94 protein-coding genes and 1 tRNA gene (1 of these 95 running past the window's edge) are annotated in these 113621 nt (G+C 68.3%); 54 read left to right on the top strand and 41 right to left on the bottom strand.

What is annotated here, in order from left to right:
- The 16 genes from AC5P5V_RS09795 to AC5P5V_RS09720 all read left to right on the top strand — a co-directional run.
- On the top strand, positions 1–286 hold the final stretch of the coding sequence (locus AC5P5V_RS09795; RefSeq protein WP_231352396.1) for an ApeI family dehydratase. The gene continues 1400 nt to the left of window position 1, outside the view; only the last 286 of its 1686 coding nucleotides appear in the window; its start codon lies beyond the left edge, outside the window; the stop codon is at positions 284–286.
- Positions 276–1046, top strand: a complete 771-nt coding sequence (locus tag AC5P5V_RS09790; RefSeq protein WP_061480638.1) for a glycosyltransferase family 2 protein — start codon at positions 276–278, stop codon at positions 1044–1046. Before AC5P5V_RS09795 ends, AC5P5V_RS09790 begins: the two co-directional genes overlap by 11 nt.
- Before the next feature lies 1 nt (position 1047).
- Positions 1048–1989: a lysophospholipid acyltransferase family protein gene (locus AC5P5V_RS09785; RefSeq protein ID WP_061480637.1), complete on the top strand. Its 942-nt coding sequence runs from the start codon at positions 1048–1050 to the stop codon at positions 1987–1989.
- Positions 1979–3529: an HAL/PAL/TAL family ammonia-lyase gene (locus AC5P5V_RS09780; RefSeq protein WP_134968936.1), complete on the top strand. Its 1551-nt coding sequence runs from the start codon at positions 1979–1981 to the stop codon at positions 3527–3529. Before AC5P5V_RS09785 ends, AC5P5V_RS09780 begins: the two co-directional genes overlap by 11 nt.
- Positions 3516–3947: an acyl-CoA thioesterase gene (locus tag AC5P5V_RS09775; protein ID WP_134968937.1), complete on the top strand. Its 432-nt coding sequence runs from the start codon at positions 3516–3518 to the stop codon at positions 3945–3947. The genes AC5P5V_RS09780 and AC5P5V_RS09775 overlap by 14 nt, the downstream gene beginning before the upstream one ends.
- Entirely contained in the window at positions 3944–4573 is a 630-nt protein-coding gene (locus tag AC5P5V_RS09770) for a LolA family protein (RefSeq protein ID WP_061480635.1), read from the top strand. The genes AC5P5V_RS09775 and AC5P5V_RS09770 overlap by 4 nt, the downstream gene beginning before the upstream one ends.
- On the top strand, positions 4566–6920 hold the full coding sequence (locus AC5P5V_RS09765; protein WP_231352395.1) for an MMPL family transporter: 2355 nt from the start codon (positions 4566–4568) through the stop codon (positions 6918–6920). Before AC5P5V_RS09770 ends, AC5P5V_RS09765 begins: the two co-directional genes overlap by 8 nt.
- 53 nt (positions 6921–6973) lie before the next feature.
- Positions 6974–8224 carry an NAD(P)/FAD-dependent oxidoreductase gene (locus tag AC5P5V_RS09760; RefSeq protein ID WP_134968938.1) on the top strand — a complete coding sequence of 417 codons (1251 nt, stop codon included), beginning with the start codon at positions 6974–6976 and terminating at the stop codon, positions 8222–8224.
- Positions 8212–8769: a DUF3261 domain-containing protein gene (locus AC5P5V_RS09755; protein ID WP_134968939.1), complete on the top strand. Its 558-nt coding sequence runs from the start codon at positions 8212–8214 to the stop codon at positions 8767–8769. Before AC5P5V_RS09760 ends, AC5P5V_RS09755 begins: the two co-directional genes overlap by 13 nt.
- Positions 8766–9950 carry a beta-ketoacyl-ACP synthase gene (locus AC5P5V_RS09750; protein WP_061480631.1) on the top strand — a complete coding sequence of 395 codons (1185 nt, stop codon included), beginning with the start codon at positions 8766–8768 and terminating at the stop codon, positions 9948–9950. Before AC5P5V_RS09755 ends, AC5P5V_RS09750 begins: the two co-directional genes overlap by 4 nt.
- A complete protein-coding gene (locus AC5P5V_RS09745; protein ID WP_005420287.1) occupies positions 9947–10402 on the top strand; it encodes a hotdog family protein in 456 nt (151 codons plus the stop codon). Before AC5P5V_RS09750 ends, AC5P5V_RS09745 begins: the two co-directional genes overlap by 4 nt.
- Positions 10399–11130 carry a 3-ketoacyl-ACP reductase FabG2 gene (locus AC5P5V_RS09740; RefSeq protein ID WP_134968940.1) on the top strand — a complete coding sequence of 244 codons (732 nt, stop codon included), beginning with the start codon at positions 10399–10401 and terminating at the stop codon, positions 11128–11130. The genes AC5P5V_RS09745 and AC5P5V_RS09740 overlap by 4 nt, the downstream gene beginning before the upstream one ends.
- The gene (locus AC5P5V_RS09735; protein WP_134968941.1) at positions 11130–12368 is read left to right on the top strand and encodes a beta-ketoacyl-ACP synthase; all 1239 of its coding nucleotides are present in this window, start codon (positions 11130–11132) and stop codon (positions 12366–12368) included. The genes AC5P5V_RS09740 and AC5P5V_RS09735 overlap by 1 nt, the downstream gene beginning before the upstream one ends.
- Before the next feature lie 59 nt (positions 12369–12427).
- Positions 12428–12868, top strand: a complete 441-nt coding sequence (locus AC5P5V_RS09730) for a hypothetical protein (RefSeq protein ID WP_005420284.1) — start codon at positions 12428–12430, stop codon at positions 12866–12868.
- 160 nt (positions 12869–13028) lie between these two features.
- Positions 13029–13289: a YcgL domain-containing protein gene (locus AC5P5V_RS09725; protein ID WP_014648833.1), complete on the top strand. Its 261-nt coding sequence runs from the start codon at positions 13029–13031 to the stop codon at positions 13287–13289.
- Complete coding sequence (locus AC5P5V_RS09720; RefSeq protein ID WP_061478971.1) at positions 13282–16620, top strand: ankyrin repeat domain-containing protein; 3339 nt, start codon at positions 13282–13284, stop codon at positions 16618–16620. The genes AC5P5V_RS09725 and AC5P5V_RS09720 overlap by 8 nt, the downstream gene beginning before the upstream one ends.
- A gap of 76 nt (positions 16621–16696) precedes the next feature.
- On the opposite strand, the gene AC5P5V_RS09715 is transcribed toward AC5P5V_RS09720, so the two are convergent.
- Positions 16697–18475 (bottom strand): monovalent cation:proton antiporter-2 (CPA2) family protein, encoded by a 1779-nt coding sequence (locus tag AC5P5V_RS09715; protein ID WP_231352393.1) that lies wholly within the window; start codon positions 18473–18475, stop codon positions 16697–16699.
- 340 nt (positions 18476–18815) lie between these two features.
- Between AC5P5V_RS09715 and mgtE the strand changes: the two genes are divergently transcribed.
- Both mgtE and AC5P5V_RS09705 read left to right on the top strand, forming a co-directional pair.
- On the top strand, positions 18816–20186 hold the full coding sequence (gene mgtE, locus AC5P5V_RS09710) for a magnesium transporter (RefSeq protein WP_134969059.1): 1371 nt from the start codon (positions 18816–18818) through the stop codon (positions 20184–20186).
- A 134-nt stretch (positions 20187–20320) separates the two neighbouring features.
- On the top strand, positions 20321–23047 hold the full coding sequence (locus AC5P5V_RS09705) for a bifunctional acetate--CoA ligase family protein/GNAT family N-acetyltransferase (protein ID WP_134969058.1): 2727 nt from the start codon (positions 20321–20323) through the stop codon (positions 23045–23047).
- 55 nt (positions 23048–23102) lie between these two features.
- Here the strand turns inward: AC5P5V_RS09705 and AC5P5V_RS09700 are convergent, their stop codons facing one another.
- Positions 23103–23483, bottom strand: a complete 381-nt coding sequence (locus tag AC5P5V_RS09700; RefSeq protein WP_065185897.1) for a YbjQ family protein — start codon at positions 23481–23483, stop codon at positions 23103–23105.
- Between the two features lie 98 nt (positions 23484–23581).
- Here AC5P5V_RS09700 and AC5P5V_RS09695 point away from each other — a divergent pair, with 98 nt between their 5' ends.
- Positions 23582–24283, top strand: a complete 702-nt coding sequence (locus tag AC5P5V_RS09695) for an alpha/beta fold hydrolase (RefSeq protein WP_134969057.1) — start codon at positions 23582–23584, stop codon at positions 24281–24283.
- Positions 24284–24356: 73 nt separating this feature from the next.
- Here the strand turns inward: AC5P5V_RS09695 and dkgB are convergent, their stop codons facing one another.
- Both dkgB and AC5P5V_RS09685 read right to left on the bottom strand, forming a co-directional pair.
- Positions 24357–25166: a 2,5-didehydrogluconate reductase DkgB gene (gene dkgB / locus AC5P5V_RS09690; protein WP_134969056.1), complete on the bottom strand. Its 810-nt coding sequence runs from the start codon at positions 25164–25166 to the stop codon at positions 24357–24359.
- Between the two features lie 246 nt (positions 25167–25412).
- Entirely contained in the window at positions 25413–27533 is a 2121-nt protein-coding gene (locus tag AC5P5V_RS09685) for a methyl-accepting chemotaxis protein (protein ID WP_231352392.1), read from the bottom strand.
- Positions 27534–27716: 183 nt separating this feature from the next.
- Here AC5P5V_RS09685 and AC5P5V_RS09680 point away from each other — a divergent pair, with 183 nt between their 5' ends.
- Positions 27717–28172 carry an Rrf2 family transcriptional regulator gene (locus AC5P5V_RS09680; RefSeq protein ID WP_134969097.1) on the top strand — a complete coding sequence of 152 codons (456 nt, stop codon included), beginning with the start codon at positions 27717–27719 and terminating at the stop codon, positions 28170–28172.
- Positions 28162–29067 carry an NAD(P)/FAD-dependent oxidoreductase gene (locus tag AC5P5V_RS09675; RefSeq protein ID WP_134969096.1) on the top strand — a complete coding sequence of 302 codons (906 nt, stop codon included), beginning with the start codon at positions 28162–28164 and terminating at the stop codon, positions 29065–29067. The genes AC5P5V_RS09680 and AC5P5V_RS09675 overlap by 11 nt, the downstream gene beginning before the upstream one ends.
- Positions 29068–29176: 109 nt before the next feature.
- Here the strand turns inward: AC5P5V_RS09675 and AC5P5V_RS09670 are convergent, their stop codons facing one another.
- The 4 genes from AC5P5V_RS09670 to AC5P5V_RS09655 form a co-directional block, all read right to left on the bottom strand.
- Positions 29177–30397: an RtcB family protein gene (locus AC5P5V_RS09670; protein ID WP_134969095.1), complete on the bottom strand. Its 1221-nt coding sequence runs from the start codon at positions 30395–30397 to the stop codon at positions 29177–29179.
- A 56-nt stretch (positions 30398–30453) separates the two neighbouring features.
- Entirely contained in the window at positions 30454–31578 is a 1125-nt protein-coding gene (locus AC5P5V_RS09665) for a slipin family protein (protein ID WP_134969094.1), read from the bottom strand.
- 356 nt (positions 31579–31934) lie between these two features.
- Positions 31935–32005, bottom strand: a tRNA-Gln gene (locus AC5P5V_RS09660).
- Positions 32006–32654: 649 nt separating this feature from the next.
- A complete protein-coding gene (locus AC5P5V_RS09655) occupies positions 32655–33611 on the bottom strand; it encodes an aldo/keto reductase (RefSeq protein ID WP_061478982.1) in 957 nt (318 codons plus the stop codon).
- Positions 33612–33780: 169 nt separating this feature from the next.
- Here AC5P5V_RS09655 and AC5P5V_RS09650 point away from each other — a divergent pair, with 169 nt between their 5' ends.
- Together AC5P5V_RS09650 and AC5P5V_RS09645 are read left to right on the top strand one after the other, a co-directional pair.
- The gene (locus tag AC5P5V_RS09650; protein WP_061478983.1) at positions 33781–34638 is read left to right on the top strand and encodes a class I SAM-dependent methyltransferase; all 858 of its coding nucleotides are present in this window, start codon (positions 33781–33783) and stop codon (positions 34636–34638) included.
- Positions 34639–34880: 242 nt separating this feature from the next.
- A complete protein-coding gene (locus AC5P5V_RS09645) occupies positions 34881–35420 on the top strand; it encodes a pseudouridine synthase (RefSeq protein WP_061478984.1) in 540 nt (179 codons plus the stop codon).
- 94 nt (positions 35421–35514) lie between these two features.
- Here AC5P5V_RS09645 and AC5P5V_RS09640 read toward each other — a convergent pair whose 3' ends face one another.
- Both AC5P5V_RS09640 and hrpB read right to left on the bottom strand, forming a co-directional pair.
- Positions 35515–35889 (bottom strand): hypothetical protein, encoded by a 375-nt coding sequence (locus AC5P5V_RS09640; RefSeq protein ID WP_061478985.1) that lies wholly within the window; start codon positions 35887–35889, stop codon positions 35515–35517.
- Between the two features lie 198 nt (positions 35890–36087).
- On the bottom strand, positions 36088–38592 hold the full coding sequence (hrpB, locus tag AC5P5V_RS09635; RefSeq protein ID WP_231352391.1) for an ATP-dependent helicase HrpB: 2505 nt from the start codon (positions 38590–38592) through the stop codon (positions 36088–36090).
- A gap of 67 nt (positions 38593–38659) precedes the next feature.
- Between hrpB and AC5P5V_RS09630 the strand changes: the two genes are divergently transcribed.
- A complete protein-coding gene (locus tag AC5P5V_RS09630) occupies positions 38660–39457 on the top strand; it encodes a TatD family hydrolase (protein ID WP_099485779.1) in 798 nt (265 codons plus the stop codon).
- A gap of 78 nt (positions 39458–39535) precedes the next feature.
- Here AC5P5V_RS09630 and AC5P5V_RS09625 read toward each other — a convergent pair whose 3' ends face one another.
- From AC5P5V_RS09625 to AC5P5V_RS09610, 4 genes are all read right to left on the bottom strand, one after another.
- Positions 39536–40462: an NAD-dependent epimerase/dehydratase family protein gene (locus tag AC5P5V_RS09625; protein ID WP_134968862.1), complete on the bottom strand. Its 927-nt coding sequence runs from the start codon at positions 40460–40462 to the stop codon at positions 39536–39538.
- Entirely contained in the window at positions 40459–41397 is a 939-nt protein-coding gene (gene panE / locus AC5P5V_RS09620) for a 2-dehydropantoate 2-reductase (RefSeq protein ID WP_061478988.1), read from the bottom strand. The genes AC5P5V_RS09625 and panE overlap by 4 nt, the downstream gene beginning before the upstream one ends.
- A 159-nt stretch (positions 41398–41556) precedes the next feature.
- The gene (locus AC5P5V_RS09615) at positions 41557–42348 is read right to left on the bottom strand and encodes an ABC transporter permease (RefSeq protein ID WP_061478989.1); all 792 of its coding nucleotides are present in this window, start codon (positions 42346–42348) and stop codon (positions 41557–41559) included.
- The gene (locus tag AC5P5V_RS09610) at positions 42345–43313 is read right to left on the bottom strand and encodes an ABC transporter ATP-binding protein (RefSeq protein ID WP_061478990.1); all 969 of its coding nucleotides are present in this window, start codon (positions 43311–43313) and stop codon (positions 42345–42347) included. The genes AC5P5V_RS09615 and AC5P5V_RS09610 overlap by 4 nt, the downstream gene beginning before the upstream one ends.
- An 84-nt stretch (positions 43314–43397) precedes the next feature.
- Here AC5P5V_RS09610 and AC5P5V_RS09605 point away from each other — a divergent pair, with 84 nt between their 5' ends.
- On the top strand, positions 43398–44147 hold the full coding sequence (locus AC5P5V_RS09605; RefSeq protein ID WP_072168039.1) for a ferredoxin--NADP reductase: 750 nt from the start codon (positions 43398–43400) through the stop codon (positions 44145–44147).
- 75 nt (positions 44148–44222) lie between these two features.
- On the opposite strand, the gene AC5P5V_RS09600 is transcribed toward AC5P5V_RS09605, so the two are convergent.
- The 3 genes from AC5P5V_RS09600 to AC5P5V_RS09590 form a co-directional block, all read right to left on the bottom strand.
- Positions 44223–45392, bottom strand: a complete 1170-nt coding sequence (locus AC5P5V_RS09600; RefSeq protein ID WP_134968860.1) for a lytic polysaccharide monooxygenase — start codon at positions 45390–45392, stop codon at positions 44223–44225.
- Between the two features lie 181 nt (positions 45393–45573).
- On the bottom strand, positions 45574–46743 hold the full coding sequence (locus AC5P5V_RS09595) for a lytic polysaccharide monooxygenase (protein WP_134968859.1): 1170 nt from the start codon (positions 46741–46743) through the stop codon (positions 45574–45576).
- 233 nt (positions 46744–46976) lie between these two features.
- On the bottom strand, positions 46977–47462 hold the full coding sequence (locus AC5P5V_RS09590) for a DUF1203 domain-containing protein (protein WP_061478993.1): 486 nt from the start codon (positions 47460–47462) through the stop codon (positions 46977–46979).
- 270 nt (positions 47463–47732) lie between these two features.
- On the opposite strand from AC5P5V_RS09590, the gene AC5P5V_RS09585 reads away from it, so the two are divergent.
- Genes AC5P5V_RS09585 through AC5P5V_RS09575 form a run of 3 tightly spaced genes read left to right on the top strand, consistent with a single transcriptional unit; the run spans position 47733 to position 51183 of the window.
- Positions 47733–49259, top strand: a complete 1527-nt coding sequence (locus AC5P5V_RS09585) for an alpha/beta hydrolase (protein ID WP_134968858.1) — start codon at positions 47733–47735, stop codon at positions 49257–49259.
- Positions 49256–50002 carry an ABC transporter ATP-binding protein gene (locus AC5P5V_RS09580; RefSeq protein ID WP_134968857.1) on the top strand — a complete coding sequence of 249 codons (747 nt, stop codon included), beginning with the start codon at positions 49256–49258 and terminating at the stop codon, positions 50000–50002. The genes AC5P5V_RS09585 and AC5P5V_RS09580 overlap by 4 nt, the downstream gene beginning before the upstream one ends.
- A complete protein-coding gene (locus AC5P5V_RS09575; protein ID WP_053496786.1) occupies positions 49999–51183 on the top strand; it encodes an ABC transporter permease in 1185 nt (394 codons plus the stop codon). The genes AC5P5V_RS09580 and AC5P5V_RS09575 overlap by 4 nt, the downstream gene beginning before the upstream one ends.
- A gap of 72 nt (positions 51184–51255) precedes the next feature.
- Here the strand turns inward: AC5P5V_RS09575 and AC5P5V_RS09570 are convergent, their stop codons facing one another.
- Positions 51256–51681 (bottom strand): DUF7832 domain-containing protein, encoded by a 426-nt coding sequence (locus AC5P5V_RS09570; protein ID WP_134968856.1) that lies wholly within the window; start codon positions 51679–51681, stop codon positions 51256–51258.
- 67 nt (positions 51682–51748) lie between these two features.
- Positions 51749–52534: an AraC family transcriptional regulator gene (locus AC5P5V_RS09565; RefSeq protein ID WP_061478997.1), complete on the bottom strand. Its 786-nt coding sequence runs from the start codon at positions 52532–52534 to the stop codon at positions 51749–51751.
- A gap of 78 nt (positions 52535–52612) precedes the next feature.
- Here AC5P5V_RS09565 and AC5P5V_RS09560 point away from each other — a divergent pair, with 78 nt between their 5' ends.
- Complete coding sequence (locus tag AC5P5V_RS09560) at positions 52613–52867, top strand: hypothetical protein (protein ID WP_099485746.1); 255 nt, start codon at positions 52613–52615, stop codon at positions 52865–52867.
- Positions 52868–52949: 82 nt separating this feature from the next.
- Here the strand turns inward: AC5P5V_RS09560 and AC5P5V_RS09555 are convergent, their stop codons facing one another.
- The gene (locus AC5P5V_RS09555) at positions 52950–53963 is read right to left on the bottom strand and encodes an energy transducer TonB (protein ID WP_231352390.1); all 1014 of its coding nucleotides are present in this window, start codon (positions 53961–53963) and stop codon (positions 52950–52952) included.
- 200 nt (positions 53964–54163) lie between these two features.
- Positions 54164–54784, bottom strand: coding sequence for a TIGR00645 family protein (locus AC5P5V_RS09550; protein WP_495215869.1), 621 nt, complete (start codon positions 54782–54784; stop codon positions 54164–54166).
- 112 nt (positions 54785–54896) lie between these two features.
- On the opposite strand from AC5P5V_RS09550, the gene AC5P5V_RS09545 reads away from it, so the two are divergent.
- The 4 genes from AC5P5V_RS09545 (at position 54897) to AC5P5V_RS09530 (ending at position 60383) form a co-directional block, all read left to right on the top strand.
- A complete protein-coding gene (locus AC5P5V_RS09545) occupies positions 54897–55586 on the top strand; it encodes a glutathione binding-like protein (RefSeq protein ID WP_061479000.1) in 690 nt (229 codons plus the stop codon).
- A 160-nt stretch (positions 55587–55746) separates the two neighbouring features.
- Positions 55747–57972, top strand: a complete 2226-nt coding sequence (locus tag AC5P5V_RS09540) for a S9 family peptidase (protein WP_134969090.1) — start codon at positions 55747–55749, stop codon at positions 57970–57972.
- Between the two features lie 25 nt (positions 57973–57997).
- Positions 57998–58513: a cytochrome c oxidase assembly factor Coa1 family protein gene (locus tag AC5P5V_RS09535; protein WP_134969089.1), complete on the top strand. Its 516-nt coding sequence runs from the start codon at positions 57998–58000 to the stop codon at positions 58511–58513.
- Positions 58514–58580: 67 nt separating this feature from the next.
- The gene (locus AC5P5V_RS09530; RefSeq protein WP_061479003.1) at positions 58581–60383 is read left to right on the top strand and encodes a DUF885 domain-containing protein; all 1803 of its coding nucleotides are present in this window, start codon (positions 58581–58583) and stop codon (positions 60381–60383) included.
- Positions 60384–60467: 84 nt separating this feature from the next.
- Here the strand turns inward: AC5P5V_RS09530 and AC5P5V_RS09525 are convergent, their stop codons facing one another.
- Positions 60468–60926: a hypothetical protein gene (locus AC5P5V_RS09525; RefSeq protein WP_005420187.1), complete on the bottom strand. Its 459-nt coding sequence runs from the start codon at positions 60924–60926 to the stop codon at positions 60468–60470.
- 187 nt (positions 60927–61113) lie between these two features.
- On the opposite strand from AC5P5V_RS09525, the gene AC5P5V_RS09520 reads away from it, so the two are divergent.
- The 4 genes from AC5P5V_RS09520 to AC5P5V_RS09505 all read left to right on the top strand — a co-directional run bounded on the left by AC5P5V_RS09520 (position 61114) and on the right by AC5P5V_RS09505 (position 63714).
- Positions 61114–61362 (top strand): hypothetical protein, encoded by a 249-nt coding sequence (locus tag AC5P5V_RS09520; RefSeq protein ID WP_005420185.1) that lies wholly within the window; start codon positions 61114–61116, stop codon positions 61360–61362.
- A gap of 123 nt (positions 61363–61485) precedes the next feature.
- Positions 61486–62403 carry a bestrophin family protein gene (locus AC5P5V_RS09515; protein WP_061479004.1) on the top strand — a complete coding sequence of 306 codons (918 nt, stop codon included), beginning with the start codon at positions 61486–61488 and terminating at the stop codon, positions 62401–62403.
- Between the two features lie 19 nt (positions 62404–62422).
- Complete coding sequence (gene hemB / locus AC5P5V_RS09510) at positions 62423–63412, top strand: porphobilinogen synthase (RefSeq protein ID WP_006400669.1); 990 nt, start codon at positions 62423–62425, stop codon at positions 63410–63412.
- A 32-nt stretch (positions 63413–63444) separates the two neighbouring features.
- The gene (locus AC5P5V_RS09505) at positions 63445–63714 is read left to right on the top strand and encodes a hypothetical protein (protein WP_061479005.1); all 270 of its coding nucleotides are present in this window, start codon (positions 63445–63447) and stop codon (positions 63712–63714) included.
- Between the two features lie 82 nt (positions 63715–63796).
- Here the strand turns inward: AC5P5V_RS09505 and AC5P5V_RS09500 are convergent, their stop codons facing one another.
- A complete protein-coding gene (locus tag AC5P5V_RS09500) occupies positions 63797–64660 on the bottom strand; it encodes a hypothetical protein (RefSeq protein WP_231352389.1) in 864 nt (287 codons plus the stop codon).
- A gap of 48 nt (positions 64661–64708) precedes the next feature.
- Here AC5P5V_RS09500 and aroE point away from each other — a divergent pair, with 48 nt between their 5' ends.
- The 3 genes from aroE (at position 64709) to dinG (ending at position 68169) form a co-directional block, all read left to right on the top strand.
- Positions 64709–65554, top strand: a complete 846-nt coding sequence (aroE, locus tag AC5P5V_RS09495; protein WP_049414396.1) for a shikimate dehydrogenase — start codon at positions 64709–64711, stop codon at positions 65552–65554.
- A 3-nt stretch (positions 65555–65557) separates the two neighbouring features.
- The gene (locus tag AC5P5V_RS09490; RefSeq protein WP_134969140.1) at positions 65558–65911 is read left to right on the top strand and encodes a hypothetical protein; all 354 of its coding nucleotides are present in this window, start codon (positions 65558–65560) and stop codon (positions 65909–65911) included.
- 155 nt (positions 65912–66066) lie between these two features.
- The gene (gene dinG, locus AC5P5V_RS09485) at positions 66067–68169 is read left to right on the top strand and encodes an ATP-dependent DNA helicase DinG (RefSeq protein ID WP_134969139.1); all 2103 of its coding nucleotides are present in this window, start codon (positions 66067–66069) and stop codon (positions 68167–68169) included.
- 107 nt (positions 68170–68276) lie between these two features.
- On the opposite strand, the gene ilvD is transcribed toward dinG, so the two are convergent.
- A complete protein-coding gene (gene ilvD, locus AC5P5V_RS09480) occupies positions 68277–70115 on the bottom strand; it encodes a dihydroxy-acid dehydratase (protein ID WP_061479009.1) in 1839 nt (612 codons plus the stop codon).
- A 367-nt stretch (positions 70116–70482) separates the two neighbouring features.
- Between ilvD and AC5P5V_RS09475 the strand changes: the two genes are divergently transcribed.
- Genes AC5P5V_RS09475 through AC5P5V_RS09465 form a run of 3 tightly spaced genes read left to right on the top strand, consistent with a single transcriptional unit; the run spans position 70483 to position 72888 of the window.
- On the top strand, positions 70483–71055 hold the full coding sequence (locus tag AC5P5V_RS09475; protein WP_005420172.1) for a DUF1190 domain-containing protein: 573 nt from the start codon (positions 70483–70485) through the stop codon (positions 71053–71055).
- A gap of 7 nt (positions 71056–71062) precedes the next feature.
- Entirely contained in the window at positions 71063–72241 is a 1179-nt protein-coding gene (locus tag AC5P5V_RS09470) for a glutathionylspermidine synthase family protein (RefSeq protein ID WP_061479010.1), read from the top strand.
- On the top strand, positions 72241–72888 hold the full coding sequence (locus tag AC5P5V_RS09465) for a hypothetical protein (RefSeq protein ID WP_134969137.1): 648 nt from the start codon (positions 72241–72243) through the stop codon (positions 72886–72888). Before AC5P5V_RS09470 ends, AC5P5V_RS09465 begins: the two co-directional genes overlap by 1 nt.
- 85 nt (positions 72889–72973) lie before the next feature.
- Here the strand turns inward: AC5P5V_RS09465 and AC5P5V_RS09460 are convergent, their stop codons facing one another.
- From AC5P5V_RS09460 to baeS, 10 genes are all read right to left on the bottom strand, one after another.
- Positions 72974–74287, bottom strand: coding sequence for a DUF58 domain-containing protein (locus tag AC5P5V_RS09460; protein ID WP_231352388.1), 1314 nt, complete (start codon positions 74285–74287; stop codon positions 72974–72976).
- Positions 74284–75270 (bottom strand): AAA family ATPase, encoded by a 987-nt coding sequence (locus AC5P5V_RS09455; protein ID WP_061479013.1) that lies wholly within the window; start codon positions 75268–75270, stop codon positions 74284–74286. Before AC5P5V_RS09455 ends, AC5P5V_RS09460 begins: the two co-directional genes overlap by 4 nt.
- Positions 75267–76451 carry a DUF4350 domain-containing protein gene (locus AC5P5V_RS09450; RefSeq protein WP_231352386.1) on the bottom strand — a complete coding sequence of 395 codons (1185 nt, stop codon included), beginning with the start codon at positions 76449–76451 and terminating at the stop codon, positions 75267–75269. The genes AC5P5V_RS09455 and AC5P5V_RS09450 overlap by 4 nt, the downstream gene beginning before the upstream one ends.
- Positions 76448–78064, bottom strand: coding sequence for a DUF4129 domain-containing protein (locus AC5P5V_RS09445; protein ID WP_231352384.1), 1617 nt, complete (start codon positions 78062–78064; stop codon positions 76448–76450). The genes AC5P5V_RS09450 and AC5P5V_RS09445 overlap by 4 nt, the downstream gene beginning before the upstream one ends.
- Complete coding sequence (locus AC5P5V_RS09440) at positions 78054–79046, bottom strand: stage II sporulation protein M (RefSeq protein WP_065177881.1); 993 nt, start codon at positions 79044–79046, stop codon at positions 78054–78056. Before AC5P5V_RS09440 ends, AC5P5V_RS09445 begins: the two co-directional genes overlap by 11 nt.
- Positions 79043–79732 carry an RDD family protein gene (locus AC5P5V_RS09435; RefSeq protein WP_061479017.1) on the bottom strand — a complete coding sequence of 230 codons (690 nt, stop codon included), beginning with the start codon at positions 79730–79732 and terminating at the stop codon, positions 79043–79045. Before AC5P5V_RS09435 ends, AC5P5V_RS09440 begins: the two co-directional genes overlap by 4 nt.
- 123 nt (positions 79733–79855) lie before the next feature.
- Positions 79856–80386: a gamma carbonic anhydrase family protein gene (locus tag AC5P5V_RS09430; protein ID WP_134969184.1), complete on the bottom strand. Its 531-nt coding sequence runs from the start codon at positions 80384–80386 to the stop codon at positions 79856–79858.
- A 142-nt stretch (positions 80387–80528) separates the two neighbouring features.
- Positions 80529–81350 (bottom strand): nucleotidyltransferase domain-containing protein, encoded by an 822-nt coding sequence (locus tag AC5P5V_RS09425; protein WP_061479019.1) that lies wholly within the window; start codon positions 81348–81350, stop codon positions 80529–80531.
- A 147-nt stretch (positions 81351–81497) separates the two neighbouring features.
- On the bottom strand, positions 81498–82187 hold the full coding sequence (locus AC5P5V_RS09420) for a response regulator (RefSeq protein WP_134969183.1): 690 nt from the start codon (positions 82185–82187) through the stop codon (positions 81498–81500).
- Positions 82184–83575, bottom strand: coding sequence for a sensor histidine kinase efflux regulator BaeS (gene baeS / locus AC5P5V_RS09415; RefSeq protein WP_134969182.1), 1392 nt, complete (start codon positions 83573–83575; stop codon positions 82184–82186). Before baeS ends, AC5P5V_RS09420 begins: the two co-directional genes overlap by 4 nt.
- A 129-nt stretch (positions 83576–83704) precedes the next feature.
- Between baeS and smeA the strand changes: the two genes are divergently transcribed.
- From smeA to smeC, 3 genes are read left to right on the top strand one after another with little or no spacing between them, the layout of a single operon-like run.
- Complete coding sequence (gene smeA, locus AC5P5V_RS09410; protein ID WP_231352382.1) at positions 83705–84901, top strand: multidrug efflux RND transporter periplasmic adaptor subunit SmeA; 1197 nt, start codon at positions 83705–83707, stop codon at positions 84899–84901.
- Between the two features lie 12 nt (positions 84902–84913).
- Complete coding sequence (smeB, locus tag AC5P5V_RS09405) at positions 84914–88063, top strand: multidrug efflux RND transporter permease subunit SmeB (protein WP_231352381.1); 3150 nt, start codon at positions 84914–84916, stop codon at positions 88061–88063.
- On the top strand, positions 88060–89475 hold the full coding sequence (gene smeC, locus AC5P5V_RS09400; protein WP_231352380.1) for a multidrug efflux transporter outer membrane subunit SmeC: 1416 nt from the start codon (positions 88060–88062) through the stop codon (positions 89473–89475). Before smeB ends, smeC begins: the two co-directional genes overlap by 4 nt.
- Before the next feature lie 133 nt (positions 89476–89608).
- Here smeC and mnmG read toward each other — a convergent pair whose 3' ends face one another.
- Complete coding sequence (gene mnmG / locus AC5P5V_RS09395) at positions 89609–91498, bottom strand: tRNA uridine-5-carboxymethylaminomethyl(34) synthesis enzyme MnmG (protein ID WP_231352379.1); 1890 nt, start codon at positions 91496–91498, stop codon at positions 89609–89611.
- A gap of 587 nt (positions 91499–92085) precedes the next feature.
- Positions 92086–92577, bottom strand: a complete 492-nt coding sequence (locus AC5P5V_RS09390; RefSeq protein WP_049415731.1) for a hypothetical protein — start codon at positions 92575–92577, stop codon at positions 92086–92088.
- A gap of 160 nt (positions 92578–92737) precedes the next feature.
- Here AC5P5V_RS09390 and AC5P5V_RS09385 point away from each other — a divergent pair, with 160 nt between their 5' ends.
- Together AC5P5V_RS09385 and AC5P5V_RS09380 are read left to right on the top strand one after the other, a co-directional pair.
- Complete coding sequence (locus tag AC5P5V_RS09385) at positions 92738–93700, top strand: pyridoxal-phosphate dependent enzyme (RefSeq protein WP_069138789.1); 963 nt, start codon at positions 92738–92740, stop codon at positions 93698–93700.
- A complete protein-coding gene (locus AC5P5V_RS09380; RefSeq protein ID WP_194442065.1) occupies positions 93685–94329 on the top strand; it encodes a YdcF family protein in 645 nt (214 codons plus the stop codon). The genes AC5P5V_RS09385 and AC5P5V_RS09380 overlap by 16 nt, the downstream gene beginning before the upstream one ends.
- A 113-nt stretch (positions 94330–94442) precedes the next feature.
- On the opposite strand, the gene bioC is transcribed toward AC5P5V_RS09380, so the two are convergent.
- The 5 genes from bioC to bioB all read right to left on the bottom strand — a co-directional run bounded on the left by bioC (position 94443) and on the right by bioB (position 99281).
- A complete protein-coding gene (bioC, locus tag AC5P5V_RS09375; RefSeq protein WP_134969520.1) occupies positions 94443–95327 on the bottom strand; it encodes a malonyl-ACP O-methyltransferase BioC in 885 nt (294 codons plus the stop codon).
- Between the two features lie 12 nt (positions 95328–95339).
- Positions 95340–96119: an SDR family oxidoreductase gene (locus AC5P5V_RS09370; protein WP_231352378.1), complete on the bottom strand. Its 780-nt coding sequence runs from the start codon at positions 96117–96119 to the stop codon at positions 95340–95342.
- Between the two features lie 29 nt (positions 96120–96148).
- Entirely contained in the window at positions 96149–96928 is a 780-nt protein-coding gene (gene bioH, locus AC5P5V_RS09365) for a pimeloyl-ACP methyl ester esterase BioH (protein WP_061479028.1), read from the bottom strand.
- An 18-nt stretch (positions 96929–96946) separates the two neighbouring features.
- On the bottom strand, positions 96947–98170 hold the full coding sequence (gene bioF, locus AC5P5V_RS09360; protein ID WP_134968767.1) for an 8-amino-7-oxononanoate synthase: 1224 nt from the start codon (positions 98168–98170) through the stop codon (positions 96947–96949).
- A 67-nt stretch (positions 98171–98237) separates the two neighbouring features.
- Positions 98238–99281: a biotin synthase BioB gene (bioB, locus tag AC5P5V_RS09355; protein ID WP_061479030.1), complete on the bottom strand. Its 1044-nt coding sequence runs from the start codon at positions 99279–99281 to the stop codon at positions 98238–98240.
- Between the two features lie 202 nt (positions 99282–99483).
- Here bioB and AC5P5V_RS09350 point away from each other — a divergent pair, with 202 nt between their 5' ends.
- The 6 genes from AC5P5V_RS09350 to AC5P5V_RS09325 all read left to right on the top strand — a co-directional run.
- A complete protein-coding gene (locus AC5P5V_RS09350; protein ID WP_134968766.1) occupies positions 99484–100854 on the top strand; it encodes a chloride channel protein in 1371 nt (456 codons plus the stop codon).
- Positions 100855–100922: 68 nt separating this feature from the next.
- Positions 100923–101378: a hypothetical protein gene (locus AC5P5V_RS09345; RefSeq protein WP_181357891.1), complete on the top strand. Its 456-nt coding sequence runs from the start codon at positions 100923–100925 to the stop codon at positions 101376–101378.
- 194 nt (positions 101379–101572) lie between these two features.
- A complete protein-coding gene (locus AC5P5V_RS09340) occupies positions 101573–102742 on the top strand; it encodes an L-dopachrome tautomerase-related protein (protein ID WP_134968765.1) in 1170 nt (389 codons plus the stop codon).
- Positions 102743–102830: 88 nt separating this feature from the next.
- Complete coding sequence (locus AC5P5V_RS09335) at positions 102831–103520, top strand: ComF family protein (protein ID WP_134968764.1); 690 nt, start codon at positions 102831–102833, stop codon at positions 103518–103520.
- Positions 103521–103776: 256 nt separating this feature from the next.
- A complete protein-coding gene (locus AC5P5V_RS09330) occupies positions 103777–105459 on the top strand; it encodes a ShlB/FhaC/HecB family hemolysin secretion/activation protein (protein ID WP_231352377.1) in 1683 nt (560 codons plus the stop codon).
- A gap of 86 nt (positions 105460–105545) precedes the next feature.
- Positions 105546–113621: two-partner secretion domain-containing protein (locus tag AC5P5V_RS09325; protein WP_308141037.1), on the top strand; the 8076-nt coding region annotated here is incomplete at its 3' end.

Below are 113621 nucleotides of genomic sequence, written 5' to 3'. Positions count from 1 at the left end.
CCTCGACCCGGCGCTGCGACCGTTCCAGGGCCACTTCCCGCAGGCGGCGATCCTGCCCGGTGTGGCGCAGTTGGACTGGGCGATGCGTTTCGGTCGCCAGGCATTTGCGATGCCGCGCGTGTTCCTGCGCATGGACGCGGTGAAGTTCCAGCACGTGGCCCGCCCCGGCGATGAGTTGACCCTGCAGCTGGACTGGGATGCCGCACGCAACGTGCTCGCCTTCCGCTATACCTCCAGCCACGGTGTGCATGCCAGCGGCAAGGTGGTTTTCGCCGATGCGGACTGACCCGGCCGTTGCCGGTGCCGCGTTTGCGCCACTGGTGGTGATTCCCGTCTACGACCACGAGCACGCCATCGTGGCGGTGGTCGACGGTGTGCAGGCCGCTGGCCTGCCTTGCCTGCTGGTCGACGATGGTTCGCATGAGGCGTGCGCGGCGGTGCTGCGCACGCTGGCACAGCGCCAGGGCGTCGACCTGCTGCGCCTGGACGCCAACCAGGGCAAGGGTGGGGCGATGCTGGCCGGTTTTGTTGAAGCCGGCGCGCGTGGCTACAGCCACGTGCTGCAGATCGACGCAGACGGCCAGCACGATACCGCTGACCTGCCACGCTTCATCGAGGCCGCGCGTGTGCATCCCGACGCGGTGATCTGCGGCATTCCGGCCTACGACGCCAGTGTTCCCAAGGCACGCCTGTATGGCCGCTACGCCACCCACGTCTGGGTCTGGATCAACACGCTGTCGCTGCACCTGCGCGACACCATGTGCGGCTTCCGGGTGTATCCCCTGCCACCGGTGCTGCGCCTGATCGGTGAAGAGACCATCGGCCGGCGCATGGATTTCGATACTGAAGTGATGGTGCGCCTGTACTGGCGCCAGCTGCCGGTCGAGCACCTGGCCACGCGCGTGACCTATCCCGCCGATGGCGTGTCGCACTTCGATGTGTGGCGCGACAACGTGCGCATCAGCCGCATGCACACCCGCCTGTTCTTCGGCATGCTCTGGCGCGCACCGCGGCTGCTGTGGCGCCGCCTGCAGGGGCAGCGCTGAAATGGCGACCGCGCAGGACGCCCCGCACTGGGCCGACATCGGCGAATCGACGTCGGTGGCCGGCGTGCTGTTCCTGTGCTGGGTGCACCGCTGGTTCGGGCGCTGGCCATTCCGCCTGTGCGCGTGGCCGGTGGTGGCCTGCCATTGGCTGGGTAACCGTGTGGGGCGACAGGCCTCGATGCAGTACCTGCAGCGGCTGCAGGCATACAGCGGCGTGCTCGGCCGCGCGCCAACCCGGCGCGACAGCCTGCGCCACTTCTTCGCCTTCGCCGACACGATGCTGGACAAGATCCTCGGCCTGGGCGGGCGCTACCCGGCCAACCGTATCCACCTGCACCGCGACCTGGTGCTGCAGAAGATCGCGCGCCGCGAAGGCGGTCTGATCCTCACCGCGCACATCGGCTGCCTGGAACTGTGCCAGGTGCTGGCCGAACAGGTGCCGGGGTTCCGCATCACCGTGCTGGTGCACACCGCGCATGCGCAGCGCTTCAACCGCCTGCTGCAGCGGCTGGACCCGCTGGCGGCGGTGGAGCTGGTGCAGGTGACCGGAATGGGGCCGGCCACAGCGGTGATGCTGGCCGAGCGCGTGGCGGCGGGGGGCTTCGTCGCCATCGTCGGCGACCGCACGCCGGTGCAGGGCGGTCGCAGCGTCACCGCCGATTTCCTCGGCCACCGCGCACCGTTCCCTATCGGCGCTTACGTGCTGGCTGCGGCGCTGGGCTGCCCGGTCTACACCATGGCCTGCCTGCACCAGGGCGAGGGCTATCGCGTGGCTTTTGAACAGTTCGCCGAACGCATCGTGCTGCCGCGTGGCTCGCGCGACGCGGCACTTGCCGAACAGGCACAGCGCTTCGCGCGCTGGCTGGAACTCCAGGTCATCCAGTCCCCGTTGGACTGGTTCAATTTCTTCCCCTTCTGGGATCAGGCTCCGCATGACGACTGACGCCGTACCCGTGTGCCGCTTTGGCGATGCACCGTTGACCATCGAAGACGTGGTTGCCCTGGCCCAGCGCCAGTGCCAGGCCGCACTGAGCGACGCGCCGGCGTTCCGCGCACACATCCAGCGCGGTGCCGACTTCCTTGACCGCCTGCTGCGCGAGGATGGCGTGATCTACGGTGTGACCACCGGCTATGGCGATTCGTGCACGGTGAACATCCCGCCGGCGCTGGTGGCTGAACTGCCGCACCACCTGTACACCTACCATGGCTGCGGCCTGGGCCGCTACCTGGACCCGGTCGAGACCCGTGCGGTGCTGGCCGCGCGCCTGGCATCGCTGGTGCGCGGCATGTCCGGTGTCAGCGTGCCGCTGCTGGAAGGCCTGGCCACGCTGCTGCAGCACGATGTGCTGCCGATGATTCCGGCCGAAGGCTCGGTCGGTGCTAGCGGCGACCTGACCCCGCTGTCCTACGTGGCGGCGGTGCTGTGTGGCGAGCGCGAGGTGCTGCACGATGGCCGCGTGCAGCCGGCGGCCGAGGTGCTGGCGAAGATCGGCATGACCCCGCTGAAGCTGCGGCCGAAGGAAGGCCTGGCGATCATGAACGGCACCGCCGTGATGACCGGCCTGGCCTGCCTGGCCTGGCAGCGCGCCGACTACCTGGCGCGCATGGCCACGCGCCTGACCGCGTTCAACGTGCTGGCCAGCGACGGCAACGCGCACCACTTCGACGAAACCCTGTTCGCGGCCAAGCCGCACCCGGGCCAGGGCCGCATCGCCGCGCGCCTGCGCAGCGACCTGCACAGCGAGCGTCCGCCACGCAATGAACAGCGCCTGCAGGACCGCTATTCGCTGCGCTGCGCGCCACACGTGATCGGCGTGCTGGAGGACAGCCTGCCGTTCCTGCGCCAGCTGATCGAAACCGAACTGAACAGCGCCAACGACAATCCGCTGATCGATGCCGACGGCGAGCGCATCCTGCATGGCGGCCACTTCTACGGCGGCCACATCGCGCTGGCGATGGACACCCTGAAGAACACCGTGGCCAACGTGGCCGACCTGCTCGACCGGCAGCTGGCGCTGGTGGTCGATGCCCGCTACAACCATGGCCTGCCGGCCAACCTGTCGGCGGCCACCGGCCCGCGCGCGGCCATCAACCACGGCCTGAAGGCGCTGCAGATCAGCGTGTCGGCCTGGACGGCCGAAGCGCTGAAGCAGACACTGCCGGCCAGCGTGTTTTCGCGCTCCACCGAGTGCCACAACCAGGACAAGGTCAGCATGGGCACCATCGCCGCGCGCGACTGCCTGCGCGTGATCGAGCTGACTGAACAGGTGGTGGCCGCGATGCTGATCGCCGCCCGCCAGGGCCTGGCGCTGCGCGAACGGGTTGGCCTGAACGCGCAGCTGCATGGCAGTCTGGCCGGCATGTACGCCGACCTGGGGCAGCGCATCGCCCTGGTTGAAGAAGACCGCGCGCTGGATCGCGAACTGCGGGAACTGCTGGTGGAGATCCGCGCGCAACGTTGGGAGCTGTATGCCGGTGAATGAGGCTATTGAACGGGTTGGCGAAATTGCGTTGACCCCCGCCTTCCATGACTGCGATCCGATGAACGTGGTCTGGCATGGCAACTACTTCAAGTACTTCGAGATCGCGCGCTGCGCGCTGCTTGGGCGCTACGACTACGACTACCCGCAGATGCTCGAATCGGGCTACCTGTGGCCGGTGGTCGATGCGCGGGTGAAGTACGTGCGCCCGCTGCTGTTCAACCAGGCGCTGCGCGTGATTGCGCGCATCGTGGAATGGGAGAACCGGCTGAAGATCGAGTACGAGATCCTTGATGTGGAAAGCGGCCAGGTGCTGACCCGTGCGATGACCATCCAGGTCGCGGTGGACGCGACCAGCAGGGAAATGCTGTACCAGTGCCCGCCGGTACTGTGGGAACGCCTGGGAGTGCCTGCACCGTGAACACCCTTGTCCGCCTTTCGAGCGTGCTTCTGTGCGCGCTGATGTTCATTGCCGCGCCGCAGGTGCAGGCGGCCGACGCCGCCATTGATGTGATCACCCAGGCGGTGGCGCGGCCGGACGTGCTGCGTGGCCAGTTCAGCCAGGAAAAGCAGGTCAGCGGCTTCAAGAACCCGCTGCGCTCGCAGGGCCAGTTCGTGGTCGCGCGCCAGCATGGCGTGATCTGGACCACGCTCAAGCCGTTCCCCTCCGAAGTGGTGGTCACCGCCGACCGCATCCTCAGCCGCCAGCGCGATGGCAGCACCCGTGTCGAGCTCGATGCGCGGCAGCAGCCGGCGATGCGTTCGGTGAACGCGATCATGTTCGCGCTGATGAGTGGCGACGTGCAGGCGCTGTCCGGCCAGTTCAACGTGGCGGCCAGCCGTGAAGGGCAGGGCTGGCGGCTGCGGCTGACGCCGAAGTCGGCGATGCTGGCCAAGGCGTTCCAGTCGCTGACCCTGCAAGGTGACCGCTACGTGCGCCAGGTCGAGATCGTCGAGGCCAACAAGGACCGCACGCAGATCCAGTTCAGTGCACTGAGCGAAGCGCCGGCCACGCTCACCGCCGACGAGGCGCGCCGCTTTGAGTGAGGGGGCAGCATCGAACGGGCCGGACCGGTTGCGGCGCTGGTGGCACTGGCTGGGCATCGCCTGGCTGGTGCTCCTGCTGGTGTTGGGGGCGCAGCAATGGCGCCTGTGGAGCCAGCAGTCGCGGATCGACACCGACATCCTCGCCCTGCTGCCGCAGGACGCGCATGACCGCCTGTTGAGTGACGTCACCCGGCGCATCGCCGACGGCAGCTCGCGCCAGGTGGTGGTGCTGCTGGGCAGCAAGGATGGCGCCGCCGCCAAGCGCGCACAGGCGGCGTTCGCTGCGGCGATGGCGGCGGATGCCGACAGCGCGTTGCTGGTGCCCAGCGGTTCGATCGAAGGCTGGTTCGACGAGGCGCGCGCGTTCTACGCACCGTACCGCGACCGCCTGCTGACCCCGGCCCAGCGCGAGCAGCTGCAGGGCAGCGAACCGGGCGCGTTGGCCGAGCAGGCGTTGGCTGCGCTGTACGGCCCGATGGGCGCCCCGCGCCTGACCGACTGGCGGCAAGACCCGCTGTCGCTGTGGCCGCAATGGTGGCAGCAGCAGGCGCAGGGGTCGGGGTTGCGGCTGGGCGATGACGGCCTGCTCGAAGCCGAGGGCAGGCATTGGGCCGTACTGCAGTTCGATACGCCGGGGTCGGCGTTCCAGCTTGACGGCGAGCGCCATCTCGACGGCCTGCTGGAACGTGCCGGGCTGGCCGCGAGGGCGGCGGCGCCAGAACTGGAAATCCTGCATGCGGGTGTGCCGCTGCACGCCGAAGCGGCGGCGGTGCAGGCCAACCAGGAGATCAACACGATCGGCTGGGGCTCGCTGGCCGCGGTGCTGCTGCTGGTGTGGCTGGCGTTCCGTTCGCTGCGACCGATCCTGCTGGTTGCCGCCTCACTGCTGATCGGCTGTGGCGTGGCGCTGGCGGTGACCGTGCTGGTGTTTGGCAAGGTGCATGTGCTGACCCTGGTGTTTGGTGCGTCGCTGGTGGGCGTGGCCGAGGACTACGGCATCCACTGGTTCGCTTCGCGCCAGGCCGAACCGGCTGATCGTCGCTGGAAACTGCTGCGGCACCTGCTGCCCGGCCTGTGGCTGGCCCTGCTGACCAGCGCGCTGGCCTACCTGGCACTGGGCCTGGCCCCGTTCCCGGGCCTGCGCCAGATGGCATTGTTCTCGGTGGTCGGCCTGGCCGCCGCCTTCCTTACGGTGATTTTCTGGTTCCCGTGGCTGGATGGCGGCGAGATCCGCCAGACCCGTTTCTCGCAGTGGCTGGGCAACACGCTGGAGCGCTTCCCGCGCCTGCATGGCCGCCGCCCGCTGACGGTGTTCGTGGTGATCACGCTGGCACTGGCTGCAATCGGCATCGCCCGCCTGCACAGCAACGACGACCTGCGCAGCCTGCAATCGTCGCCGCCCGCGCTGATGGCGCAGCAGATCCGCTTGAGCCAGCTGCTGGGCATGCCCAGCCCGGCACAGTTCTACCTGGTACAGGGCACCGACGCGGCGCAGCTGCTGCAGCGTGAGGAAGCGTTGACCGAACGCCTGCGCGTACTGGCCAACCAGAAGCGCATTGGGGGCTATCGCGCGATCAGCGATTGGCTGCCGTCGCCGTCGCGCCAGCAGGCCGATGCGGCGCTGACCGCGAAGGTTGAACCGGGTGTGCTTGCGGCCGTGTCCGAGGCCGTGGGAGAGCCACTGCAGCGACCGCCGTTCGCTGACGCGCCACTCACCGCCGAAGCGTTCCTGGCCTCGCCGGCCTCGCAGCCGTTCCGGCACCTGTGGGTGGGCCAGGTCGGCGGGCAGATGATCAGCGTGGTGATGGTCGATGACCTGTCGCGCGCCGACGCGCTGACCACCCTGCGCGGCGCGGCCGAGGGCCTGCCCGGTGTGCGCTGGGTGGATCGCACCGCCGACTTCTCGCAGCTGCTGGGCCACTACCGCAAGCTGATGGGCGGGCTGCTGCTGGTCGGCATCGTGCTGGTGTTCACCGCGCTGTGGCTGCGCTACCGCCGCCAGGCCTGGCGCGTGTTCGCGCCGACCCTGATTGCCGGCGCATTGACCTTGGGCCTGCTGGGCCTGTTCGGCCAGCCGCTGCAGCTGTTCAACGTGCTGGCACTGATGCTGCTGCTGGGCATGGGCATCGACTACGGCATTTTCCTGATCGAGCACCGCGGCGACGCCAGTGCCTGGCTGGCCGTGTGCGTGGGCGCGGCCAGCACCTGGCTGTCGTTCGGCTTGCTGGGCCTGTCGCAGACCCCGGCGTTGCGCGCGTTCGGCCTGACCCTGCTGTTCGGCATCGGCCTGGTCTGGCTGATCTCGCCGCTGTTCCGTCCGCCGCCGCACGATCTGCCGCCGGCCTGAGCCTGTTTTCCGACTTCCTTCTTTCCACTTGATCGAGCAACAAGGACGCACCGATGAACACTGCTGTGGATGCTGTCGAACGCACTGAAATCCTGATCATCGGCGCCGGCCCGGCCGGTTCCGTGGTCGCGGCGATGCTGCGCCAGCAGGGCCGCCAGGTGCTGATGCTGGAGCGCCAGCAGTTCCCGCGCTTCTCCATCGGCGAAAGCCTGCTGCCGCAGAGCATGGAGTACATCGAGGCGGCCGGCCTGCTGCAGGACGTGGTCGAGGCGGGCTTCCAGTACAAGAACGGTGCCGCCTTCGTGCACGGCGAAGCGCGTACTGCGTTCGATTTCAGGAAGAAGTTCTCGCCGGGTTGGGGCACCACCTACCAGGTGCAGCGCGCCGACTTCGACAACGTGCTGGCACGCGGCGCCGAGCGCATGGGGGCCACGCTGCGTTTCGGCGACGAGGTGCTGTCGGTCGAGCCGGGCGAGCAACCGGCGGTGACGGTACGCCGCCCGGACGGCAGCGAGTACCGCATCGAGGCCGATTTCATCCTCGACGCCTCAGGCTTCGCGCGCCTGCTGCCGCGGCTGCTGCAGCTGGAATCGCCGTCCAACTTCCCGGTGCGCGGCGCGATCTTCTGCCACGTGCGCGACAACATTCCGGCCGAAGCGGAATTCGACCGCAACAAGATCCTGATCACCACCCACCCCGAGCACATCGACGTCTGGTATTGGACGATCCCGTTCTCCAATGGCTGCTGTTCGCTGGGCGTGGTCGCCGAGCCGTCGTTCTTCGAGCGCTACGAGGGTGACGACCTGCAGAAGCTGCAGGCCATCGTCGGCGAGGACCCCAACCTGACCCGCCTGCTGGCCAACGCCGAATGGGCGGTGCTGCCGGTGCGCCGCATCACCGGCTATTCGGCCAACGTCAGCTCGCTGTGGGGGCCCGGCTACGCGTTGCTGGGCAACGCCGGCGAGTTCCTAGATCCGGTGTTCTCCTCCGGCGTGACCATTGCCTTCAAGTCCGCGCAGCTCGCCAGCGAATGCCTCAAGCGCCGCTATGCCGGCCAGGCCGTGGACTGGGAGGCCGAGTTCTCGATCCCGCTGCGCGCGGGCGTGAAGACCTTCCGCCGCTTCGTCGAAAGCTGGTACCAGGGCGGCTTCCAGAAGATCATCTACCACCCGCAGCAGCAGCCCGAAGTGCGCGACATGATCAGCTCCATCCTGGCCGGTTACGCCTGGGACACCAAGAATCCGTATGTGGCCGATGAAAGTGGTCGCCGCATGCGCGTGCTGGAGGAATTGTGCAGCGCCTGATCTTCCGTACTGCGGCCCTGCTGCTGTGCCTGCTGCTGGCCGCCTGTGCCGGCCGCATGCCGAAACCGCAGGTGGAACTGCCGCCGCTGCGCCTGGCGCCGGCCAGCCTGCCGACGCCGCTGGCGCTGCAGCAGCAGCTGCATTTCCGCTTCGGCACGCATGAGCGCGATCTCGACGCGCTGCTGGAAGCCGACGCCCAGCAGGTGCAGCTGGCCGTGCAGGCGATGGGCCAGACCGGCGTGCGCCTGCAATGGGACGGCCAGCAGCTGACCCAGCAGCGCGCGCCATGGCTGCCACCGCAGGTGCGCGCCGAGCGCGTGCTGGATGACCTGCAGTTCGCGCTGTGGCCGACCGCGGCCATTGCCGCCGTGCTGCCGCCGGGCTGGCAGGTCAGTGATGATGGCCATCAGCGCAGCCTGTCGCGTGAGGGCACCGTGTGGCTGCACCTGCAGCGGCTGGACGATGGCAGCGTGCAGCTGGACAACCGCGCCGAAGGCTATGCGCTGCGCATCGAATCGATCGACATGGCCGGGCCGGACCGATGAGCGCACCGATCTACCTGAACGACCTGGGTGTGGTCTGTGCACTCGGCGCTGGCCGCGCCGCAGTGACGTCGGCACTGTTCGCCGACGCGCCGGGCGGGCTCAGCGACAACGACAGCCTGTTGCCGGGGCGCACCCTGGCGCTGGGAGAAGTACGCACGCCGCTGCCGGCGCTGGATGACCTGCCGGTGGCCCTGCGCGGGCGCAACAATGCCCTGCTGGACGTGGCATTGGCTCAGATCGCGCCGGCAGTGGCCGCGGCGATCGCCCGCCATGGCGCCGAGCGCGTAGCGGTGGTGCTGGGCACCAGCACCTCGGGCATTGGTGAATCGGAGCAGGCATTGCGCAGCCATGCCGAACAGGGCCAGTGGCCGCAGGGCTTTGATTACGCCCAGCAGGAAATGGGCACCGCCGCGCAGTTCGTGCGCCAGCGCAGTGGCGCACAGGGGCCGGCATGGACCCTGTCCACTGCCTGCTCGTCCAGTGCCAAGGCGCTGATGTCGGCCGCACGCATGCTGCGCGCCGGCATCGTCGATGCGGTGATCGCCGGTGGCGCCGATTCGCTGTGCCGCTTCACCGTGGCCGGCTTCAGCGCGCTGGAATCGGTCTCGGCCCAACGCTGCAATCCGTTCTCGCAGCATCGTACCGGTATCAACATCGGCGAAGGCGCCGCGCTGTTCCTGCTCACCCGCGAACCCGGCCCGGTATGCCTGGCGGGGTGGGGCGAGTCGGCCGACGCCCATCACATGTCCGCCCCGGACCCGCAGGGCCTGGGTGCCATCGACGCCCTGCAGCAGGCGCTGCAGCGTGCTGGCTGGGCCGCCGGTGAAGTGGACTATGTGAACCTGCATGGGACCGCGACCGGACACAACGATGCGATGGAAAGCCTGGCCGTGTCGCAGGTGCTGGGCAGCCACGTGCCGGCCAGTTCGACCAAGCCGTTGACCGGCCACACGCTGGGTGCCTCGGGTGCCATCGAGGCGGCGCTGTGCTGGATCGTGCTGGCCGAGAACCCGCAGCAGCTGCTGCCGCCGCACTGGTGGGACGGCGTGGCCGACCCGGCACTGCCGGTGCTGCCGCTGGTCGCACCGGGCACGCGCCTTGCGCAGCCGCCACGGCGGGTGCTGAGCAATTCGTTCGCCTTCGGCGGCAGCAATGCCGTGCTGGCACTGGAGCGTCGATGAACACGCTGTACGCGATCGAAGACGTGGTGCCGCACCGCCAGGACATGTGCCTGCTGGAGCGCATCACGCAATGGGACCAGGACGCCATCGAGGCCGAACTGGTGGTGCCCGAGGCCGGCCTGTTCGTCGAGGATGACCAGGTGCCGGCATGGGTCGGCATCGAGTACATGGCGCAGGCCATCGCGGCCTGGGCCGGTTGCCGCGCGCGTGCGGCCGGCAGGCCACCGCAGCTGGGCTTCCTGCTCGGCAGCCGCCGCTACAGCAGCGCGCGCAGCAGCTTCCCCAGCGGTTCGCGGCTGCGCGTACAGGCGCGCTGCGAGCTGTTGGGTGACAATGGATTGGGGATGTTCGCCTGCCGCATCCTGGCAGGCGAGGAAGAATGGGCGACAGCCAACGTCTCGGTGTTCGAACCGGCCGACGCGATGGCCTATCTGGAGAGTGGACAGGCATGACAGGGAATCGAAGCGTGCTGGTGACCGGCGCCAGCCGGGGCATCGGCCGGGCCATCGCGCTGCGCATCGCGCGCGATGGCTTCGACGTGGTGGTGCATTGCCGCAGCCGCGTGGATGAAGCACAGGCGGTGGTCACCGAGATCCAGGCACTGGGCCAGCAGGCCCGCGTACTGGTGTTCGACGTGGCCGACCGCGAGGCCGCGAGGGCCGCGCTGGAAGCCGATGTCGAGGCACATGGCGCGTATTACGGCGTGGTCTGCAATGCCGGCATCGCCCGTGACGGCGCCTTCCCGGCGCTGTCAGCGGACGATTGGGACCAGGTCGTCCACACCAACCTGGATGGCTTCTACAACGTGCTGCATCCGCTGATCATGCCGATGGTGCGGCGGCGCAAGCCGGGCCGCATCGTCACCCTGTCGTCGGTCTCCGGACTGGCCGGCAACCGCGGGCAGGTCAACTACAGTGCCGCCAAGGCCGGCATCATCGGCGCCACCAAGGCCCTGGCGCTGGAACTGGCCAGCCGCCAGATCACCGTCAACTGCGTGGCCCCGGGCCTGATCGAGACCGAAATGCTCAACGACGAAGTGGTTGAACACGCGCTCAAGCTGATTCCCGCCGGCCGCGTTGGCCGCCCGGACGAAGTGGCGGCTACCGTGGCGTTCCTGCTGTCCGAACCGGCCGGCTACATCACCCGGCAGGTGATCTCGGTGAACGGAGGCATGCTCTGATGGCCGCCGATCGTCGCGTGGTGGTCACCGGCGCCGCCGCCGTCAGTCCGCTCGGCCACGACTGGCCCACCATCGAAGCGCACCTGCGCAGCTGCCGCAACGCGGTGCGTGCGATGCCCGAGTGGGATGTCTATGCCGGGCTGAACACCAAGCTGGCCGCGCCGGCGCTGGACTTCGAGCTGCCGCCGAACTACAACCGCAAGACCACCCGCTCGATGGGCAAGGTCGCGATCATGTCGGTGCGCGCCACCGAGGTGGCGCTGCGCGAGGCAGGCCTGCATGAGCATCCGGTGCTGCGCAGTGGCCGTACCGGCGTGGCCTATGGTTCCTCGTCCGGCAGCCACGAGGCCACCGGCGAATTCGGGCGCATGCTCAACGAATTCACCACGGATGGCATCAGCGCCACGACCTACCTGAAGATGATGAGCCACACCGCGCCGGTCAACATCGGCGTGTTCTTCGGCCTGTCCGGGCGCGTGTACACCACCTCCAGCGCCTGCACGTCGGGCAGCCAGGGTGTGGGCGCGGCCTATGAAGCCATCCGCAGCGGCAAGCAGACGGTGATGGTGGCCGGCGGTGCCGAGCAGCTCGATGCCACCGCTGCAGCGGTGTTCGACACGCTGTTCGCCACCAGCGTGCGCAACGACGCGCCGCAGACCACGCCACGCCCGTTCGATGCCGGCCGCGATGGCCTGGTGCTGGGCGAGGGCGCCTGCACGCTGATCCTGGAAGACCTGGAACACGCGCAGGCGCGCGGCGCCACCATCCTTGCAGAGGTGGTCGGCTACGGCACCAACAGCGATGGCCAGCACGTCACCCAGCCCAGTGCCGACACCATGGCCCAGGCCATGCGCCTGGCATTGGAGGACGCCGGCCTGGACGCGGCGCAGATCGACTACGTCAACGCCCATGGCACCGCCACCGACCACGGCGACATCGCCGAGACCCAGGCTACCGCACAGGTGTTCGGCAGCCGCGTGCCGATCAGCTCGCTGAAGAGCTACGTCGGCCACATGCTGGGTGCCTGTGGCGCGTTCGAGGCCTGGGTGAGCATCCAGATGATGCGTGCCGGCTGGTTCGCGCCCACCCTGAACCTGGCCGAGGTCGACCCGCGCTGTGGCCAGCTCGACTTCATCACCGGGCAGGGCCGCGAACTGCAGGCCGAGTACGTGATGAGCAACAACTTCGCCTTCGGCGGCATCAACACCTCGCTGGTGTTCCGCCGCTGGAGCGAGTGATCCACTGCGCCAACACACCGTTCCCGTTACCCCCGCACCCTCGACAAGGAGATGTTCCGATGCGCCGCACTCTCATGATCGCCACGGCTACCGCGCTGCTGGCCCTGACTTCCACCGCTTCCGCCCGCGACACGCGTGTCGAACAGTCCCTGCAGGAACTGGTCAATTCGCAGGCCGCCAAGGACGCCGGCATCGACGGCAGCGTGCGCTTCTACCTGGCCGGCCAGCCGGTCAGCGTGCAGCAGCGCCTGGGCGAAGACGTGACCAACAAGAAGACCAACGCCGCCAACAAGAGCGATGCCGAGGCCTGCCGCTGGGTTGCGCTGTCGGCACTGCGCGCGCTGCAGGACGGTGCCAAGTCGCGCGGCGCCAACGCCGTGGTCGACATCGTCAGCTATTACAAGAAGAACGAGTTCAAGAGCAGCACCAACTACGAGTGCTACGCCGGTGCCATCCTCGCGGGTGTCGCGCTGAAGGGCACCTACGCCAAGGTCAAGTAAGCGCCGGTGTGGCGGCGGCGCAGCCTGAACGTCGCCGCCACATTGCTGAACCCCGCAGGCGAAACGCCGCCGATCGCGCCGCCATCGCCGGCTGACGGCTTTCCCCGGTGTCGGCTTTCCGACACAATCATGGCTCTTCCCGGGTTATCGTCCCGCGGACATGCACGCCTACGTCTATAAAAGCCAACTCAAGCCGGACACCTACGTCTACGTTCCCCGACGCGATGATTTCAGCGCGCTGCCCGCGCCGCTGCTCACCTCGCTGGGGACGCTCGCCTTCGTGCTGGAGGTGGCCCTGGATGCCCAGCGCCGCCTGGCGCAGGCTGACCCGGAAAAGGTCCGCAGCGAAATGAGCGAGCGCGGGTTCTACCTGCAGGTGCCGCCGTCGGTGGCCAGCCTGATGCCGCGCCACTATGACTGACGCCTCCCGTCCGCGCATTCTGTCAATTGCCTTCGCCGCGGGCGCGGTGCTGGCGCTGGGCGCCGCCGTGGGCGGCGTTCCGGGTGCGGTCCTTGCCGCATTGGCGCAGCCCGCGTTCGCGTTGGCGATATCGTGGTGGCGCCGCAGCCGCGCGCTGCTGCCGCTGAAGGTGGTCGCACGCCAGGACCTGCCGGCGCTGCTGGCCTTGTGGGCAGCCGCGCCGCTGTTGCTGGCGCTGCTGCTGGCCTGGCCGCTCGCAGCGCTGCGTGACAGCGGCAGCCTGGCGGCAGTGCTTGGCCTGAGCGTACTGGTCAGTGCCGGCCTGCTGGCGGCCTGGCGCACCTGGCCATTGTGGAACGATGTCGAACGCCTGGATGGCAGCCTGGCCCAGCACTGGCAGGCGCTGGCGGGGCGCGACCTGACTGCCTGGCGTGGCCTCGGAGTGGCCGCGCTGGTCATTGCGCTGGCCGCGCTGGTGGTGCTGCCGGCCTGGCCGGGCCTGTTGCCGGAAAGCGCGCGCTGGCCCGCCGCACTGGCGGTCGTACTGCTGTCGCCGGTGCTGCACCTGCTGCTGCAGCGGGTCGCGCCCGCGCCGCTGGTGTCGCTGCGCTCCAGCCCGTTGGCGGCGTCCAGCGCTGCACCCGAACCGATGTTCGCAGCGGCGGCCGAAACCGTGCCGCTGGAGGCGATGGCGCCGCAGGAACTGACACCGGCGCTGTATGAGGCCGCCCGCCAGGGCCGCATCGACCGGGGCCTGCAGCTGCTGCAGGCCGGTGCCGATCCGTATGCGCTGCCGGACCCGAACTGGCGTGACCAGCGGAGCCTGGCGGTGCTGGCCGCGGTGCTGCCGGACCTGCGCCTGCTGCGCGAACTGATTGCCCGCGGCGTCGATGTGAATGCGCCGCACCGGGGCATGACCCCGCTGCTGGCGGCGACCCGCGACAGTTGGCATGGCCGCCCCGAAGCGGTGATGACCCTGCTCGCCAACGGCGCCGACTCGCGTGCCACCGACAGTGATGGCAACACCCCGCTGCACCATGCCGCACGCAGTTCCGACCCGGGGGTGGCCGCGCTGCTGCGCGATGCCGCTGCCGAAGTCGATGCGCTGAACCGTGATGGCTGGTCGCCGCTGGCGGTGGCCTGCCAGGTGGGCAACTGGCGTCTGGCCCGCTTCCTGCTCGAACGCGGTGCACGCTGCGAACCGGCCGATGGCACCCCGGTGCTGCTGGCCGCCGCCGCCACCGAGGATGATGATCCGGCGGGCGTGCAGCTGCTGCTCAAGCACAAGGCACGGGCCGACGCCCGCGATCGCCAGCGCCGCAGTGCGTTGCATGAGGCGGCCCTGGCCGGCCATGTCGAGATCATCGGCGTGCTGCTCGGCGCGGGCGCCAATCTGGAGGCGCGCGATGCACTGGGGCGTACGCCGTGGCTGGAAGCGGCCCGTGCCGGTCGCGCCGCCGTGATCGAGCACCTGCTGCCGCACAAGCCGGACCTGGTCGCGGTGGACGGCGAAGGCCGCAATGCGGTGCAGCTGGCGGCGATGGCCGAGGATGTCTCGCCGCTGCTGATCAAGCGCCTGGTCGAACTGGGCATCGCGGCCGATGCCACCGATCCGCTCGGCCGCCGTGCGGTGGACTACGCCGCCGAAGCCGGCCGCTGGGCGATCGTAGCCCTGCTGGACCCGTCCTATCCGTTGCCGGCCGCGGTCAGTGATGGCCTGGCCGATCGTGGCGAAGCGGCCAGTGCCAGCGGTCTGCTGCCGGACCGTCCGCCGCTGACCCTGCTGCGCGAGGCCCTGGGCTTCGGCAATACCGACGGCATGGCGGCGCTGGCCAGGCTGTGCCAGCCGGAGGAACTGGGCGGGCTGCTGCTCGATCCGGAGTTGGCGCTGGAACCGCGTGCGGTGGACTGGCTGCTGGGCCACGGCGCCGATCCCTACGTGCGTGACGCCTGTTCCGACACACCGATGTTCGCGCTGTTGTCGCGCGGCATCGACGCGGTGCCGGCGCTGCAGGTCATGCTGCAGCGTGGCCTGTCGCCGGCCGGACGCGGTGGCCTGGCACGCTTCCTTGCTGCCTGCGCACAGCACGACCAGGCCGCGCGTGGCCTGGAACAGCTGGCACTGGAACTGCTTGAGCGTGGCGCCGATCCGTTCGCCGCCTCGCCGGCGGGCGATCCGCCGCTGTCGCTGGCGGTGCGGCTGGGGTGGCTGCGGCTGCAGCAGGCCCTGCTCAAGGCCGGCGTTGATCGCGAGGCACGCGACAGCCACGGCATGACCGCACTGCACCTGGCCACCGCATTGGCCCGCGAAGGCGCGCTTAAGCTGCTGGTGCAGCATGGTGCCTCGCCGGAAGCACGTGCCGCCGACGGCCAGACACCGCTGGGCGTGGCGCTGTCGATCGGTCGCCGCGATCTGGCCGACTGGCTCGATTGGCGGGTGTGGCCGTTGCCGCGCCGCACCCTGCGCGAGGCCGATCTACCGGCCGCCGCAATGGCCGGTGACGTCGATGCCGTGCGCCGCCTGATCGATCTGGGCTTCGCCGTCGACGCCGTCGACGCACAGGGCTGCACCGCGCTGCTGCGTGCTGCCGGTGGCGGCCACCTGGCGGTAACCGACCTGCTGCTGGCGCGCGGCGCCGATCCGCAGCACGCGGCGGCCAGTGGCGCGACGCCGCTGTCGGCGGCGGTCAGCATGCGCCAGGTGGACATCGTTTCGGCCCTGCTCGACGCTGGCGCCAAGCTGGAACACCGCCTGCCGGGTGGCGTGACGGTGCTGATGCTGGCCTCCGCGCTGGGCCTTCCGGACATCGTCGCGCGCCTGCTCACGGCGGGTGCCGACGTGCATGCCGGTGACGCGCAGCAGCTGGGTCCGCTGCACTGTGCCGCGCTTTACGGTTTCAGTGCCCGCGACCGCTCGCGCCTGCTGGCGCTGCTCGACACCCTGCTGCTGGCCGGCGCCGAACCGGACCAGGCCGCCGCTGGTTCTGTCACGCCGCTGCTGCTGCTGCTGGGCGCGCGCGCCGAGCCGGGTACCGCCTGCGACGAGCAGGTGGTGATGGCCGCAGTGGAGCGCCTGCTGGACGAGGACGTAAGCCTGGACGTACGCGACCCGCGCGGCTTCGGCCCGCTGCATCTGGCCGCGCTGCATGGCCTGCCGCTGCTGGTGCAGCGCCTGCTGCGCGCCGGCGCCGATCCTGAAGCGCGCGACAGCCTCAACCGCAGTCCGCGCGAGATCGCGGTGATGCGCGGCTTCATCGACGTGGCCGGCGAATTCGAGCCGCGTGTGCCGGGCGTTTCCTCGATGGCGCGGTTCCTGCGCGACAACGGCTGATTCCTGGAAAAGGGTCGTGCCGGCCGCTGGCCGGCAACCGCAATCTGTGGTGGGTGCCGACCGTTGGTCGGCACGCCTACTTGCCGTCGCTTTCCGCGTCGGCCTCGAACAGATGCATCAGGTCGTTGCGTGCATCACGCGAGGTCTGGATCACCGCGGCCTCGTCGTCGTACACCAGGTACTGGTCGCGCAGCAGCTGCTCATCATGCTCACGGAAGCGCTGCACATGGCGTTCGGCCACGTCCGGCGCCACGCCCAATGCGGTCAGCACGCGCCCGCTCATTTCCAGACTGGTGCCGAACACTTCGCGGAACGGCTCGGCCGACATGTCCATCAGTCGCCAGGCATGCTGGCGGTTGCGTGCACGCGCCAGCACCTTCGCGTCCGGGTACAGCCGGCGCACCATGCGCACCGCGCGCAGGTTGGTCTCCGGGTCGTCCACGGTGATGACGAACACATCGATGTGTTCGCCACCCGCTGCACGCAGCATCTCCGGGCGGGTCGGGTCGCCGTAGTACAGCTGGTTGCCGAAGCGGCGCAGGTCGGCCACCGTGTCCGGGTTTGCCTCCAGCGCCACGAACGGCACCTTCTGTGCGGTCAGCAGGCGCGCGATCACCTGGCCGAAGCGGCCCATGCCGGCGATCAGCACCTTGGGCCGGTTGTCCGGTGCCACCTTGTCGGCCTCGGCGCTCCCGCGCGGTGGAACCTTCTCCTGGCCGAGCAGCTTGAGCAGCGCGATCATCAGCAGTGGCGTGATCGCCATCGACAGGCCGACGATCGCCACCAGCCGATCGTGATTGGCGTTGCCGAGCAGGTGCGCGCGCTGCGCTTCGTTGAACACCACGAAGGCGAACTCGCCCCCCAGCCACAGCACGCTGCCCAGCAGCAGCGACTGCCGCGGACTGAGCTTTGCAATACGGCCAATCACATACAGCAGGCTGAACTTGACCACCAGCAGGATCGCCACGCCGGCGGCGATCAGCCACGGCTCTGCGGCGATGCGGTCGAGATCGATGCCCATGCCCACGGCGATGAAGAACAGCCCCAGCAGCAGGCCCTTGAACGGCTCGATCTGCGCTTCCAGTTCGTGCCGGAACTCCGAATCGGACAGCAGCACCCCGGCCAGGAACGCGCCCAGGCTGGGGCTGAGGCCCGCTTCCTGCATGAACCAGGCAGTGCCCAGTACCACCAGCAGGGCGGTGGCGGTGAACACTTCCGGGCTGCGGGTGCGGGCGATGATGCTGAACACCTTGCGCAGCACCGGTCGCCCGCACAGGATCACCACGGCCAGCGCGCCGAGGGCCACGGCGGCATCTTCCCAGCGCAGGGTCTCGTTCTTCGCCCCGCCCAGCAGCGGGATGGCCGCCAGCAGCGGGATCGCGATCAGGTCCTGGAACAGCAGGATGGCAAAACCCAGCCGGCCATGGTCGCTGTTGATCGCCTTGTGCTCGGACAGCAGCTGCAGGCCTACCGCGGTGGATGACAGCGCCAGCGCAATACCGACCACCAGCGCGCTCTTCCACTGGAAGTGGTCGAGCAGCAGCAGGCCGCCCAGCACCAGCCCGGACATCGCCACCTGCGCCGCGCCCGCGCCGAACACCGAGCGCCGCATCACCTTCAGGCGTGCCGGCGACAGCTCCAGGCCGATCACGAACAGCAGCATCACCACGCCGATCTCGGCCGCGCCGAGGATGCGGTCGGCGTCCTGCACGAAGCCCAGCCCGTCCGGGCCCAGCACCACGCCGGCCGCCAGGTAGCCCAGCACCGCGCCGAAGCCGAACTTCTTGAACACCGGCACGGCAATGACCGCCGCCAGCAGCAGCACCAGGGCCAGTTCCAGACCGCCGCTATGCATGGGAATACCTGGTCATCGGGGAAGCCCGCAGTGCGTCCGTTCGGGTGGGGTAGGGCGTGGTGAGCACCACCGCGACATTATGCGCGCCGGTCTGTGTACGCACGAGAACAACCGGCCAGGCTTCGGTGCGGGGCTGCCGGGTTGACCTGCATGGCCCGCGGGTCCAGACTGCCCGCCGCTGGCGGCGCACCGCCGGCACGCGCATTCCGGAGTCCCCAACCCATGTCCAGCGACAGTAGAAGTCGACCTCGTTCGACGCCAGCGATGGCCACCGCCTGACATCGGGACGGTTTGCCTGCGTTGGCGTTGCGCGAGGTCGCACCCCCACAAGGCAAAACCGATGAACCAGAAGCAATTGCTGCGCCCGGTGGCCGATGCCGCCGCATTGGCTGCACCGCTGGCGAACTACAACACCGCCGATGCGGTGGAATTTCTCAACACACTGGAACTGGCCCGCGCCGCGGAAACGCTGGCCGCGCTGCCGTTGCCGCGTGCAGTAAAAATGCTGGAAGCGCCGGAACTGCACCGCAGTGGCGAACTGGTGGCCGCGCTGCCGCCGGCGCGCGCCGCCGCCCTGCTCGGTCTGATGGCCGATGACCGCGCGACCGACATCGTCCACGAGCTGGATGAGGAAGAACGCGCGCGGCTGATCCCACTGCTGGGCACCGACGCCCGCCAGGCCATCCAGAAGCTGCTGAGCTATCCGCCGAACACCGCCGGCGCGCTGATGACCACCGAGTACGTGGCGGTACCCGCCAGCTGGACCGTGGCGCAGACCCTGCAGCACATCCGCCAGGTCGAGCGTACCCGCGAGACGGTGTACGCGATCTACGTGCTGGAGCCGGCCAGCCAGCAGTTGCAGCAGGTGGTGACCATGCGCCGGCTGATCACCGGCCTGCCCGAGGAATCGATCCTGGACGTGGCCCAGGTCAATCCGCCGGTGACGGTGAACGCGCTGATGGACCAGGAAGAAGTCGCGCGTCTGATCCGCCGCCACGACCTGCTGGCGATCCCGGTGGTCGATGCGCAGCAGCAGATGCTCGGCATCGTCACCGTGGACGACGTGCTCGATGCGCTGATCGAGGAATCCACCGAGGACGCGCACAAGTTCGGCGGCATGGAAGCGCTGGACAAGCCGTACATGCAGATCGGCTTATTAGAGATGCTGCGCAAGCGCGCCGGCTGGCTGAGCGTGCTGTTCCTGGGCGAGATGCTGACCGCCAGCGCGATGCAGCACTACGAGGACGAACTGGCGCGCGCGGTGGTGCTGACCTTGTTCATCCCGTTGATCATGAGTTCGGGCGGCAATTCCGGCTCGCAGGCCACCTCGCTGCTGATCCGCAGCCTGGCGCTGCGCGAACTGCGCCTGCGCGACTGGTGGAAGGTGGCCATCCGCGAGATCCCGACCGGCATGGTGCTGGGTGCCATCCTCGGCTGCCTGGCGATCGTGCGCATCGTGATCTGGCAGCTGGGTGGCCTGCATGACTACGGCGAGCACTGGATCCTGCTGGCGATCACCATCGGTGCCGCGCTGGTCGGCATCGTCACCTTCGGTTCGCTGTCCGGCTCGATGCTGCCCTTCATCCTGAAGCGGCTCGGCTTCGACCCGGCCAGCGCCTCGGCCCCGTTCGTGGCCACCCTGGTGGATGTGACCGGCCTGGTGATCTACTTCAGCATCGCCGCGATGATCCTGCACGGCACGTTGTTGTAAGCCGGAGCCACCGTGCTCTGGTAGGTGCCGACCTTGGTCGGCACGCAGAACAAAAAGGGGACGGAGGGGATTAAGTCGTTTGTGGCACAAACGACTTAATCCCCTCCGTCCCCTTTTTTGGGTACCGTAGGCGCATGAGTACCTACCACCTGCAGTCCGTCTTCCGTCCGCAGTCGGTCGCGGTGATCGGCGGCAGCCCGCGTGAGCGTTCGGCCGGCCGCGCGGTGATGCGCAACCTGCGCAGCACCGGCTTCCCCGGCAAGGTGGCGTGGATCAACCCGCGGCACGCCGAAATTGATGGCATCCGCACGATCAAGCGGCTGAAGGACCTGGACTGGGTGCCCGACCTGGTGGTGATCACCGCGCCCGCGGCGATCGTGCCGCAGGTGGTGCGTACCGCTGCAGAGCGGGGCGTGCAGGCGGCGATCATCCTCACCGCGCACCTGGGCGAAGGCCCGGGTTCGTTGTCCGCACAGGTAGAGGCGGTGGCGCGCAAGCATGGCCTGCGCATCCTCGGGCCGCATTGCCTGGGCGTCATCGCGCCGCACGCGCGACTCAATGCCAGCATCGCCGCGCACTTCCCGCAGGCCGGCGACCTCGCCCTGATCTCCGAATCCTCGGCCATTGCCGCCGCGCTGGTGGAGTGGGGCGTGGCGCGCTCGGTGGGCTTCTCCGCCGTGGTCTCGCTGGGCGACACGATGGACGTCGACTTCGGCGACCTGCTCGACTACTTCGCCACCGACTACCGCACCCGCGCCATCCTGCTCTATGTCGAGCAGATCAAGGACGCGCGCAAGTTCATGTCGGCCGCGCGTGCCGCCGCCCGCGCCAAGCCGGTGGTGGTGGTGAAGTCCGGTCGCGCCGAGCGCGTGCAGCCGGGCAGCCGCGATACCCATGTGCAGGCCCTGGCGCGTGCCGATGATGTGTACGGCGCGGCCTTCAATCGTGCCGGCCTGCTGCGCGTGGGTGCGCTGGACGAACTGTTCACCGCCGCCGAATCGCTCGGGCGGTTGGGCACCTTCCCCGGTCGCCGCCTGGCCATCCTCAGCAATGGTGGTGGTGTCGGTCGCCTGGCCGTGGACCAACTCATCGCATTGCGTGGCACGCTGGCCAACCTGTCCGACAGCACGGTCGAGAAACTCGACGCGGTGCTGCCGCAGGGCTGGTCGCGCAGCAATCCGGTGGACATCGTGGTCGACGCCGATGGTGACCGCTATGCCGCGGCCATCGAAGCGCTGCTGGCCGACAACGAGAATGACGCGGTGATGGTGGTCAACGTACCCACCGCATTCACCTCGTCCGCAGACGCGGCGCAGGCCCTCACCCGCACGCTCGGCCTACGCCCGCGCCATCATCGCGACAAGCCGGTGTTCGCGGTGTGGCTGGGCAACGATGACCAGGCCACCGCCACGCTCAACGCGGCGCGGGTGCCGACCTATCCGACCGAGGCCGAAGCCGTACGTGGCTTCCAGCATCTGGTGCGCTATCGCGAGGCACAGAGCGCGTTGATGGAAACGCCGCCCAGCCTGCCGCAGGACTTCAGCGTCGACACGGGCACCGGGCGCGCACTGGTCGATGCCGCGCTGGCCAATGGCCAGCAGTGGCTGGACCCTCTGGCCACGCATGAGCTGCTCAAGGCCTACGGCATCCCGTCCGCGCCGGTGATGCACGCGCGTGATGCGCACGAGGCGATGGACCTTGCGCAGCCGCTGCTGGAACGCGGTGCCACGGTTGCGCTGAAGATTCTCTCGCCGGATATTCCGCACAAGTCGGAAGTGGATGGTGTGCGCCTGAACCTGTCCACGCTGCCGGCGGTGCAGAGCGCGGCCAACGCGATCCTGTCGCGTGCGCGCCAGCTGCGGCCGGATGCGCGCATCGATGGCCTGCTGGTGCAGCCGACCATCGTCCGCCCGAAGGCGCGCGAACTGATTGTCGGCATCGCCGATGACGCGACGTTCGGCCCGGTGATCGTGGTCGGCCGTGGCGGCACCGCCGTCGAAGTGATCAACGACAAGGCGCTGGCCCTGCCGCCGCTGGACCTGCGCCTGGCCCACGAGCTGATCGGCCAGACCCGTGCTTCGCGCATCCTCAAGGCCTACGGCGATGTACCGGCTGCCGACGAACGCGTGCTGGCGCTGGCACTGGTGAAGCTGGCACAGCTGGCCGCCGATATTCCCGAAGTGCGCACGCTGGACATCAACCCGCTGCTGGTCGACAGCAAGGGCATCCTTGCCCTCGACGCACGCGTGGCGGTGGCACCGTCGCGCATCCTGCACAAGGGCCGTGGCCATCCGCGCTTTTCGGTGTTTCCGTATCCGAAGGAGTGGGAGCGCACCATCGAACTGTCCGATGGCGGCCGGGCCTTCGTGCGCCCGGTGCGGCCGGAGGATGACGCGCTGTTCCGTGCGTTCTTCGCCCGCGTCAGCGACGAGGACCTGCGCCTGCGCTTCTTCCAGTCGGTGAAGCACTTCAGCCACGAGTTCATCGCGCGCCTGACCCAGCTCGACTACGCGCGCTCGATCGCGCTGGTAGCGATCGAACCGCGCAGCGGCGAGATGCTGGGCGCCGTGCGCCTGCACGCCGATGCCGATTATCATCGCGGCGAGTACGGCATCCTGATCCGCTCGGACCTGAAGGGCCACGGCATCGGCTGGCGGCTGATGGCGATCATGATCGAGTACGCCAAGTGGCTGGGCCTGGACGTGGTCGAAGGCCAGGTGCTGCGCGAGAACAGCACCATGCTGGCGATGTGCCAGAGCCTGGGATTCAAGACCCGACTCGACCCGGACGACCCGACGGTGATGATGGTGACCTTGCCGGTGCAGCAGGTCGAGGTGCCCGACGTGCCGCCGGTGGCGTAATTCCTGTAGAGCCGAGCCTACGCTCGGCTGCTTTTGCGTACGCTTGGCGGCTGCATCACCGCACCGGCTCTACCACCACCGCCGTGCCATAGCACAGCACTTCGGTCAGCCCGGTCATCACATCGGTGGCGTCGTAGCGCATGCCGATGATCGCGTTGGCGCCCAGCTGCCGCGCGTGCTTGACCATGTCGCGGTAGGTTTCCTCGCGGGCCTGTTCGCACAGTTCGGTGTAGATGGTGATGTTGCCGCCGAACAGGGTCTGGATGCCGCCGAGGAAATTGCCGACGATCGAGCGCGAGCGCACGGTGATGCCGCGTACCACGCCGAGGTTGCGCACCACGCGATGGCCGGGCAGCTCGAAGGCGGTGGTGACCAGCGCATCGTCGAAGCGCAGTGCCGGCGGGGAAGGGGTGCCGCTGTTGTAGGGGTCTGCCATGGTCGCGTCCGTGTCGTAGAGTCGAGCTTGCTCGACTCTACAGTGCAATCACCCGTTGCGGCATGGTGCCGTCACCCCGCCGGCGCGACAATATCTCCATGACCGACCGTATCCCCCTGTTGCTGCTGCCCGGCCTGCTCAACGATGCCGAGCTGTGGCGCGCGCAGATGGCCGACCTGGCCGACATCGCTGACTGCACGGTAGGCGACCAGACCCGTGGCGAGACCCTCCAAGCGGTCGCCGAGGACGTGCTCGCACAGGCACCGGAGCGCTTTGCGCTGGCTGGTTTCTCACTGGGCGGCTTCGTTGCCCAGCAGATCCTGCGCATTGCGCCGGAGCGCGTGCTGCAGCTGGCGCTGATCGATACCTCGATCCACGCCGATTCACCGGAACGTGCCGAACAACGCCGCAGCCAGCGCGCCAGCGTGCGCCTGCCGGGCAGGTTCCACGGCTTCGGCGATGCGCTGATGCGCAGCTACATCGACGCCTCGCGGCTGGACGACTATGTGCTGGTGCAGCGCGTGCGCGACATGACCGCCCGCCTGGGGGCGGAGGTATTCCTGCGCCAGAGTGCGCTGGAGCGGCGCGACGGCCATGATCTGCTGGCCGGTTACCAAGATCCGCTGTTGATCGTCTGCGGGGCCAACGACCGCATCACGCCGCTGGCAGTGAGCGAGGAAATGCACGACCTGGTGCCGCACTCGCAGCTGGTGGTGGTGCCCGATTGCGGGCACCTGGCCCCGATGGAAAAGCCGGACGAGGTCAGTGCGGCGATGCGTGGGTGGTTGTTGCAGGCCTGATGGATCCGCCGGGCATGGCCCGGCGCTACCCATGCGTATCCGGTAGCGCCGGGCCATGCCCGGCGGCCGCTCTTCAATCCCAGGCCGGCGCAATGCCTTCCGGGTTGGCCAGGCGATGGCCGCGGTCGAGCTTGGCGATCTGTGCCATGTCTTCGTCGGTCAGGCGGATCGCTGCCGCTTCCAGGTTGCTGGCCAGGTTGTCGCGCCTGGTCGAGGACGGAATGACCGAGAAGCCCTGCTGCAGCGCCCAGGCCAGCGCGACCTGCGCCGGCGTGGCCTGGTGGCGGCCGGCGATGGCCTGGATCACCGGGTCCTTGATTACCTCACCATAGGCCAGGCTCATGTAGGCGGTGATGTGGATGCCGTTGTCCTGCAGGAATTTCACCAGCAGGCGGTTCTGCAGGTACGGGTGGATCTCGATCTGGTTGGTGGCGATGGCGCCGGCACCCAGGATGCCGATCGCCTTGCGGGTCTGCGCGATGGTGAAGTTGGAGATGCCGATCTCCTTCGTCAGGCCCTGTGCCTTGGCCTCGGCCAGTGCGGTCAGGTACTCCTCCATCGGCACGTCGACCTTGCCGTTCGGCGACGGCCAGTGGATCAGTGCCAGGTCCACATGATCGGTACGCAGCTTTTCCAGACTGGTACGCAGGCTGGCCAGCAGCGCTTCGCGCTTGAACTCGGTGATCCAGATCTTGGTGGTCAGGTAGATCTCATCGCGCGGCACGCCGGAATCGGCGATGGCCTGACCGACTTCGGCTTCGTTGCCGTAGATCTGCGCGGTATCGATGGCGCGGTAGCCGACCTCCAGCGCGTTGCGCACGGAATCGATCACGGTCTGGTCCTTGAGGCGGAAAGTGCCAAGACCGAAGGCGGGGACTGTCATGAGGGGCTCCAGCAGTGGGGGAGGGAGACGGGAATATCCACGAAAGGGTAGGCCAGCGGCCGTGTGCATGCCGGCAACGGTGCATTGCACTGCCGTGTACGACCACAGGCCGTAATGAGTGCGGAACGTTGGTCCGCACTGTTCATGCCGCCACCCATGTAGCGTTGGACGCTGCCGGCCAGCGGCCGGCACTACCCCAGTCCGCGCTCCACGGTGGTGCCGGCCGCTGGCCGGCAACCGGATCCCTCAGGCCGCGCGCGCCAACGCGTCCTTCGCTGTCGCCGTGGCCGACAGATCGAACACATCGACCGCATCGATCAACCGGTTCGCCTGCTGTTCCAGGCTGCGCGCCGCGGCGCTGGCTTCTTCCACCAGCGCGGCGTTCTGCTGGGTGGTGCCGTCCATCTGGATCACCGTCTGGCTGACCTGTTCGATGCCCGCGCTCTGTTCCTGCGAGGCTGCAGAGATCTCGGCCATGATGTCGGTCACGCGCTGCACCGAGGCGACGATCTCGGCCATGGTGTCGCCGGCCTCGCGCACGCGCTGCGCACCGTCACCGACCTGTTCCACCGACGCCTCGATCAGCGACTTGATCTCCTTTGCCGCCGCCGCAGAGCGCTGTGCCAGCGTGCGCACTTCGCTGGCAACCACCGCGAATCCGCGGCCCTGCTCACCGGCGCGTGCCGCTTCCACCGCGGCGTTCAGCGCCAGGATGTTGGTCTGGAACGCGATGCCATCGATCACGCTGATGATCTCGGCGATCTGCCGTGACGAGGTTTCGATCGCGCCCATCGTCGCCACCACCTGCCCGACCACGCTGCCGCCCTGCGAGGCGACCGCGTGCGCGCCGATCGCGAGCTGGTTGGCCTGGCGCGCGTGTTCGGCGTTCTGGCGCACGGTGGAGGTCAGCTCTTCCATGGATGCCGCGGTCTCTTCCAGATTGGCGGCCTGCTGCTCGGTACGGCGCGACAGGTCATTGTTGCCGGCGGCGATCTCCGCGGCGGCGGTGTGGATGTTGCCGGAGGCGTGCTTGATGTCGGTGACGATGGTCGCCAGCTGCGTGGCGGTGGTATTGGCATCGCCGGCGATACGCGCGAACACACCCTGGAAATCACCGTGCATGCGTGCACCGAGGCGGCCATCGGCGATCGCGCGCAGCATCGTTGAGACTTCGCCTAGGTTCAGTTCTGTGGTCTGCATCAGGCGGTTCAGGCCATCGACCATCGCGCGGAAGTCATGCTCGAAGCGCGCGCTGTCGCCGCGTTGGCCGAAGTCACCGGCGGCCGCCGCTTCGGCCAGGCGGCGGATTTCGCCGTTGATCGCACCGAGGTTGTGCTTGACCGCATCCAGCGCTTCGGTGATCACGGCCTTCTCGCCGGGCAGGCGTTCCATGTCCTGGCTGAGGTCGCCGACGGCGTAGCGGCCCATGATCGAGATCGCGCGCATCTTCACCCGGATGTGCGCGTCGACCAGCGTGTTGCAGTCGGCCACCATGGTGCCGAACGCGCCGGGGAAGGCAGCGGCGTCCATGCGATGGCTGATGGTGCCGGCCTCGTGCGCCTGGGCCATCGCGGCCTGTGCATCCAGCACGCCGCGCAGCGTGGACTGCAACGCCTGCATCGCCTGGGCGAGGCGTCCGATCTCGTCGCGGCTGCGCACCTGCACCACGTGCTGCAGGTCGCCGGCAGCCACTGCGCGTGCAGCGGCTTCCACCGCCAGTACCGGCTGCACCACCGCGCGCCGCAGCCACCAGGCCAGGCCGATCAGCAACAGCACGGCGGCCAGCACCGTCAGTGACGCGCACAGCAGCAGGGTCTGCCGCGCCTGCTGCGAACGCGCCGCCAGCGCCGCTTCGGCCACCTGCGTGGCATGCGTGCTCAATGCATCCAGTGCGGTCGCCACCGCGCGATCCTTGCCGCGCACGAGGGTGTCGCCGGCGGCGGGATCGTAGCCGGCCGCGGCAAATGCCTGCAGCGCCGCGCGATAGTCCTGCTGCAGCTGCGCGTGCAGGCCGATGAACGCCTGCGCCAGTTCACGCGTGCGCGCGTCCGGGCTGGTCACCAGGCCCTTGGCCAGCCGTTCGACCAGGCGGCCTTCGTTGTCGAAGGCGTCCAGATGGCGCTGACGCAACGCGTCGTCGTGACCACGCAGCAGCACGTTCTTCCATTCCTGCACCTGGCCTCGGAACTCACGCTGCAGGCGTTCGGCGTCGCGGCTGTGCGCGACTTCGGGTGGAACCTCGGTGGACAACTTGAACCAGGCGGAGGCCAGGCCAGCCAGCGCGCACAGCAGGACCACGGCCAAGCCAACAGAGACCGCGCCGAGCAGCTTGGACTGCAGGCGCGGAGCACGGACAGACGCATTCATCGGGAAGCACTCTCGGGAAGGGGCAATGCGGTATCGACCCGCCCAGCCTCCGCTGAAGTGCGACGAACATCACATTAGCGTTTCGTTTAGTGATGTGAAGAAAGTGTTTCATAGGACAAATGTGTCCATATGGAACGAATACGGACCCTGGACAGGAGATATAAATGTAACTAATGTAGTTACATGAAATCCGCGAACCTGCTCTCTGATGCCCTGCACGTGATGGCGCACCTGGTCGGCCAGGACGGCCCGCGCACCTCCGAGCAGCTGGCGTCCTGCCTGCCGACCCATCCGGTGGTGATCCGCCGCCTGCTGGCGCAGCTGCACAGGGCGGGCCTGGTTCACAGCGCCCGTGGTCATGGCGGTGGCAGCCAGTTGGCGCGCGATGCCGCAGCCATCACCCTGCATGACGTCTACCTGGCGGTGGGCGCACCGTCGCTGGTACAGGTCGGTACCCGTGATTCCGGCGGTGGCTGCCCGATCCAGCAGCTGGTCAACAGCGCTTTGCTGGAGGGTGCACGCGAAGCACAGCGCCTGCTCGAACAGCGCCTGCGGGCGACCACGCTGGACAAGCTCGGCGCCGACTTCGCCCGCCATCTCGCCCATCACCGTTCCCTGGAAGGTCACCATGAATTCTGATGTGCTCATCGTCGGCGGCAGCTATGCCGGCATTGCCGCCGGCCTGATCCTGGCCCGTGCCCGCCGCCCGGTCACCGTCATCGACGCCGGTTCACCACGCAACCGCTTCGCCAGCCATTCGCACGGGGTGCTGGGGCTGGATGGCATCAGCGGCGCCGAGCTGCTGAAGACCGCGCGCCAGCAGCTGCTGGATTACCCCAGCGTGCGCTGGGTGCATGCCGAGGCCGTGCAGGCCACCGCCGGCGCAGTGGGTGTGGAAGTGCGCACGGCCGATGGCCAGGTGCTGGCCGCGCGCAAGCTGCTGCTGGCCAGCGGTATCGCCGACCAGCTGCCGGAGCTGCCCGGACTGGCCGAGCGCTGGGGCAGCACCGTGCTGCACTGCCCCTATTGCCACGGTTACGAAGTGGGCGGTGGCGCCATCGGGCTGCTTGGCGGGCATCCGATGTCCGCCAGCAAGGCGCCGCTGTTTGCCGACTGGGGCAATGTCACCTTCTTCAGCCAGGGCCTGCCGATCACCGATGAGGAACGGGCTGCCATGCAGCAGCGTGGCGTGCGGATCGAGACGTCGCCGGTGCTGGGCGTGCAGGGCGACCAGCCGACCTGGCTGGAAGTGGAGCTGGCCGATGGCCGCCGCATCGCCCAGCGTGCGCTGTTCGTGCCGGCCACCCAGGTGATGGCCACGCCGCTGGTGCAGCAGCTGGGTTGCACATTGGCCGAGAGCCCGCTGGGCGAGTTGATCGAGGTCGACATGATGAAGCAGACCTCGGTGCCGAACGTGTATGCCGCAGGCGATGCGACCACGGTCGGCAACATCACCCTGGCCATGGCCGAAGGCGTGCGCGCGGGCATCGGCGTGCACCACGCGCTGGTGGCTGAAGACAGCAGCGCGCGCTGAACGTTGCACAGGTAGAGGCCGACCCTGGTCGGCGCCGTTCCCTCCACGCATGGCGTGGATCTACTGCCATTGGGTGCGGTGGGTGCCGGCCTTGGCCGGCACCGCTCCATTACCCCTTCACGCACAACACCTGGTGCAGGGTGTGCACCACGTCGACCAGGTCCAGCTGCGCGGCCATCACATCGTCGATCGACTTATACGCGGCCGGTGACTCGTCCAGTACGCCGCTGTCCTTGCGGCATTCCACGTGCGCGGTGGCCTCGCGGTGCTGGGCCAGCGTGATCTGCTGGCGCGCGGCGCCACGGCTCATCACCCGGCCGGCACCGTGGCTGCAGCTGTGGAAGCTGTCCGCGTTGCCCTTGCCACGCACGATGTAGCTGCGCGTGCCCATGCTGCCGGGAATGATGCCCAGCTCACCTTCGCGGGCACTGACGGCTCCCTTCCGGGTCACCAGCAGCTCCTGCCCGTGGTGCGTTTCCTTCTGCACGTAGTTGTGGTGGCAGTTCACCGCCATCGCCGCCAGCTGGAACTTCGGCAGCCGGTGGCGCATCTCGGCCAGCACGCGCGACATCATCGCCTCGCGGTTCTGCCGGGCGTAGTCCTGTGCCCACGACACGGCTTCGACGTAGTCATCGAACAGCGGCTCGCCTTCCATGAAGAAGGCCAGGTCCTTGTCCGGCAGGTGGAAGCCGAGCACGCGCCGGGCCAGTTCCTCGCGCGCCTTCTCGATGAAGTAGGTACCGATCAGGTTGCCGGTACCGCGCGACCCGCTGTGCAGCATCACCCACACCGTGTCGGTCTCGTCCAGGCACAGTTCGATGAAGTGGTTGCCACCACCCAGTGTCCCGAGCTGGCGGTCGAGCTTGTCGGTGCGGATCCTGCGGTGCCTGTCCTTGATCTTCTCCAGGCCGGCGGCCAGCCCGGACTGCACCAGGCGGGTATGGATGCTGTCGGGCATGCGCTGATGCTCGCCGCCGCGCCCGTTGCCGACCGGGATGCTGCGCTCGATGCTGTTGCGCAGCTGCCGCAGGTCATCGGGCAGGTCGTTGGCGCGCAGCGTGGTGCGCACGGCCGCCATGCCGCAGCCGATGTCGACGCCGACTGCGGCCGGGATGATCGCACCGCGGGTCGGGATCACCGAGCCGACGGTCGCGCCCTTGCCCAGGTGCACGTCCGGCATCACCGCCACCCACGGCCCGACGAACGGGATCGCGGCGATGTTGCGCAGCTGCTCATGCGCCTGCGCTTCCAGTGGCACGCCGTTGACCCAGCCCTTGATCGGCGTGCTGCCCTCGGCATGCAGCCATTGATAATTGTGTTGAGTGTCCATGTCTCCGTGTATGTCCTTGATGGGCCGGCGGCGCGTCCCTGCGCCGCCGCGACCCCCTACCTGATCGTCACCAGCTGCTTCAGCACGCCATCCAGGCCGCCGAACACGGTGAGCGTGTCGATCTTCTCGGTGACCTTCTCCAGCGCCTCCAGCTCCTTCAGGCGCATCAGCACCGGGTTGTCCTCGATCAGCTTTGCGGTGTTGAGCTGCGAACGCGTGGCGTTGGCCTCCTCGCGGCGACGGATCACGCTGGCCTGGGCCTGCTTCTCGGCCAGCACCACGCCGTTGAGGATCTCCTTCATCTCGCCCGGCAGGATCACGTCCTTGATGCCGACGCCGAGCAAGCGCACGCCGTGGCCCTCGATCGCCGCCTGCACATGGGCGGCGATCTCACCGTCCAGTGCTGCCTTGTCGCCCAGCAGCTCGTCCAGGCTGCGCGCGGCAATCGCCTGGCGCAGGCCGAACTGCAGCTGCCGATAGATGAATTCATCGGCATTGCTGAGCGTGCGGTGTGCACGCACCGGGTCGACCACCTGCACGGTCGCGGCCAGGTTCACGCGCAGGGTCACCTTGTCGCGGCTGAGCAGCTCCTGGCCGGATACGTCCAGCGACCGCGCACGCAGCTCCACACGCTCCACCGACACGTTGCCGTTGAAGTTCCAGAACGCGTGCAGGCCGGCGTCCAGCGTCTGCCGCAGCGTGCCATCGATGAACAGGAGGCCCACCGACTCGCTCGGCACGCTGCTGATCACCGCCACACGCGGCAGCACGCCCAGCTGGCCCAGGCGCTGCTGCACGTCCGCCGGAATGCGCGGCTCGTCACCCAGCGCCATCACGCGCACCTGGGTGTCGACCGAACCGCGCCAGTACAGGCGACGGCTGCCCGGCGGCAGCACTTCATCGATGCGGCCATTGCGCAGCAACAGGCCAACTTCGCTGGCGCCGACGTTGGCCAGCACGAAGTGCGTCTCCAACCGCGCGCCCAGTGCCTCGATCAGGCTGTCCTGGTCGCTGCCGGTGTAGGCCGCGCCCTTCGATGCGGTGTGGATGTCTACCTGCGGGCGGCCGCCGAACAGCGACAGGCGGTGCACGCCCGGCAGCAGGATCTGCTGGAAACGACGGTTGCGATACACCAGGCCGCGCTCGCCGTCGCCGATCACGACCTTGATGGTCCAGAACATGGGAGTCTCTCCTTGTATGGCTCTGGTGGTTCGACCCGTTGCGGATGAATCGCCAAGACCCGGGTCGATCAGGTCGTGGCGAGGCCGCCTGCACACCACGTGCAGGCAGCGGAAGAGGGCGGCCATCGGCGGACGGTCCGCGCGCGGAGCCTTCGGTGCACCGGCAGTGCTGCCATCGTCGTTCCCGGCAGGCAGCACCGGGGCGGAACGTGGCTGGCAGTGACGGCGGGCCGAGGCCCGGCGTGCGGTCCGTTGCCTTCCAGGCCCCGCCCGAAGGCGATGGCGGTGGACGGCGACGATGGCCGCTGGGGCTTGCGCCCCGGGTGTTGCTTCAAGTCATGACGTGACAGGTCATGTGGTTGGAGTGGGAATCGAACCCACGACAGACGGAATCAGGATCCGTTGCTCTACCCGACTGAGCTATCCAGTGGTGAACCGCGCGGAATCGAACCGCGTACCGGCGAACCGGCGCCTGCCTCCAGCAGGCGATCCAGGCGATGGCTTGTCCGCGACCGCCGGCATACGCCACGGCAACGCCGCGCGCACCAGCCCGTGGTGGAAACGGGACCGTTGGAGAATCGAGGGTGCAGGCCACCGACATTATCGGCGAGCGATAATGTTTGGGTGCGATGCAGATAATGTCCAGGCGTTGCCATGCACGCGGAGAAAATCCTCCGGCGCGGCAGAAAAACCTGGATCAGTGAGCGGCGGGTCGCCGCGCGGGGTGCAGTTCTGGCATCGCGGGTCCTTGTGCCGACGCAAACGAAAACGCCCCCGGGACTTGCGTTCCGAGGGCGTCGTCAGGCCTCGGAGATCGGGGTGGCCGATCTCCGCAGGGCGGGTATCAGGCCGTTGTCAGCTGGTCTTCCTTGCCGAACGCGCGCGCCGGCCGGTCCATGCGCAGGCATGGCAGCAGTTTGGCGATGGCGAAGGAATGCGCGTTCAAGGGAAGTTTCCAGTGGGTGTTGAAACGAGGTGCGCACGATAAACCACGATTTAGTCGCGCGCAACCATTTTGTTGAATTATTTTCTTCGATGTACGTGTCATGCCGGCCAGCGGCCGGCACTACCGGGTCTCATGATTCGGCGCTGGCGGCATCCAGCTGCGCGACATCCTGCACGCTCAGCGATACGTTGGCTGCGGCCAGCAGGTCGTGCAGCTGTTCGACGCTGGTGGCGCTGACGATCGGCGCGGTGATCGACGGCCGCGCGATCTGCCAGGCCAGTGCGATCTGCGCAGCGCTGGCGCTGTGCTTGCTGGCTACGTCATCCAGCGCCTGCAGGATGCGCAGGCCGCGCGGGTTCAGATAGCGCTTCACCACCGTCTCGCCACGTGCCGGGCTCTTGGCTGCATCGGCCGGCGTGCGGTACTTGCCGCTGAGGAAGCCACTGGCCAGCGCGTAGTAGCCGATCACACCGATCTGCTCGCGCTGCACCAGCGGTTCCAGCTCCCTTTCGTAGCCGGCGCGGTCGTACAGGTTGTACTCCGGCTGCAGGGTTTCGTAACGCGGCAACTTGTAGTCGGTGGACACCTTCAGCGCATCGGCCAGGCGCGTGGCGCTGTAGTTGGAAGCACCGATCGCACGCACCTTGCCGGCCTCGATCAGGCGGCCGAACGCAGCCAGCGTGGCTTCCAGCGGCGTCGACTCGTCATCCTCGTGGGCCTGGTAAAGATCGATCACGTCGGTCTGCAGCCGGCGCAGCGAATCCTCGACCGCCGCATTGATGTTGTCCGGGGTCAGGCCAGGGCGTTCGGCCCACTTGGCCACCTTGGTTGCCAGCACCACCTTGTCGCGCTTGCCGCTGCGGGCAAGCCACTTGCCGATCAGCGTCTCCGATTCGCCGCCGACATTGCCCGGCACCCAGGCCGAGTACACATCGGCGGTGTCGACCAGGTTGAAGCCGGCATCGACGAAGGCATCGAGCAGGGCGAAGCTGGCCTTCTCATCGGCGCTCCAGCCGAACACGTTGCCACCGAAGGCGAGCGGACGTACATGAAGGCCGGAACGGCCCAGTTCGCGGGTTGCCGTCATGGGCACGGACTCCTTGGGGGAAGTGTTCCAGAATAGAACGCGATGTGTGACCGTGCTGCGGCGACGACCACAAAACAGTGTTCCGCGACGCGCACGCCGCTAACGTTTTGTGAACACCTGGGACGCTGCGACTGCTAGTCTCGCCGCATCTTCCGCTGGAGTCGCCCCGATGATGCCTGCTTCGTCCCTGCGTGGTTGCCGCCTGCTGCTTGCTTCGGCCCTGCTTGCTGCTGTTCCCGCGTTCGCCGCACCGGCCACGGTGGCACCGGCGAAGATCGAGGTCTTGCCGGCCATCGACGCGGCGGTAAAGGCGCCCACCCGCGATGCCAACAACGTCAAGCGCGATGGCTTCCGCCATCCGGCGCAGACGCTGTCGTTCTTCAAGGTGGCACCGGAAAAGACCGTCATCGAGATCACCCCCGGCAACGGCTGGTATTCGGAAATCCTGGCGCCGCTGCTGCATGACAAGGGCCATTACGTCGCTGCGGTGGTCGATCCGATGGCGGTGCCCGAAGGCCGTGGCCGTGACTACCAGCAGCGCAGCCGCGACAGCCTGGAAAAGAAGTACGCCGGCGCGCCGGCACAGTTCGGCAAGACCGCCGTGGTGGCCTACGATCCGGCCAAGCCGGTGTTCGGCCCGGCCAATTCAGCCGACGTGGTGCTGACCTTCCGCAACGTGCACAACTGGCGCAAGGCCGGCCAGGCGCAGGGCATGTTCCAGGGCTTCTTCAACGTGCTCAAGCCGGGTGGCGTGCTGGGCGTGGTCGAGCATCGCGCCAAGACCGACGTGGCCGACGACGATGACACCGGCTATGTCGGCCAGCAGCAGGTGATCGCGATGGCCGAGGCCGCCGGTTTCAAGCTGGACGCGCGCAGCGAGGTCAACGCCAACCCGCGCGACACCAAGGACCACCCCAATGGCGTGTGGACGCTGCCTCCGACCAACCAGCACGACAAGGCCGATGATGCGAAGTACCAGGCGATCGGCGAAAGCGACCGCATGACCCTGCGTTTCATCAAGCCGTAAGCCGGCACGCCGTAGCGCCAGCGCGGAGTGCCCCGTAGAGCCGAGCCGATGCTCGGCTCATTGCGCGCAGCGCGACGGAGCACAACAGCAGCCGAGCGTGGGCAATGCCGGCCGTCCTGACCGGCACCCTTCGGACCGTCGCACGCGACGTTGGCAGCGGCTCCTGCCGCTGCCTCCGGTTCTACAGTTGCCTGGGCGCGAGGCGTGGGACAATGCCCCACCCGCCGCCCGCCGTGCCTGCAATGCTGATCGCCTTCAACAAGCCCTTCAACGTGCTCTGCCAGTTCACCGACCGCAGCGTGCCGCCGCGGCCGACCCTGGCCGGATTCGGCCTGCCGCCGCGCGTGTATGCCGCCGGCCGCCTGGACCATGACAGCGAGGGCCTGCTGCTGCTGACCGACAACGGCACGCTGGCGCACAAGCTCACCGACCCCAGGCACAAGGCCGACAAGACCTACTGGGTGCAGGTGGAAGGCACGCCCAGTGACGAGCAGCTGCAACAGCTGCGCGATGGCGTTGTGCTCAACGATGGGCCGACCCTGCCGGCGAAGATCGAGCGCCTCGACCCGGCGCCGACGCTGTGGACGCGCGATCCGCCGGTACGCTTCCGCAAGACCGTGCCGGACAGCTGGTTGGCGATCACGATCCGCGAAGGCCGCAACCGCCAGGTGCGGCGGATGACAGCGGCAGTGAACCTGCCGACGTTGCGGCTGGTGCGGGTGTCGATGGGACCGTACCGGCTGGAGGACCTGCAGCCCGGACAGTGGCGGCAGATCGGTTGAAACAGAAAGGGCCGGAGGCCTCGCGGCATCCGGCCCTCATGGAGTGCCTTGGGGTCAGAGCCCTTCCTGTGGAAGGGATCCGACCCCGGCAGGCTCAGGCGTCGCTGCCGATATCGCTGTGCTCGTCCACGACGGTGTCGTTGCGGCGGTCACGCGCGCTGATGCGCTGCGCCTGCCCATTCACCACGTGGCCATTGGCAGCCTTCTTCTTCTGCTGCTTGCGGTACAGCGCATAGCCGAGCAGGCCGACACCCACCGCAGCAGCGGCCACGGCCACTGCGGGATTGCGGCGCACGAACTTGGTGGCGACCTTGCCGCCGGTCTTCACTGCGCCGAGGGCGGCGCCGGTCTTGATCCAATCCGCGTTGCGCAGGCTGCCACCGGCGCTCTTCAGGCCATCGCCGGCGGTGTGGGCCAGCTCCAGGGCGCGCTCCAGAGCGCGGTCGGTGATTACGGTCAGCTTGCTCATGCGGGGGTCCTTTGCCTCGGGTCGAAGTCCAGTGTCGCGCGTTGCCCGTAAACGGTATGTCAGTCGGGGACGCACGTGGTGTGACTCTACCGCAGCCATTCAGGATCAGGCAGGGTCCCAAACCGGTAGCCGGCCGCTGGCCGGCAGTCCCGGAGCACCTTGTGGAATGCATTGCCGGCCAGCGGCCGGCACTACCCGTCAGGTTCCACGCGGCTTGGCGCGGTGCGTGGCTGTCGCGGTCCACGGATCGTCCGGCCACGGATGGCGCGGGTAGCGCCCCTTCATTTCCTTTTTCACTTCGGCGTAGGTGCTTTCCCAGAAGTTGCGCAGGTCCTGGGTGACCTGCAGCGGGCGGCCGCCGGGGGAGAGCAGGTGCAGGGTCAGCGGCACGCGGCCATCGGCGATGCGCGGCGTGTCGGCCAGGCCGAACAGTTCCTGCAGCTTCACCGCCAGTACTGGCGGCAGCGGGTCACCACTCTCGCTGTCCAGCGCATAGGTGATCGGCCGCTCCAGTCCGGACGGCACCGTGATGCGGGTCGGCGCATGACGCTCGACCAGCTGCCGCTGCGACCACTCCAGCGGCGACTTCAGTGCCTCACCGAAGCTGGATTCGTCCAGCGCATCCAGACGGCTCTTGCCGGCAAACGCGGGTTGCAGCCACTGCGCACGGTTGGCCAGCAGCGCCGCGTCGCTGCAGTCGGGCAGGTCCAGCTCCGGCATCCAGCGCCGTAGTGACTCGACGCGCGCCTGCCACTGGCGCAGGCCCTCGGTCCACGGCAGCGCCTGCAGACCGAGTTCAGCCACCGCGTCGGTCAGTGCCTGCGCGGCGTGCTGCGGATCGACCCGGCCGGCCGAGCGGCTGTCCAGCACGATGCGGTCGAAACGGGTCTCGCGCAGCGCCACCAGGGCGCGTCGTTCGCTGTCCCAGCGCACCACGTCTTCAGTGACGAAGCGCTCCGGCCACGCCTTGCGCAGCCGATCCTCGTCCACCGGTGCGGCGCGCAGCAGCAGTGCATCGCGCGCCTCGAAGCGCAGTTCGCTGGCCACCAGCCACGGCTCACCGCGCAGGTCGCTCAGCTCGTGCAGGCGCGCGCTGCGGCCATTGGCCAGCAGGTAGCGCAGAGGATCGCTGGGATGCTGGAAGCCAATCCGGTCAGGGAAGGCATGAGCGAGCAGGTCGCCCAGCTCATGGGCCTCGATGCTGGCCGGCGGCGTGGCTTCGCAGCGCAGGCGGCGACGCCACTGCTTGGCGGCGGCATCGATCGCGGCCAGCCCGCTGCGGTTGGCATCGCCCGGTGTGCGGCCATTGCGGAACGCGGCCAGTGCGCGCCAGCGGGCCGCCAGCGCGTCGCCGCCCTGGCGCAACGGGTCGCGCGCCTCCAGCAGCGCGGCCAGATCGGCGGCCAGCGCCTGGGCGCGGGCATCGGGCGCTGCCAGCAGCATCGCCGCCATCCGTGGATGCGTGCCCAGCGCCAGCACACGTCGGCCCAGTTCGGTGATCGCGCCACTGCTGGACAAGGCGCCGAGCCGTTGCAGCAGTTCGCGCGCCGCGCCCATCGGACCCGCCGGGGGCGGATCGAGGAAGCGCAGATCGCTGCTGCCCCAGGCCGCCAGCTCCAGTGCCAGTCCGGCCAGTTCCACCTGGTCGATCTCGGCGCGGCGCTGCGGTTCCAGCCGCTGCGACTGGGGCCACAGCCGCCAGGCCACGCCCTCGGCGACGCGGCCGGCGCGGCCCGCGCGCTGGTCGGCCGATGCCTGCGCGATGGCCACCACGTCCAGCCGGGTGAAACCACTGTTGGGGTCGTAGCGCGGTTCGCGTGCCTGGCCGCTGTCGATCACCACGCGCACGCCGGGCAACGTCACCGACGACTCGGCGACGTTGGTCGCCAGCACCACGCGACGGCGGCCATCGCTGGCCGCCTGCAGTACGCGCGCCTGCTGTTCCACCGGCAGTTCACCGTGCAGGGCCAGGACCTCGACATCGCCATTGAGCGATTCCTGCAGGCCCGCCTGCACCCGTGCGATCTCGCGCTGGCCGGGCAGGAACACCAGCAGGTCACCGGGGTGCTCGGCCAGGGCCTGCTGCACAGCGCGCCGCACCTGCAGCTCGAGTGCTTCATCGCGGCGCGCCGGGAAGTGGCTGATCGCCACCGGATAACTGCGGCCTTCGCTGCTCAACCGCGGTGCATCGAGGAAGCGCGCCAGCCGCTCCCCGTCCAACGTGGCCGACATCACCACCAGGCGCAGGTCGTCACGCAGCTGCGCCTGCACGTCCAGCGCCAGCGCCAGCCCGAGGTCGCCACTGAGGTGGCGTTCGTGGAACTCGTCGAACAGGATTGCCCCGACCTCTTCCAGCATCGGGTCGTCCTGCAGCATGCGGGTCAGGATGCCTTCGGTGACGACTTCGATGCGCGTGCGTGACGAGATCCTGTTCTCGAAGCGGATGCGGTAGCCGACCGTGCCGCCGACGTCCTCGCCGAGTTGTCGCGCCATGAACAGCGCCGCGCTGCGTGCGGCGACCCGGCGCGGTTCCAGCAGGATGATCTTGCGGCCCTGCAGCCACGGTGCGTCGAGCAGGGCCAGTGGCACCTGGGTGGTCTTGCCGGCACCGGGCGGGGCCTCCAGCACCAGTCGCGACTGTGCGGCCAGGTGCTGCTGGATCTGCGGCAGCAGCGGGGAAATCGGGAAGAGCGGGGCGGTCATGTGCAAAGGATAAGGGGCCACGGCGGGCCCAGGTACAATGCGCGGGCACTTTTCCCCCACGATGACCATGCACCTGATCGATATCGGCGCCAACCTGACCCACGACTCCTTCGACCGCGACCGCGACGCCGTGCTGGACCGCGCGCGCCAGGCCGGCGTGGTGCAGATGGTCATCACCGGCGCCAGCCGCGAGCACTCGCCGTTGGCGGTGCAGCTGGCCCAGCAGCATCCGGGCTTCCTGTACGCCACCGCCGGCGTGCACCCGCATCACGCGGTGGAGTACACCGAGGAATGCGATGCCGAGATGCGCGCGCTGCATGCCCACCCGGAAGTGGTGGCGGTGGGTGAGTGCGGGTTGGACTACTTCCGTGATTTCTCGCCGCGCCCGGCCCAGCACCGCGCGTTCGAGCGCCAGCTGCAGCTGGCGGCAGACAACGGCAAGCCACTGTTCCTGCACCAGCGCGACGCGCACGCCGATTTCATGGCGCAGATGAAGAATTTCGAAGGTCGCATCGGCCCGGCGGTGGTGCATTGCTTCACCGGCGAACGCGATGAGCTGTTCGATTATCTGGACCAGGATTGGTACATCGGCATCACCGGCTGGCTGTGCGACGAGCGCCGTGGCGCGCACCTGCGCGAACTGGTGAAGAACATCCCGGCCAACCGCCTGATGATCGAGACCGACGCGCCGTACCTGCTGCCGCGCACGCTGAAGCCGATGCCGAAGGACCGGCGCAACGAGCCGATGTTCCTGTCGCACATCGTGGAAGAGCTGGCACGTGACCGTGGCGAGGACGTTGCGGTGACCGCGGCCAATGCCACGGCGGCCGCCCGCGCGTTCTTCCGCCTGCCCGACGCGGGTTGATCCGTGGAGCCGAGCCCATGCTCGGCTTATCGCGCGCAGCGCGAAAGACGCAAAGAGCAGCCGAGCATGGGCTCGGCTCTACAAAGCGCTGTCCGGTAGCGCCGGGCCATGCCCGGCGAGCGAAGCGGCAAGGTCCGTCAGGCCTTCACGGTAACTCGGGAAGCGCGGCTGCCACCCCAGCGCTTCACGCGTGCCACGGCTGTCGATGCGCTTGTTGCTCTCGTAGAAGCGCCGCAGCGTCGGGCTCAGTGCCGGGTCATCCCAGGCCACGGCGGGCGGCAGCGCAAACCCACCCAGCTGCGCAGCGAAGGCCAGCACATCCTGTGGCGGTGCCGGTTCGTCGTCGCTGGGCAGGTACAGGCCCTTGTGCGTCGGTCGCTGCATTGCGGCGATGACGACGGTTGCCAGGTCATCCACGTGCAGTCGGTTGAACACCTGGCCCGGGCGAACCACGTGGCGTGCACGGCCCAGCGCCAACTGCACCAGCGCATTGCGACCCGGCCCGTACAGGCCGGGCAGGCGGAACACCGCCGAGGCGATGCCGCGTTGTCCGGCCAGTGCACGCCACTGGGCTTCCGCGAGCAGGCGCTGCACGCCAGCCGCTTCAGTGGCGTCGGCCGCGCTGCGCTCGTCGATCCAACCGCCGGCGCGGTCGGCATACACCGAGGCCGACGACAGATAGCCGACCCAGCGCAATGCCGGGCTGGCCTGCAGCGCGGGCAGCAGCAGGCGCAGTGCCGGGTCCCCTTCAGCATCCGGTGGCACGCTGCACAGCACGGCATCGGCCTGTGCGATCTCATCGAGCAGGGCAGGCGACGGTGGCGTGTCGGCGTGCAGCTGATGCCGCGGCAGGCCATCGTCCGGCGCGAACGAGGGATCGCGCACCGTGCCGGCCACGCCTACGCCGTGCGCCTGCAGCTGCGCGGCCAGCACGCGTCCGCTCCAGCCCAGCCCGAGAATCAGTACCCGCGCGGGCAACGGGCTGGCCTGCAAGGCGGTACTCACGCGACCCGCAGTGCCTGGTAGGCCTGCAGGCTGCTGTAGGCAACCTGCAGCAGCAGGGCTTCCTGATCAGCCCTGCGCGCACGCACCAGCATGTCGCCAACAATCTGTTCGGCCTCCACCTGCTGGCCGGCCTCCAGATCGCGCAGCATCGAGGCCTTCAACGCCGAGCCGGCCTGGGTCAGCGTGCCGCGCGCAGTGTCCTGCGCTGCCTCCGGAACCGGTTCACCGGCGGCTTCGGCGACGGCCAGGCACTCGTCGTAAAGGCCACGTACGATCGCTTCGCCATCATCGGTGGCGACGATGGTGCCGATATCCGCGCGCAGCAGGCAGGTGGCCGCGGCCAGCGCGGTCAGGAAGGTGTACTTGATCCACTGTTCCTGGCCGATACGTTCGCTGGCAAGGTGATCAAGGTTGGCCTTCGCGCAGACCGCAGCCAAGGCGCGCACGCGCGCGGAGATCGCGCCGCCGTCGCGCTCGCCGAAGGTGAGCTTGGCCGGCTTGCCCAGATGCAGCACCGCGCCATCGGGCGCCTTGGTGGCGCTGATGAAGCACAGGCCGCCGAGCACCGCGTCGCGGCCAAAGCGCATATCCAGTGCGTTGTAGTGGTGCAGGCCGTTGAGGATCGGCAGCACGGTGGTGTTCGCTCCGACTGCCGGGGCGATGGCATCGATCGAACTGTCCAGGTCGTAGGCCTTGCAGCTGAGGATGACCAGATCGAAGGGCTTCTGCGCGGCCAGTGCGGGCAGTGCATCAGCCGTGACGTGCTGAACCGGGAAACGCGCATCACCCAGTGGGCTGCGGATGACCAGGCCATCATGGTCCAGCTGCGCGGCGCGCGCGGGGCGCACGAGGAAGGTCACGTCCACGCCGGCCTGGGCCAGGCGGCCACCGAAGTAACCGCCGGTGCCGCCGGCGCCGAGGATCAGGATGCGCATTGCACGTTCACCGTTTTCTGGGGGGAATCAGAACTGCGATTGTGCCGGAGATTGCTGGCGAAAAAGAGCCGAGCGTAGGCTCGGCTCTACAGGCTGCTGCATCCACGCATGGCGTGGATCTGGTGTTGCCGGCCAGCGGCCGGCACTACCACGCAGGTCTCAGCTGCGCATGCCCACGCCACGGCGCAGCAGCCACAGGGCCAGCGCCGTCAGCACCACCACGAAACCGATCATCAGGCCGTAGGCCACCGGCAGCGGCACATCGCTGCTGCCCAGCAGGCCATAGCGGAACGCATTGACCATGTAGAAGATCGGGTTCGCGTGCGTGGCCGCTTCGGCCCAGCCTGGCAGCAGCTTCACCGAATAGAACACGCCACCCAGGTAGGTCAGCGGGGTCAGGATGAAGGTCGGCACGATCGCCACGTCGTCGAATTTCTTCGCGTACACCGCATTGATGAAGCCGGCCAGCGAGAAGATCGTTGCGCCCAGCAGCACCGTGGTCAGCGTCACCAGCGGGTGCGGGATGCGCACCGGGGTGAAGAACATGGCGATGATCAGCACGATCACGCCCACCATCAGGCCGCGCAGCACGGCGCCGGCCACGTAGCCCCACAGGATCACCCAGTTCGGCATCGGGCTGACCAGCAGCTCTTCGACGTGGCGGCCGAACTTGGCGCCGAAGAACGAGGAACTGATGTTGCCGTAGCTGTTCTGGATCACGCTCATCATCACCAGGCCCGGTACGATGAACTGCATGTAGGTGTAGCCACCCATGTCACCCACGCGCGACCCGATGAGGTTGCCGAAGATCAGGAAGTACAGGGTCATGGTGATCGCCGGCGGCACCAGGGTCTGGCCCCAGATGCGCATGATGCGGGCGACTTCTCGGCGCACGATGGTCATCAGCGCGATGCGGTTGCGCTGGCCGTCGGTCAGCTCGGTGGTGCTCATGCAGGCTTCTCCATGTTGCCGGTGAGGCGCACGAACAGCTCCTCCAGGCGGTTGCTCTTGGTACGCATCGAACGCACGCGGATACCCGCCTCGTTCAGCGTGGCGAACACGCGGTTGAGGTCCATCGCGCGTGGCATGTCGATGTCCAGCGTGTGCGGATCCGGCGCGGTCAGCGTCGCGCCCTCGATCACCGGCAGCTGTGCCGGCAGGTCACCGTCGATGTCCAGCAGGAAGCCTTCCACGTCCAGCTTGGCCAGCAGGGTGCGCATCGGCCCCTGCTCGACGATCTGGCCATGGTTGATGATCGCCAGGTGGCGGCACAGGTACTCGGCCTCTTCCAGGTAGTGGGTGGTGAGGATGATCGTGGTGCCGGCACCGTTGATCTCCTTCAGCACGCGCCACATGTCGCGGCGGATCTCGATGTCCACGCCGGCGGTGGGTTCGTCCAGGATCAGCAGCCGCGGGCGGGTCATCATCGCGCGGGCGATCATCAGCCGGCGCTTCATGCCGCCGGACAGCGTGCGGCTCATCACCTGCGCCTTTTCCCACAGGTGTGCGCGCTTCAGCTCTTCCTCGGCGCGCTTTTCGGCTTCCTCGCGCGGCACGCCGTAGAAACCGGCGTAGTTCACCAGGATGTCGAAGGGCTTCTCGAACAGGTTGAAGTTGATTTCCTGCGGCACCAGGCCGATCAGGCGCATGGTGGCGCTGCGGTTGCGCACCAGGTCGCTGCCGAACACTTCCACCTGGCCCTCGCTGAGGTTGACCAGGGAGCTGATGATGCCGATCAGGGTCGACTTGCCGGCCCCGTTGGGGCCGAGCAGGGCGAAGAAGTCGCCCGGGGCCACTTCCAGGGAAACGCCCTTCAGGGCCTGGGTGCCGTTGTCATAGGTCTTGCGCAGGTCGCGCACGCGCAGGGCGGGCGCCGTATCGTTCTGGGATGCCAAGCTCGAAGCCTTCGCGCCCATGGGCTGGCGCTGGAGAGGGGCGGGGAGGGGCTATTATAGAAGACCCCGAGGGCTTGCCCCGGCTACACACTGTCCCGAAAAGTCGTGCCTGTTCAATTCCCCCTCAAGCTGGTCGGCTGCCGCATGCTGGCCCCGACCGTCGGCCATTACCAGTTCGTGCGTGACGATGGGCAGCCGCTGGATTTCCAGCCCGGCCAGTTCATCCAGGTCCATTTCAGCTACGCCGACGGCACCGAAACCAAGCGCAGCTACTCGCTGGCGACCATCCACGACCATGCGCTGGGCCCGGGCGAGGCGGTGGACATCGCGGTCAGTTTCGTGCCCGGTGGCGCCGCCACGGCCCTGTTCGAGGCATTGGAGCAGGGCAGCCAGATCAGTGCGTCCGGCCCCTATGGCCGGTTCTGCCTGAATCCCGGTGACCACAACGCCCGTTACCTGCTGATCGCCACCGGTACCGGCGTTACCCCGTACCGCTCGATGCTGCCGCTGCTGGAGAAGGCCATGGCCGAACGCGGCGTGCAGATCGTGCTGCTGCAGGGCGCGCGCAGCCCGGGCGAGCTGCTGTACAGCGAAGATTTCTACAGCTTCGCCGAAAAACACGCGAACTTCCGCTATGTTCCGTGCCTGTCGCGTGAACTCCCGGCTGATCCGCACCCGGACGTACAGCACGGCTACGTGCAGCAGGCGCTGGCCGGCTTCACGCCGGACCCGGCCACCGACATCGCCTACCTGTGCGGCAACCCGGACATGGTCGATGCCTGCGCCGAGCTGCTGAAGGCCGCCGGCCTGGGCAACCCGCAGATCCGCCGCGAGAAGTACGTCAGCAGCAAGTAAGTCAGGGTAGTGCCGGCCGCTGGCCGGCAACTCCAAGAACCGGAGGCGGTGCCACGCCGCCCCCGGTCGCCTGCCTCAGTACGCGACCCAGGCATCGCGCCAGGCGAAACCGGTGCCCGGGCGATAGGCATCGGCGTTGATGTTGCACCACGCGCCTTCCGGGAACGGGCGGCAGGCATACAGCTTGCCGTCGGTGCCCTTGACCACGGTTTCGCCCGGCGTGTAGCTGCCGATACCGGCCGGATACACGAAGTCGTAGTCGTCACCCGGCGGCGGATCGACCGGATCGACCGGGCCCGGCAGGCGGGTATCGATCTGGAACAGGTTGCCCGGCTTCAGGTAGACGCGGTTCTCGGTGGCCGAGGCGACCGGCGTGATCACGCCGTTCCTCATTACGCCCACACGCGCCTGCTGTGCACTGGCGTTGACCTTGCGGGCCAGCGCCAGCGGCCACTGGTTCGCAGCGGTCTGGCCTGCGGCCAGAGTGATCTCCGGACGCTCCAGATCATTGCCCTGGGCGTTGAACACGCGCAGCGTCAGGGTGGTGCCTTCTTCCAATGCACCGCGGGCGGTGACCGGGCCGGCGTCCTGCCACTGCGGCGGCGGTTCAACGCCACCACCGCCTTCGAAGCGCACATCCGCGCAGGTATAGAACGCTTCACCGGAATCCGAGCGCTGCCAGGTGTTGTAGATGATGTGCTGGCCGCTGCGCTTGGGCAGCGGGCAATCCAGCTTGTAGACGTCGCCGGAGACCGGCACGTTGCCCAGCGTGCAGAATTCCTGCAGGTCGGCCCAGCGCAGCGGGCTGCCCGGCTGCCAGCCGTCGCGGGTGACGTAGAACTTCCACTCGCGGGTAGCATGCGGGGCCGGTGCCTTGAACTCGAAGGTGTAGCGCCCGCGCGAATCGGCGCGGATCGGCGAGGTCGGCCAGTCACTGCGGTTCAGATCGAGGCCGCGGTACTTGCTGTTGCCGCCGCTGCACAACTCGCCATCTGGAACCACCGCTTGATGGTTGCCGTTGGCGTTGGCCTGGTTGACACCGGCCCAGTCGTAGAACGGCTGGGCGCCGCCGATGGCCTTGGCGGCGGCGCAGGCCGGGTTGGTCGGATTTTCGGGATTGCCCTGGTAACAGGCATAGACACGGCTGGCGGGTTTGGACAGGGTGCCGTGGGCGAACGCGCTGCCAGAGGTGGCAATGCCTGCGATCACAGACAGCGCGAAGACAGTCCGGTGTGACAGATGCATGGAGATCTCCTGTGGGTGGTGAAACCCCGCGAAGTCTCGGCATCCCGCCCGCCCGCATCCATCGGATTACGTTGAAAAAAGCATCGCGTGGTTGCATATGGGAACGGCTTCACACTCACGCGCTGTCGCGTCTCACGCTATGCAGGGAACGGCGCTCTGCCACCGTTCCCTGTACCCGGTCTCAGTATGCAATCCAAGCATCGCGCCATGCACTGCCCACACCGGGGCGATATGCCTCGGCATTGACGTTGCACCACGCACCTTCCGGGAACGGGCGGCAGGCGTACAGCGTGCCGTCGGCACCCTTCACCACGGTCTGGCCGGGGATGTAGCTGCCGATGCCCGCCGGGTACACGTGGTCGAAATCACCGCCCGGTGACGGCGTGCCCGCGTCCGGTACCTGGGTGTCGAGCTGGAAGCGGTTGCCGTCCTTCAGGTACACCCGGTTGTCGGTGGCCGAGGCGGCCGGCGTGATCACGCCGTTGCTGAGCACGCCCACGCGTGCGTGCTGCGCACTGGCGTTGACCTTGCGTGCCAGTACCAGCGGCCACTGTGCGGCGGCAGTCTGGCCGCTGGTCAGCGTGGCTTCCACGCGTTCGACATCATTGCCGTTGGCATTGAACACGCGCAGCGCCAACGTGGTGCCTACCGGCAGCTCGCCGCGCGCGGTGACCGGGCCGGCATCCTGCCACTGCGTTGCCGGTGCCGTTCCGCCGCCGCCCTGGAAGCGCACATCCATGCAGGTATAGAACGCCTCGGTCGAATCCGAGCGCTGCCAGGTGTTGTAGATCACATGCTGGCCGCTGCGCTGCGGCAACGTGCATTGCAGCTTGTAGGTGCCATCGGCCGACAGCGGTGTATTGCCCAGCGTGCAGAACTCCTGCAGGTCGGCCCAGCGCAGCGGGCTGCCCGGCTGCCAGCCTTCGCGGGTGACGAAGAAGCGCCAGTCACGGGTGGCGTGCGGTGCGGTCGCCTTGAACACGAAGGTGAACCTGCCATTGGCATCGGGCTGGATCGGCGTGGTCTGCCAGTCACTGCGGTTCACATCCAGCCCGCGGAAGGTCGGGTTGTTGCCGCTGCACAGCTTGCCGTCGGGTACCACGGCCTGGTGGTTGCCATTGGCATTGGCCTGGTTGATGCCGTTCCAGTCGTAGAACGCCTGCGAACCGCCGATGGCCTTGGCGGCGGCACAGGCCGGGTTGGTCGGGTTCTCGGGGTTGCCCTGGAAACAGGCGTAGACGCGGCTGACAGGCGTGGTCATGGTGCCGTGGGCGAACGCGTTGCCGGCCAGGCACAGGCCCGCAGCCACGAACGAGGTGGCCAGCAACAGCGGTGTGGATCGGAATGACATGGCGCATCCTTGTGGTCGTCGAAAGGGAACGGTGACCGCAGGCGCTGCGCTGCGCGGCGGACTTCCGGCGGCACCACGGCGAGTATCGAGTCGCGATGCAGGCGACGGAACCATCGAAGTGCCGATCCGTGACTGCGCATGTGAAGCCCTTCCCGCAGGCTTCACGCAGGACTGAACAGATGCGCTGTATGTCACGTGATCGGCGTGGCATCGATCACGTCATGGAGATCACGCTACGCGGTCCCGGTACCCACCCGATCTGCCTGGCACGAGAAACAGCCATGCGCCGCGTTGTGCAGCTGGACGAACGCCACCGACGGGTCGGCAAACAGTGCATCCAGATGGTCGGCCACCTCGGTGCCCGCACAGACCTGGGCACCGCACATCAGCGCGGCGTGGTCATAGGCACGCATCGAAATCATCCGGCGCTGCACATACGGGGGCACCTCGCCCGGCGTCAGGACGCAACGGGTCACGCCGCGCTGCACGAAGATCGGGCCGGCGGCGCGGTACGGCGAATGCAGCGGCAGGTGGACGTGGGACAGCAGGAGCAGCTCGCTGCCAGGCGCGGGATCGCTCAGGCTGATCCGGCAGGGATGTCCGCCGTTGGCGCCGGCCCAGCGACGCTGGATGCCGAGCGCGGCGAGCGCGCTGTCGCTCATCTCGAACAGGTGCAGGAAGGGGCGATGGTCGATGCCACCGAGGTACCACGTGTGCATGGGCGTCTCCTGGGTCTGCGGCGGATTCTGCGCGTGCGCCGGCGGCCGTGCTCGCCGTTTTCAGACCCCGCATCGCCGTCGGGCCGGGGCGCTGCGGTCCGCCGCCGATGCCGCCCTGTGCCGGCCGAGGCCGAGGGGCGGGACTGCCTGGTCTGGGCGGATTCGTCATTTGCCCATCGCCGTCGGCGCGCTGCCCGTGTAAGTTGGGTCACATCTTCCGCGGCAGCCCGTCGTGGTCGACAGGAACGTCCTCCAGGGGAAACGAGCACGATGCAAAGACACCACCTCGCGCTGGCCGGGATGCTGGCCAGCCTGATGCTTGCCGGGTGCAGCCAGCCGCCGCCGGCCGACGCCGGAAGCGCCAGCGATGCACCCAGCCGCCGCTTCGGCACGATCGACTTCCAGCCCTGCACGCTGTCTACCGAAGGCGCCAGCGCCAACGTGGAGGCGCAGTGCGCCACCCTGCAGGTGCCGGAGGACCGGGCCCAGCCCGGCGGTCGCCGGATCGGCCTGCGTATCGCCTGGCTGGAATCGGGCAGCAGCGGCGCCAGCCAGCCGGACCCGGTGTTCTTCCTGGCCGGCGGCCCCGGCCAGGCGGCCAGCGAGGTGGCGGTCATCGTCGACACTGCACTGCGCCAGGTGCGCAAACAGCGCGACGTGTTCCTGATCGACCAGCGCGGCACCGGCGGCTCCAACCCGCTCAGCTGCCTGGGCGCGGACGGCAAGCCGCTGCAGGTGGACGAGGATGCCGCGCCTTCCGAGGCAGCGTTGCGCGACTACGCCCAGCGCTGTGCCGCATCGCTGCAGGGGCGTGCCGATGCGCGCTTCTACACCACCACCGAGGCGATCGCCGATCTGGATGCGGTGCGTGCGGCGCTCGGTGTGGACCAGCTCAACCTGGTTGGCGGCTCCTACGGTACCCGCGTGGCCCAGCGCTATGCCGGGGCCTACCCGCAGCACACCCGCAGCATCGTCATCGATGGCGTGGTACCGAACGAGCTGGTGGTCGGTGGCGACTTCGCGACCACCTTCGAGGATGCGATCGCCCTGCAGTCGGCGCAGTGCCGCAAGGATGCCGCGTGCAGCAAGCGTTTCCCGACCGATACCCGCGCGCAGCTGCGCAGCGTGGTCGACACCCTGCGCCGTGCACCGGTCTCGGTCGAGTATCGCGACCCGGGTACCAACGCACCCCGGCAGGATGTCCTGACGCCGGACAGCGTGGTCGGCCTTGCCTTCGCCTTCTCCTACGTGCCGCAGTATTCCTCGCTGCTGCCACTGGTGCTGGATGAAGCCGCACAGGGGCGCTATGCCCCGTTGGCATCGCTGGCGCGCGGCGCGAACCGCAGCATGGATTTCCAGATCAACCGCGGCATGCAATGGTCGGTGATCTGCAGCGAGGATGCGCCGCGCTACCACGCGCCGGCCGAGGATCCCGAACGCCTGTTCGGCAACGAAGTGGCCAGTGCGTTCTTCGCGGCCTGCCCGGTGTGGCCGCACCGTCCGGCGTCGGCAACCGATGCCGTGCCGCTGCGCAGCGACGTGCCGGCACTGCTGCTGTCCGGTGAGCTGGACCCGGTGACGCCGCCGCGCTACGCCGCACAGGTGCTCAAGGGCCTGCCCAACGGCCGTGCGCTGGTCGCCCGTGGCCAGGGCCATGGCACGTTGACCGCCGGCTGCATGCCGCGGCTGCTCGGACAGTTCATCGACAAGACCGATGCCAAGGCGCTGGATGCCGGCTGCCTGGACACGCTGAGCTACGTGCCGGCGTTCACCTCGTTCAACGGATGGGAACCATGATCGTCGCCGACAACCTGCACAAGGCCTTCGATACCCGCACGGGCCGCATCCAGGCGGTCGCCAACGTCGGCTTCCGCGCCGGGGATGGGCAGATCACCGGCCTGCTCGGCCCCAATGGTGCCGGCAAGACCACCACCATGCGCATGCTGTACACACTGATGACGCCCGACCAGGGCAGCATCACTGTCGATGGCATCGATGCCGCCCTCAATCCGGTGGAGGTGCGCCGCCACCTCGGCGTGCTGCCCGATGCGCGTGGCGTCTACAAGCGCCTGACCGCGCGCGAGAACATCGCCTACTTCGGCGAACTGCATGGCCTGTCTGCCGAGCGCATCCGCGAACGCATCGAGGTGCTGTCGCACGCGCTGGACATGGGTGACATCCTCGACCGGCAGACCGATGGCTTCTCGCAGGGCCAGCGCACCAAGACCGCGATTGCCCGCGCGCTGGTGCACGACCCCCGCAACGTCATCCTCGATGAACCGACCAATGGTCTGGACGTGATGACCACGCGCGCGCTGCGCCGCTTCCTGCTGGGCCTGCGCGATGAGGGGCGCTGCGTGATCCTGTCCAGCCACATCATGCAGGAGGTGGGGGCGTTGTGTGACCACATCGTGATCATCGCCAAGGGCACGGTGATGGCTGCCGGCAGCGCCGACGAGCTGCGTGCGCAGGCCGGCGAAGCCAACCTGGAAGATGCGTTCGTGAAACTGATCGGCAGCGAAGAGGGCCTGCACGCATGAGCATGATGTCGACCCTGATGACGGTGATGCGCAAGGAACTGCGCGACCTGTCGCGTGATCGCCGCACACTGCTGCTGACCCTGCTGTTCGGGCCGCTGTTGTACCCGGTGCTGCTGCTGGGCATGGGCAAGCTGGCCGAGAGCCGGGTGCGTACCCAGATCGAAGAGCCGTTGCAGATCCCGACCATCGGCGCCGAGAACGCGCCGAACCTGGTGCGCTTCCTCGCCGCACAGGGCCTCAATGCCGCACCGGCACCGAAAGACCTGGCCGAGGCCATCCGCACCCAGGACATCGATGTGGCGCTGCGCATCAGCGATGATTTCGGCAAGGACTGGGCCGAGGGCAAGCCGGCGCTGGTGGAGGTGATCAAGGACAGTACGCGTCGCGCGGCCGAAGTACCCAGTGCACGCCTGGAGGCGGCGCTGGCCACCTACAACGGCCAGGTCGGTGCACTGCGCCTGATGGCACGCGGCATCGACGCACAGGTGGCACGCCCGCTGGACGTGGCGCGCCAGGACCTGGCCAGTGCCGAGGCCAAGCGCGGCATGATCCTGTCGATGCTGCTGCCGGTATTGCTGACGCTGACCTCGTTCATCGGTGGCGCCTACCTGGTGATGGACGCCACCGCCGGCGAGCGCGAGCGGCAGTCGCTGGAGCCACTGCTGGCCACGCCGGGTTCGCGCAGCGCGATCGTCAGCGGCAAGATCGCCGCCGCCTGCGTGGTCGGTTTCGTGTCGCTGCTGCTGACCCTGGTCGCGTTCAAGGTGAGCGCGCAGATCGCACCCGGCAACATCGGCCGCCAGTTCAACATGAACGTCGGCTCGATGCTGCAGATGCTGCTGGTGATGTTGCCGATGCTGCTGATCGGCACCTCGCTGCTGACCTTCCTGTCGGCCGCGGCCAAGAGCATGAAGGAAGCGCAGAGCCACATGACCTGGCTGATGCTGCTGCCGATGCTGCCCGGCTACGCACTGGTGGCCTATCCGCTGAAGAGCGAGCTGTGGCAGTACGCCGTGCCGTTCCTGTCGCAGAACCAGATGCTGCTGAAAGTGATCCGCCACGAGATCATCACCCCGGCGGTCTGGGCGATCTACCTCGGCGCCAGCCTCGGCCTGGCCGCCGTGCTGTGGTTCGCCGCCGTGCGCCGCTATCACAACGAGCGCCTGGCCATCTCTGGTTGACTGCAACCGGTAGCGCCAGGCCATGCCCGGCGGATGGGGAACGAGGCCCGGTCATTCCGGGCCTCGTTGTTCTCAGGTTCGCGTTGCCTGCCAAACGGCGAAGCGCTGGGCGATCACCGGTGCCAGTCGGTCAAAGTTTTCCCAGGTATCGGCGACGTGGTACAGCGAAGGAAGATCGTCTGCCAGCAATTCGATGTAGTCATCGGGATACAGGCAGTCATCCGCTTGGTAGTACTCCAGCGTGAATGCGTTCGCTTCATCGTTGATCATTTCGTCAAGGAACTTGCCATCACACACCAGCAGGAACTGACCGGGTGTCATAGCACGCCGGGTCAAGGATTCCAGCTCCTCCTGCATGTCGTCGGCCAGTTCTTCGCCTGCCATACCCCGCAGTAGGAGCCATGCCACGTACATGCCGATATGCGTTGCACCGGCCTCGGGCGGAAGCTCGGCAGGAAAATCACCGTCGGAATGCCAGCTGGCGTCGTCGTACTTCATCTGTTCCCCTCCCGAAATCAGCAAGCAGCTTAGGTCGCAAGGAAGGATAGAGGGAGTGCTGGATACGTCAGCCCACCCTGTACCGCGCAGGCGTCACCCCCATCTCGCGCTTGAACACGGTGATGAACGCGCTCGGGGTGTCGTAGCCCATCGACAGCGCAACGCTGATCACCGGCTCGCCGGCAAGCAGGCGTGGCAGCGACAGCAGCACGCGCAGGCGCTGCCGCCAATGGCCCAGGGTCATGCCTGTTTCGGCCTGCCACCGGCGGGCGAGGCTGCGGCCGGACAGTCCGGTGGCGGCTGCCCACGCTTCGACGCTGCGAAGGTCGTCCGGCGACCGTGCCAGCGCCGCCGCGATCCGCCGCAACCGTCGATCCTGCGGTTGTGGCAAGGCAAGCGGCAAAGGCGTGCTGGCGGCGATCTCATCGGTGATCACGCCGGCCAGGCGTGCCTGCGCGGCGTCCAGCGCCTGATGTGGCCAACTCAGTGCGCGCATCATCGCCGCCTGCAACAGCACGTTCGGCTGGAAAATGCGCGGCACGGCGGGCAGCTCCAGACAGGCTTCGGCGTTGAAGTACAGGCTCCAGCCATCGAATGCCTCTGCCCCTACCAGGGCGTGAGGCAGCAAGGGCGGTATCCAGGCAACGTGCCCCGCCGGCAGCAACCAGTGCAGATCGCCGGCCTCGATCCGCAGCAGGCCGTGGTGGGCACCCAGCACTTGGCCGCGCACGTGCTGGTGGCGTGCGGTGCGGCGCCGTCCCGGCACCCGCAGCTGCGAGGCCAGGACGAGGGGACCGCCTTCGGCGTTCGCCAAAGCGGGGTCAATCAACGCGGGTGATGTCTGATCTGCCATATCCATTGGCAGTTATACGGCAGAAGTGCCGCTGGCTGGGCGGCACACTGGGCTCCCGATCCCACAGGAGCATCACCCATGCAGCCGCAGGACATCCTTCCCGACCATCAGAACGAGGTGCAGGTGAACGGCCTCACCGTGCGCAAGGGCAGCGTCGGCGCCTTCCTCGCCAGCGTCCGTGACTGGCAGGACCCCGCCAGCGATGACGCCACCCGCGCCACCGCCGAAGCCGACCTGCGTGCGCTGCTGCCGGGCCTGCATGCGCTGGGCCTGTTCCAGGTGCTGGCCGCGCGTGATCCGGCACTGCAACGCCTGATCGACAGCCTCTCCTGAAACGAACACGGCCCGGACATGCCGGGCCGTGTGGTCATTGCGGGGCGGAAACGACTTAATCCCCTCCGTCCCCTTTTCGTGGTCAGCTGCCGCCCGGGGCGAACACCAGGGTGCGGCGGGTAGTGACCGGTGCGCTGACCGGCTCGAAGCGCCAGCGCTTGACCGCGTTCATGGCCTCGCGATCGAAGACGCGCGACGGCGTTGCGCGCAGCACACGGGCGTTGGTCACCGAACCGTCGGTGCCGACGGTGATCTCCACCAGCACCTCGCCCGAGGTGCCTGCACGCAGCGCCTCGGACGGATAGCGCGGCGCCGGGGTGCTGACCGGGCGCAGGTTCGGCGCCGCAGCGGCCGCCGGTGCTGCGGCCTGGCGTGCGGCGCTGGCCTGCTGGGCGGCAGCCTGCTGCTGCTTCTGCTCGGCTTCGCGGCGGGCCGCAGCCTGGCGCTCGGCTTCCTGGCGCTCGTTGTCGCGGCGGGCGGCGTCCTGCTGGGCAGCGATCTGCTTGGCTGCGTCGGCTTCCTTGGCACGCTGCTCGGCCAGGCGCTGCTGTTCGGTCTGCTGCTTGCTGCGGTCCTCGGCGTCCTTCTTCGCCTTCTCGGCTTCGGCCTCGGTGCGCTTGGCCGCGTTCTGCACGCCCTTGGCCAGGCCGTCCTTCAGGCGTGGCAGGGCCGGCGCGGACGCATCCACCTTCTCGATCAGCGCCACCAGGCGCTGCGCTTCGGCGTAGTCCTCGCGGCCCAGGTGCTGTTCGGCGGCGATCAGGGTGTACGGCAGCAGATCGGTCAGTGCGCTCTTCACCGAGGCGTCGTCCGGCGTCTTGTCGCGCAGGGCAAGGTAGTACTCGATGGCGTTGTCGCCGGCCGGCGCGTACATGCGGTTCTCGCGCAGGGCCTGGCTGGCCGACTCACGCAGCTGCTCGGTGCCCATCGACTGCACCTTGGCGGCAACCACCGGTGCGGCCGGTGCAGCGGCGGTGGGGGCGGCGGCCGGGGCCGGTGCGGCGGTTTCCTCCTTGCCCGAGCAGGCAGCCAGTGCCAGTGCCAGGGCAACCGGCAGCCACCGGCGCGCGGCGGTGATCGTTGAGACGTGCGACATCCTGCTCCCCTCTAGAAGACGACGTGACGTAAATCATTGATATGCATGGCCGGGACCTGCGGTCCGGGCGCGGCAGGGTGACGTTTCCCGACGCCACCGCCGGCAACGGCGAGGGTGCAATCTAGCATCCCGGCCGCCGCCGCGTACAAGAGCAGTGGCCGGGATGGGCAACGGCGGTCGTGCCGTTGCCGGCGCCGACCTCAGTGGTCGTGCGCCTTGTCGTGCGACTTGCTGTGGCCGTTGGACATCAGCTTGTCGGTCCAGGCGATGCCGATCGCCGACAGGATGAACACGCAGTGGATGATGGTCTGCCACAGCACGCCGTACTGGGTCAGCATCGAGCAGCGGGCGACCCCGATGTTGGCCGCGGCCACGCTCATCTGCTCCGGCGTGCACAGCGGAATACCGCCCAGCGCACCGCTGGCGATGAAGGTCTTCAGCAGGTGGATCGAGGAGATGCCGATGATCGCCATCGCCAGCTTCACCTTCAGCACGCTGGCATTGACGTGGCTCAGCCATTCCGGCTGGTCCGGGTGGCCTTCCAGGCGCAGGCGCGAGACGAAGGTCTCGTAGCCGCCGACGATCACCATCACCAGCAGGTTGGAGATCATCACCACGTCGATCAGGCCCAGCACGATCAGCATGATCTGCTGCTCCCCCATCGACACCGAATGCGAGATCAGGTGCCACAGTTCCTTGCCGAACAGGAACACGTAGACGCACTGCGCCACGATCAGGCCCAGGTACAGCGGCAGCTGCAGCCAGCGCGAGGCGAAGAACAGCGTGGACAACGGGGAGAGCGGCGGGCGGTTTGCACTCATGCGGGGGATGCTGCGTTTCGGGGGAGAGGCGAGGTTACCGGCCCGCCATGACGGTGCCAACCCAACTCACGCACTAGACTTCAGGTTCCTTTCCGCACCCCGAGCCGACGCCATGATCGACCTGTATTACTGGCCCACCCCGAACGGCCATAAAGTGACCCTGCTGTTGGAGGAAACCGGCCTGGAGTACCGCATCCACCCGGTCAACATCGGCTCGGGCGACCAGTTCAAGCCGGAATTCCTCGCCATCTCGCCCAACAACAAGATGCCGGCCATCGTCGACCACGCCCCGGCCGACGGCGGCGCCCCGCAGAGCGTGTTCGAGTCCGGTGCGATCCTGCTGTACCTGGCCGAGAAGACCGGCCGCTTCCTGCCCAGCGATCCGCGCGGCCGCGTCACCACCCTGGAATGGCTGTTCTGGCAGATGGCGGGCCTGGGCCCGATGAGCGGCCAGATGGGGCATTTCAATGTGTATGCTCCGGAAAAGATCCCGTATGCGATCGAGCGCTATGACAACGAAGTGCGCCGCCTGCATGGGGTGATGGACAAGCGCCTGGCCCAGCACGCCTTCCTGGCCGGCGACGCGTACACCATCGCCGACATGGCCAGCTACCCGTGGGTCGGCGCCTACGACACGCTGCCGGTGGACTTCGCCGCGTTCCCGAACCTCAAGCGCTGGCACGAGGCCATCGCCGCGCGCCCGGCCACCCAGCGCGCCTATGCGCTGCGCCAGCAGGTGAACCCGAACGCCGGCAAGCCGCTCAGCGACGAGGAGCGCAAGCACCTGTTCGGCCAGCGTTGACCCCGGCATCTGAAGGTGGGTGCCGACCGTTGGTCGGCACTCGTCCGCACTGCTTATGGGCAGAAGGTCATGCTGCCTTCCCGCACGGGCTTGGTTAGGATGAGGGACGACCGTCCCGCGCCCCGCGTGGAGGCGGACCTGCCGTTTGCCGGGATCCTCCATGCGCCATCTGTTCGCTTCGCTCGCCCTCATGCTCGCCACCAGTACCGCCGCCCACGCCGAAAAGCTGACCCTGGAAGCCATCACCGGCCCGCTGCCGCTGTCCGGCCCGACCCTGATGAAGCCCAAGGTGGCGCCGGACGGTTCGCAGGTCAGCTTCCTGCGCGGCAAGGACAGCGACCGCAACCAGCTGGACCTGTGGACCTACGACATCGGCAGCGGCCAGACCCGCCTGCTGGTTGATTCCAAGGTGGTGCTGCCCGGCACCGAGACCCTCAGCGATGAGGAAAAGGCCCGACGCGAGCGCCAGCGCATCGCCGCGATGACCGGCATCGTCGATTACCAGTGGTCGCCGGACGCGCAGCGCCTGCTGTTCCCGTTGGGCGGCGAACTCTACCTGTACGACCTCAAGCAGCAGGGCCAGGCGGCCGTGCGCCAGCTGACTCACGGTGAAGGCTTCGCCACCGACGCCAAGCTGTCGCCCAAGGGCGGTTTCGTCAGCTTCATCCGCGGCCGCAACCTGTGGGTGATCGATCTGGCCAGTGGCAAGCAGCTGCAGCTGACCCGCGACGGCAGCACCACCATCGGCAACGGCGTGGCCGAGTTCGTCGCCGACGAGGAAATGGATCGCCATACCGGTTACTGGTGGGCGCCGGATGACTCGGCCATTGCCTTTGCCCGCATCGACGAGGCGCCGGTGCCGGTGCAGAAGCGCTACGAGGTCTACGCCGACCGCACCGATGTGATCGAACAGCGTTACCCGGCCGCCGGCGACGCCAACGTGCGCGTGCAGCTGGGCGTGATCGCACCAGCCGCCGATGCGCAGCCGCGCTGGATCGACCTGGGCAAGGAACAGGACATCTACCTGGCCCGCGTCGATTGGCGCGATGCGCAGCACCTGAGTTTCCAGCGCCAGTCGCGTGACCAGAAGCAGCTGGACCTGGTCGAAGTGGCGCTCGACTCCAACCGCCAGCGCGTGCTCGCCCACGAGACCAGCCCGACCTGGGTGCCGCTGCACAACAGCCTGCGCTTCCTTGAAGATGGCAGCGTGCTGTGGTCGTCCGAGCGCACCGGCTTCCAGCACCTGTACCGCATCGACAGCAAGGGCAAGGCCACTGCGCTGACCCATGGCAACTGGCCGGTGGACGAACTGCTGGCGGTCGATGAGAAGGCCGGCAAGGCCTACTTCCGTGCTGGCATCGAGACCTCGCGCGAAAGCCAGATCTACGCGGTGTCGCTGCAGGGCGGTGAGCCGCAGCGCCTGTCGAAGGCGCCGGGCATGCACAGCGCCAGCTTCGCCCGCAATGCCAGCGTCTACGTGGACAGCTGGTCCAACAGCACCACGCCGCCGCAGATCGAACTGTTCCGCGCCAACGGCGAGAAGATCGCCACGCTGGTCGAGAACGACCTGGCCGATCCCAGGCACCCGTATGCGCGCTACCGCGATGCGCAGCGCCCGGTCGAGTTCGGCACGTTGATGGCTGCCGACGGCAAGACCCCGTTGAACTACAGCCTGATCAAGCCGGCCGGCTTCGATCCGTCCAAGCGCTACCCGGTGGCGGTGTACGTCTACGGTGGCCCGGCCAGCCAGACCGTCACTGACAGTTGGCCCGGCCGTGGCGACCATCTGTTCAACCAGTACCTGGCCCAGCAGGGCTACGTCGTGTTCTCGCTGGACAACCGCGGCACCCCGCGCCGCGGCCGCGACTTCGGTGGTGCGCTGTACGGGAAGCAGGGCACGGTGGAAGTGACCGACCAGCTGCGCGGCGTGGCCTGGCTGAAGCAGCAGCCGTGGGTGGACCCGGCGCGCATCGGCGTGCAGGGCTGGTCCAACGGCGGTTACATGACCCTGATGCTGCTGGCCAAGGCATCGAACCAGTACGCCTGTGGCGTGGCCGGCGCACCGGTCACCGATTGGGGCCTGTATGACAGCCACTACACCGAACGCTACATGGACCTGCCGGCGCGCAACGAAGCGGGGTACCGCGAAGCGCGCGTGCTGACCCATATCGACGGCCTGCGTTCGCCGTTGCTGCTGATCCACGGCATGGCCGATGACAACGTGCTGTTCAGCAACTCGACCAGCCTGATGAGCGCGCTGCAGAAGCGCGGGCAGCCGTTCGAGCTGATGACCTATCCGGGTGCCAAGCATGGCCTGTCCGGCGCCGATGCCCTGCATCGCTACCGTGTGGCCGAAGCCTTCCTGGGACGCTGCCTGAAGCCCTGATGCACAAACGGGAAGGAGCCCGCCGATGACACTGCCGCCGCCGATTCCCACCCATGGCCCGAAGCCTGCCGGCTGGTGGTCCCGTCACTGGCGCTGGGCGATGCCGCTGGCCGTGCTGCTGGTGTTGGCCGGTGCCGGTGGCGTGGTGGCCTGGAGCGTGCTGCGCTGGAGCGAGGCGGCACGCGAGAGCCCGCCGATGCGCGAGGCGATGCGCCGCGCCGGATGCAGCATCGAACTGGTGGAAGCCTTCGGCGAGCCGCTGCGTGCCGAATCGATGCCGCTGGGCAGCATGCAGACCGCGATCAATGGCCAGCGCGACGTCGGCCTGACCGTGGCCCTGGAAGGCCCGCGCGCGCACGGCCGGCTGTTCGTGAAGGGCACCCGCAGCGACGAGGTCTGGGACTATCCGGTGATGTATGTGCTGGGCGAGAACAAGCAGACCTTCGACCTGACCGCGCTGGATGATGACGAAGCCGCGCAGGAATGCGAGCTGCAGGCATGCCGCGAACGCGGCGAATGCCCGCTGGCCGCGGCGTTGTGACCTCCGGCCGATTGTCGCCACAGCGCTGAGCGCGTAGGGTGCGGGCAACCCTGTCCTGGAGTGCACCATGAAGCCGATCGCGTTGGCCGTTGCCCTGGCCCTGACTGCCGCCCCGCTGATGTTCGCACCGCCGGCGCTGGCGGCACCCGCCACCAAGGCCGCTACTCCGGCCAGCCCGGCCTGGGTGGCCCGCAGCAACGCATTGGCGCAGATCCTGCTCGATGCGCAGGGCCCGTTCCAGCCGGAAGAAACCGGCTTCTTCGGCGTGCCCGGCTATGACGACAAGGTGGCCGACCTCGGTGCGGACAACGGCAAGCGCTACCGCGCGGCGATGGCCAAGGCGCGCGACGAACTGAAGGCGAAGCTGGCCACCGAGCAGGATCCCAACGTCCGCCAGGACCTGGAGATCATGATCCACGCCGCCAACCAGAACATCGAGGGCAGCGAGCTCAACGAGAAGTACCTGCTGCCGTGGACCGATGCACCGCAGACCGTGTTCAGCGGCCTCAACCTGCTGCTGTCCGACCAGGTGCCGGCCGAGCGCCGGGCCAAGGCGATCGACCGCCTCAAGGCCTACGCCGGGCTGCAGCCGGGTGGCACCGCGTTCACCACGCTGGCCCGCCAGCGTTACGAAGAGCGCTTGAAGGACGGCAGCCTGCTGCAGCCGACGAAGATCGAAGTGCAGCAATCGCTGGACAACGTCGAGACGTACATCACCGGCATCGAGTCGCTGCTGAAGAAGTACCAGATCGCCGGCGCCGATGAGGCAATGAAGGCCCTGGCCGGGCAGATGAAGGACTACGCCGCCTGGACCCGCAAGGACGTGCTGCCGAAGGCACGCACCGATGCGCGCCTGCCGGCGCCGCTGTACGCCTACCAGCTCAAGCAGGTCGGCATCGATATCGACCCGAAGCTGCTGATGCAGCGCGCGCAGCTGGAGTTCATGGAAACCCGCTCGGCGATGCAGCAGCTGGCGCCGCTGGTGGTGAAGGACAAGGGCCTGAAGGTGGCCGATCCGAGCGACCCGGTGGCGGTGATCCGCGCGCTGAAGGCCGACAAGATCGCCGACGACCAGCTGGAAGGCCACTACCGTAAGGTGATCGATGCGATCGATCCGCTGATCCGCGAGCATGCCATCGTCGATGTACCCAAGCGCGCCATGCAGATGCGCCTGGGTTCGGCCGCCGAGAGCGCGGCCAGCCCGGCCCCGCATTTCCTGCCGGCGCCGCTGGTCAACAACACCGGGCAGCAGGGCACCTTCGTGCTGCCGCTGGGCAACCCGGCGGCGGGCCCGGGCGCACAATACGACGATTTCAACTTCGGTGCGGCGGCATGGACGCTGAGCGCGCATGAAGGCCGCCCCGGCCACGAGCTGCAGTTCACCGCCATGGTCGAGCGTGGTGTCTCGCTGGCACGCACCATGTTCGCGTTCAATTCGGTGAACGTTGAAGGCTGGGCGCTGTATGCCGAGGCCGAGATGGTGCCGTACGAGCCGCTGGACGGGCAGATGATCGCCCTGCAGTTCCGCCTGCTGCGGGCCGCACGCGCAATGCTTGACCCGATGCTCAACCTCGGCCTGACCGACCGCGCCAACGGCGAACGCGTGCTGATGGAGCAGGTCGGCCTGTCCAAGGCGATGGCCACCCAGGAACTGGACCGCTACATGGTGCGCATGCCGGGCCAGGCGGGCAGCTACTTCTACGGTTACACCCGCATCCTGGAACTGCGCATGCAGACCGAGCTGGCACTGGGTGCGAAGTTCGACCGCCTGGCGTTCAACAACTTCCTGCTCGACCAGGGCCTGCTGCCGCCGGACCAGCTGGCTGATGCGGTAAACAAGGTGTTCGTGCCGAAGTACCGGCAGAAATAATCGGTAGCGCCGGGCCATGCCCGGCGAGCGCAGCGGGAGAGACGCCGGGCATGGCCCGGCGCTACCCGCGGTGACGCTGCCGCCTCACCGCTGCGGCGTGATCACCTGGGTCGGCAGCCGTGCCGGCGGTTCCGGATTGGGTACCCAGATCGCCACGCCGGCGGCGCGCTTCTGCGTGGTCGGAATACCGATGCCGACGCCACCCCCCACATGCGAGCCAAAGGTGCCGGCACCCACCGACATGCCGACCGGCGAGCCGCTGCTGCCCACGCCCATCAGCACCACGCCATTGGCGCCCAGTGCCGCCGCTTCACGCTTCAGGCGTGCCACCGCGGCATCGGTCTGGCCCTGCGTGCCGAAGCCCACGGCAGATGCCGATTCCAGCTGCGCGATTTCCTGCGAGCCGGCCGGTGGCGTGGAATAGATCTGCACCAGTGCCGGATCGATCGGCGCGCGGGCGCGCCCCAGCATGACCTTGGAGGTGCTGGCACAACCGGCGGCGACCAGCAGGATGGCCGCCAGCGCGGCCCAACGGATGTTCATGGCACGACCCCTGTAGGACTGGTTGCGATCATCGGCGGGCCACTCTGAATCGGCGCCAACACCCGGGCCAGGGCACCCACGGCAGCACGCTAGCACGCGTCGGGTGACAGCCCCGCCAACGGCAGTAGGCGGCGACTGCGGGAACGACTATGGTGGACACAGACAGAACCAACTGCGGGAGAGCGGAATGGGCGTGATCAGTCTGTTGTGGGGCGTACTGGCGCTGTTGTGGATGATCCTGGCGCTGATTCCGCTGCTTGGCTGGGGCAACTGGTTCCTGATCCCGTTCGCCGCCGTCGGCGCGGTGATCGCCGCGCTGGGCATCCTGTTTACCCACCCGACCAAGCGCGGTCGGGCCTGGGCCGGGCTGGTGCTGAACGGCATCGTGGTGGTGGTCGGCATCCTGCGCCTGGGCCTGGGCGGCGGCGTGATCTGAATCCCGGCGCCGGGTGCGACAGGGCGTCGCAGGCGCACGGCCGGTGGCCGGGCAGGGGCGTACAATGAGCGGCTGCGCGAGCCCCCCGCGTGCCTGTGATTCCGCGCCTGGCGCGGCTGCCCGATGATCATCCGACCCCGTCCCCACGGCTGGCAACTGCTGTACATCCTGCGCGGCTCGATCGTCAAAGCGATCGCGCCGAAGGTGCTGGCCATCCTGATCCTGTCCATTGCCGTGGCGGCCGTGGTGGAACTGGCCCCGCCGACCGGCATCGAACGCGTGTCGGTCACGCCGTTCACCCTGCTCGGCCTGGTCCTGTCGATCTTCCTCAGCTTCCGCAACAGCGCCTGCTATGACCGCTGGTGGGAAGGCCGCAAGCTGTGGGGCCAGCTGGTCTACGAATCGCGTTCGCTGGCGCGCCAGGTGCACCTGCTGTTGGCCGATGACGGCGGCCGCCGTCGCCGCATCGCGTACCTCACCACCGCGTTCGCCCATGCGCTGGCCGCGCGCCTGCGTGGGCGCGTCGTGGCCCTGGTCGCCTTGCCATGGCTGGACAAGCCGCAGCGCGAGCAGCTGGGCCAGCGCGAGAACGTGCCGGATGCATTGCTGTCGATGATCGCCGCCGAGCTGGCCCAGGCGCTGCGCGCCGGCGAGCTCGATCCGATCCTCTACGCACAGCTGGAGGAGCGCCTGCACGCGATGTCGTCGATCCAGGCCGGCTGCGAGCGCATCCTCACCACGCCGCTGCCGTTCGCCTACACCCTGCTGCTGCATCGCTGCGCGTGGATGTTCTGCGTGCTGCTGCCGTTCGGCCTGGCCAGTTCGCTGGGCTGGGGCACGCCGGTGCTGTCGGCGGTGCTGGCCTATGCCTTCTTCGGCCTGGACCAGCTGGGCGAAGAAATGGAAGACCCGTTCGGCCTGGAGCCGAACGACCTGCCGCTGGACGCGCTGGTGCGCACGATCGAGATCGACCAGCTCGACGCGCTCGGCGAACGCCCCTTGCCCGAACCCCTGCTGCCGCAGGGTTACCTGTTGCAATAGCCACTCCTCGGAGCCTGCCATGTCCCATCCGCTTTACCGCCCGCGCCGCATGCGCCACGACGAGTTCTCGCGCCGCCTGATGCGCGAGAACACGCTGACCACCGACGACCTGATCTACCCGGTGTTCGTGCACGAACTGGCGGGCCGCACCGCAGTGCCGTCGATGCCGGGCGTGGAGCGGCTGTCGATCGAAGAGCTGCTGAAGGTGGCCGAAGAGGCGCTGGAGCTGGGCATTCCGGTAATCGACCTGTTCCCGGTGATCGACCCGTCGCTGAAGTCGCTGGACGCATCGGCGGCGTGGGCCGAGGACGGCCTGGCGCAGCGTGCGATCCGCGCATTGAAGTCGCGCTTCCCGGAACTGGGCGTGATGACCGACGTGGCGCTGGACCCGTACACCACCCACGGCCAGGACGGCATCATCGACGACAAGGGCTATGTGCTGAACGACATCACCGTGGAAGCACTGGTCAAGCAGTCGGTGTCGCACGCCGAGGCCGGTGTGGACATCGTCTCGCCGTCGGACATGATGGACGGCCGCATCGGAGCGATCCGCCGTGCGCTGGATGCCGACAACCACATCAACGTGCGCATCATGGCCTACTCGGCCAAATACGCCTCGGCGTTCTACGGCCCGTTCCGTGATGCGGTGGGCAGCGCGGCCAGCCTCGGCAAGGCCGACAAGAAGACCTACCAGATGGACCCGGCCAACGGCGACGAGGCTCTGCGCGAGATCGCGCTGGACCTGGAAGAGGGCGCCGACATGGTGATGGTCAAGCCGGGCATGCCGTACCTGGACCTGGTGCGCCGGGTGAAGGAGACGTTCGGCGTGCCGACCTTCGCCTACCAGGTCAGTGGCGAGTACGCGATGATGAAGGCCGCCTTCGCCAACGGCTGGCTGGACGAGCGCGCCTGCGTGCTGGAGTCGCTGCTGGGCTTCAAGCGGGCCGGTGCCGACGGCGTGCTGACCTATTTCGCGCCGCAGGTGGCGCGATGGCTGCGCGAGCGCTGACAATAGCGCCACGATAGACGGAGGACTGCGCGATGGGACCCGAACTGGGATGGATGCAATGGCTGATCTGGGGCATCGGTACGCTGGTGTTCGGTGCCATCATCGTCGCTGTCTTCATCGCCGCATGGCGCGCGGGCAAGCGCCCACCGGAGCAGCTCTCCGCCGCCCGCCACGTGGCCCGTGAGCAGGCCCTGCCGGACAGCGTGCAGGCCGAGCTGGCCGCGTTGAACCAGCGCAAGGACAACGGCCAGCTGAGCGAGATGGAGTACGAGCAGTTGCGCGCCAAGGTGCTGTCGCGCTGACGGGCAATCCCCGGGGTCGGATCCCTTTCCGCAGGAAAGGGCTCTGACCCCTTCGCGGGCGCCATCCACGCATGGCGTGGATCTACCGCACGCACCCGGCCACCGCCGTCACCCTCGGCACCGCCAACCGGTACACGTCCACGCCACCGGCGCGCGGCGCCTTTGCCGCGCTGCTGGCCACCATCATCTCGCCGGGCTTGGCGTTGTCGATCACCGGCGCGCCGGTCCAGCCGCCGGCCTGGTTGAACGACAGCCCCAGCGGCTGCAGCGCCACACCGCTCCACGCACAGCCGCTGCTCCAGACCTGCGCGGTACTGCCGTGGCCGCGGCTGAACACCACGGCGCCGTCATGGCCCAGCCAGTCGCCGTCGGTCTCGTCGTCGGCGCTGTTCAACGCGCTCAGTGCGGTGGCCGGGCCACGCAGGCCCTGCGCATCCAGCGTCGCTACGAACAGATCCCAGCCGGCGCCATGGCCCTGCTGGCGGGCAAACAACAGCTGCTTTCCATCCGCGCTCAGGGCCGGTCCGCGCTCTTCCCGGCGCCCGCCGTCACCGGCCAGCGGCTGCGCCGGGCCCAGCCGGCCATCGGTGGCCAGCGCAGCGCGGTACAGCGCCAGCGCGCCCTCGCGACCGGCCGCGAACAGCAGCCAGCGGTCGTCACGGCTGAAGTAGGGATCGCGGGCTTCACCGGCCACGCCGACCGGCAGTGCCTGTGCCTGCTGCCAACGACCGTCGACCACGCGTGCCTCCCACAGGCCCCAGCCGGCCTCGCCGCGGCGGGCGAAGACGATGCGCTGGCCATCGGCGCTGATCGTGGCGCGGCCTTCGTCGGCGCGGGTCGAGACCACGCCCATGCCTTCGATGCCGTACTCGTTCAACGCCATCGCCACGGGGGCAGAGAGTAGACTGGCGGCGAGCACCAGCAGGGGCGGGGTGATGCGCATCATCCGGTTCCGTGCACGAAAGAGCATCAGTCTAGCCAGCTTGAGGATTCCATGACCGACCGTTACGCCGTCTTCGGACACCCCGTTGCCCACTCGAAGTCGCCGCAGATCCACGCGACGTTCGGTCGCCAGGAAGGCATCGCCATCGACTATCGCGCGATCGACCTGGCCCCGGAGGCGTTCCTGGCCGGCCTGGAGGCCTTCGCTGCCGAGGGCGGCGTCGGTGCCAACGTCACCCTGCCGCACAAGGAAACCGCGTTCTCGGCATGCACCACGCTGACCGCACGGGCGCGCCGCGCCGGATCGGTCAACACGCTGCTGCGCAAGGGCGACCGCTGGCACGGCGACACCACCGATGGCATCGGCCTGGTGCGCGACCTGACCGACCGCCACGGCCTGGACCTGCGCGGCCGCCGCGTGCTGATGATCGGTGCCGGTGGCTCGGCGCGCAGCGTCGCCCCGGCGCTGCTCGATGCCGGCATCACCGAACTGGTCGTGGTCAACCGCACGCCGGAGCGCGCCGACGAACTGATCGATGCCATGGGCGAACCGGGCCGCGCGATCAGCCGCTACTGGGAGGACCTGCGCGAGCTGGGCGACTTCGAACTGATCGTCAACGCCACCTCGGCGGGCCGCGACCGCGACGTCGAGTTCAAGCTGCCGCTGTCGCTGGTCAATTCGATGACCACCGCCGTCGACCTGAACTACGGCGAGGCGGCCATCGCCTTCCTGGCCTGGGCCCGTGCGGCGCAGTGCCGTAACACCGTCGACGGCCTGGGCATGCTGGTCGAGCAGGCTGCCGAGAGCTTCCTGCAGTGGCACGGCGTACGCCCGCAGACCGACGAGGTCTACCAGGCGCTGCGCCAGGGCCCGGCTGTGTTGGCCGGCGAGGACTGATCGATGGACGGCACGACCCTGATGGTGACCGTGCTGAGCATGGTCGGTGTGCGCCTGCCGGTGCTGATCGCGCTGTGCGTCGGCCTGGTCTGGGTGGTCGGTGCGCCGCGTGATGCGACCCGCACCGGCGCGCTGGTCGGCCTGCTGCTGTTGCTGTTGTCCAGCCTGGGCGGCCTGGTCGCGGGTGTCCTGCCGATGTGGCTGGTCAGCAGTGGCAACTTCAGCGCCATCTCGGGCATGAGCGCCATCTTTGGCGTGCTGCACTTCGCGCTGGCGATGGTCGAGGCCATCGGCGTGGTGCTGCTGGTGTGGGCGCTGGTGCGTCTGCTGCGGCTGCGCGGCAACGCGGTGCAGTGACACCCCGGTGACGGCCCAGGGCCGTCGCCAGCAGCGTACGGTGTGTTCATCCAGCCGCCGGGCGTCGCCGCTGCCCCGTTCAGGCAGCCAGCGGCGGCGGACATGGCCGGCCATGCGACAATGACCGGCCCGATCCAGCCACGGTAATTCCCGGCGTGACCGAAACCGTCGCCGCTCCGCGCACGCTCGATGACACCTTGAAGGACGCGATCCGCAAGGCGTACACGACGCTGCAGGCCAATACCCCCGGCTTCTCCACCCGTCGCTCGCAGAGCCAGATGATCGGCGTGGTGTCGCGCGCGCTGTCGAAGAGCGGTGGCGTTGGCGTGGTCGAGGCGCCCACCGGCGTCGGCAAGAGCCTGGGCTACCTCACCGCAGGCGTGCCGATCGCATTGGCCAGCAAGAAGAAGCTGGTGATCAGCACCGGCACCGTGGCGCTGCAGTCGCAGCTGGTCGAGCGCGACATTCCGAATTTCCTCAAGGCCACCGGCCTGGAAGCGACCGTGGCGCTGGCCAAGGGCCGTACCCGCTACCTGTGCACGCGCAACGCCGCCGAAGCACAGGGCGAGGGCTCGCAGGGCGGCATGTTCGAGGAGGATGCACCACTGTTCGACCGGCCACTGGCGCCGATCGAGATGGACATCGCCAAGCGCCTGACCGACGCCTTCACCAGCGGCAGCTGGGATGGCGACATCGACAACGCACCGGAGACCATCAGCCCCGGCCTGCGCAGCCGCATCACCACGCCGGCCTCGGGCTGCGCCGGGCGCCGCTGTGCCTATTCGGCGCAGTGTGCGGTGCTGCGTTCGCGCAACACCGTGCGTGATGCGCAGATCGTCGTTACCAACCACGCGCTGCTGCTGTCGGCGCTGTCGATCGGCGACAGCGACAACGGCCAGCCGTTGATTGCGCCGCCGTCGGACATGCTGCTGGTGCTGGACGAAGGCCATCACATCGGCAACGTGGCGATCGACCAGGGCGCGGCCAGCCTCGCGCTGGATGAAATGGCCAAGCGCACCGGCCGCCTGCAGATCCTGATTGCCGGTGCCTACCGCGCGGTCGACAAGGACCGCCTCGGCAACCTGCTGCCGAACGAAGCGATCGAGGTGGCCAGCAACGTCGCCAAGCAGCTGCGCGCGTTCCGCGATCACATCGAGCGGGTGTGGATGCCGGCGCCGGCGGACGAGGAGCCGATGTGGCGTGCGGCCAATGGACGCCTGCCCGAGGCCTGGCGCGAGCCGATCGAGGCACTGGCCGACGAGACCCGCAGCCTCTACAACTGGGCGCATGCCGCCACCGCGCAGGTGGCCAAGGGCAAGCCGGACGATGCCGCGCGCGAGCGCCTGCAGCGCAACCTGGGCATGGCGCTGGAAATGATCGAGCAACAGTACAACCTGTGGCAGGCGTGGCGCCGCGAGGACAAGGACGGCGCGCCGCCGATGGCGCGCTGGGTCACTGCTACCCGCGACGGCGACCTGGTGCTGCACGGCTCGCCGGTGTCGGCCGCGCACGTGCTGCGCAAGCTGCTGTGGGATGAAGTGGATTCGGTGGTGATGACCTCGGCGACGCTGACCGGTGGCGGCGATTTCCAGTCGCTGGCGATCGACAACGGCATCCCCGAAGAGGCCGAGATGGTCTCGCTGTCGTCGCCGTTCGACCTGCCCAACCAGGCCGAGCTGATCGTGCCGAAGTTTCCGGTCACCCCCGACGATCGCGAAGGCCATCCCCGCGAAGTGGCGCGCTACCTGGATACCGAGCTGGATTGGGCCAAGGGCTCGATGGTGCTGTTCACCTCGCGCTGGAAGATGGAAAAGGTGGCCGGCCTGATGTCGGTGGCGCGCCGCAAGCAGGTGCTGGTGCAGGGCGAGATGTCCAAGACCCGGCTGATCGAAGAGCACCTGCGCCGCGTCGACGCGGGTGAGGGTTCGGTGCTGTTCGGGCTGAATTCGTTCGGCGAAGGCCTCGACCTGCCCGGCGAAGCCTGCACCACGGTGGTGATCACCCAGGTACCGTTCGCGGTGCCGACCGATCCGCAGACCGCCACGCTCAGCGAATGGTTCGAGGGCCGCGGGCTCAATGCGTTCAACCTGATCGCCATTCCGCACGCGCTGCGCACGTTGACCCAGTTCGCCGGCCGCCTGATCCGCACCTCCACCGACACCGGCCGCGTGATCATCCTCGATTCGCGGCTGCTGACCCGCCGCTACGGCAAGCGCATCATCGACGCGCTGCCGCCGTTCAAGCGCGTGATCGGCTGAAAAAAAGGGGACGGAGGGGATTAAGTCGTCTGTGCCTCAAACGACTTAATCCCCTCCGTCCCCTTTTTTTAAGATGCCGGCCAGCGGCCGGCACTACCGGATCGGCATCAATCGCCGAGCAGGGCGGTGTTGCGTACGGCGCCCTTGTCGGCACTGGTGGCGAGCAGGGCGTAGGCCTTCAACGCGCTGGTGACCTTGCGCGGGCGCGGTGCGCGTGGCTTCCAGCCGCGTGCGTCGGCCTCGCTGCGGCGCTGGGCCAGCGTGGCCTCATCCAGCAGCAGGTCGATGCGGCGGGCCGGGATGTCGATGCGGATGCGGTCGCCATCTTCCACCAGGCCGATCGCGCCGCCACTGGCCGCTTCCGGCGAAACGTGGCCGATCGACAGCCCCGAGGTGCCACCGGAGAAGCGGCCATCGGTGAGCAGCGCGCACTGCTTGCCCAGTCCCTTCGACTTCAGGTAGCTGGTCGGGTACAGCATCTCCTGCATGCCCGGGCCGCCCTTCGGGCCCTCGTAACGGATCACCACGACGTCGCCCGGTTGTACCTCGTCGGCGAGGATGCCGGCGACGGCGGCGTCCTGGCTTTCATAGACGCGCGCGGGGCCTTCGAACACATGGATCGATTCGTCCACGCCGGCGGTTTTCACCACGCAGCCATCGACGGCCAGATTGCCGCGCAGCACAGCCAGGCCACCCTCCAGCGAATACGCATGTTGCAGCGAGCGGATGCAGCCCTCGGCGCGGTCCAGGTCCAGCGCGGGCCAGCGGGTGGCCTGGCTGAAGGCCTCCTGCGTGGGGATGCCGGCCGGACCGGCCTTGAAGAAGGTGTGCAGGGTGTCGTTGTCACTGCGCACCACGTCCCAGCGCTCCAGCGCCTCGGCCAGGCTGGCGCTGTGCACGGTCGGCACTGTGGTATCGAGCAGGCCGGCGCGATCCAGCTCCCCGAGGATGCCGAACACGCCGCCGGCGCGGTGCACGTCCTCGATGTGGTACTTCGGTGTGTTCGGCGCCACCTTGCACAGCTGCGGGACGCGTCGCGACAGCGCGTCGATGTGGGTCAGGTCGAAGTCGACCTCCGCTTCCTGCGCTGCGGCCAGCAGATGCAGGATGGTGTTGGTGGAGCCGCCCATGGCGATGTCCAGGGTCATCGCGTTGGCGAACGCGGCCTGGGTGGCGATCCCGCGCGGCAGCGCGCTCGGGTCTTCGCCGCCGTACCAGCGATGGCAGAGCTCGACGATCAGGCGGCCGGCGCGGCGGAACAGCGCCTCGCGGTCGGCATGGGTGGCCAGCGTAGTGCCGTTGCCGGGCAGCGACAGGCCCAGCGCTTCGGTCAGGCAGTTCATCGAGTTGGCGGTGAACATGCCCGAGCAGGAGCCGCAGGTGGGGCAGGCGCTGCGTTCAAAGGCCGCGACCTTCTCGTCGGAGGCGCTGTCATCGGCGGCCACCACCATCGCGTCGACCAGGTCCAGCTTGTGCTCGGACAGCTTGGTCTTGCCCGCTTCCATCGGCCCGCCGGAGACGAACACCACCGGGATGTCCAGGCGCAGCGCAGCCATCAGCATGCCGGGGGTGATCTTGTCGCAGTTGCTGATGCACACCAGCGCGTCGGCGCAGTGCGCGTTGACCATGTACTCCACGGCGTCGGCGATGATCTCGCGGCTGGGCAGCGAATACAGCATGCCGTCGTGGCCCATCGCGATGCCGTCGTCCACGGCGATGGTGTTGAATTCCTTGGCGACGCCACCGACCTGTTCGATTTCGCGCGCTACCAGCTGGCCGAGGTCCTTCAGGTGCACGTGGCCGGGCACGAACTGGGTGAAGGAGTTGGCGATGGCAATGATCGGCTTGTGGAAGTCGCCGTCCTTCATGCCGGTGGCACGCCACAGGGCGCGGGCGCCGGCCATGTTGCGGCCGGCGGTGGAGGTGCGGGAACGGTATTCGGGCATGGCGGGCGGAACGGGCGGGCCGTACGACGTGGGGGTCAGCCGATCATGGCCAATTTTTTCGGTTGCTGCTGCAACCACCGGGAAGGGAGTGGCAGGGCTGCGCCCTGCACCCGTGGTAGCGCCGGCCGCTGGCCGGCAACCTCAACAGCATCAGCTGGGCTATCCGCGGGACCCAGCCCGCCTTCGACAGTTTCCTGTGGCTGTTGGTAGGTGTCGACCTTGGTCGACACGATGGATCCACGTCATGCGTGGCTGATGGGGAACGACGAAAATGAAATTCCGTTCATCTTTCCCACTTTGCCGATTCCGGTTGTTGGTGAGGATTTGGCATCATTGGGGCATTGATCCGTCGACAGGGCATGAGGCCATGAAACGTTCCCGCACCACCGCGCTGCTGCTGATGAGCGCCGCGCCGCTGCTGTTCACCGCCTGCCAGAAGGAGCCGGAAGTGAAGGTGCAGGAAGGCCTGTACACCTCGGTCGAGGCCTGCACCGAGGCCACCGGCGACCCGTCGTCGTGCCGCAATGCCTTCGCCGAAGCGCAGAAACAGGCCGCCGATGCGGCGCCGAAGTACGCCAGCAAGGAAGCCTGCGAGAAGGATTACAAGCCGGAGCAGTGCGTGCAGCAGCACACCTCGGCCGGCACCTCGTTCATCGGCCCGATGATGATGGGCTTCTTCATGTCGCAGATGCTGAGCAACCGCGGCGGCCTCGCCCCGCAGGCGCCGGCGTCGGCACCGGCTTACCAGGACAAGAACGCTGGCTGGGCGCGCCCGGCACCGGGCGGCACCGGTGGCCTGAACACCGCCAGCGGCATCGGTGCCGGCAAGGCCGGCCTGGCACCGGTCACCAGCGAACCGAACCGTGCGGTCACTGCCAGCCGTGGTGGCTTCGGCAACACCAGCGCACGCCGCAGCACCAGCGGCAGCTACGGCGGCTGATCGACCCATGCAGCGCATCCGGATTGCCGAGCGTGCCCAGTGGCGGGCACGCGCGGAGGAAGCGGGTTTCCGTTTCCATACCATCGATGGCCAGCCCTACTGGGATGAAAGCGCGTACTACGCGTTCACCCTGCGCCAGATCGAACAGGACATCGAAGACCCCAGTGCCGAGCTGCACCAGATGGCGCTGGATCTGGTCGGTGATGTCATCGGCAGCGAGCGGTTGATGGACCAGCTGGCGATTCCGTCGCATTACCGCGACTGGATCGCCGACAGCTGGCGCCAGCGCCAGCCGCACCTTTACGGCCGCCTGGACCTGGCCTACGACGGCACCGGTCCGGCCAAGCTGTACGAGCTGAACTACGACACGCCGACCTCGCTGTTCGAGGCCAGCTTCTTCCAGTGGCAGTGGCTGGAAGACCAGCGCAACGCCGGCCGCCTGCCGCAGCATGCCGACCAGTTCAATGCGATCCATGAGGCACTGGTCGAGCGCTTCGGCGAACTGGCCACGCAGCTGCCGCCGCCGCTGTACTTCAGCGCGGTGGGAAGCTCGGAAGAAGACCGTGGCACGGTCGAGTACCTGCGCGACTGCGCGTCGCAGGCCGGCCTGCATGGCCAGGCCATCGCGATCGAGGACATCGGCCTGTCCGAGGACGGCCGCTTCACCGCGCTGGATGATTCGGTGATCGGCACGCTGTTCAAGCTGTACCCGCTGGAAGACCTGATGGCCGAAGAGTTCGGCCGCGCGCTGCCCGGTTCGGGCGTGCAGTTGCTGGAACCGGCATGGAAGGCAGTGCTGAGCAACAAGGGCATCCTGCCGTTGCTGTGGCAGCGCAACGTAGGCCATCCGAACCTGCTGGAGGCGCACTTCGATGACGGCAGCGCGCTGGCGTCGGGCTGGGTGCGCAAGCCGCTGTTCTCGCGCGAAGGTGCCAACATCGAGATGCACCTGGCCGATGGCAGCACCCAGCGCAGCGACGGTCCCTATGACGGCCCGGCGATCATCCAGCGCGCCCATCCGCTGACCCGCTTCGAAGGCGGCTACCCGCTGATCGGCAGCTGGGTGGTGGGTGACCACGCCTGCGGCATCGGCATCCGCGAGGACGACAGCGCGATCACCCGCGACAGTGCGCGGTTCGTGCCGCACGCGATCGTCGACGAGGCGCCGACGCGGATCTACGTCTGATGACGGTGCGGCGTTGGCCTGGCCGGCATGGACGTGCCACGCCCGCGCCGGGCCGGCATTTCGATGACGGGCGCAGCCTGCAGGCCTTCGCGGACCGCGTCGCGGTGCGTTGCCACCGCTGCGATGCCCCCGGTTGGGTGATCGCCCGCTGGGAACCCTATCGATGGACCGCGCGTTTCCGCTGCACCGCTTGCAGCGCTGCATTGGACAGCGGCGACTGGGTCGGTGCGGTCCGCATTCTGGGCCGCCAGCCCTGTGGATTCTGCGGGCATCAGTGGCTGCATGTGTGTCGACCGATTCCCGTCGGCATCCCCGCGCCGGCATCCTTCCCCGCCCGATGCGCACAGTGCGGTCGCAGCACCGAGGTCGCGGTCTCGATGCGCCCACTGCGTGACGCCGAGCCTGCCGATCCGCATTTCGGTCTGCCGCTGCGCCTGGTCGAATCGACCCGCGCGGGCCTGCTGTGGGCCTACAACGCCGAACATCTGCAGGCACTGCACGACTACGCGGGCGCGACGCTGCGCGAAGGCCGCGGCCATCATCGATCCATGATCTCGCGCCTGCCGCAGTGGATGAAGCTGGCCCGCAACCGGGTGCTGCTGCAGCGTGCGGTGGAGCGGTTGCAGCGGCGCTTGCTGCAGGGGTAGGTAGTGCCGGCCGCTGGCCGGCAGCCGAGCATGGGCTCGGCGCTACAGACAACCCGATCCGTGTAGAGCCGAGCCCGCGCTCGGCTCAGAGCAGCCCTTCGCGCTTCACCGCCAGGTAGCGCTCCACCAGCGCGCCGGGCAGGGCGTCGGCGGTGACGTCCAGCACCATCACCTTCTCGCTGCGCAGCGCTTCGTGCGCCTTCGCGCGCTGCTGCAGGTACAGCGCGGCGGCACCGGCCTGGGTGGCGTCTTCCAGTGTCTGCACTTCGCCCTCCAGCACGCCGTCCAGCTCGCGCTCGCGCAGGCTGGCCACGCACACCAGGTGGCGCCGCTGCAGCAGGCGCACCGCCGCCAGCAGGTCTTCGATGTCTTCATCGCGCACGTTGCTGACCAGCATCACCAGCGCACGTCGCCGCTGGCGCAGCGATACCTCGGTGGCGGCGGCCAGGTAGTCGGTGGCCACCGCGCGTGGCTGCAGATCGTAGCTGGCGCGCAGCAGGTGCTCGACCGTGCCCATGCCGCGCTGCGGCGCGACCCAGCGGCGTTCGCCACCGGCAGCGAACAGGCCGGCGGCATCGCCCTGGCGCAGCGCCAGGTAGGCCACCACCAGCGAGGCATTCAAGGCATGGTCGAAGTGCGAGAGCCCGCCTTCGCTGGCCAGCATGCGCCGGCCACTGTCGAGCATCAGCAGCAACTGCTGGTTCTTCTCGTCCTGGTACTCGCGCGAGATCAGCTTGCGCGCACGCGCGGTGGCCTTCCAGTCCAGCTGGCGCAGGCTGTCGCCGACGCGATACTCGCGCATCTGGTGGAAGTCGGTGCCTTCACCACGGCGGCGCTTCACGTGTGCACCGACCAGCCGCGAGGCCTGGTCAGCACTGAACAACGCAAAGCGCGTGAGCGGGACGAAGTTCGGATAGACCCGCACGTCCAGTACGGGCGGCAGCGTGCGTTGCTGCCACCACAGGCGCCACGGCGAGCGCATGCGCAGGTGCACGCCTTCGAAGCGGAAGTGCCCGCGCTGCAGCGGCTGCAGGTGATAGTGCAGCGTGGAGGCGCTACCGGCCCGCAGGCGCACGCGCTGTGGCAGCGATTCCAGCGGCCAGCCGCCGGGGACCAGGTCGAACACCTGCACCGTCATCGCTTGCTCGGCCTGCAGCCGCAGCGCCGCCTCGCGGCGCACGCCCAGCGCCAGCGCTTCGGGCAGTTCGCGCTGTACCTGCGGCGACGGACGCCGCGATTGCCGCCACAGGTCGAACAGCGCAGGCAACGCGATGGCCGCCGCGGCCAGCGCCCAGCTCCAGCGCGGCAGCAACCCGCCCAGCACCAGGCCGCCCAGCACCAGGCCGCCCAGGGCGGCCCAGGCCAGCAGCAGCGCCAGCAGCAGCGGGGCAGGCCTCATCGGCGCGGTGCTTCCACCTTGGCCAGCAGTGCGCCCAGCACGTCGTCGGCGTCCTGGCCTTCGATCTGCAGCTCCGGGGCCAGTGCAATGCGGTGGCGCAGTGCCGGGCGAGCAATGTCGCGCACGTCGTCGGGCGTGACGAAGTCACGGCCGGCCAGCACCGCCTGCGCGCGCGAGGCACGCACCAGCGCGATGCTGCCGCGCGGGCCAGCGCCGACCGCGATGCCTGGCCACTGCCTCGTGGCCGCCACAATCCGCACCGCGTAGTCGATCACTTCGTCATCGACGGTGATCGCCGCGGTCGCACGCTGCAGTTCCAGCAGTTCGCCGGCACCGAGCACGCGTGGCACCTGGCTCAGGTCGAAATCGCTGGCGGCACGGCCACTGGTGATCGCGGTCACCATGCGCTTCTCGTCCTCCAGTTGCGGGTAGTCGATCAGCACCTTCAGCAGGAAGCGGTCCAGCTGTGCCTCTGGCAGCGGGTAGGTGCCTTCCTGCTCCAGCGGGTTCTGCGTGGCCAGCGCCATGAACGGCGGCGCCAGGGTGAACGCCTTGCCTTCGATGGTCACCTGGCCTTCCTGCATCACTTCCAGCAGTGCCGACTGGGTCTTGGCCGGCGCACGGTTGATCTCGTCGGCCAACAGCAGATTGGTGAACACCGGGCCACGGCGGATCCTGAAGCTCTCGCTCTTCGGGTCGTACACCGCATGGCCACTGACGTCGCTGGGCATCAGGTCGGGGGTGAACTGCACGCGGCCATAATCCAGCTCCAGCGCCTGCGCGAGTGCCCGCACCAGCAGGGTCTTGCCCAGCCCGGGCACGCCCTCGATCAGCACATGGCCACCGGCCAGCAGGGCCACCAGGATCTGGTCCAGTACGTCGGCCTGGCCAATGAAGGCGTGGCCGACGGCATCGCGGATGGCATCGACGCGTTCGATCAGGCGGGCGTTGGCGGCCGCCGGCAGCTCGGGGACTTCGGTCATAGCAGGGATCTCATCTGGAGCAGCAAGCGGATGCGCTCGCGCAGGGCGGAGGAATCGTGCGGCGGAGGCGGCGTGAGCGCGCTGGCAACGCGGCCTTGCGGCCACTTCAGCAGTTCGGCGATGGCCTGTTCGCGGGGGGCGCCCTCCAGTGCGGCAGCCACCGGTGCGCGCAGGCGCAGGCGATGCAGGAACAGGGCGAGCACGGCGTGGTACAGGCACGCGCCGTGGCCGAAGCGCAGCAGCAGCTCGCCGCTGGCACGCACGTGTTCCAGCAGCGAGCGGCGTTCCAGCACCGGCGACGGCAGGCGGCTGCCGAAGCGTTGCGAACGGCCCCACAGCCAGCCCAGCAGGGCCAGCAGCAGCGGCGCCCACACCGGCCAGCCCTGGTAGAACAGGCGCGCCCACAGCGACGGCGGGCGGCTGGCGTAGACCAGCCAGAAAGTGCCCTTGCCATAGTTCGGATCGAGCAGATAACGGGTCAGGTCGCGGTGCGAGAGATCGTGCAGGCCGTCGCTGGCCTTGCCCGCAGCCGATGCCAGGCGTGCTGCCGGCGAATCCACCTCGCCGCGCATGAACTCCATGTCGGCCAGCACGCTCACCTTGCCCTGCCCGTGGCGCAGTCGCGCGAACACCAGGTTGCGCTCGTTGCCCCAACGCCGTTCGGCTTGTGTACGGGCGGCAAAGCCCAGCGTGAAGCGGCGACCACCGCAGAACTCCACATGGCTGGGATCGTCGATGACGTGGAACGGCTGGCAGTCGCTCTGCTGGTACAGGCTGTCCACGCCGAGCTGGTCCAGCAGCGGTCCCTGCGTACTGCTGGCGTCGTCCTCTGCGGGTGGCGGCGTACGCACCAGCAGATGGCCACCACCATCGACCCAGGCCAGCAGGGCCCTGGCTGCCGGTGCCGGCAGTTCGCTGCTGTCCTGCAGCAGCACCACCGTATCGCGCGGTCCCAGCGCCATCTGCTGCAGGTCCAGTCGCGGCCGCGAGTGCACGTCGATGCCATCGGCGCGCAGTGCCTGGCCAAGCACGTACAGCGGGTTGTAGCCAGCTTCGCCCTGCGGCGGCAGCTGCACGGTCTCGGTCACCCGCTCATGCGTGCGCAGAAAGAGGATCGTCAGCGGTACGCCGAGCAGCACCAGCCCGCCCAGCAACAGCGACCAGAACAGGCGCGGGCTCATGCCAGCCACCCGTATTGCTGGCGCAGCGTGTCGGCCAGTGCATCGAAATCGGCGCGGCTGGGCAGGCGGCCACCGTAGGCGGCGTACTGCCACATGCGCACGATGCGCGCGAACAGGTCACGGTCGGTGGCATCGGGCATGCGCCGCGAGGCGCGAAGGCATTGCGCTTCGGTGGCACCGGGCGGAAGCGCGATGCCGCTGCGCTCGCCCACGGTGCGTACGCTGGCGCGGTACAGCAGGGCCAGCGCCTGACGCGGCCGGCCCTGGTCCCACAGCAGGCCGGCCTGGGTGGCCACGTCCGGCGGCAGCACGACCGGCAGCTCCACCTGTTCCTCCACCACCTGTGGTGCAGCCTCGGCCTTGCGCCGGCCACTGCCGCGCAGCCACGGCAGCCACAGACGGGCGGTCAACAACAGCACCAGCAGCAGGACGCCCAGCAGGCCCCACAGACCCCACTCGGCCAGGCGCGCCAGCCAGGCAATGCTGGCCTTGCGGTTGCTGCGCTCGCCCTTGTCGCTGCCGTCGCTCTGCAGCGCCTTGTCTTCCTTCTTTTTTTCCTCGGCCTGTTCGATCGGCTTCCAGCGCGTGACCTGGCGGGTCGGGCGCTGCAGCGGATCCTCATAGGCGCGGTTCACCGCCTGGCGGAAACCGGCGGTGTCCACCGGCGCCGCACCGAAGATCATCGCCGGCGTATTGGCCGGATCGTTGGCCGCAGTGGCGGGTTCTTCCGCACGGCCCTCGTCCTCTTCGGCATCGTCGGCCTGCCCAGCGACTGTCTGCGCGTCCTGCGCATGCACTGGCGCGGAGGCCAGCGGCAGGGCAAGGCACAGCAGCAGCGCCAGCGTCGATGCTGCCGGCAGCAGCCGCTCGCGCAGGCGGCGCAGGGCGATCTCCACGTCCCACGCTTCCATCTGCGTACGTCGGTTCAAGTACAGGCCGAAGCCGGCGCCGACATAGAACGGTCCGATCAGCACCGATGCCAGCCAGCACGCCAGGTTGAAGCCCAGCTGCGCCCAGGCAGGCGTGTCCTGGCCGATCATGTCCCATGCGGCACGCCATGATTCGGACATCAGCTCCAGTGGCATGAACATGAACACCGCGCCGATCGCGCCGGACACCAGCACCCCTTCAAAGGCCATGCAGGCCACGGTCAGCACAACGGCGGCGCCCGCGGCACCGGCCGCCACGGCGCGGCGGCGTGCACCGCGCTGGGCCGGCGCGTTGCCTTCCAGCAGGTTCACCGGCAGGCACAGGCTGCGCAGTACGCTGAAGCGGCGCCAGCCCAGGTAGCCCCAGAAGCCTGCATTGCCCCAGCTGCGCTGCGCACGCAGCGCTGCCAGCGCGCCCACCGGCTCACCGAAGATGCCGCGCGACAGCACGTACAGCGGTGCGCGCTCGAACAGCGGCTTGCACCACCACATTGCCAGCCAGGCCCAGCCGAACGCATCCAGCCACCAGCCCAACGCGTTGAAGATCACGAACAGCGGCGCACTGGCCAGCAGCCAGCTGCCCCACACCGCACGTGCGTGGCGGCGCGACAGGGCGCTGCCCAGCTCCATCGCTTCCCAGCCACTGCGCGCGCGCAGCGCCACGTCCAGGCGGTCAATGCGCATTGCCGCCTCCGCGCCCGCCGCGCCACAGCCACAGCAGCACGCCGGCCCACAGCACGCCGGCCACGCTGAACTTGCCCCACGCCGGCACTTCGGCAATCGACGACCAGAACGCTTCGATGAACGCGGCCACCAGCAGCATGAACGCCACGCCCAGGCACAGCCGGGCCCCGATGCGGCCGCCTTCGACCAGGGCATCCAGGCGGCTGCGCCGGCCGGGGGCCAGCAGTTTCATGCCCAGCTGCAGGCCGGCACCGCCGGCGATCACGATCGCGGTCAGCTCGAACGCACCATGGCCTGCGACGAAGCGCCAGAACGGATCGCCATGGCCGATGTGCTGCAGGTGGCCGGCCACTGAACCGATGATCACGCCGTTGAACAGCAGCACCAGCAGCGTGCCCAGGCCGGCCAGCAGGCCACTGGCGAAGGTACGCAGGGCGATGCTGATGTTGTTCAGGATGTAGTGGCCGAACATCATCCAGTCCGTGCCGCTGTCACGCCCGAGGCGTTCGGCCGCTGGATCGTACATGCGCTCCATCTCGGCGATCTGGCGGTTGTCCATCACCATGTGGATCAGGTCCGGGTAGAGCTGCGCCAGCACGAAGCAGGCCACCGCCGGCAGCGCGAACATCGCCAGTGCCACCCACATGCTGCGCGCCTGGCTGCGCACCAGCAGCGGGAAGTCGGCCACCAGGAATTCCAGTGCACCGCGCCAGCGCGTCGGCGGAGTGCGGTACAGCACACTGTGGCCCTGCTGCATCAACTGCTGCAGGCGCTGCACCAGCTGCGGGCTGTAGCCGCGCTCGCGGGCCAGTGCCAGCTGCTGGCACAGGCGCCGGTAGCGCTGCGGGAAGGCGGCGTCGTCCACTGCCAGCGCGCTGGCCTTGCGCCGCGTGCGGCGCGCAGCACCAGCACGCAGCAGCAGCCAGTGTTCCAGGTCCTGCCATTCCTGCTGGTAGCGGGCGACGAACTGTTCCTGCTTCATCGCCGCCCCAACAGCCAGTTGGCCATGGCATACAGGCGCAGTACGCCGACCTGGCCGTGGGTGCCGGTCAGCGGTTCGGCGATGCCGGCCAGTTCCTGCTGGCGGGCCGCCGACAGCCGTGGCGCGCGCTCGGCGAAGGCCATCAGCGCGGCCTGCTCTTCCGGTCGCAGCGGCTGCGGCGGGGCCAGCACGCTGTCGATGGTGGGCGGAGGCGGCAGGTACGGCACGGGCGCATGCACCACCACGGTGCCGGCCACCAGATCGCCCAGGCGACGGCCATGGGGATCGAACAGGCTGCTGATCAGGCCCAGTGCATAGCCGAACGGCAGCATGTCCACGGTGCGCAGCAGGTTGCGGGTGATGGCAGCCATCCAGCCTACCGGCGCGCCATCGCGCGCAAGCACGCGCAGGCCCAGCGCGCGCTTGCCGAGCGTACGGCCCCACAGCGCTTCGCAGACGATCGGGTAGGCCCAGTACACCAGGAACATCAGCACCAGGCCGAGCCCGGAGCCGAACGAATCCAGCAGTGCCAGTGGAATCGACATCACCACCAGTACCGCGATGCGCACGCCCAGATCCACCAGCCACGCCATCGCCCGTGGCACCGGGCCGGCTGCCGGCAGCTGCAGCGGCACACCCTCCGGCGTCACCACCTCGCGGTAGGTATCGAGCATCGGTGCGGCCATCAGTGCGATGGCCTTCGTTGTGGGCGCCGGAGTCCTCTCCGGCAGGCAGCCACAGGCATGGGGGTCTCGACAGGTCCTGGTCGGGCCCAGACTTTAGCAGAGCCGCATGGCGGCGTTGGCTGCTCAGCCCAGGTATTCGTCCTTCAGCCGCACGTAGTGGTCGGCCGAGTAGTGCAGCGACTCGATCTCCTTGTCGCTCAGCGTGCGGGCCGGGCGGGCCGGATTGCCCACCCACAGCTCGCCTTCGCCGACCACCTTGCCCGGGCCGACCACCGCACCGGCGCCGACGAAGCCATGGCGCTCGACGCGCGCACTGTCGAGGATGCAGGCGCCCATGCCGATCAGGCTGTAGTCGCCGATCGTGCAGGCATGGATGATGCAGCCGTGGCCGACGGTCACGCCTTCGCCGATCAGGGTCGGGTAGCCGGCCTTGTTGTAGGGGCTGTGGTGGCTGACGTGGATGATGGTGCCGTCCTGCACGTTGGTGCGCGCGCCGATGCGCACGTGATTGACATCACCGCGGATGATCGTGCCCGGCCACACCGATACGTCCTCGGCCAGCTCCACGTCACCGATGACGGTGCAGGCCGGATCGATGTACACGCGCTCGCCGAGGACGGGCATCTTGTCGCGGAAGGGGCGCAGCGGGGTCATCGGTGTCTCCGGAAATCAGGACGTTCGCGACGATGATACCCGTGTGGTAGTGCCGGCCGCTGGCTGGCAACGTCAATGGGCGTACCTGGAATTCTGGGGTTGCCGGCCAGCGGCCGGCACGACCGGAAGCAGCTGCGGCTCTTCATGCCGGCGCGTGCTTGGCCAGCACCTGCCGGAACAGCTCATCCAGCCACGCCGCATCACCGTGTCCAACGGGCAGCTGTGGCGCCTGCGCAGTCCGGGTGGCCAGCTCACGATCGATGAAATCGCTGATCGCCGCGATGCGTGGTCCGGCATTGACCTCGGCACTGGCGCGTTTCACTACCAGCAGGGCATCGATGGCTTCACGCACCGGGCCATGCGGCAGCAGTCGATCCAGCAGATCCTCGAAGGCCATCGGCGGAGGTGTCTGCTCGTGCTCGATCCACTGGCAGGCCAGCAGTGGGCGCAGCACGTACAGGTACTTCTTGGTGCGTACCATCTCGCCACGCAGGTACCCGCGATGGTTCGAGCGCGCCATGCTGAAGTAGTGCCACCACGTGCCCAGCGGCGAATAGAAGGACTTTGCGGCCTCCCACAACTGCGCCACGGCGGCGTCGTCCTGCCGGTACACGATCGGCGAACGCAGCCATTCGATCAGTGTCGGATTGGATTTTGAGACCAGCCGCAGTGCCTTGCGCAGGTCCCAGCCGCTGACGTCGAGCTCATCGTCGATCGGCAGTTCGATCACATCGCGCTGCGCTTCGCCGGGACCGGTGCTCTCGTTGACGCTGAGATACCACGGCTGGCGATGCACGTAGATGAAGCGTGCGTCGTAGTCGCTGTCCGGCGAAGAGAAGCCCCAGCCACGGCTGCCGGATTCGCAGGCCAGCAGCACACGCACATTGTGGCGCTGTTCGATGTCGGCGAGGCTGGAAAGAATGGCGGCGCGCTTGTCCGGCGCGATCGGGTGGATGTCGTCCATGCAGTTGTGTTCTTAATGTCGAGCGTTCTCGACTGTAGCGCAGGTCTGCATCGCTGCGCTCGCCGGGCATGGCCCGGCGCTACCAGAGGGTGACGTTCGTCGACGAGGCATGACGGGGTAGCGCCGGGCCAAGCCCGGCGAACGCGATCACGGTTCGTAGCTGTAGCCCATGCCATACACCGAACGGATCGGTTCGCCTTCCATGCCGGCGTCGGCCAGCTTGCGGCGCAGGTTGCGCACGTGGCTGTCGACGGTGCGGTCGACCACCACGCGATGGTCCAGATAGAGGCGGTCGAGCAGCTCGTCGCGCGCCCAGATCCGGCCCGGCGTGGCCAGCAGCGTGCGCAGCAGGCGGTATTCGACCGGGGTCAGGTCCAGGCCCTTGCCGTTCCAGGTGGCGCGGGCTGCCGGTTCGTCGATATGCAGCCCGCCGTTGGCCCGCGCAGCGGGGTCCGGGCGGTAGCGACGCAGCACCGCCATCACCCGTGCGACCACTTCGCGCGGACTGAACGGCTTGCAGATGTAGTCGTCGGCACCGATTTCCAGGCCCAGCAGGCGGTCGATCTCTTCCACCCGTGCGGTGACCATGATCACCGGCACATCGCTGCTGGCGCGCAGTTCGCGGCACAGGTCCACGCCATCGCGCTGCGGCAGCATCAGGTCCAGCAGCACCAGGTCGGGCTGGTAGCGCGCGAATGCGTCGATCACCTGGCCGCCATCGTCCACCCATTCGCTGGTCATCCCGGCGGCGGCCAGGTAGTCGCGCAGCACCGAGGCCAGGCGTGGCTCATCCTCGACGATCAGGATCTTCGCAGACGCGGCGGGGGACGGGCTCATGCAGGCTCCGGCAGGGTAATGACCACGCGCAGCCCGCCCAGCGGCGAGGGCTCGGCGTGGATGAGGCCGTGGTGGGCGAGGATGATGTTGTGGCTGATGGCCAGGCCCAGCCCGCTGCCGCCGCTGGCCCGGTTGCGCGAGCTCTCCACCCGGTAGAAGCGCTCGAACAGCAGCGCGCACTTGTCGGCCGGCACGCCTGGCGCGGTGTCTTCCACGATCAGCTGCACGCCGGCAGGCACGCGCGCTGCCTGCACGCGTACGCGGCCCCCGGCGTGGGTGTAGCGCAATGCGTTCTCCAGCAGATTGGCCAGCACCTGCTGCAGGCGCCGTTCGTCACCCGATACCTGCAGCGGTGTGGCGGGCAGGTCCTCCTCCAGTGCCAGCCCCGCCATGGAGAAGCGCACGCGCATGCCATTGAGCTCGCTGCGCAGCAGCGCCGCCAGGTCCAGCGGCGCGAAGCGGTAGGCCAGGCCGCCGGACTGGGTCATCGACAGGTCGTGCAGGTCGTCGATCAACTTGCCCAGTTGGCGGATCTCGCCCTGCAGGGCACCGAGGTTGGCGCGGTCCAGCGGGCGGATGCCGTCCTCGATGGCTTCCAGTTCGGCACGAACCACCGCCAGCGGCGTGCGCAGTTCGTGCGAGATGTCGGCGATGAAGGCACGGCGGTTGCGCTCGGTGTCGTCCAGCGCCTGCGCCATCCGGTTGAAGTCGTTGACCAGTGCATCCAGCTCGTCATCGCTGGTGCGCTCGATGCGGGTGGCGTAGTCGCCAGCGGCGAGCCGGTGGGTGGCCGCCGCCAGTTTGGCCAGGCGCTGGCGCAGCGCGCGCGATACCAGCCAGGCCAGCAGTACCGTCACCAGCAGCAGCGCGATGCCGATCACCCACCACGCGCGCACCTGGGTGTTGTAGAAGTTCAGGTCGTTGGTGGCGATGACGGTCTGGAACGGCACCATGCCCAGCCAGCCGACCGTGTGCCCGTCCACCTGCACGGCGTGCGGCTCGTCGTCGCTGGTGGCATCCGGGTTGCCGGCTACGAACCGATGCTGTGCATCGAACAGGCCCAGGCGGGAGGGAACGCCGGTCTGGTCGGACAGCGGTGGCACGGGCCCCTCGTGCCCATGGGCCAGGTCCGGGCGCAGCAGCCGCGCCCAGCGGTCACTGTCGCCGCGCAGATGCTCCCAGCCGCCGTGCGCGCTGTACTCGCGCTGCAGGTGCGGCATCACCCGCTGCATGCGCAGATCGCCCTGGTCATTGAGGTAGTCCAGGAAGCCGGTCTGGAACGCCACGCGGCTGGCAATGCCGTTCACTGCCAGCACCAGCAGGCAGGCGGTGAAGATCGCGAGGAAGGTCTTCGCGGTCAGGCCGAATTTGAGTCGAATCTTCGCCATCGCCGGGCCATTAGCGGCGCATGCGGCGCCGAAAGCAAGCGCCCGCTGAGCCGGTCGCACAATCTCCATATTCTCTGCACAGTTCCACGGCAGCGTGCACGGGTCAACGCAAGGCCCCCACGCCCCCTCATGTCACTCCTGCGCCCGCTGTCCCGTTCTCCCCGTCCGCTGTTGCTGCCCCTGCTGCTGGCCCTTGCGGCCTGCTCGGCGGGCAGGTCCGAGGCCCCGGCCATCCCTGAAGTGGGCGTCATCACTGCCAGCGCACAGCCGCTGGCGCTGCAGCAGATCCTGCCCGGTCGCGCCGTACCGTTCGAGGTGTCCGAGGTGCGCCCGCAGATCGGCGGCCTGGTCCGCCAGCGGTTGTTCACCGAAGGCCAGCAGGTCAGCGCCGGCCAGGTGCTGTACCAGATCGACCCGGCGCCGTACCAGGCCGCCTTCGATACCGCGCGTGGCCAGCTGGCGCAGGCCGAGGCCACTGTGTTGTCGGCGCAGCCGAAGGCCGAGCGCACCCGCACGCTGCTGGGCATGGATGCAGCGAGCAAGCAGGACGCCGACGATGCCACCTCGGCGCTGAAGCAGGCACAGGCGAACGTGATCGCCGCGCGCGCCGCATTGCAGGCCGCGCGCATCAACCTTGACTACACCCGGGTGACTGCACCGATCGCGGGCCGCATCGGCACCTCCAGCGTTACCGCCGGCGCGCTGGTTACCGCCGGCCAGGACGCGGCGCTGGCGACCATCCAGCGGTTGGATCCGGTGTACCTGGATGTCACCCAGTCCAGCACGCAGATGCTGGCGCTGCGCAGGCAGCTCGATGCCGGCCTGGTGAAAGCCATCGACGGCAAGGCACAGGTGAAGGTGCTGCTGGAGGACGGCAGCACGTATGCGCATGAAGGAACCCTGGAGTTCGTCGGCAGCGCAGTCGACCCGGGCACCGGCAACGTGGTGCTGCGCGCGGTCATTCCGAACCCGGAGGGCCTGCTGCTGCCGGGCATGTACCTGAAGGCGGTGCTGCCGATGGCCACCGATGCGCGCGCCCTGCTGGTGCCGCAGAAGGCGGTGCTGCGCAATGAACGTGGCGAGCCGTTGCTGCGCCTGCTCGACGCCAAGGATCATGTGGTCGAGCGCCGGGTCAGCACCGGCCAGGTGGTCGGCAACCAGTGGCAGATCACCGATGGTCTCAAGACCGGCGAACGGGTGATCGTCAGCAACGGCAGTGCGGTATCACTGGGCCAGCAGGTGAAGGCGGTGGCGGCCACCACGGCGCAGCTGGCGGCGATGCCGGCGATCGACCCGAACGGCAACACTGACGAAAAGTCGCACTGAGGCCTGCCGCGCATGGTTCGTTTCTTCATCGACCGGCCGATCTTCGCCTGGGTGATCGCCATTGCGGTCAGCCTGCTCGGCCTGCTCGCGATCCTGATCCTGCCGGTGGACCGCTACCCGCAGATCGCCCCGCCCACCATCACCATCCGTGCCACCTACACCGGTGCCTCGTCGCAGACCGTGGAAAATGCGGTCACCCAGGTCATCGAGCAGTCGCAGCAGAGCCTCGATCACCTGATGTACATGACCTCGACCAGTGCCTCCGACGGCTCGGCGCAGGTCAACCTGGTGTTCGCCACCGGCACCAATCCGGACACCGCGCAGGTGCAGGTGCAGAACCAGCTGCAGGCGGCCATGGCCACGCTGCCGCAGGCGGTGCAGCAGAACGGCCTGACCATCACCAAGTCCAGTGGTTCGATCTTCGAGGTGCTGTCGTTCACCAGCGAAGACGGCAGCATGGACAACTTCGATGTCGCCAACTTCATGGAAGCGCGCATCGATGACCAGATCAGCCGCGTCAGCGGTGTCGGCAACATCCAGCCGATCGGCCAGGAGTACGCCATGCGCATCTGGCTGGACCCGGAGAAGATGCGCCAGTACGCGCTGATGCCGTCGGACATCGAGACCGCGCTGCAGGCACAGAACACCGACGTCTCGGCCGGTGAACTCGGCGGCCAGCCGGCGCTGAAGGGCCAGCAGCTCGACGCCACGGTGACCGCGCGCAGCCGCCTGCACACGCCCGAACAGTTCGCGCAGGTGGTGCTGAAGGCCGATGCCAACGGCAGCGTGGTGCATCTGGGTGAGGTGGCGAAGATCGGCCTGGGCCCGGAGAGCTACGACAGCATCAGCACCTTCAACGGCAAGCCGTCTGCATCGCTGGGTATCGAACTCAATGCCGGTGCCAACGCCATCGCCGTGTCCAAGGCCATCGATGCACGGCTTCAGCAGCTGCAGAAGTACTGGCCGCATGGCTACACCGCCCACGTGGCGTTCACCACCACGCCGTTCGTGACCATCTCGCTGAAGGAAGTGGTGATCACCCTGATCGAGGCGATCATCCTGGTGGTGCTGGTGATGTACCTGTTCCTGCAGAACTGGCGCGCCACCCTGATCCCGACCATCGCAGTGCCGGTGGTGCTGCTGGGTACGTTCGGCGTGTTGGCGGCATTTGGCTATTCGATCAACACGCTGACCATGTTCGCACTGGTGCTGGCCATCGGCCTGCTGGTGGACGATGCCATCGTGGTGGTGGAGAACGTGGAGCGGGTGATGACCTTCGAAGGGCTGGCGCCGAAGCCGGCCACGCTGAAGGCGATGGGCCAGATCACCGGCGCGCTGGTGGGCATCGTGCTGGTGCTGACCGCGGTGTTCCTGCCGATGGCGTTCTTCAGCGGTGTCACCGGCGTGATCTATCGCCAGTTCTCGGTGACGATTGCCGCCGCGATGGTCCTGTCGGTGCTGGTGGCGATGACCATCACCCCGGCGCTGTGCGGCAGCATCCTGCACCCGATTCCCAAGGGCGGCCATCCGCATGGCGACCACGGCGGCGAGCCGAGCCTGCTGGGCAAGTTCTTCATCTGGTTCAACCACCGTTTCGAGCGCACGTCCAACGACCTGCGTCGCCGGGTGGATGGCTTCCTTGGCCGGCGCACGCTGGGCGTACTGTTCTACCTGGCGCTGAGCGTGGCCACCGGCCTGCTGCTGTGGCACCTGCCCGGCGCGTTCCTGCCCGACGAGGACCAGGGCATGCTCAACGCGCTGGTGAAGCTGCCGGCCGGTGCCACCCTAGAGCAGACCCGCGCGGTGATGGATCGCCTGAGTGCCGCTGCGGTGAAGGACGACGGCGTGCTGTCGATCCAGGCCACCGCCGGTTTCAGTGTCACCGGCAGCGGCCAGAACGTCGGCCAGGCCTTCATCCGCCTGAAGGACTGGGATGACCGCAAGGATGACGCCGACACCATTGCCGCGCGGTTGACCGCGGCCATGGCCAGCGTGCCCGATGCGCAGGTGTTCATCACCTCGCCACCGGCCATCCTTGGCCTGGGCGATGCGGGCGGTTTCACCCTGGAACTGCAGGACGAAGGCGGCGCCGGCCATGCCGCCGCCGTGGCCGCGCGCAACACGCTGCTTAAGGAGGCCGCCAGGGATCCGAAGCTGGTCAACGTGCGCTACGCCAGCCTGGAAGACGCGCCGGTGTATGCAGTGAAGGTGGACGACGCCAAGGCGCAGGCGATGGGCGTGAATCCGCAGGACATCAATGACACCTTGAATGCGGCCTTGGGTGGCGACTTCGTCAACAACTTCATCTACAAGGGCCGCATCAAGAAGGTGTTCATCCAGGGCACGGCCGAAGCGCGCATGCAGCCGCAGGACATCGAGCGCTGGAGCGTGCGCAACCAGGTTGGGCAGATGGTGCCGCTGTCGTCGCTGGTCAGCGCGCACTGGTCCAGCGCGCCGGCCGCGCTGCAACGCTACAACGGCATCTCGGCGATGGAGATCACCGGCCAGCCCGCGCCCGGCGTCAGTTCCGGCGAGGCGATGGCCGAGATCGCGCGCCTGGCCGACAAACTGCCGGAAGGCTTCAGCCATGCCTGGTCGGACATGGCCTACCAGGAACAGCTGTCGGGCAACCAGGCGCCAATGCTGTACGCCATCTCGCTGCTGTTCGTGTTCCTGTGCCTGGCCGCGCTGTATGAAAGCTGGGCGGTGCCGCTCGCGGTGATGCTGGCGGTGCCGGTGGGCGTGTTTGGTGCGGTGCTGATGATGAACCTGCGTGGCCTCAACAATGACGTGTACTTCCAGGTCGGCCTGCTGACCACGATTGGCCTGGCGGCCAAGAACGGCATCCTGATCGTCGAGTTCGCGCGCATCCTTGAACAGCAGGGCAGGAACACCCGCGAGGCGATCCTGCAGGCCGTCTATCTGCGCCTGCGGCCGATCGTGATGACCTCGCTGGCGTTCCTGATGGGCGTGCTGCCGCTGGTGTTCGCCACCGGCGCCGGCTCGGCCGCGCGCCGCTCGCTGGGTACCGGCGTGGCCGGCGGCACGGTCGCCTCGATGGTGCTGGGCATGTTCTTCGTGCCGTTGTTCTACCTGCTGGTGCGCCGCCTGTTCCCGGGCCGCGCGCCGGCCCACGCCGCGGCCCCGGAGGCAAGCCCATGAAGCCGATGCTGCTGCGCGCCCTGGCGGCCGCAATGATCACCACGGTGCTGGGTGGTTGCGTGAGCATGGCGCCGCATTACCAGCGGCCCGAGGCACCGGTGCCGGCACAATTCGGCAATGCCGCCACGGGCGAGGCCGAGCCAGCACTGGCGGCGCCAGCCTGGCGCGAAGTCTTCCTCGAGCCGCGCCTGCAGCAGGTGATCGCGCTGGCGCTGCAGAACAACCGCGACCTGCGCGTGGCCATGCTGCAGGTGGAGAAGGAACGTGCGCAGTACCGCATCCAGCGCGCGGCGCTGCTGCCGTCGGTGGATGCCAGCGGCAGTGTCACCCGCTTGCGGGTGAGTGATGCCAACAGCGAGACCGGTGCCACCCAGGTGACTGAATCCAATGCCGTACAGGTGGGTATCAGCAGTTGGGAACTGGATCTGTTCGGACGCATCCGCAGCCTGAAGAACGAGGCCCTGCAGAACTGGCTGGCCAGCGCCGAGAACCAGCGCGCCGCGCGTACCAGCCTGGTGGCCGAAGTGGCCACGGCGTGGCTGGCGCTGGCAGCGGACGAGCAGTCACTGGCGTTCACCCGGCAGACCCTGGACAGCCAGCAGCAGACCCTGCAGCGCACCGAGGCCCGCCACGCCCAAGGCCTGGCCTCGGGCCTGGACCTGTCGCAGGTACAGACCAGCGTCGAAGCCGCGCGCGGTGCGCTGGCCAAGCTGCAGACGCAGCAGGCGCAGGATCGCGATGCATTGCAGTTGCTGGTGGGAGCGCCGCTGGATGCGGCCCTGCTGCCAACCGCGCAGGCGCTGGATGGCAGCGTGACACTGGCGCCGCTGCCGGCCAACCTGCCGTCCAGCGTGCTGCTGCAGCGCCCGGACGTGTTGTCCGCCGAACACGCACTACAGGCGGCCAATGCCGATATCGGTGCCGCGCGCGCCGCATTCTTCCCGACGCTGACCTTGACCGCCAACTACGGCCACAGCTCCACCGCGTTGTCGACGCTGTTCTCGGCCGGCACCCGTGGCTGGTCGTTCGCGCCCAGCATCACCGCGCCGATCTTCCACGCCGGTGCGCTGAAGGCCTCGCTGGATGCCTCGAAGATCGGCAAGGACATCGGCATTGCGCAGTACGAGAAAGCGATCCAGCAGGCCTTCAGTGAAGTAGCCGATGCGCTGGCCACGCGCGATCACCTGACCGTGCAGATGGACGCACAGCGCGCGCTGGTGGCCGCCAGCCAGCGCAGCTACACGCTGGCCGATGCGCGTTACCGCACCGGGCTGGACGGCTATCTGCAGGCACTGGATGCGCAGCGCAGCCTGTTTGCCGCACAGCAGGACCTGATCGCGCTGCAGCAGCAGGAAGCGGGAAACCGGGTGACGTTGTTCAAGGTGCTGGGCGGCGGGGCCGACGCACGGTAGCGCGTTCGCCAAGGTGGGTGCGTGTTCCGCTCCGGTGGGTGCCGACCTTGGTCGGCACACATGCACGGAGCATCGCTATCGGATGATTCGTGCCGGCCAAGGCCTGTACCCACCAGCAGCGAAAGGTCCCGCGTTACGCCACGCGGCCGCGGCGCGCGCGCTCCAGGTGCACCAGCAGCAGTGAGATCGCTGCCGGGGTCATGCCCGGGATACGCTGCGCCTGGCCGATGGTCTGCGGGCGCACCCGCTCCAGTTTCTGCAGTGCTTCGGCCGACAGCCCGCGCACGGTCGCGTAGTCGAACGCCTCGGCGATCGGCGTGGCCTCATGCCGCTGCTGGCGCTCGATCTCCTCGCGCTGGCGGTCCAGGTAGCCGGCGTACTTCACGCCGATCTCCACCTGCTCGGCCACCTTGGCGTCGGCCACGGCCGGCCCCAGCGATGGCACCTGCATCAGCTGCGCGTAATCCAGCTCGGGGCGCTTGATCAGGTCCAGCACGTTGGTCTCGCGGCTGACCGCCACGCCCAGCGTGTCCTGCACTTCGCGGCCCAGCGCATTGGCCGGGGTTGCCCACAGCGCGCCCAGGCGTGCGCGCTCGGCAGCAACAGCGGCCTGCTTCGTCTCGAACGCACCCCAGCGACGATCATCCACCAGGCCCATCTCGCGGCCGGTCGGGGTCAGGCGCTGGTCCGCATTGTCCTCGCGCAGCTGCAGCCGGTACTCGGCGCGGCTGGTGAACATGCGGTACGGCTCGTTGGTGCCGTGGGTGATCAGGTCATCCACCAGCACGCCCAGGTAGGCCTCGTCGCGGCGCGGGCACCAACCGTCCAGCCCACGCACCTGGCGTGCGGCGTTGAGGCCGGCCAGCAGGCCCTGCGCGGCGGCCTCCTCATAGCCGGTGGTGCCGTTGATCTGGCCGGCGAAGAACAGGCCGTTGACCAGCTTGGTCTCCAGCGAAGCCTTCAGCCCGCGCGGATCGAAGAAGTCGTACTCGATGGCGTAGCCCGGGCGGGTGATGTGCGCGTTCTCGAAGCCACGGATGCTGCGCACCATCTCCAGCTGCACGTCGAACGGCAGCGAGGTGGAAATGCCGTTGGGGTAGATCTCGACGATGCCCAGGCCTTCGGGTTCGACGAAGATCTGGTGGCTGGCCTTTTCGGCGAAGCGCACCACCTTGTCTTCGATGGACGGGCAGTAGCGCGGGCCGATGCCTTCGATCTGGCCGCTGTACAGCGGCGAGCGGTGCAGCGCGTCGCGGATGATCTGGTGGGTCTGCTCGGTGGTGTGGGTGATCCAGCAGCTGACCTGCTGCGGATGCTCGTCCACCGAGCCGAGGAAGGACATCACCGGCCGCGGCGAATCACCAGGCTGCTCGTCCATCACGCTGTAGTCCAGCGAGCGGCCATCGATGCGCGGCGGCGTGCCGGTCTTCAGGCGGTCGACCTGGAACGGACGCTCGCGCAGGCGCGCCGCCAGCGTGGTGGCCGGCGGGTCGCCCATGCGGCCGGCGGCGTACTGGGTCGGGCCGACATGGATCTTGCCGGCCAGGAAGGTGCCGGCGGTCAGCACCACGGCCTCGGCATCGAAACGCAGGCCGGTCTGGGTAATGACGCCGCGCACGGCGTCGCCTTCAATGACCAGGTCATCGACGGCGGCCTGGAACACGGTCAGGTTGGCCTGGCCTTCGACGATGGCGCGGATCGCCATGCGATACAGGTTGCGGTCGGCCTGGCAGCGGGTGGCGCGTACGGCCGGGCCCTTGGAGGCGTTGAGCGTGCGCCACTGGATGCCGGCGCGGTCGGCGGCATGCGCCATCGCACCGCCCAGGGCGTCGATTTCCTTGACCAGATGGCCCTTGCCGATGCCGCCGATGGCCGGGTTGCAGCTCATCGCGCCCACTGTTTCGATGTTGTGGGTCAGCAGCAGGGTGCGCACGCCGGTACGGGCCGCGGCCAGCGCGGCTTCGGTGCCGGCGTGGCCACCGCCGATGACGATGACGTCGTAACGATGGAAGGACGGGTTCATGGGGCTGTTCAGCTGGGGGCGGGCGCGGCCGGGGCGGCACCGGGGTGGCGATTTTAGCGCCATTCGGGGCTGGGACGTCGGCGCCGGCCGGCTCCCGTCGAAATCAGCCCTAAAGTTGGCAGGATTTTTGCAGATAACCCAATAGCACCCACCGTGGCTGGCGCCGCAGGCGCCCGTGACCGGAATTGGAACAGGGGCCGGTACAGGCGCACGGTGGGGGAGCAGGGGGCCGGCAGTCGGGGGACTGCCCGGCCCTGTTTTTTTCTGGAGGCTATCGGGAGAGCTCCATCCACGCATGGTGTGGATCTACTGATGACGGGCCTTGGGTAGATCCACGCCATGCGTGGATGCCGTGGCGGCGGCACCAGAACAACGTGCCCCAAAAACAAACGGCCCCGCACTGCGGGTCCGTCTGCCTTCAGAGGTGCCGACATCCGACAGGGCCGGAACAGGGGGGATCCAGATGTTCCTGTCGGATATCGGCGTAGAGCTTTTTGCGGCGGCCCGTGTCGTTTTTGTCACTTTGTGACGCGGGCCGTCACTGGCCCCGTAGAGTGCGGCTTGGACCGTGTGAAATGCAAGACGGTTCAACGCTCAACTGTGCGCTGCGTCCCACGATCCATGTTGCGCCAGGGGGAACCGTTCATTCTTGGCGCACTCGGCGCCGGAGCCGGACGGGCCGGCGGCGGGGGCGCAGAGGGCTGGATGTTCGATTGCGGCGGCCGGCGCATCGAGTCCATGTTCCGCCACGGCGAACCGCCGTTGTACGACGGCCGCGAAGGCGGTGGCGGGCGGTTCTCGCCGCCGTTGCCGGGTGGGCGCGGTGGCGGGCGGTGGTTGTGCGGCGGGCGGTAGATCGGGCGCGAGTAATACGGATTGCCATAGCCGCCGTAGTAGCCGCCATAGCCGCCGTAGTACGGGTAGCCGTAGTTGTAGGGATAGCCGGCGGGGTAGCGGTACTCCACCGACGGCGCACCGTGGTAGTAGCTGCCGCTGCGGCCACCGCCGACATAGTCGTAGGTGGTGCAGCCGGTCAGGGCCAGCATCAGGCCACCGGCAAGCATCAGGCGCGTTTTCATGGTGGGTCCCCCCAGAGGACGGGTTGTACAGGGAGCTTCATGCGCAGGCGTTGAATCGGCCCTTAACTTCACTGTCCAGGATGAATGGAGGTGAAGGCTGCCATGCTGGCATGACCTGTGCCGGGGTCGCCAGCAGGGAGCCATACGTTAATCTTGCGTCATGAGCGATTCACTGTTGCCCCGTGCCGATGATGTCCTGGCTGCCGCTGCGCGGATCGCGCCGCACGCCAGCGTGACCCCGGTGCTGCGCTCGCGCACGCTCGATGCGCTGGCCGGCGCGCAGCTGGCGTTCAAGGCCGAGCATCTGCAGCGCGGTGGCGCATTCAAGTTCCGCGGCGCCTGCAATGCGGTGTGGTCGCTGGATGCCGATCGCGCCGGCGCCGGCGTGGTCACCCATTCCTCCGGCAACCACGGCGCCGCCCTGGCCCTGGCCGCGCGCACCCGTGGCATTCCCTGCCACGTGGTGGTGCCCGAAGGTGCAGTGGCAGCCAAGCTGGCCAACATCGCCCGCCATGGCGCCACGCTCTGGCGCTGCCCGCCGACCATCGCCGACCGCGAGGCCACCTGCGCCAAAGTACAGGCTGATACCGGCGCGACCCTGGTCCATCCCTATGCGGACCCGGCGGTGATGGCCGGGCAGGGCACCGCAGCACTGGAGCTGCTGCACAGCGACGGCCCGTTCGACGTGCTGGTGGTACCGGTGGGCGGCGGTGGCCTGGCCAGCGGTACCGCGCGGGCCCTGCAGCTCGCCAGCCCGCAGACCCGGCTGGTGCTGGCCGAGCCGGCCGGCGCGGACGACACCGCGCGCTCGTTGGCCGCTGGCGAGCGCCAGGGGCCGTTCACCCCGGACACGATCTGCGACGGTCTGCGCACCCTGATCGGCGCGCCCAACTTCGAGCTGCTGCGCGCGGCCAACGCCGAGGTGATCGTGGTCGATGACGCGGCGACGATGGCGGCGATGCGCTTGCTGTGGGAGGTCCTCAAGCAGGTGGTCGAGCCGTCATCGGCGACCGTGCTCGCCGCGGTGCTGGCGCAGCCGCAGCGTTTTGCCGGCCTGCGCGTGGGCCTGGTGCTGTCCGGCGGCAACGTCGACCTGCCCGCACTGCGCTGGGGGGCGCCGTGAGCCGCGACCGGCACCGGCATCGCACTGGCCTGCTGGGCTGGCTGTGGCGGTTGTTCGTCCTGCTGGTGATCTGGCTGCTGGGCGTGACTGCCTGGATCGTCTGGGTCGGCGAGCGTGACCAGGCGGCCAAGGCCGACGCCATCATCGTGCTCGGTGCGGCGGCCTATGACGCCAAGCCGTCGCCGGTATTCGAAGAACGCATCCGTCATGGGCTGGATCTCTATGAGGCCCAGTTCGCGCCACTGCTGATCTTCACCGGCGGCTATGGTGGTACCGGCGCGCGCTTTTCCGAGTCACAGGTGGCGCGGCGCTATGCGCTCAAGCACGGCGTGCCGGACGATGCGATCCTGATCGAGACTGCCTCGCGCAACACCGTGCAGAACCTGGTGGAAGCCAAGCGGCTGATGGACCAGCGCAACCTGCACCGGGTGATCATCGTCAGCGACCCGCTGCACATGGCGCGCGCGCTGCGCCTGAGCAAGGCGCTGGGCATCGATGCACTGGCCTCGTCCACGCCCAGCACGCGCTTCCGCAGCTTCCACACCAGCTGGCGCTTCCTGGTGCAGGAAATCTACTTCTTCCACCGCGACCTGGTGCGGCCGCCGCTGAGTTCGCCGGCCAATACCTGAGCGGCTGCCGCGCCGCTGCGCTCGCCGGGCATGGCCCGGCGCTACCATTGGTGCACCCGGCGCGGCCCCTATCGCGCGCCCGGTAGCGCCGGGCCATGCCCGGCGGCTTTCGATCAGGTCTGCTTGCGCCGGATCGGAATCGCCGACACCGGCACTGAGGCCACGTCATGCCCGCCTTCGCGGATCGGTGCGCCCGGGTCCGGTGCCCAGGCATGGGCATAGATCACTTCCCAGCTGCTGGGCAGCTTGCCGTCGGCGCGCCGCATCGGTTCATACGCCACTGCCGCCGCAGCGAAACGGCCACGCCCGGTCAGCGTGTGGCGGCGATCCACCCGCGCATTGGTCGCGCCCATCGCGCGCAGCTCGCGCATCAACGAGGGCAGGTCGTCGTAGGTCAGGGTGAACAGATCGCGGTCCAGCACCGGGTCGCGGAAGCCGGCCATCATCAACGCATCGCCGAACTGGGCGATCTGCGCAAAGCGGCTCACGTGCGGGCGGTCATCGGCGGCCGCGAAGGCTTCGTTGAGCTCGACCAGCGTGTCCGGGCCGAAGGTGGAGCACAGCAGCAGGCCACCGGGCTTGAGCACCCGACGAAATCCGGCGAACACCGCCGGCAGGTCGTCCACCCACTGCAGGCACAGGTTGCTGAAGATCACGTCCACGCTGTTGTCGGCCAGCGGCAGCGCGGCGGCGTCGCCGCACAGGCGCTGGAACGGCTTCCACCAACCGGCCTGGCGCTTGGCCTGGTCCAGCATCGGCAGTGCCACGTCCAGCGCGATCACCTGCGCCTTCGGCCAGCGCTTCTTCATCAGCGCACTGGCGTGGCCGGTTCCGGCGCCAATGTCCAGCACCACCTCGGGCTTGCGTGCTTCCAGGTAGTCCAGCGATTCCACCAGCCGCGCCTGCACCTCGCGCTGCAGGGCGGCGGCGGCGTCGTAGCTGGTGGCGGCGCGGGCGAACGCGCGTCGGACATGGCGGGCATCGAAGTGGGACGGCATTGCGAAAGTCTCTTAGAACGTACCGGGGTAGGCGCCGCCGTCGATCAGCAGGTTCTGCCCGGTGAGGTAACCGGCGTGTGCGCTGCACAGGAAGGCGCAGGCGGCGCCGAACTCGTCCGCCGTGCCGAAGCGGCCGGCGGGAATCTGCTGGCGGCGGCGTTCGGCCACTTCGCCGGCATCGCCGTCCTTGCCCGCAGTGTGGGCGAAGTTGGCGCGCAGGCGGTCGGTGTCGAACTGGCCGGGCAGCAGGTTGTTGATCGTGACGTTGTGCGCCACGGTGCGGCGCGACAGGCCGGCGACGAACCCGGTCAGGCCGCTGCGTGCACCGTTGGACAGCGCCAGGATGTCGATCGGGGCCTTCACCGCCGACGAGGTGATGTTGACGATGCGGCCGAAGCCACGCGCGATCATTGCGTCCACGGTGGCGCGGATCAGCGCGATCGGCGCCAGCATGTTGGCGTCCAGCGCGGCAATCCAGTCGTCGCGTTCGAAATTGCGGAAGTCGCCCGGTGGCGGGCCACCGGCATTGGTGACCAGGATGTCCACCTGCGGGCATGCGGCCAGCGCCGCGGCACGACCGGCGTCGGTGGTGACGTCGGCGGCGACCGCGCGCACCTCAGCGGCACCGGGCAGGGCGCTCAGCTCTGCGGCGGCAACCTGCAGTGCCTCCTCGCCACGGGCCACGATCACCACGTTGACGCCCTCGCGCACCAGCGCACGCGCGCAGCCCAGGCCCAAGCCCTTGCTTGCGCCGCAGACCAGTGCCCAGCGGCCGTTGATACCCAGATCCATGCGTCAATCCCGTGGAATGAGGAAGGCGCTCATTGTCCGCCATCGGCCAGTGACAGGCCGGCAACGAAGTGTTGCAGGGCGCTGGCCACCTCGTCGGCATGGCCGAGGAAGGGCGCGTGGCCGCCATGGGCGATGGTCAGTGCCTGCGCACCCGGGGCCAATGCCGCAGCGGCCTGCATCGCCGCCGGAGACACCAGCCGGTCGCGCTGGCCGGCGATCCACACGCTGGGCCTGGCCAGCGTCGGCAGTGCGCCGCGCAGGTCGGTGCTTTCCAGCAGGCGCAGGCCTTCCAGCAGAGCGCGTTCGGTGGGCGCGCCGCGCTCGACCAGGCGCTGACGCAGCGTGCGCAGCTCCTCGCGGGCGTGCGCCGAGCCCATCACGTCCAGCGCCAGGAAACGCTCCAGGGTGCCACCGAAATCGGTCGCCAGCTCGCGCCCGAACTGCTCGAACACCGCCGGCTCCACCGCATGCGGCCAGTCGTCGCCACGCACGAAGCGCGGCGTGGCCGCGATCATCGCCAGCCCGCGCACCTTCGGAAGCGTCGCGGCGGCGTGCAGTGCGAACAGGCCGCCCAGTGACCAGCCGCACCACACCGCCGGCGGCGTGGCCGCGGCAATGGCGTTGACCACGAATGGCAGGCGCAACGGTGTGGTGTCTTCGCGGCTGTGGCCATGGCCCGGCAGATCAACCAGATGCAGGGTGAACCGCTCGGCCAGGCGCTGCACCAACGGTGCGAACACACCGCCCTGCAGGGCCCAGCCATGGATCAGTACCAGGTCCGGCCCCTGGCCGGTGACGTCGATATGCATGGGAAAACGACAGCAGGCTCAGGCAAAGACAGGCAACGGCGGTGGCACGGCGTCACGCACCGCCAGATCCACGCGATCGCGCGCGCTGGCGATCGCGTCCACCAGGCCACGCACCTGTTCCGGCGTGTGCAGGGCGGACAGGGTGACACGCAGGCGCGCCTTGCCTTCGGGCACCGTGGGCGGACGGATCGCACCGACCAGCCAACCGGCCTGTTCCAGTGCCTTGGACATCGCCACAGCGCGATGATCGTCACCACACAGCAGCGGCTGGATCGGCGTTTCCGAAGCCATCAGGTCCAGGCCATGGCGGCGTGCCTCGCTGCGGAACAGCGCGATCAGGTCGGTCAGTTTCGAGCGGCGCCAGTTGTCACGGCGTGCCAGGCGCACCGCTTCCAGTGCAGCGGCGGCCAGCAGTGGCGGCATCGCCGTGGTGTAGATGTAGGGGCGTGCGGTTTCGGCCAGGTGCTCGACCAGATCGTCGCGGCCCAGCACCAGCGCGCCGGAACCGCCCAGTGCCTTGCCCAGCGTGACCAGCTGCAGCGGCACATCGTCCACACCCAGCCCGGCGGCGGCCACGGCACCACGGCCGTCACCGATCACGCCTACGCCGTGCGCATCGTCCACATAGAACAGCGCCTGCTGCAGGCGTGCCACAAGCGACAATGCACGCAGCGGTGCGATGTCGCCATCCATGCTGAAGACACCATCGGTGGCCAGCATCGCCGCGCCGTCGGGCGCGTGCTTGAGCTGGCGCATCGCGCCTTCGGCATCAAGGTGCGGATAACGGCGCAGGCGCGCACCGGCCAGCCGCGTCGCATCCAAGAGGCTGGCGTGGTTGAGCTTGTCCTGCACGCAGACATCACTCTCTTCGCTCAGCAGTGCCTGCTGCACGGCCAGGTTGGCGGCGAAGCCACTACCGAACAGCAGCGCGCGCGGGTAGCCCAGCCACTCCGCCACTTCGCGCTCCAGTGCGTCATGCAGGGCGTGGTGGCCGCAGACCAGGTGCGATGCACCGGCGCCGGTGCCTTCGCGTGCGGCGGCATCCTGCAGCGCATTGACCACGCTGAACTGCTGGGCCAGGCCCAGGTAATCATTGCTGCAGAAGCCAGTCAGCCACTGGCCGTCCACTTCCAGGCGGACGCCATCACGACGGTTGACCGTGCGCCGCGTGCGGCGACGGCCCTGGGCATCGCGCAGGGCGCGCTGGGCGTGGAGGCGGGCGGTCAGGTCGGGGCGGGCCATGGCGGCTGAATGCGGCGACGGGGCGGCTAGGGTAGCGCGTTGCCGCGACGCCTGCTTGCGGCCTGTCTCAGGCCGCGTGAGCACAGCCACAGCCGGGCGCTTCGGCGCTGATATCGGCGTGCACGGTGCCACCGTGGTCGTGGCCCTCGGCGTCCACCTGCATCGCCATCGGTTGCAGGCCCAACCGCGCGAACAGGGCCAGGTCGCGCTCGCTCTCCGGGTTACCGGTGGTCAGCAGCTTGTCGCCGTAGAAGATCGAGTTGGCACCGGCCACGAAGCACAGCGCCTGCAGTTCGTCACTCATGGCTTCGCGCCCGGCCGACAGCCGCACCATCGAGCGCGGCATGGCGATGCGCGCCACTGCGATCATGCGCACGAACTCGAACGGGTCCAGCTCGGCACTGCCATGCAGCGGGGTGCCCGCCACCTGCACCAGCCTGTTGATCGGCACCGAATCGGGATGCGCCGGCAGCGTGGCCAGCGCCAGCAGCAGGCCGACGCGCTGCGCGCGCGTCTCGCCCATGCCGACAATGCCGCCGCAGCAGGTCTTCAGGCCGGCCTCGCGCACGTGCTCCAGCGTGTCCAGGCGGTCCTGGTACTGGCGCGTGTGGATGATCGAATCGTAGTAGTCCGGCGCGGTGTCGAGATTGTGGTTGTAGTAGTCCAGGCCGGCGTCCTTCAGCGCACGTGCCTGTTCGCCACTGAGCATGCCCAGCGTGGCGCAGGTCTCCAGGCCCAGCGCCTTCACCCCGGCGATCATCGCCGCAACCTTGGGAATGTCGCGGTCCTTCGGTGAACGCCACGCGGCGCCCATGCAGAAACGCGACGCACCGGCGGCCTTCGCCTGGCGGGCCTTGGCCAGCACCGCATCGGTATCCATCAGCTTCTGCGCGTTCACGCCGGTGCTGTAGCGCTGCGCCTGCGGGCAGTACGCGCAGTCTTCCGGGCAGCCTCCGGTCTTCACCGACAGCAGCGTGGAGACCTGCACCTGCGCCGGGTCGAAGTGCTCACGGTGGACCGCCGCGGCGCGGAACAGCAGCTCGGGCAACGGCAGGTCGAACAGGGCCTGCAGTTCGTCGTGTTGCCAGTCGTGGCGGATGGCAGCAGCCATGGCGGACCTTGGGTACGAGTGGAGCGAGGGCGGCAGTGTGGGTGGGGTGGGGAGGGCTGTCAACTATTTATTGACTGATATGGTTTACCAATTATTGGCGTGTCCTACAGCGAGGAATGCGCCGCATTTCACCGCATCCTGCAAGGCCTCCGGCCACAGTGGCCGCTGCCCGACGCAAGCGCTGGCGCGCAGACTCTTTCCCATGACCGATCTCCATCGCCTCCGCGGCCGCATCACCGCGCTGGTTATCAGCGAAGCCTGGCGCCGCCGTGCCGCGCTCTGGGGCGGCGCTGTGGCTGTGGCACTGGTGGCGATCCTGTTTGCCAAGGCCAGCGATGCGGCCTTCCATCTGTTCCAGCGCATCACCGCGCACTCGCCATGGTGGGCCCTGCTGCTCACGCCGGGCATCTTCGCGCTGCTGGCCTGGCTCACTTCCGGCGTGCTGAAGCCCACGCGGGGCAGCGGCATTCCGCAGGTCATCGCTGCGCTGGACAAGGCCGATGAGCCGTTCCGGAAAACCAACCTTTCCCCAGCAGTTTCGGCCGGCAAGCTGCTGCTGACTTCGCTGTCGCTGCTGGGGGGGGCATCGGTCGGGCGCGAGGGGCCCACCGTGCACGTAGGCGCAAGCCTGATGTATCTGTTCGGCCGCTGGTTCGGCTTCAATGATCCCCGCGAGCTCTCGCACTTCCTGCTGGCGGGTGGCGCTGCCGGTATTGCGGCGGCGTTCAACACGCCGCTGGCCGGCATCGTCTTCGCCATCGAAGAGCTCAGCGGCCGCTTCGAGCATCGCTTCTCAGGCACATTGCTGACCGCGGTGATCGTCGGTGGCGTGGTGTCGCTGGGCCTGCTGGGCAACTACACCTACTTCGGCCATGTGAGCGCACGCCTGCCGCTCGGCCAGGGCTGGCTGGCCATCCTGCTGTGCGGCGTGGTGGCGGGCCTGCTGGGCGGGCTGTTCGCACGTGCGGTACTGTCCAGCGCGGCGGGCCGTCCGCGTTGGCTGGGGCAGCTGCGGCAGCGGCATCCGGTGCTGTTGGCGGCAGGCTGCGGCCTGGTGGTGGTGGCGCTGGCGTTGACCTTCGGCGACGGCGCGTTCGGTACCGGCTACGAGCAGGCGCGCAGCCTGGTGCAGGGGCAGGCGATGGTCGGCCACGAGTTCGGGTTGATGAAGCTGCTGGCCAACCTCGCATCGTACGTGGCCGGTATTCCCGGCGGCCTGTTCTCGCCCGCGTTGGCGGTCGGTGCGGGACTGGGCCACAACCTGGCGGTGCTGATGCCGGGCGTGGATCCGCGTGCGTTCGTGCTGCTGGGCATGTGCGCCTACCTGACCGGCGTCACCCAGGCCCCGCTGACCTCGGCGGTGATCTCGCTGGAGCTGACCGACAGTGGTGATCTGCTGCTGCCGATCCTGGCCACGGTGCTGATCGCACGCGGCGTGTCCGGGCTGGTGTGCCGCGTGCCGATCTACCGTGGGTTGGCGGAGCTGTTGATGGTGCCGAGCACGGCTGAAGATGTGGCTGTCGAGGCGCCTGGTGTGCGAACCTCCCGCACCCGCGAAAATGGAGATGACTAGGAGCAATGCAGCCTGTAGCAGCAATTCTCCTCCCAGAGGAGGTGTTGGCGACGTTACGGTGCTACTTCGTGACCGATGATGGCTCGCTTCCGGAAGTGGAGCTCGCGTACCGTGAGGCCGCCGGAACGGCCGATGCGTTCGCCTATCTATTTGCCTGCGGTGCCCGCGTCGCGGGTTCTCGAAGCGTGCAGCTCTGGCACCGTACGGAAGATCTTGGTCAGCCGTTCATGGGACCGGGCGACGCGCGACGCGTTCTCCAGGACGAAGTGGAACCCTTCCATGTCTGCCTTGCAGACATGGCCTGCGGCGGCGTTCTTCTGCCAGAACTGGGTGTGCTCGTCATGCGCCATGGGTTGACGCTCGATTACCGCATGGGAGCGTCATGGGGCCAGCGGGAGGTCCAGGCCTTCCTGCTCCTTCTGCACCAGTTGCAGCGGCGGGGTGGCGTGATGACCGTTCCCTGGTGGGGTGAAGAGGGCCAGCACAGGTTCGAAACCGCGTTGGCAGCCGTTGAGATTTCTTGAGCGGGTTTGCCGCAAGGCAGGCACGCAACGGATAGACAACGATCATTGCTTCAATCAACGCGATCAATCAGCCCTCCATCTTCACTCCAGCAGTGAAGCTGATTCCGCGTTGCACCGTCTACCCGATGCCACGCGCGGCACAGAAGATGCGTCGACGCCGGGGCTGCACCCGGACCTGCATCGAGAGCGCGATCATGATCAACTGCCGTATCCGCCGCCTGGCGGCTGCCGTCCTGGCCCTGGCCAGTTCTCCCGCGCTGGCGATGTCCGGCGCGCCCCTGCTGCCCAGCGAGCGCAGCATCGGTACCCTCGAACCGGTGGCGCGTTTCGAAGGTGCCATGCCCACCAGCGTGGCGGTATCAGAAACCGGGCGCATCTTCGTCAACTTCCCGCGCTGGGGCGATGACGTGAGCTACAGCGTGGCCGAATGGCGCGACGGCCGCGCCGTGCCCTATCCGGATGCGCGCATCAACCGCAAGGATGGTCCCGATCCGGCGGCCCATTTCATCAGCGTGCAGAGCGTGGTGGCCGATGGCCAGGGCCGGTTGTGGGTGCTGGATACCGCCGCGCCCGGGTTCTCTGCGCCACAGGCCGGCGGTGCCAAACTGGTGGCGATCGACCTTGCCACCAACACCGTGGCCAAGACGCTGGTGTTCCCGGCCAACGTCATCGACGCGCGCACCTATGTCAACGATGTGCGCTTCGATTTCCGTGTTGGCCGCGAGGGCGTGGCCTACGTGACCGACTCGTCGCTGAGCGGTATCGGCGGCATCATCGTGATCGACCTCGCCACTGGCGCCGCGTCCAAGCGACTGGTGGGCCACGTATCCACCTCGGCCGATGCCGCCTTCGTGCCGATCGTGGAAGGGCAGCAGATGCGGCTGCGCAACGCGGATGGTTCGACGCAGCCGTTCACCGTGGCCGCCGATGGCATCGCCCTGTCGCCCGATGGCGCCACGCTGTTCTACACACCCCTGTCCAGCCGTCATCTGTACAGCGTGCCGACCGCGCTGCTGCGCGATCCGAAGGTGAGTGAAGCGGAACTGGCGGCTGCGGTGGTCGACCTCGGCGACAAGGGCGCCTCCGATGGCATGGAGATGGACGCCAACGGGCGGTTGTATGCCAGCGACTACGAGCACAACGCCATCCATGCCCGTGACGCGCAGGGGCGATGGACGACCGTGGTTCACGACTCGCGCATCTTGTGGCCGGATACGTTGTCGATGGGGCCGGATGGCTATCTGTACTTCACCACCAACCAGCTGCACCGCCAAGCCGGATTCAATGGCGGCGTTGATCGGCGGCAGGCGCCGTACATGGTGTACCGCACGCGGGTGGATGCCGCGCCGGCGCCCACGAGGTGAAGTGATCCGTAAACGGGTAAGGATGCCTACGGGTTGAAGGGCGAGCGTCTGATGGCCCCAGGGCCGGGGTGCGATCACGCTGTAGTGCATGCCGGTCCTGTTCAAGTCCACTCGCCTCCTGCAGGCGGCGCTTCGCGTGCTGCTGCCACTGCGCTGCCTGGTATGCGGCGATCCGGGCCATGATGATCTCGACCTGTGCCGCGCCTGCCTCGCCGGACTCCCCTGGGCCGGCCGCGCCTGCCTGCGTTGCGCGCTGCCGTTACCGGACGCCGCCCTGATCGTCTGCGGCAGCTGCCGCGAGGAAGCGCTACCGCAGACGGCCACCCATGCCAGCCTGTTGTACCTGCCGCCAGTGGACCAACTGCTGGTGCGCTACAAGTTCCATCAGGACCTGGCGGCTGGTCGCCTGCTGGCGCAGTTGATGCTGCGCGCACCACCGCCCTGGTCATGCCCACCGCTGGTGCCGGTGCCGCTGCACCGCCGGCGCCTGCGCCAGCGCGGCTACAACCAGGCCGCCGAACTGTGCCGGTTGCTGCCGATGCCGGTCTGGCAGGGCCTCTACCGGCGCCGCCACACCGCGCCGCAGTCCGAGCGCAGCGCAGAACAGCGCAGGGACAACCTCTTTGACGCATTCGGCACGCGCTTGTCGCCGCCGACACGGCTGACCGTGGTGGACGATGTGATGACCACCGGCAGCACAGTGATGGAAATCGCCGAGACGTTGCGGCTGGCCGGTGCCAGGGACGTGCGGGTATGGGTGTGCGCACGGGTGCCGTAACGGCCGCAGCGATTGACGACGTATGACGGCTGCTGAAGGATGCCCATCCTTCAGCGTGTGGTGCTCGACTTCGTCGCCGCAATGGGTACACGGATGCAAAGACCCTAAAGTTCCGCGCACTCCCGCCGATAGCGGTTGGCGGTCGAGTCGGTGCTGGCCGCATGTTCTCTCTGCACGATGTCTGCTCACAGCCCCAGGTCTGTACCAATGCTGGACAAGGAAGTCGTTGATGGGCAACAGAAAAGCAGGATGCAGCGTGCGTGCCGTTCTGGGCACTGCGGGACTGTTGTGGATCGGCGTCGTGCATGCACAGTCGGCCAGTCCCTCGTTCGCCGAGCAGCAGGAACTGCGCGAACGCGCCGAGCGCGAGGCGCGCGAGCGTGAGCAGCGGCAGGCATTGCCGGATGTATCACGCGAACAGCCGGCCGCTGCCACCGATCTGCATTCGCTGGAACTGCCGGACGAAGAACCGTGCTTCACCCTGCAGCAGCTGCAGCTTGACGGCGCGCATCTGGGGCAGTTCGCGTTCCTGCAGCGCTATCTCGATCGCTACCGTGGCCGCTGCGTGGGCCAGCAGGGCATCGCGCTGATCGTGCGGCGTGCCTCGGATCTGGCGCTGGCCAAGGGCTACGTGACCACCCGCATCGGCCTGCCCGAGCAGAGCCTGGGCAGCGGAACCCTGCGCCTGCAGCTGGTGCCGGGCGTGATCCGGCAGATCCGCTTCAACGCGGAAGAGGTACCCGATTCGATGTGGAAGAGTGCGTTTCCCGCGCGGCCGGGGGACGTACTCAATCTGCGCGCGTTGGAACAGGGCCTGGAGCAGCTCAAGCGAGTTCCGTCGCAGGACGTGAACATGGAACTGGTGCCGGGCGAGGCGCCCGGCGAGTCGGACGTGGTCATCAGCATCCGCCACGGCAAGCGATGGCGTGCCTCGGTGTCGCTGGATGATGCCGGCAGCCGTGCGACCGGAAAGCAGCAGGTCGGCGCGACCGCGTGGGTAGACAACCTGGCTCGCGTCAACGACCTGCTCAGCATTGGCGTCAGCAGCGACGGCAGTGCCGACAAGGGCCGGGGTACCCACGGCTTCAATGCATCGTGGTCGGTTCCGCTGGGCAACTGGCGTTTCAGCACCAGCACCTACAGCTCGCGCTACAAGCAGACCATCGCCAGCAACGCCGACACGTTCGCCAGCACCGGCACCTCCAGCAACGTCGACCTGGCCGTGGAACGGCTGCTGGTGCGTGGCCAGAGCTATCGCAGCGGCATCGAGCTGCGCGTGGCGCAACGGTCGTCGCACAGCTACGTGGAAGGCGTGGAGATCGAAGGCCAGCGCCGGCGTACCACCTCGGTCGAGCTGGCGCTGCTGCACCGCCAGTACCTGGGGCGGGTCCAGGCCGATGTCCGCCTGGCGCACCGCCGCGGCGTGCCGTGGCTGGGAGGGGATGATGACGCCGTGGGCCGTGATGACTTGGCGCCGACGTTCCGCTATGGGCTGACCACGCTGGATATCGGCGCCGGTGGCGCCCTGACATCCGGGCCGCGTCCGCTGGCATGGAACACCGCGCTCCGCTACCAGTGGAGCGAGGACGCCCTGTATGGCTCGGAGTTCATCAGCGTCGGTGGCCGCTATACCGTCAACGGCTTCGATGGCGAGGTGCCACTCGGCGGAAGCCGTGGCGGCTACTGGCGCAACAGCATCAGCTGGATGGCACATCGCGCCATCGCGCCCTATGCGGGCATCGATATCGGCCACATCGAGCGCGACGACCGCCAGGGTATCGGCGGCGGAACCCTCAGCGGCGCCCACCTGGGTGCACGCGGCGAGCTGGGCGGATGGGCGTGGGATGGCTTCGTCGGCGTACCGATGAGCCGCCCGGCGTGGCTCAAGCATGAGGCACGCGGTCACGTGATCGGATTCCGCGCGTCCTGGCAGTTCTGATTCGACTGGAAGCACCGTCGCCGCGCGGCGACGTGATCGGGTTGTTGTGTGTGCAGTTCCCCCCTGGGTTGATGGAAGCACCTGGCATGAAGAACGTATTCCGCAGTCTGTCCCTGTCCGCTTCGGGCGCCGGTTGGGCCACGCGCCTGCGCACCGCGATGGCGAGCGCCACCCTGGCATTGGCGTTCCTGGCCCCGGGCAGCTCGTTTGCCCAGGTGCAGGTACAGGCCGGCGAGCAGGCGCGGGCCGACCAGGCGGCGAACGGCGTGCCGGTCATCCAGATCAACCGGCCCAACGCGGGCGGCGTATCGCACAACCGCTTCCAGGATTACAACGTCGGGCGCGAGGGGCAGATCCTCAACAACAGCGCGAGCACCGTGCAGACCCAACTGGGTGGCTACATCCAGGGCAACGGCAACCTGCAGCCGGGCCAGTCGGCACGATTGATCCTCAATGAGGTGACATCCACCAACGCATCGCGCCTGCAGGGCCACATCGAGGTGGCGGGGCGCTCGGCGGCGGTGATCGTCGCCAACCCCAATGGCATCACCTGCGATGGCTGCGGCTTCATCAATACCACCCGTGGCACGCTGACCACCGGCACCCCGGTGTTCGGCAACGATGGCAGCCTGTCTGCGTTCCGGGTGTCGCGCGGAACGATCCGCCTGGAAGGCAACGGCCTGGATGCCGGCAACCTGGAAGGCGTCGACCTGCTGGCCCGCGCGGTGCAGCTCAACGCGGGCCTTTGGGCGCGCCAGGTGAACGTGGTCACCGGCGCCAACCAGATCGATGCCCAGACCCTGGCGACGCAGGCGATCACCGGAGAAGGCGAACGCCCGCAGTTCGGCCTGGATGTTGCCGCCCTCGGGGGCATGTATGCAGGCAAGATCCGGTTGGTCGGTACCGAGGCCGGCGTGGGCGTGCGCAGCACGGGCCAGATGGTGGCCGACGCAGGCGACTTCATCCTGACCCAGGCCGGCGATGTCCGCCTGAGCGGACGCACGGCGGCCGCAGGCCGCCTGCAGATCGAAACCGACGGTGACCTGAAGGCCGACGGTACCCAGTACGCACAGGGAGATCTTCAGATCCGTGCCCGGCAGGCGTCGCTTGCCGGTTCGACGTCGGCGGGCGCTGCGTTGGCCGTACGCGCCAACCAGAATCTGGACCTGGCCGGCAGCGCGCAGGCCGCACAGATGCAGCTGGACGCCGGTGGCACGCTGACCCTGGCTGACACGGTGAAGAGCGCGGGCAGCATCGCGCTGGCTGCCGCACAGGTGCAGAACCATGCACAGGTGACCGCAGGCGCCGGGCTTGCCGTGCGCGCCGACACGCTGGCACAGGACAAGGGCGCGCGCCTGGGCGCGCAGGCGCTGGACGTGCAGGCCCGCCAGGTGGACAACGCCGGCCTGCTGCTGGGCAACCAGAGCGTACGGATGCAGGCCGCGCAGCTGCATAACGCCGGCCAGCTGTACAGCGACGCCGACGTCGAACTCGATGCGGCCAGCATCGACAACGAGGGCATCATCGGTGCCGGTGCCAACCTGCGTGCAGCGGCCGACCGCATCACCCAGCTGAAGGGTGCCGAGCTGTCTGCGGGCGGGCTGCTGAAGATCCAGGCGCGCCAGCAGCTGGACAACGCCGGACGCATCCTCTCCGAGCAGGCGCTGGAACTGTCTGCCGGCAGCGTGGACAACCAAGGCACCCTTGAGGCCCGCCAGGCCACGCTGACGGTCGATCGTCTGCGCAACAGCGGCACGCTGCAGGCGGTGGACCTGCTGGCATTGAACTCCAACGCACGCATCGACAATGACACCACCGGCAGCATCCAGGGGGGCAAGGGCCTGCAGGTCGACGCCGATGTGCTGGACAACGCCGGCATCATCGGCAGCGCAGCCGATGCCCGTCTGTCCGTTGCCACGCTCGACAACCGCAACCGGCTTGAAGCCGGCGGCACCCTGACCCTTCAGGGCAGCGTTCTGCGGCAGCAGGCGGCCGCCACGGCGCTGGCACGCGTGGTGGCCGTGGACGTGCAGAAGGTCATCAACGACGGTCGCCTGCATGGCCAGCAGGCAATGGATCTGCGCGCCACTGAGCTGAGCAACAGTGGTGTGATCTACGGTCGCGACCGCTCACAGCTGCGCACCACCACATTGGACAATGCCGGCGTGATCGCCAGCGATGGCGCGCTTGACGTGCGCACCGACGCGCTGCACAACCGCGCCGGCGGCAACCTGTCCAGTGCGCAGTCGCTGCAGCTGGATGCGGTGACGCTGGACAACGCCGGCAACGTGTTCGCCAAGGGAGCACTGACGGCCAAGGCCGATGTGATCGACAACCGTGGCGACCTCTATGGCGTCAGCGATGTCGATGTCACCGTGCGCGACTCGCTGGACAACCAGGGCAGCCTGGTGGCCGGCCAGGCGTTGCAGGTGCGGGGCCGGACCCTGCGCAGCGAGGGTGAACTGGGCAGCGAGCGCGGCAACGTGCAGCTCAGCAGTGACCAAGCCCTGGTGCTGGGCGGGCGCACGTTGGCGGCCGGCACACTGACCGCGCACGCGGGCGGCAGCCTGGAGCAGTTGGGCAAGGTCTTTGCGCAGCAGGGCGTCGTGCTGTCCGCCGATGCCGGCGTGACGCTGAAGGGAACGATCGACAGCGCCGCTGATCTGCAGGTGCGCAGCGACGGCGACCTGGACAACCAGGCGGCGTTGTTCGCCAGCGGCGCGCTGTCGCTGCAGGCTGCGCAGGCACTGCGCACTGCGGCCGACGTTCAGGCGCGCACGGTCACGCTGCAGGCCGCCCAGGCCAGCAATCGCGGGCGCGTGCTGGCCTCGGGTGACATCGAATTGCGGGCGGGGCAGATCGACAACAGCGGCGTGATCGTGGCGGGCCTGCTGGCCGACGGCAAGGTCGGCAGCACCGGCAGCGTCACCCTTGATGCGCGTCAGCAGCTGCGCAACGCCGGCCAGATCAACGCCGGCCAGCAGGTTCACCTGCTGGGCGACAGCCTGCTGCTGGAGGGTGGCCAGGTCTGGTCCGGTGGCACCCTGCTGGCGCAGGCGCGCAGCGGTGAGTGGCGCAATATCGGCGGCAGCCTGACCGCCATCGGTCTGCTCGACCTGCGTGCCACCGACCTGCTGCGCAATGCGGGCAGCCTGCAGGGCACGCGCATCGGCCTGTTGGCGGCCGCGCTGGACAACAGCGCCGGCGAACTGCTGCAGACCGGCACCGATCCCTTTGAACTTGGCCTGACAGGTGCCCTGCGCAACACCGGCGGGCGCATCGCCGCCAATGCTGGCAGTGTCCACCTGAAGGCTGCGCAGCTGCTGAACCAGGGTGGCCGCATCGAGCATGCGGGCACGGGTGTGCTGAAGATCGAGACCGGCACGCTGGACAACAGCAATGCAGGCCTGATCGTCGGTAACGGCGAGGCGGACGTGGCCGTTGCCGGTCGCCTCGACAACAGCGGCGGTACGCTCACCGCAGGCAGCGGGGCACGCGTAGCCGGCACGGAGATCGTCAACACCGGTGGCCGGCTCGATGCTGGCGGCAACCTTACCGTGGACGCTGCCGGGGCATTGGACAACCGCACTGGCACCATCGTGCAGCGTGGCGCCGGCCAGCTGCAGGTGCTGGCCTCCCAGCTGGACAACAGCAATGGCCTGCTGGGCGCCGAGGGCAATGCGCGCGTGACCAGCCGCACGGGCGACCTGCGCAACGTGGATGGCAACCTGTACGCCCGCCAGGAACTCGCGCTCGACGTGGCCGGTGCGCTGGCCAACCAGCGTGGCCTGGTCCACGGCGGCACCTCGCTGGATCTGCAGATCCGCCAGGCACTGGACAACAGCCAGGGCAACATCGAAGCACAGGGCCCTGCGAACATCCGCGCTGCCTCAGTGGGCAACCGTGGCGGCCGCATCGTGGCCAACGGCACCGGGCAGCTGTCGCTGGAATCGGCCGCTGCGCTGGACAACCGTGGCGGCACCCTGGGCAGCACCGGTGGTGCGCTGACGCTGACCGCAGGCAGCGTGGACAACCGCGCCGAAGGCGGCCAGGCCAAGCTGGTGGCCGGAACCGACCTGCGCCTGCAGACCGCATCGCTGGACAACGCAGGCAGCATGGTCCACGCGGCCAATACCCTGTACCTGGAGCGCGCAGGCGCGCAGGTATTCAACGTTGGTGGTCAGCTCAGCGCAGGCAACCTGCTGCGCCTGGATCTTGCCGCGCTGGACAACAGCAACGGCCGGCTGCTCAGTCGCCAGAGCCAGCTGACGCTGGGCAGCCTGGCCAATGGCGGCGGCGAAATCAGCGCCTATGAAGCACTCGGCGCACGCCTGCAGGCCTTCAGCGGCATCGGCCGCCTGTTCGGCGGCAGCGAGTTGCGCCTGACGCTGGCGGGCGATTACGTGCATGGCAACGGCCAGCGCCTGGAGAGCAACGGGCTGCTGAAGCTGGACGTGGCCGGCGCACTGGTCAACCAGGGGCGCCTGGAGAGCAAGGGCACGCTTGAAGTCTCGGCGGCGCGGATCGAGAACACCGCTGGCGGGCAGTTCAACGCCACGGCAGGCAATGGCAGTGGTCGTGTCGCGCTGAGTACGACCGGCGATTTCAGCAATGCCGGTCGCGTGGACGGCGATACGGTGGAGGTGTCGGCTGCCAATATCACCAACACCGGCACCGTGATGGGCAACGCGCTGGAACTGCGCGCCTCGCGCATCACCAACGGCCGCGACCTGGGCGACACGCTGGTCGCACGCGATTACAACGAAGGGCTGATGGCGGCCACCGGCCGCATCAACCTGTATGCCAACTACATCGACAACCTCGACGGCGAGCTCTTCAGCCTGGGTGACATCCGCCTGCAGGGCTGGAACGGCGGCAACGCCCAGCAGATCCGCAACCGTTCCGGGCGCATCCAGGCCGAGAACGACCTGGTCCTGGCTGCACTGGGCGTGGCCAACGAGCGTCGTGTGCTGGTCACCCAGCACAAGGTCTACAGCGGCAACGAAGGCGCTGCCGACCCGGACAGCGGGACGTTCAGGGTCGACGGCATCGACGGCCCGGCACCGCCGGGCAAGCTGTGCCCGGGCGACTGTGCCGTGCTGGAAGTCTGGACCGAGCACAAGGACCTGGTGCTGGAAGGCACCACCGTCATCGCCGCCAGCGCGGCATCGCAGCTGATTTCCGGTCGCGACATGCAGATGTCCGGCGGCTCGGTCGACAACCGGAACTCGGCCATCGCCGCCGGTCGCAACCTCTCGATCAACGGCCGCGGCTCATCCAACAGCGAAGACCCCAATGACTGGGCCGGCGTGGTCAACAACGAGGCGCTGGCCGGCTACAAGGTGGTCCAGCGCACGTCGACCATCGACTACACCTACCGCCCTTGCCCCAGCCGCTGCGACTTCGAGATCTATGGCGGCAGCCGCGCGCTGGGCACCAGCACGGTCACCAAGCAGGTCACGCTGGCCGGCGGCAATGCCAGCATCACCGCCGGCCGCAAGGTGCAGATCGAAGCGCGCGAGGTCAACAACGCCGTGGTCACCGCGCACAGCGGTGGCACACCGCTGGACGTTGCCGGTTGGCAGGGTAACAACGCCTACGCACCCGAACTGGGCCAGCAGCAGGGCGCCGGCGCGGTCGGCGGCAATGCTGGCGCACCGGGTGCACAGCAGGGCGTGGTCACCGGGCCTGCCAGCGCGCAGGCGCAGGGTGCGGGCACGGCCGGTGATACCGGCTCCCCGGGCCCTGGCCGTGTCACCACGGTGCCGCCGCCGCAGGTGGTGGGCAGCCCGCAGAATCCGCTGCCGGGCCTGTCGCTGCCCAGTGGCGGCCTGTACACGGTCAATCCGGGCAACCAGCGCTGGCTGGTGGAAACCGACCCGCGCTTCGCCAACTTCGGGCAGTGGATCGGCTCGGACTACATGTTCCAGCGCCTGAACCTGGACCCCGACAAGCAGCTGCGTCGGATGGGTGACGACTTCTACGAGCAGCGCCTGGTGATGGAACAGATCACCGGCCTGACCGGGCGTCGCTACCTGGATGCCGACCAGGGCGATGGCATGGGCCAGTACCGCGCCATGATGGATGCCGGCGTGACCGAAGCCGCGCGCCAGCAGTTGAGCGTGGGCGTGGCGCTGTCGGCCGAACAGGTGGCCGCGCTCAACGAAGACATCGTGTGGATGGTCGCCCAGGAAGTGGACGGCCAGAAGGTGCTGGTGCCGGTGGTGTACCTGTCCCAGGCCACCGCCAACCGCCTGCAGCTGGGGGGCGCCGCCATCGCTGGCGAGTCGGTGGAGATCCGCGCCGGCAATGTGTCCAACCAGGGCATGATCCGCGCCGATGATCGATTGACCATCGATACCGGCAGCCTGCTCAACGATCGCGGTGGCATTTCCGCAGGCGGCAATGCCCGCATCACCGCCGTGGAGGACATCCTCAACAACAGCGGCCTGATCCAGGGCGGTAACGTGGCCCTGGTGGCCGGCCGCGACCTGAAGAGTGTCAGCGGCATCGACGTGGCCAGCATCCGCAGCGGCGGCAGCCTGGCGCTGGAAGCCGGACGTGACCTGGCACTGGTCGGTTCGCAGACCCGTGCCCGCGGCAACGCGGCGCTGGAGGCCGGCCGCGACCTCAACCTCACCACGCAGATGCAGGGTGATGGAAGCCTGCGTCGCACCACGCTGGACGTGGGCGGCGGCCTGTCGCTGGACGCCGGCCACGATCTGAACCTGACGGCAGTGACCGCCAAGGCCGGCGGCAGCGTCCATGCCACGGCCGGCAACGACATCAACCTCAACGCACTGACCACCACCGAACAGGGCGGCTGGGGCGGTAACCGCTACACGCGCGAAACCCTCAACGCCAGCGGCATCGAGGCTGGTGGCTCGCTGGGCATGCAGGCCGGGCAGGACGTGAACCTGCAGGCCGCGCAGCTGAAGGCCGGCGACGGCCTGGCCGTGGTGGCCGGGCGCGATCTCAACCTGCAGTCCGAAACCACCACCAACACCAGCCAGCAGCAGAGCCGTGGCAAGCGTTTCTCGCAGACCACGCAGAGCATGGATGAGACCGTGCACGGCACTTCGCTGCAGGCCGGCGGTGACATTGCGCTGGTGGCCGGGCGCGATGCCAACCTCACTGCCACGCAGGTGGGCAGCACCGACGGCGGCATCAGCATTGCCGCTACGCGCGACGTGAACCTGCTGGCGGCGCAGGAGGACCACAGCTGGGAGCAGGAAACCACGCGCAGGAAGAAGGGCCTGCTGTCGAGCAAGACCACCACCACTTACGACGCAACCCGGGACAGTCTGGTGGTGGGCACCACGCTCAGCGGCGAGACGGTGACCATCGGCGCCGGACGTGACGTCGTCGCGCAGGCGGCGCAGGTGGCTGCCACCGGTGATGTGGTGGTGGCCGCCACCCGCGACCTCACCATCGGCACGGCCACCTCCAAGCACAGCGAAGAGCATGACAAGACCGTCAAGCGCTCGGGCGTGTTCGGCGGTGGTGGCTTCAACCTGACCATCGGCCAGAGCAAGCTGGAAAAGGGCCTGGAGATCGAGCAGAGCGCGCCACAGGGCAGCCTGATCGGCTCAACCGATGGCCGGGTCAACCTGAGCGCCGGCAACACGCTGCACATCACCGGTTCGGACGTGCTGTCGAGGACCGGTACGCAGCTGGTGGGCGGCCAGGTGGTGATCGACGCGGCACAGGGCACCACTGACGTACACCAGAGCACCAAGCAGAAGAGTGCCGGTATCAACGTCGGCCTGACCGGCGGTGTGGTGGATGCCGCCCTGGCCGCCTACGGTGCGGCCAAGGCGGCCGGCCATGCGCAGGATGATCGCCTGAAGGCGCTGTACGCGGTGCAGGCGGCCAATGCCGCCGCTGGCGTGGGCGGCGCCATGCAGCAAGGTGCTTCCGGCGCCACCGACGGCGTGAGCCTGCGCATCGGCATCGGCGCCTCCAGTTCCAGTGCCAGCCAGACCAGCCACGACCAGTCGGCGGTGGGCAGCACCATCCGTAGCCAGGGCGACGTCAGCATCGTGGCCACCGCCGGTGACCTGAGCATCATCGGCAGCCAGGTGAAGGGTGACAACGTGGCGCTGGCCGCGCGGGACAACATCACCCTGCGCAGCGAAGCGGAAGACCACACGCAGTCGTCG

This window comes from Stenotrophomonas sp. YJH_SMC_130 (genome assembly GCF_059369035.1).
Note: the sequence above shows the minus strand (reverse complement) of the source record. Positions and strands in the feature narration are given on the sequence as shown.

Excerpts from the sequence above, each read along its gene's own strand:
- AC5P5V_RS09790 (WP_061480638.1), top strand. The coding sequence starts at position 276 with ATGCGGACTGACCCGGCCGTTGCCGGTGCCGCGTTTGCGCCACTGGTG.
- AC5P5V_RS09785 (WP_061480637.1), top strand. The coding sequence starts at position 1,048 with ATGGCGACCGCGCAGGACGCCCCGCACTGGGCCGACATCGGCGAATCG.
- AC5P5V_RS09780 (WP_134968936.1), top strand. The coding sequence starts at position 1,979 with ATGACGACTGACGCCGTACCCGTGTGCCGCTTTGGCGATGCACCGTTG.
- AC5P5V_RS09775 (WP_134968937.1), top strand. The coding sequence starts at position 3,516 with ATGCCGGTGAATGAGGCTATTGAACGGGTTGGCGAAATTGCGTTGACC.
- AC5P5V_RS09760 (WP_134968938.1), top strand. The coding sequence starts at position 6,974 with ATGAACACTGCTGTGGATGCTGTCGAACGCACTGAAATCCTGATCATC.
- AC5P5V_RS09750 (WP_061480631.1), top strand. The coding sequence starts at position 8,766 with ATGAGCGCACCGATCTACCTGAACGACCTGGGTGTGGTCTGTGCACTC.
- AC5P5V_RS09745 (WP_005420287.1), top strand. The coding sequence starts at position 9,947 with ATGAACACGCTGTACGCGATCGAAGACGTGGTGCCGCACCGCCAGGAC.
- AC5P5V_RS09740 (WP_134968940.1), top strand. The coding sequence starts at position 10,399 with ATGACAGGGAATCGAAGCGTGCTGGTGACCGGCGCCAGCCGGGGCATC.
- AC5P5V_RS09735 (WP_134968941.1), top strand. The coding sequence starts at position 11,130 with ATGGCCGCCGATCGTCGCGTGGTGGTCACCGGCGCCGCCGCCGTCAGT.
- AC5P5V_RS09730 (WP_005420284.1), top strand. The coding sequence starts at position 12,428 with ATGCGCCGCACTCTCATGATCGCCACGGCTACCGCGCTGCTGGCCCTG.
- AC5P5V_RS09725 (WP_014648833.1), top strand. The coding sequence starts at position 13,029 with ATGCACGCCTACGTCTATAAAAGCCAACTCAAGCCGGACACCTACGTC.
- AC5P5V_RS09720 (WP_061478971.1), top strand. The coding sequence starts at position 13,282 with ATGACTGACGCCTCCCGTCCGCGCATTCTGTCAATTGCCTTCGCCGCG.
- AC5P5V_RS09715 (WP_231352393.1), bottom strand. The coding sequence starts at position 18,475 with ATGCATAGCGGCGGTCTGGAACTGGCCCTGGTGCTGCTGCTGGCGGCG.
- mgtE (WP_134969059.1), top strand. The coding sequence starts at position 18,816 with ATGAACCAGAAGCAATTGCTGCGCCCGGTGGCCGATGCCGCCGCATTG.
- AC5P5V_RS09705 (WP_134969058.1), top strand. The coding sequence starts at position 20,321 with ATGAGTACCTACCACCTGCAGTCCGTCTTCCGTCCGCAGTCGGTCGCG.
- AC5P5V_RS09700 (WP_065185897.1), bottom strand. The coding sequence starts at position 23,483 with ATGGCAGACCCCTACAACAGCGGCACCCCTTCCCCGCCGGCACTGCGC.
- AC5P5V_RS09695 (WP_134969057.1), top strand. The coding sequence starts at position 23,582 with ATGACCGACCGTATCCCCCTGTTGCTGCTGCCCGGCCTGCTCAACGAT.
- dkgB (WP_134969056.1), bottom strand. The coding sequence starts at position 25,166 with ATGACAGTCCCCGCCTTCGGTCTTGGCACTTTCCGCCTCAAGGACCAG.
- AC5P5V_RS09685 (WP_231352392.1), bottom strand. The coding sequence starts at position 27,533 with ATGAATGCGTCTGTCCGTGCTCCGCGCCTGCAGTCCAAGCTGCTCGGC.
- AC5P5V_RS09680 (WP_134969097.1), top strand. The coding sequence starts at position 27,717 with ATGAAATCCGCGAACCTGCTCTCTGATGCCCTGCACGTGATGGCGCAC.
- AC5P5V_RS09675 (WP_134969096.1), top strand. The coding sequence starts at position 28,162 with ATGAATTCTGATGTGCTCATCGTCGGCGGCAGCTATGCCGGCATTGCC.
- AC5P5V_RS09670 (WP_134969095.1), bottom strand. The coding sequence starts at position 30,397 with ATGGACACTCAACACAATTATCAATGGCTGCATGCCGAGGGCAGCACG.
- AC5P5V_RS09665 (WP_134969094.1), bottom strand. The coding sequence starts at position 31,578 with ATGTTCTGGACCATCAAGGTCGTGATCGGCGACGGCGAGCGCGGCCTG.
- AC5P5V_RS09655 (WP_061478982.1), bottom strand. The coding sequence starts at position 33,611 with ATGACGGCAACCCGCGAACTGGGCCGTTCCGGCCTTCATGTACGTCCG.
- AC5P5V_RS09650 (WP_061478983.1), top strand. The coding sequence starts at position 33,781 with ATGATGCCTGCTTCGTCCCTGCGTGGTTGCCGCCTGCTGCTTGCTTCG.
- AC5P5V_RS09645 (WP_061478984.1), top strand. The coding sequence starts at position 34,881 with ATGCTGATCGCCTTCAACAAGCCCTTCAACGTGCTCTGCCAGTTCACC.
- AC5P5V_RS09640 (WP_061478985.1), bottom strand. The coding sequence starts at position 35,889 with ATGAGCAAGCTGACCGTAATCACCGACCGCGCTCTGGAGCGCGCCCTG.
- hrpB (WP_231352391.1), bottom strand. The coding sequence starts at position 38,592 with ATGACCGCCCCGCTCTTCCCGATTTCCCCGCTGCTGCCGCAGATCCAG.
- AC5P5V_RS09630 (WP_099485779.1), top strand. The coding sequence starts at position 38,660 with ATGCACCTGATCGATATCGGCGCCAACCTGACCCACGACTCCTTCGAC.
- panE (WP_061478988.1), bottom strand. The coding sequence starts at position 41,397 with ATGCGCATCCTGATCCTCGGCGCCGGCGGCACCGGCGGTTACTTCGGT.
- AC5P5V_RS09615 (WP_061478989.1), bottom strand. The coding sequence starts at position 42,348 with ATGAGCACCACCGAGCTGACCGACGGCCAGCGCAACCGCATCGCGCTG.
- AC5P5V_RS09610 (WP_061478990.1), bottom strand. The coding sequence starts at position 43,313 with ATGGGCGCGAAGGCTTCGAGCTTGGCATCCCAGAACGATACGGCGCCC.
- AC5P5V_RS09600 (WP_134968860.1), bottom strand. The coding sequence starts at position 45,392 with ATGCATCTGTCACACCGGACTGTCTTCGCGCTGTCTGTGATCGCAGGC.
- AC5P5V_RS09595 (WP_134968859.1), bottom strand. The coding sequence starts at position 46,743 with ATGTCATTCCGATCCACACCGCTGTTGCTGGCCACCTCGTTCGTGGCT.
- AC5P5V_RS09590 (WP_061478993.1), bottom strand. The coding sequence starts at position 47,462 with ATGCACACGTGGTACCTCGGTGGCATCGACCATCGCCCCTTCCTGCAC.
- AC5P5V_RS09585 (WP_134968858.1), top strand. The coding sequence starts at position 47,733 with ATGCAAAGACACCACCTCGCGCTGGCCGGGATGCTGGCCAGCCTGATG.
- AC5P5V_RS09580 (WP_134968857.1), top strand. The coding sequence starts at position 49,256 with ATGATCGTCGCCGACAACCTGCACAAGGCCTTCGATACCCGCACGGGC.
- AC5P5V_RS09575 (WP_053496786.1), top strand. The coding sequence starts at position 49,999 with ATGAGCATGATGTCGACCCTGATGACGGTGATGCGCAAGGAACTGCGC.
- AC5P5V_RS09570 (WP_134968856.1), bottom strand. The coding sequence starts at position 51,681 with ATGAAGTACGACGACGCCAGCTGGCATTCCGACGGTGATTTTCCTGCC.
- AC5P5V_RS09565 (WP_061478997.1), bottom strand. The coding sequence starts at position 52,534 with ATGGCAGATCAGACATCACCCGCGTTGATTGACCCCGCTTTGGCGAAC.
- AC5P5V_RS09560 (WP_099485746.1), top strand. The coding sequence starts at position 52,613 with ATGCAGCCGCAGGACATCCTTCCCGACCATCAGAACGAGGTGCAGGTG.
- AC5P5V_RS09555 (WP_231352390.1), bottom strand. The coding sequence starts at position 53,963 with ATGTCGCACGTCTCAACGATCACCGCCGCGCGCCGGTGGCTGCCGGTT.
- AC5P5V_RS09550 (WP_495215869.1), bottom strand. The coding sequence starts at position 54,784 with ATGAGTGCAAACCGCCCGCCGCTCTCCCCGTTGTCCACGCTGTTCTTC.
- AC5P5V_RS09545 (WP_061479000.1), top strand. The coding sequence starts at position 54,897 with ATGATCGACCTGTATTACTGGCCCACCCCGAACGGCCATAAAGTGACC.
- AC5P5V_RS09540 (WP_134969090.1), top strand. The coding sequence starts at position 55,747 with ATGCGCCATCTGTTCGCTTCGCTCGCCCTCATGCTCGCCACCAGTACC.
- AC5P5V_RS09535 (WP_134969089.1), top strand. The coding sequence starts at position 57,998 with ATGACACTGCCGCCGCCGATTCCCACCCATGGCCCGAAGCCTGCCGGC.
- AC5P5V_RS09530 (WP_061479003.1), top strand. The coding sequence starts at position 58,581 with ATGAAGCCGATCGCGTTGGCCGTTGCCCTGGCCCTGACTGCCGCCCCG.
- AC5P5V_RS09525 (WP_005420187.1), bottom strand. The coding sequence starts at position 60,926 with ATGAACATCCGTTGGGCCGCGCTGGCGGCCATCCTGCTGGTCGCCGCC.
- AC5P5V_RS09520 (WP_005420185.1), top strand. The coding sequence starts at position 61,114 with ATGGGCGTGATCAGTCTGTTGTGGGGCGTACTGGCGCTGTTGTGGATG.
- AC5P5V_RS09515 (WP_061479004.1), top strand. The coding sequence starts at position 61,486 with ATGATCATCCGACCCCGTCCCCACGGCTGGCAACTGCTGTACATCCTG.
- hemB (WP_006400669.1), top strand. The coding sequence starts at position 62,423 with ATGTCCCATCCGCTTTACCGCCCGCGCCGCATGCGCCACGACGAGTTC.
- AC5P5V_RS09505 (WP_061479005.1), top strand. The coding sequence starts at position 63,445 with ATGGGACCCGAACTGGGATGGATGCAATGGCTGATCTGGGGCATCGGT.
- AC5P5V_RS09500 (WP_231352389.1), bottom strand. The coding sequence starts at position 64,660 with ATGATGCGCATCACCCCGCCCCTGCTGGTGCTCGCCGCCAGTCTACTC.
- aroE (WP_049414396.1), top strand. The coding sequence starts at position 64,709 with ATGACCGACCGTTACGCCGTCTTCGGACACCCCGTTGCCCACTCGAAG.
- AC5P5V_RS09490 (WP_134969140.1), top strand. The coding sequence starts at position 65,558 with ATGGACGGCACGACCCTGATGGTGACCGTGCTGAGCATGGTCGGTGTG.
- ilvD (WP_061479009.1), bottom strand. The coding sequence starts at position 70,115 with ATGCCCGAATACCGTTCCCGCACCTCCACCGCCGGCCGCAACATGGCC.
- AC5P5V_RS09475 (WP_005420172.1), top strand. The coding sequence starts at position 70,483 with ATGAAACGTTCCCGCACCACCGCGCTGCTGCTGATGAGCGCCGCGCCG.
- AC5P5V_RS09470 (WP_061479010.1), top strand. The coding sequence starts at position 71,063 with ATGCAGCGCATCCGGATTGCCGAGCGTGCCCAGTGGCGGGCACGCGCG.
- AC5P5V_RS09465 (WP_134969137.1), top strand. The coding sequence starts at position 72,241 with ATGACGGTGCGGCGTTGGCCTGGCCGGCATGGACGTGCCACGCCCGCG.
- AC5P5V_RS09460 (WP_231352388.1), bottom strand. The coding sequence starts at position 74,287 with ATGAGGCCTGCCCCGCTGCTGCTGGCGCTGCTGCTGGCCTGGGCCGCC.
- AC5P5V_RS09455 (WP_061479013.1), bottom strand. The coding sequence starts at position 75,270 with ATGACCGAAGTCCCCGAGCTGCCGGCGGCCGCCAACGCCCGCCTGATC.
- AC5P5V_RS09450 (WP_231352386.1), bottom strand. The coding sequence starts at position 76,451 with ATGAGCCCGCGCCTGTTCTGGTCGCTGTTGCTGGGCGGGCTGGTGCTG.
- AC5P5V_RS09445 (WP_231352384.1), bottom strand. The coding sequence starts at position 78,064 with ATGCGCATTGACCGCCTGGACGTGGCGCTGCGCGCGCGCAGTGGCTGG.
- AC5P5V_RS09440 (WP_065177881.1), bottom strand. The coding sequence starts at position 79,046 with ATGAAGCAGGAACAGTTCGTCGCCCGCTACCAGCAGGAATGGCAGGAC.
- AC5P5V_RS09435 (WP_061479017.1), bottom strand. The coding sequence starts at position 79,732 with ATGGCCGCACCGATGCTCGATACCTACCGCGAGGTGGTGACGCCGGAG.
- AC5P5V_RS09430 (WP_134969184.1), bottom strand. The coding sequence starts at position 80,386 with ATGACCCCGCTGCGCCCCTTCCGCGACAAGATGCCCGTCCTCGGCGAG.
- AC5P5V_RS09425 (WP_061479019.1), bottom strand. The coding sequence starts at position 81,350 with ATGGACGACATCCACCCGATCGCGCCGGACAAGCGCGCCGCCATTCTT.
- AC5P5V_RS09420 (WP_134969183.1), bottom strand. The coding sequence starts at position 82,187 with ATGAGCCCGTCCCCCGCCGCGTCTGCGAAGATCCTGATCGTCGAGGAT.
- baeS (WP_134969182.1), bottom strand. The coding sequence starts at position 83,575 with ATGGCGAAGATTCGACTCAAATTCGGCCTGACCGCGAAGACCTTCCTC.
- smeA (WP_231352382.1), top strand. The coding sequence starts at position 83,705 with ATGTCACTCCTGCGCCCGCTGTCCCGTTCTCCCCGTCCGCTGTTGCTG.
- smeB (WP_231352381.1), top strand. The coding sequence starts at position 84,914 with ATGGTTCGTTTCTTCATCGACCGGCCGATCTTCGCCTGGGTGATCGCC.
- smeC (WP_231352380.1), top strand. The coding sequence starts at position 88,060 with ATGAAGCCGATGCTGCTGCGCGCCCTGGCGGCCGCAATGATCACCACG.
- mnmG (WP_231352379.1), bottom strand. The coding sequence starts at position 91,498 with ATGAACCCGTCCTTCCATCGTTACGACGTCATCGTCATCGGCGGTGGC.
- AC5P5V_RS09390 (WP_049415731.1), bottom strand. The coding sequence starts at position 92,577 with ATGAAAACGCGCCTGATGCTTGCCGGTGGCCTGATGCTGGCCCTGACC.
- AC5P5V_RS09385 (WP_069138789.1), top strand. The coding sequence starts at position 92,738 with ATGAGCGATTCACTGTTGCCCCGTGCCGATGATGTCCTGGCTGCCGCT.
- bioC (WP_134969520.1), bottom strand. The coding sequence starts at position 95,327 with ATGCCGTCCCACTTCGATGCCCGCCATGTCCGACGCGCGTTCGCCCGC.
- AC5P5V_RS09370 (WP_231352378.1), bottom strand. The coding sequence starts at position 96,119 with ATGGATCTGGGTATCAACGGCCGCTGGGCACTGGTCTGCGGCGCAAGC.
- bioH (WP_061479028.1), bottom strand. The coding sequence starts at position 96,928 with ATGCATATCGACGTCACCGGCCAGGGGCCGGACCTGGTACTGATCCAT.
- bioF (WP_134968767.1), bottom strand. The coding sequence starts at position 98,170 with ATGGCCCGCCCCGACCTGACCGCCCGCCTCCACGCCCAGCGCGCCCTG.
- bioB (WP_061479030.1), bottom strand. The coding sequence starts at position 99,281 with ATGGCTGCTGCCATCCGCCACGACTGGCAACACGACGAACTGCAGGCC.
- AC5P5V_RS09350 (WP_134968766.1), top strand. The coding sequence starts at position 99,484 with ATGACCGATCTCCATCGCCTCCGCGGCCGCATCACCGCGCTGGTTATC.
- AC5P5V_RS09340 (WP_134968765.1), top strand. The coding sequence starts at position 101,573 with ATGATCAACTGCCGTATCCGCCGCCTGGCGGCTGCCGTCCTGGCCCTG.
- AC5P5V_RS09335 (WP_134968764.1), top strand. The coding sequence starts at position 102,831 with ATGCCGGTCCTGTTCAAGTCCACTCGCCTCCTGCAGGCGGCGCTTCGC.